Source organism: Streptomyces sp. NPDC024017, assembly GCF_040638895.1.
GTDB lineage: Bacteria > Actinomycetota > Actinomycetes > Streptomycetales > Streptomycetaceae > Streptomyces.
In genome coordinates this window covers 53,424-167,556 of record NZ_JBEZYZ010000014.1, presented here as the reverse complement: position 1 = coordinate 167,556, position 114,133 = coordinate 53,424, and the positions used below count along the sequence as shown (strand labels likewise).

At 72.4% G+C, this 114,133-nt stretch carries 90 protein-coding genes, 2 pseudogenes and 2 riboswitches (1 of these 94 running past the window's edge); of the genes and pseudogenes, 38 read left to right on the top strand and 54 right to left on the bottom strand.

Going from position 1 to position 114,133, the window contains the following annotated elements:
* Together AB0G20_RS33010 and AB0G20_RS33005 are read left to right on the top strand one after the other, a co-directional pair.
* Nucleotides 1–1,262, top strand: partial view of an FAD-binding oxidoreductase gene (locus AB0G20_RS33010; protein WP_361308777.1) — the 3' portion only. The gene continues 121 nt to the left of window position 1, outside the view; only the last 1,262 of its 1,383 coding nucleotides appear in the window; its start codon lies off the left edge, out of view; the stop codon is at nucleotides 1,260–1,262.
* A gap of 19 nt (nucleotides 1,263–1,281) precedes the next feature.
* Nucleotides 1,282–2,037 carry a decaprenylphospho-beta-D-erythro-pentofuranosid-2-ulose 2-reductase gene (locus tag AB0G20_RS33005; RefSeq protein WP_361308775.1) on the top strand — a complete coding sequence of 252 codons (756 nt, stop codon included), beginning with the start codon at nucleotides 1,282–1,284 and terminating at the stop codon, nucleotides 2,035–2,037.
* A gap of 13 nt (nucleotides 2,038–2,050) precedes the next feature.
* On the opposite strand, the gene AB0G20_RS33000 is transcribed toward AB0G20_RS33005, so the two are convergent.
* Together AB0G20_RS33000 and trpS are read right to left on the bottom strand one after the other, a co-directional pair.
* Nucleotides 2,051–2,629: a 2'-5' RNA ligase family protein gene (locus AB0G20_RS33000; protein ID WP_361308773.1), complete on the bottom strand. Its 579-nt coding sequence runs from the start codon at nucleotides 2,627–2,629 to the stop codon at nucleotides 2,051–2,053.
* A gap of 139 nt (nucleotides 2,630–2,768) precedes the next feature.
* Nucleotides 2,769–3,782, bottom strand: a complete 1,014-nt coding sequence (gene trpS / locus AB0G20_RS32995) for a tryptophan--tRNA ligase (RefSeq protein WP_361308771.1) — start codon at nucleotides 3,780–3,782, stop codon at nucleotides 2,769–2,771.
* 362 nt (nucleotides 3,783–4,144) lie between these two features.
* Here trpS and AB0G20_RS32990 point away from each other — a divergent pair, with 362 nt between their 5' ends.
* Complete coding sequence (locus tag AB0G20_RS32990; protein WP_361308908.1) at nucleotides 4,145–4,729, top strand: hypothetical protein; 585 nt, start codon at nucleotides 4,145–4,147, stop codon at nucleotides 4,727–4,729.
* Nucleotides 4,730–4,742: 13 nt separating this feature from the next.
* Here the strand turns inward: AB0G20_RS32990 and AB0G20_RS32985 are convergent, their stop codons facing one another.
* The 3 genes from AB0G20_RS32985 to AB0G20_RS32975 form a co-directional block, all read right to left on the bottom strand.
* Nucleotides 4,743–6,191, bottom strand: a complete 1,449-nt coding sequence (locus tag AB0G20_RS32985) for a glycine hydroxymethyltransferase (protein ID WP_361308769.1) — start codon at nucleotides 6,189–6,191, stop codon at nucleotides 4,743–4,745.
* Between the two features lie 33 nt (nucleotides 6,192–6,224).
* Nucleotides 6,225–6,311, bottom strand: a riboswitch (ZMP/ZTP riboswitch).
* A gap of 149 nt (nucleotides 6,312–6,460) precedes the next feature.
* Complete coding sequence (locus AB0G20_RS32980) at nucleotides 6,461–7,642, bottom strand: glutathionylspermidine synthase family protein (protein ID WP_361308767.1); 1,182 nt, start codon at nucleotides 7,640–7,642, stop codon at nucleotides 6,461–6,463.
* Between the two features lie 16 nt (nucleotides 7,643–7,658).
* Nucleotides 7,659–8,012 carry a hypothetical protein gene (locus AB0G20_RS32975; protein ID WP_361308765.1) on the bottom strand — a complete coding sequence of 118 codons (354 nt, stop codon included), beginning with the start codon at nucleotides 8,010–8,012 and terminating at the stop codon, nucleotides 7,659–7,661.
* Between the two features lie 125 nt (nucleotides 8,013–8,137).
* On the opposite strand from AB0G20_RS32975, the gene AB0G20_RS32970 reads away from it, so the two are divergent.
* The 7 genes from AB0G20_RS32970 to AB0G20_RS32940 all read left to right on the top strand — a co-directional run bounded on the left by AB0G20_RS32970 (nucleotide 8,138) and on the right by AB0G20_RS32940 (nucleotide 17,564).
* Nucleotides 8,138–8,983 carry a hypothetical protein gene (locus tag AB0G20_RS32970; protein WP_361308906.1) on the top strand — a complete coding sequence of 282 codons (846 nt, stop codon included), beginning with the start codon at nucleotides 8,138–8,140 and terminating at the stop codon, nucleotides 8,981–8,983.
* Between the two features lie 116 nt (nucleotides 8,984–9,099).
* The gene (locus AB0G20_RS32965; RefSeq protein WP_361308763.1) at nucleotides 9,100–9,678 is read left to right on the top strand and encodes a hypothetical protein; all 579 of its coding nucleotides are present in this window, start codon (nucleotides 9,100–9,102) and stop codon (nucleotides 9,676–9,678) included.
* Nucleotides 9,679–9,708: 30 nt separating this feature from the next.
* A complete protein-coding gene (gene pabB, locus AB0G20_RS32960; protein WP_361308761.1) occupies nucleotides 9,709–12,468 on the top strand; it encodes an aminodeoxychorismate synthase component I in 2,760 nt (919 codons plus the stop codon).
* A complete protein-coding gene (locus AB0G20_RS32955; protein ID WP_361308759.1) occupies nucleotides 12,465–13,988 on the top strand; it encodes an AMP-binding protein in 1,524 nt (507 codons plus the stop codon). Before pabB ends, AB0G20_RS32955 begins: the two co-directional genes overlap by 4 nt.
* A gap of 23 nt (nucleotides 13,989–14,011) precedes the next feature.
* Entirely contained in the window at nucleotides 14,012–15,571 is a 1,560-nt protein-coding gene (locus tag AB0G20_RS32950) for an AMP-binding protein (RefSeq protein WP_361308757.1), read from the top strand.
* The gene (locus AB0G20_RS32945; protein WP_361308756.1) at nucleotides 15,568–16,746 is read left to right on the top strand and encodes an FAD-dependent monooxygenase; all 1,179 of its coding nucleotides are present in this window, start codon (nucleotides 15,568–15,570) and stop codon (nucleotides 16,744–16,746) included. The genes AB0G20_RS32950 and AB0G20_RS32945 overlap by 4 nt, the downstream gene beginning before the upstream one ends.
* Before the next feature lie 11 nt (nucleotides 16,747–16,757).
* A complete protein-coding gene (locus AB0G20_RS32940; RefSeq protein ID WP_361308755.1) occupies nucleotides 16,758–17,564 on the top strand; it encodes an aminotransferase class IV in 807 nt (268 codons plus the stop codon).
* 100 nt (nucleotides 17,565–17,664) lie between these two features.
* Here AB0G20_RS32940 and AB0G20_RS32935 read toward each other — a convergent pair whose 3' ends face one another.
* Nucleotides 17,665–18,132, bottom strand: coding sequence for a carboxymuconolactone decarboxylase family protein (locus AB0G20_RS32935; RefSeq protein WP_361308754.1), 468 nt, complete (start codon nucleotides 18,130–18,132; stop codon nucleotides 17,665–17,667).
* A 49-nt stretch (nucleotides 18,133–18,181) separates the two neighbouring features.
* A complete protein-coding gene (locus AB0G20_RS32930; protein ID WP_361308753.1) occupies nucleotides 18,182–19,570 on the bottom strand; it encodes a PLP-dependent aminotransferase family protein in 1,389 nt (462 codons plus the stop codon).
* Between the two features lie 47 nt (nucleotides 19,571–19,617).
* Between AB0G20_RS32930 and AB0G20_RS32925 the strand changes: the two genes are divergently transcribed.
* Genes AB0G20_RS32925 through AB0G20_RS32915 form a run of 3 tightly spaced genes read left to right on the top strand, consistent with a single transcriptional unit; the run spans nucleotide 19,618 to nucleotide 21,295 of the window.
* Nucleotides 19,618–20,136: a carboxymuconolactone decarboxylase family protein gene (locus AB0G20_RS32925; RefSeq protein WP_361308752.1), complete on the top strand. Its 519-nt coding sequence runs from the start codon at nucleotides 19,618–19,620 to the stop codon at nucleotides 20,134–20,136.
* Nucleotides 20,133–20,579: a carboxymuconolactone decarboxylase family protein gene (locus AB0G20_RS32920; protein WP_361308750.1), complete on the top strand. Its 447-nt coding sequence runs from the start codon at nucleotides 20,133–20,135 to the stop codon at nucleotides 20,577–20,579. The genes AB0G20_RS32925 and AB0G20_RS32920 overlap by 4 nt, the downstream gene beginning before the upstream one ends.
* On the top strand, nucleotides 20,576–21,295 hold the full coding sequence (locus AB0G20_RS32915; protein ID WP_361308748.1) for an isocitrate lyase/phosphoenolpyruvate mutase family protein: 720 nt from the start codon (nucleotides 20,576–20,578) through the stop codon (nucleotides 21,293–21,295). The genes AB0G20_RS32920 and AB0G20_RS32915 overlap by 4 nt, the downstream gene beginning before the upstream one ends.
* Before the next feature lie 6 nt (nucleotides 21,296–21,301).
* Here AB0G20_RS32915 and AB0G20_RS32910 read toward each other — a convergent pair whose 3' ends face one another.
* The 9 genes from AB0G20_RS32910 to AB0G20_RS32870 form a co-directional block, all read right to left on the bottom strand.
* Nucleotides 21,302–22,258 carry an ABC transporter substrate-binding protein gene (locus AB0G20_RS32910; RefSeq protein ID WP_361308746.1) on the bottom strand — a complete coding sequence of 319 codons (957 nt, stop codon included), beginning with the start codon at nucleotides 22,256–22,258 and terminating at the stop codon, nucleotides 21,302–21,304.
* A 1-nt stretch (nucleotide 22,259) separates the two neighbouring features.
* Complete coding sequence (locus tag AB0G20_RS32905) at nucleotides 22,260–24,209, bottom strand: ABC transporter permease subunit (protein WP_361308744.1); 1,950 nt, start codon at nucleotides 24,207–24,209, stop codon at nucleotides 22,260–22,262.
* Nucleotides 24,209–25,279 carry a glycine betaine/L-proline ABC transporter ATP-binding protein gene (locus tag AB0G20_RS32900; RefSeq protein WP_361308742.1) on the bottom strand — a complete coding sequence of 357 codons (1,071 nt, stop codon included), beginning with the start codon at nucleotides 25,277–25,279 and terminating at the stop codon, nucleotides 24,209–24,211. Before AB0G20_RS32900 ends, AB0G20_RS32905 begins: the two co-directional genes overlap by 1 nt.
* 32 nt (nucleotides 25,280–25,311) lie before the next feature.
* Nucleotides 25,312–26,844 (bottom strand): GMC oxidoreductase, encoded by a 1,533-nt coding sequence (locus tag AB0G20_RS32895; protein ID WP_361308740.1) that lies wholly within the window; start codon nucleotides 26,842–26,844, stop codon nucleotides 25,312–25,314.
* 113 nt (nucleotides 26,845–26,957) lie between these two features.
* The gene (locus AB0G20_RS32890) at nucleotides 26,958–28,478 is read right to left on the bottom strand and encodes an aldehyde dehydrogenase family protein (protein WP_361308738.1); all 1,521 of its coding nucleotides are present in this window, start codon (nucleotides 28,476–28,478) and stop codon (nucleotides 26,958–26,960) included.
* A gap of 278 nt (nucleotides 28,479–28,756) precedes the next feature.
* Nucleotides 28,757–29,746: a malate dehydrogenase gene (locus AB0G20_RS32885; RefSeq protein WP_142160398.1), complete on the bottom strand. Its 990-nt coding sequence runs from the start codon at nucleotides 29,744–29,746 to the stop codon at nucleotides 28,757–28,759.
* Between the two features lie 336 nt (nucleotides 29,747–30,082).
* Entirely contained in the window at nucleotides 30,083–31,408 is a 1,326-nt protein-coding gene (locus AB0G20_RS32880; RefSeq protein WP_361308736.1) for a DUF2690 domain-containing protein, read from the bottom strand.
* A 384-nt stretch (nucleotides 31,409–31,792) separates the two neighbouring features.
* Entirely contained in the window at nucleotides 31,793–32,284 is a 492-nt protein-coding gene (locus AB0G20_RS32875) for a DUF3017 domain-containing protein (protein WP_361308734.1), read from the bottom strand.
* The gene (locus tag AB0G20_RS32870; RefSeq protein WP_266455236.1) at nucleotides 32,274–33,128 is read right to left on the bottom strand and encodes a bifunctional methylenetetrahydrofolate dehydrogenase/methenyltetrahydrofolate cyclohydrolase; all 855 of its coding nucleotides are present in this window, start codon (nucleotides 33,126–33,128) and stop codon (nucleotides 32,274–32,276) included. The genes AB0G20_RS32875 and AB0G20_RS32870 overlap by 11 nt, the downstream gene beginning before the upstream one ends.
* 277 nt (nucleotides 33,129–33,405) lie before the next feature.
* On the opposite strand from AB0G20_RS32870, the gene AB0G20_RS32865 reads away from it, so the two are divergent.
* From AB0G20_RS32865 to AB0G20_RS32850, 4 genes and pseudogenes are all read left to right on the top strand, one after another.
* Nucleotides 33,406–33,984, top strand: coding sequence for a hypothetical protein (locus AB0G20_RS32865; RefSeq protein ID WP_361308732.1), 579 nt, complete (start codon nucleotides 33,406–33,408; stop codon nucleotides 33,982–33,984).
* Between the two features lie 133 nt (nucleotides 33,985–34,117).
* A pseudogene (locus tag AB0G20_RS32860) lies at nucleotides 34,118–34,192 on the top strand (FHA domain-containing protein); the annotation flags it as partial.
* Nucleotides 34,193–34,224: 32 nt separating this feature from the next.
* Nucleotides 34,225–35,790 (top strand): protein kinase, encoded by a 1,566-nt coding sequence (locus tag AB0G20_RS32855; protein WP_361308730.1) that lies wholly within the window; start codon nucleotides 34,225–34,227, stop codon nucleotides 35,788–35,790.
* 195 nt (nucleotides 35,791–35,985) lie between these two features.
* Nucleotides 35,986–36,582 (top strand): ALF repeat-containing protein, encoded by a 597-nt coding sequence (locus tag AB0G20_RS32850; RefSeq protein ID WP_361308728.1) that lies wholly within the window; start codon nucleotides 35,986–35,988, stop codon nucleotides 36,580–36,582.
* A gap of 76 nt (nucleotides 36,583–36,658) precedes the next feature.
* On the opposite strand, the gene purH is transcribed toward AB0G20_RS32850, so the two are convergent.
* Together purH and purN are read right to left on the bottom strand one after the other, a co-directional pair.
* Complete coding sequence (purH, locus tag AB0G20_RS32845; protein WP_361308726.1) at nucleotides 36,659–38,221, bottom strand: bifunctional phosphoribosylaminoimidazolecarboxamide formyltransferase/IMP cyclohydrolase; 1,563 nt, start codon at nucleotides 38,219–38,221, stop codon at nucleotides 36,659–36,661.
* A complete protein-coding gene (gene purN / locus AB0G20_RS32840) occupies nucleotides 38,218–38,856 on the bottom strand; it encodes a phosphoribosylglycinamide formyltransferase (protein ID WP_361308724.1) in 639 nt (212 codons plus the stop codon). Before purN ends, purH begins: the two co-directional genes overlap by 4 nt.
* 305 nt (nucleotides 38,857–39,161) lie before the next feature.
* Between purN and AB0G20_RS32835 the strand changes: the two genes are divergently transcribed.
* A complete protein-coding gene (locus tag AB0G20_RS32835) occupies nucleotides 39,162–39,977 on the top strand; it encodes a hypothetical protein (protein ID WP_361308722.1) in 816 nt (271 codons plus the stop codon).
* Between the two features lie 4 nt (nucleotides 39,978–39,981).
* On the opposite strand, the gene AB0G20_RS32830 is transcribed toward AB0G20_RS32835, so the two are convergent.
* Nucleotides 39,982–41,829 (bottom strand): DUF6350 family protein, encoded by a 1,848-nt coding sequence (locus AB0G20_RS32830; protein WP_361308720.1) that lies wholly within the window; start codon nucleotides 41,827–41,829, stop codon nucleotides 39,982–39,984.
* Between the two features lie 96 nt (nucleotides 41,830–41,925).
* On the opposite strand from AB0G20_RS32830, the gene AB0G20_RS32825 reads away from it, so the two are divergent.
* Entirely contained in the window at nucleotides 41,926–43,188 is a 1,263-nt protein-coding gene (locus tag AB0G20_RS32825; RefSeq protein WP_361308718.1) for a helix-turn-helix domain-containing protein, read from the top strand.
* Between the two features lie 123 nt (nucleotides 43,189–43,311).
* On the opposite strand, the gene sucD is transcribed toward AB0G20_RS32825, so the two are convergent.
* From sucD to AB0G20_RS32795, 6 genes are all read right to left on the bottom strand, one after another.
* A complete protein-coding gene (gene sucD / locus AB0G20_RS32820) occupies nucleotides 43,312–44,196 on the bottom strand; it encodes a succinate--CoA ligase subunit alpha (protein WP_361308716.1) in 885 nt (294 codons plus the stop codon).
* Nucleotides 44,197–44,217: 21 nt separating this feature from the next.
* Nucleotides 44,218–45,396: an ADP-forming succinate--CoA ligase subunit beta gene (gene sucC, locus AB0G20_RS32815; protein ID WP_361308714.1), complete on the bottom strand. Its 1,179-nt coding sequence runs from the start codon at nucleotides 45,394–45,396 to the stop codon at nucleotides 44,218–44,220.
* Between the two features lie 547 nt (nucleotides 45,397–45,943).
* Nucleotides 45,944–47,092 (bottom strand): hypothetical protein, encoded by a 1,149-nt coding sequence (locus tag AB0G20_RS32810; RefSeq protein WP_361308712.1) that lies wholly within the window; start codon nucleotides 47,090–47,092, stop codon nucleotides 45,944–45,946.
* Between the two features lie 202 nt (nucleotides 47,093–47,294).
* The gene (locus tag AB0G20_RS32805) at nucleotides 47,295–48,461 is read right to left on the bottom strand and encodes a VWA domain-containing protein (protein WP_361308710.1); all 1,167 of its coding nucleotides are present in this window, start codon (nucleotides 48,459–48,461) and stop codon (nucleotides 47,295–47,297) included.
* Between the two features lie 139 nt (nucleotides 48,462–48,600).
* The gene (locus AB0G20_RS32800; protein WP_361308708.1) at nucleotides 48,601–50,997 is read right to left on the bottom strand and encodes a DUF5682 family protein; all 2,397 of its coding nucleotides are present in this window, start codon (nucleotides 50,995–50,997) and stop codon (nucleotides 48,601–48,603) included.
* An 84-nt stretch (nucleotides 50,998–51,081) separates the two neighbouring features.
* On the bottom strand, nucleotides 51,082–52,212 hold the full coding sequence (locus AB0G20_RS32795; RefSeq protein WP_361308706.1) for an AAA family ATPase: 1,131 nt from the start codon (nucleotides 52,210–52,212) through the stop codon (nucleotides 51,082–51,084).
* Between the two features lie 145 nt (nucleotides 52,213–52,357).
* Here AB0G20_RS32795 and AB0G20_RS32790 point away from each other — a divergent pair, with 145 nt between their 5' ends.
* Together AB0G20_RS32790 and AB0G20_RS32785 are read left to right on the top strand one after the other, a co-directional pair.
* Nucleotides 52,358–53,713: an SWIM zinc finger family protein gene (locus AB0G20_RS32790; protein WP_361308704.1), complete on the top strand. Its 1,356-nt coding sequence runs from the start codon at nucleotides 52,358–52,360 to the stop codon at nucleotides 53,711–53,713.
* 130 nt (nucleotides 53,714–53,843) lie between these two features.
* Complete coding sequence (locus AB0G20_RS32785; protein ID WP_361308702.1) at nucleotides 53,844–55,532, top strand: DUF5691 domain-containing protein; 1,689 nt, start codon at nucleotides 53,844–53,846, stop codon at nucleotides 55,530–55,532.
* 227 nt (nucleotides 55,533–55,759) lie between these two features.
* Here the strand turns inward: AB0G20_RS32785 and AB0G20_RS32780 are convergent, their stop codons facing one another.
* Nucleotides 55,760–56,176, bottom strand: coding sequence for a cobalamin B12-binding domain-containing protein (locus AB0G20_RS32780; protein WP_361308700.1), 417 nt, complete (start codon nucleotides 56,174–56,176; stop codon nucleotides 55,760–55,762).
* 524 nt (nucleotides 56,177–56,700) lie between these two features.
* Here AB0G20_RS32780 and AB0G20_RS32775 point away from each other — a divergent pair.
* Together AB0G20_RS32775 and AB0G20_RS32770 are read left to right on the top strand one after the other, a co-directional pair.
* Nucleotides 56,701–57,564 (top strand): alpha/beta fold hydrolase, encoded by an 864-nt coding sequence (locus tag AB0G20_RS32775; protein WP_361308698.1) that lies wholly within the window; start codon nucleotides 56,701–56,703, stop codon nucleotides 57,562–57,564.
* Between the two features lie 105 nt (nucleotides 57,565–57,669).
* The gene (locus AB0G20_RS32770; protein WP_361308696.1) at nucleotides 57,670–59,322 is read left to right on the top strand and encodes a peptidoglycan DD-metalloendopeptidase family protein; all 1,653 of its coding nucleotides are present in this window, start codon (nucleotides 57,670–57,672) and stop codon (nucleotides 59,320–59,322) included.
* Nucleotides 59,323–59,380: 58 nt separating this feature from the next.
* Here AB0G20_RS32770 and pcrA read toward each other — a convergent pair whose 3' ends face one another.
* Complete coding sequence (pcrA, locus tag AB0G20_RS32765) at nucleotides 59,381–61,858, bottom strand: DNA helicase PcrA (protein ID WP_361308694.1); 2,478 nt, start codon at nucleotides 61,856–61,858, stop codon at nucleotides 59,381–59,383.
* A 314-nt stretch (nucleotides 61,859–62,172) separates the two neighbouring features.
* Nucleotides 62,173–62,345, top strand: a riboswitch (cyclic di-AMP (ydaO/yuaA leader).
* Nucleotides 62,346–62,353: 8 nt separating this feature from the next.
* Between pcrA and AB0G20_RS32760 the strand changes: the two genes are divergently transcribed.
* Both AB0G20_RS32760 and AB0G20_RS32755 read left to right on the top strand, forming a co-directional pair.
* Nucleotides 62,354–63,532, top strand: coding sequence for an NlpC/P60 family protein (locus AB0G20_RS32760; protein WP_361308692.1), 1,179 nt, complete (start codon nucleotides 62,354–62,356; stop codon nucleotides 63,530–63,532).
* Nucleotides 63,533–63,610: 78 nt separating this feature from the next.
* Nucleotides 63,611–64,540: a hypothetical protein gene (locus tag AB0G20_RS32755; protein ID WP_361308690.1), complete on the top strand. Its 930-nt coding sequence runs from the start codon at nucleotides 63,611–63,613 to the stop codon at nucleotides 64,538–64,540.
* Here AB0G20_RS32755 and AB0G20_RS32750 read toward each other — a convergent pair.
* Nucleotides 64,518–64,871, bottom strand: coding sequence for a hypothetical protein (locus AB0G20_RS32750; protein ID WP_361308688.1), 354 nt, complete (start codon nucleotides 64,869–64,871; stop codon nucleotides 64,518–64,520). The genes AB0G20_RS32755 and AB0G20_RS32750 overlap by 23 nt on opposite strands.
* Nucleotides 64,872–65,291: 420 nt before the next feature.
* Here AB0G20_RS32750 and AB0G20_RS32745 point away from each other — a divergent pair, with 420 nt between their 5' ends.
* Nucleotides 65,292–66,350, top strand: coding sequence for an NlpC/P60 family protein (locus AB0G20_RS32745; RefSeq protein WP_361308686.1), 1,059 nt, complete (start codon nucleotides 65,292–65,294; stop codon nucleotides 66,348–66,350).
* A gap of 46 nt (nucleotides 66,351–66,396) precedes the next feature.
* Here the strand turns inward: AB0G20_RS32745 and AB0G20_RS32740 are convergent, their stop codons facing one another.
* Nucleotides 66,397–67,137, bottom strand: coding sequence for a response regulator transcription factor (locus AB0G20_RS32740; protein ID WP_361308684.1), 741 nt, complete (start codon nucleotides 67,135–67,137; stop codon nucleotides 66,397–66,399).
* Nucleotides 67,134–68,426: a PspC domain-containing protein gene (locus AB0G20_RS32735; protein WP_361308682.1), complete on the bottom strand. Its 1,293-nt coding sequence runs from the start codon at nucleotides 68,424–68,426 to the stop codon at nucleotides 67,134–67,136. The genes AB0G20_RS32740 and AB0G20_RS32735 overlap by 4 nt, the downstream gene beginning before the upstream one ends.
* 177 nt (nucleotides 68,427–68,603) lie before the next feature.
* On the opposite strand from AB0G20_RS32735, the gene AB0G20_RS32730 reads away from it, so the two are divergent.
* Together AB0G20_RS32730 and AB0G20_RS32725 are read left to right on the top strand one after the other, a co-directional pair.
* Nucleotides 68,604–69,986, top strand: a complete 1,383-nt coding sequence (locus AB0G20_RS32730) for a PspC domain-containing protein (RefSeq protein ID WP_361308680.1) — start codon at nucleotides 68,604–68,606, stop codon at nucleotides 69,984–69,986.
* Nucleotides 69,973–70,197, top strand: coding sequence for a hypothetical protein (locus AB0G20_RS32725; protein WP_361308678.1), 225 nt, complete (start codon nucleotides 69,973–69,975; stop codon nucleotides 70,195–70,197). Before AB0G20_RS32730 ends, AB0G20_RS32725 begins: the two co-directional genes overlap by 14 nt.
* 15 nt (nucleotides 70,198–70,212) lie before the next feature.
* On the opposite strand, the gene AB0G20_RS32720 is transcribed toward AB0G20_RS32725, so the two are convergent.
* Nucleotides 70,213–70,743, bottom strand: coding sequence for a DoxX family membrane protein (locus AB0G20_RS32720; RefSeq protein ID WP_361308676.1), 531 nt, complete (start codon nucleotides 70,741–70,743; stop codon nucleotides 70,213–70,215).
* A 194-nt stretch (nucleotides 70,744–70,937) separates the two neighbouring features.
* The gene (locus AB0G20_RS32715) at nucleotides 70,938–72,314 is read right to left on the bottom strand and encodes a hypothetical protein (RefSeq protein ID WP_361308674.1); all 1,377 of its coding nucleotides are present in this window, start codon (nucleotides 72,312–72,314) and stop codon (nucleotides 70,938–70,940) included.
* Between the two features lie 184 nt (nucleotides 72,315–72,498).
* On the opposite strand from AB0G20_RS32715, the gene AB0G20_RS32710 reads away from it, so the two are divergent.
* Nucleotides 72,499–73,362 carry a DUF4429 domain-containing protein gene (locus AB0G20_RS32710; RefSeq protein WP_361308672.1) on the top strand — a complete coding sequence of 288 codons (864 nt, stop codon included), beginning with the start codon at nucleotides 72,499–72,501 and terminating at the stop codon, nucleotides 73,360–73,362.
* A gap of 9 nt (nucleotides 73,363–73,371) precedes the next feature.
* Here the strand turns inward: AB0G20_RS32710 and AB0G20_RS32705 are convergent, their stop codons facing one another.
* On the bottom strand, nucleotides 73,372–74,166 hold the full coding sequence (locus AB0G20_RS32705; RefSeq protein ID WP_361308670.1) for a class II aldolase/adducin family protein: 795 nt from the start codon (nucleotides 74,164–74,166) through the stop codon (nucleotides 73,372–73,374).
* 189 nt (nucleotides 74,167–74,355) lie between these two features.
* Here AB0G20_RS32705 and AB0G20_RS32700 point away from each other — a divergent pair, with 189 nt between their 5' ends.
* Complete coding sequence (locus AB0G20_RS32700; RefSeq protein WP_361308668.1) at nucleotides 74,356–74,895, top strand: pyridoxamine 5'-phosphate oxidase family protein; 540 nt, start codon at nucleotides 74,356–74,358, stop codon at nucleotides 74,893–74,895.
* A gap of 9 nt (nucleotides 74,896–74,904) precedes the next feature.
* Here the strand turns inward: AB0G20_RS32700 and guaA are convergent, their stop codons facing one another.
* On the bottom strand, nucleotides 74,905–76,485 hold the full coding sequence (gene guaA, locus AB0G20_RS32695; protein ID WP_361308666.1) for a glutamine-hydrolyzing GMP synthase: 1,581 nt from the start codon (nucleotides 76,483–76,485) through the stop codon (nucleotides 74,905–74,907).
* On the opposite strand from guaA, the gene AB0G20_RS32690 reads away from it, so the two are divergent.
* On the top strand, nucleotides 76,479–77,096 hold the full coding sequence (locus tag AB0G20_RS32690; protein ID WP_361308664.1) for a chorismate mutase: 618 nt from the start codon (nucleotides 76,479–76,481) through the stop codon (nucleotides 77,094–77,096). The two genes, guaA and AB0G20_RS32690, sit on opposite strands and share 7 nt — an antisense overlap.
* Before the next feature lie 516 nt (nucleotides 77,097–77,612).
* On the opposite strand, the gene AB0G20_RS32685 is transcribed toward AB0G20_RS32690, so the two are convergent.
* Nucleotides 77,613–78,755: a hypothetical protein gene (locus tag AB0G20_RS32685; RefSeq protein WP_361308662.1), complete on the bottom strand. Its 1,143-nt coding sequence runs from the start codon at nucleotides 78,753–78,755 to the stop codon at nucleotides 77,613–77,615.
* A 213-nt stretch (nucleotides 78,756–78,968) separates the two neighbouring features.
* Between AB0G20_RS32685 and AB0G20_RS32680 the strand changes: the two genes are divergently transcribed.
* On the top strand, nucleotides 78,969–79,949 hold the full coding sequence (locus AB0G20_RS32680) for an LAETG motif-containing sortase-dependent surface protein (RefSeq protein ID WP_361308660.1): 981 nt from the start codon (nucleotides 78,969–78,971) through the stop codon (nucleotides 79,947–79,949).
* A gap of 91 nt (nucleotides 79,950–80,040) precedes the next feature.
* Here AB0G20_RS32680 and AB0G20_RS32675 read toward each other — a convergent pair whose 3' ends face one another.
* The 8 genes and pseudogenes from AB0G20_RS32675 to AB0G20_RS32640 all read right to left on the bottom strand — a co-directional run bounded on the left by AB0G20_RS32675 (nucleotide 80,041) and on the right by AB0G20_RS32640 (nucleotide 95,556).
* Nucleotides 80,041–81,828, bottom strand: a complete 1,788-nt coding sequence (locus AB0G20_RS32675) for a GMC family oxidoreductase (protein ID WP_361308658.1) — start codon at nucleotides 81,826–81,828, stop codon at nucleotides 80,041–80,043.
* Nucleotides 81,829–81,901: 73 nt separating this feature from the next.
* Entirely contained in the window at nucleotides 81,902–83,539 is a 1,638-nt protein-coding gene (locus AB0G20_RS32670; RefSeq protein ID WP_361308656.1) for a succinic semialdehyde dehydrogenase, read from the bottom strand.
* 1,352 nt (nucleotides 83,540–84,891) lie between these two features.
* Nucleotides 84,892–85,791 (bottom strand): annotated as a pseudogene (locus AB0G20_RS32665) (serine/threonine-protein kinase); the annotation flags it as partial.
* Nucleotides 85,792–85,862: 71 nt separating this feature from the next.
* Complete coding sequence (locus AB0G20_RS32660) at nucleotides 85,863–87,527, bottom strand: serine/threonine-protein kinase (protein ID WP_361308654.1); 1,665 nt, start codon at nucleotides 87,525–87,527, stop codon at nucleotides 85,863–85,865.
* A gap of 119 nt (nucleotides 87,528–87,646) precedes the next feature.
* Nucleotides 87,647–88,837 (bottom strand): protein kinase, encoded by a 1,191-nt coding sequence (locus AB0G20_RS32655; protein ID WP_361308652.1) that lies wholly within the window; start codon nucleotides 88,835–88,837, stop codon nucleotides 87,647–87,649.
* 99 nt (nucleotides 88,838–88,936) lie between these two features.
* Nucleotides 88,937–90,655 (bottom strand): serine/threonine-protein kinase, encoded by a 1,719-nt coding sequence (locus tag AB0G20_RS32650; RefSeq protein ID WP_361308650.1) that lies wholly within the window; start codon nucleotides 90,653–90,655, stop codon nucleotides 88,937–88,939.
* 167 nt (nucleotides 90,656–90,822) lie between these two features.
* Complete coding sequence (locus AB0G20_RS32645; protein WP_361308648.1) at nucleotides 90,823–93,330, bottom strand: protein kinase; 2,508 nt, start codon at nucleotides 93,328–93,330, stop codon at nucleotides 90,823–90,825.
* A gap of 153 nt (nucleotides 93,331–93,483) precedes the next feature.
* The gene (locus tag AB0G20_RS32640; RefSeq protein WP_361308646.1) at nucleotides 93,484–95,556 is read right to left on the bottom strand and encodes a serine/threonine-protein kinase; all 2,073 of its coding nucleotides are present in this window, start codon (nucleotides 95,554–95,556) and stop codon (nucleotides 93,484–93,486) included.
* A gap of 171 nt (nucleotides 95,557–95,727) precedes the next feature.
* Here AB0G20_RS32640 and AB0G20_RS32635 point away from each other — a divergent pair, with 171 nt between their 5' ends.
* The gene (locus AB0G20_RS32635; RefSeq protein ID WP_361308644.1) at nucleotides 95,728–96,771 is read left to right on the top strand and encodes a serine hydrolase domain-containing protein; all 1,044 of its coding nucleotides are present in this window, start codon (nucleotides 95,728–95,730) and stop codon (nucleotides 96,769–96,771) included.
* 136 nt (nucleotides 96,772–96,907) lie between these two features.
* Here AB0G20_RS32635 and AB0G20_RS32630 read toward each other — a convergent pair whose 3' ends face one another.
* Entirely contained in the window at nucleotides 96,908–98,614 is a 1,707-nt protein-coding gene (locus AB0G20_RS32630) for a glycerol-3-phosphate dehydrogenase/oxidase (protein WP_361308642.1), read from the bottom strand.
* Nucleotides 98,615–98,885: 271 nt separating this feature from the next.
* Between AB0G20_RS32630 and AB0G20_RS32625 the strand changes: the two genes are divergently transcribed.
* Nucleotides 98,886–100,094 carry a nucleotide sugar dehydrogenase gene (locus AB0G20_RS32625; protein ID WP_361308640.1) on the top strand — a complete coding sequence of 403 codons (1,209 nt, stop codon included), beginning with the start codon at nucleotides 98,886–98,888 and terminating at the stop codon, nucleotides 100,092–100,094.
* Nucleotides 100,095–100,170: 76 nt separating this feature from the next.
* Here AB0G20_RS32625 and AB0G20_RS32620 read toward each other — a convergent pair whose 3' ends face one another.
* The 4 genes from AB0G20_RS32620 to AB0G20_RS32605 form a co-directional block, all read right to left on the bottom strand.
* Nucleotides 100,171–101,295, bottom strand: coding sequence for a GuaB3 family IMP dehydrogenase-related protein (locus tag AB0G20_RS32620; protein ID WP_248505688.1), 1,125 nt, complete (start codon nucleotides 101,293–101,295; stop codon nucleotides 100,171–100,173).
* 105 nt (nucleotides 101,296–101,400) lie between these two features.
* Entirely contained in the window at nucleotides 101,401–102,906 is a 1,506-nt protein-coding gene (gene guaB / locus AB0G20_RS32615) for an IMP dehydrogenase (RefSeq protein ID WP_361308638.1), read from the bottom strand.
* Nucleotides 102,907–103,059: 153 nt separating this feature from the next.
* The gene (locus AB0G20_RS32610) at nucleotides 103,060–103,647 is read right to left on the bottom strand and encodes a sigma-70 family RNA polymerase sigma factor (protein ID WP_030854669.1); all 588 of its coding nucleotides are present in this window, start codon (nucleotides 103,645–103,647) and stop codon (nucleotides 103,060–103,062) included.
* A gap of 466 nt (nucleotides 103,648–104,113) precedes the next feature.
* A complete protein-coding gene (locus tag AB0G20_RS32605) occupies nucleotides 104,114–104,725 on the bottom strand; it encodes a response regulator transcription factor (RefSeq protein WP_003948568.1) in 612 nt (203 codons plus the stop codon).
* Nucleotides 104,726–105,105: 380 nt separating this feature from the next.
* On the opposite strand from AB0G20_RS32605, the gene AB0G20_RS32600 reads away from it, so the two are divergent.
* On the top strand, nucleotides 105,106–105,435 hold the full coding sequence (locus AB0G20_RS32600) for a WhiB family transcriptional regulator (protein WP_361308635.1): 330 nt from the start codon (nucleotides 105,106–105,108) through the stop codon (nucleotides 105,433–105,435).
* Nucleotides 105,436–105,501: 66 nt separating this feature from the next.
* Here AB0G20_RS32600 and AB0G20_RS32595 read toward each other — a convergent pair whose 3' ends face one another.
* The gene (locus AB0G20_RS32595; RefSeq protein WP_361308633.1) at nucleotides 105,502–106,398 is read right to left on the bottom strand and encodes a LysR family transcriptional regulator; all 897 of its coding nucleotides are present in this window, start codon (nucleotides 106,396–106,398) and stop codon (nucleotides 105,502–105,504) included.
* A gap of 80 nt (nucleotides 106,399–106,478) precedes the next feature.
* On the opposite strand from AB0G20_RS32595, the gene AB0G20_RS32590 reads away from it, so the two are divergent.
* From AB0G20_RS32590 to AB0G20_RS32580, 3 genes are all read left to right on the top strand, one after another.
* A complete protein-coding gene (locus AB0G20_RS32590; protein ID WP_361308631.1) occupies nucleotides 106,479–107,147 on the top strand; it encodes an MOSC domain-containing protein in 669 nt (222 codons plus the stop codon).
* Nucleotides 107,148–107,241: 94 nt separating this feature from the next.
* Complete coding sequence (locus AB0G20_RS32585) at nucleotides 107,242–108,015, top strand: SDR family oxidoreductase (protein WP_361308629.1); 774 nt, start codon at nucleotides 107,242–107,244, stop codon at nucleotides 108,013–108,015.
* Nucleotides 108,016–108,125: 110 nt separating this feature from the next.
* The gene (locus tag AB0G20_RS32580) at nucleotides 108,126–108,833 is read left to right on the top strand and encodes an ester cyclase (RefSeq protein WP_361308627.1); all 708 of its coding nucleotides are present in this window, start codon (nucleotides 108,126–108,128) and stop codon (nucleotides 108,831–108,833) included.
* 79 nt (nucleotides 108,834–108,912) lie between these two features.
* Here the strand turns inward: AB0G20_RS32580 and AB0G20_RS32575 are convergent, their stop codons facing one another.
* From AB0G20_RS32575 to AB0G20_RS32555, 5 genes are all read right to left on the bottom strand, one after another.
* Entirely contained in the window at nucleotides 108,913–109,995 is a 1,083-nt protein-coding gene (locus AB0G20_RS32575; RefSeq protein ID WP_361308625.1) for a hypothetical protein, read from the bottom strand.
* A 174-nt stretch (nucleotides 109,996–110,169) separates the two neighbouring features.
* A complete protein-coding gene (groL, locus tag AB0G20_RS32570) occupies nucleotides 110,170–111,795 on the bottom strand; it encodes a chaperonin GroEL (RefSeq protein ID WP_361308623.1) in 1,626 nt (541 codons plus the stop codon).
* Nucleotides 111,796–111,910: 115 nt separating this feature from the next.
* Nucleotides 111,911–112,219, bottom strand: coding sequence for a co-chaperone GroES (groES, locus tag AB0G20_RS32565; RefSeq protein WP_053135717.1), 309 nt, complete (start codon nucleotides 112,217–112,219; stop codon nucleotides 111,911–111,913).
* A 169-nt stretch (nucleotides 112,220–112,388) separates the two neighbouring features.
* Complete coding sequence (locus AB0G20_RS32560) at nucleotides 112,389–113,138, bottom strand: polysaccharide deacetylase family protein (RefSeq protein WP_361308621.1); 750 nt, start codon at nucleotides 113,136–113,138, stop codon at nucleotides 112,389–112,391.
* The gene (locus AB0G20_RS32555; protein ID WP_361308619.1) at nucleotides 113,135–114,070 is read right to left on the bottom strand and encodes a polysaccharide deacetylase family protein; all 936 of its coding nucleotides are present in this window, start codon (nucleotides 114,068–114,070) and stop codon (nucleotides 113,135–113,137) included. Before AB0G20_RS32555 ends, AB0G20_RS32560 begins: the two co-directional genes overlap by 4 nt.
* Nucleotides 114,071–114,133 lie beyond the last annotated feature (63 nt).

Genomic DNA, 114,133 nt, shown 5'->3' with positions numbered 1-114,133 from the left:
CCGCAGCGGCCGTCCGGGACTGCGGGGCCCGCGGCGGGATCCCCCGGGGCCTGGGACGGGCCTACGGGGACGCGGCGCAGAACGCGGGCGGGTCCGTGCTCGACATGACGGCCCTGGACCGGGTGCACGCGATCGACGCCGACGGCGGCACCGTGCTGTGCGACGCGGGCGTCTCCCTGCACCGGCTGATGGAGGTGCTGCTGCCGCTCGGCTGGTTCGTGCCGGTCACCCCCGGCACGCGCTACGTCACCGTCGGCGGGGCGATCGGCGCCGACATCCACGGCAAGAACCACCACGTCTCCGGCTCCTTCGCGCGGCACGTGCTCGCCCTCGAACTGCTCACCGCCGACGGCGAGATCCGCACGGTGATCCCCGGTACGCCGCTCTTCGACGCGACGGCCGGCGGCATGGGCCTGACCGGTGTGATCCTCACCGCGACGATCCGGCTCCAGCCGGTCGAGACCTCGCTGATGTCGGTCGACACCGAGCGGGCGACGGACCTCGACGACCTGATGGCCCGGCTGGCGGCCACCGACCACCGCTACCGCTACTCGGTCGCCTGGATCGACCTGCTGGCCCGGGGCGCCGCCACCGGCCGCGCGGTCCTCACCCGCGGCGACCACGCGCCGCTGGACGCCCTCCCCGCCCGCCTGCGCCGGGACCCGCTCGCCTTCCGCACCCCCCGCCTCCCGGCCACCCCCGCGATCCTCCCCGAGGGCCTGCTCACCCGGACGACCGTGGGCCTGTTCAACGAGCTCTGGTACCGCAAGGCCCCTCGCGCGCGGACCGGTCAACTCCAGCGGATCTCCGCGTTCTTCCACCCGCTGGACGGCGTGCCCCACTGGAACCGCGTCTACGGCCGCGGCGGCTTCGTGCAGTACCAGTTCGTCGTCGGCTACGGCCGGGAGGACGCCCTGCGCCGCATCGTGCGCCGCATCTCCGAACGCCGCTGCCCGTCCTTCCTGGCCGTCCTCAAGCGCTTCGGGGAGTCCGACCCGGGCTGGCTGTCCTTCCCGGTGCCGGGCTGGACGCTGGCGCTGGACATCCCGGCGGGCCTGCCCGGCCTCGGCGCGTTCCTCGACGAACTCGACGAGGAGGTCGCGGCCGCGGGCGGGCGGGTCTACCTCGCCAAGGACGCCCGGCTGCGCCCGGAGCTGCTCGCGGCCATGTACCCGCGCCTCGACGACTTCCGCGAGCTGCGCGGCCGGATGGATCCGCGCGGGGTGTTCGTGTCCGACCTGGCCCGCCGCCTCAGTCTCTGAGCAACCTCTAGGAGCTGTCATGAAGGACGCCTTCGGCCTCCCCCAGTCCCTGCTCGTCCTCGGCGGTACGTCCGAGATCGCGCTGGCCACCGCCCGCCGGCTGATCGCCCGCCGCACCCGCACGGTCTGGCTGGCGGGCCGCCCCTCCCCCGCCCTGGAGGAGGCCGCCGGGCAGCTGCGCGGGCTCGGGGCCGACGTGCACACCGTCGCCTTCGACGCGCTCGACCCGGCCTCCCACGAGGCCGTCCTCGGCAAGGTCTTCGCCGAGGACGACATCGACATGGTGCTGCTCGCCTTCGGGCTGCTCGGCGACCAGGCCCGCGACGAGCGGGAGCCGGAGGCGGCGGTGCGGGTCGCGCAGACCAACTACACCGGCGCGGTCTCGGCGGGCCTGGTGTGCGCCCGCTCGCTCCAGTCCCAGGGGCACGGCTCGCTGGTGGTGATGTCGTCCGTCGCGGGCGAGCGGGCCCGCCGCGCGAACTTCATCTACGGCTCCAGCAAGGCCGGCCTCGACGCCTTCGCGCAGGGCCTGGGCGACGCGCTGCACGGCACGGGCGTGCACGTCATGGTCGTACGCCCCGGCTTCGTCCGGACGCGGATGACCGCCGGGCTGCCCGAGGCGCCGCTGGCGACCACGCCCGAGGCCGTCGCGACGGCCGTGGAGGTGGGGCTGCGGCGCCGCTCGGAGACGGTGTGGGTGCCGGGGACGCTGCGCGTGGTGATGGCGGCGCTGCGGCACCTGCCGCGCGGGGTGTTCCGGCGGCTGCCGGTCTGACCCTCCGGGCGGATCAGCGGGTGGGGACCGAGCCGCGCTCCACCCGCCCGGCCTGCGGGGGGACCACCGAACCGCCGAAGGGGAACTCGCGGAGCTTGCGCCAGACACCGTCGGCGCCCTGCTCGTAGAGGGCGAAGCCGGTGCAGGGCCACTCGGCCTCGTAGCCGGCGAGTTCCTCGAAGGCGCGGTCCATGGCCGCCTCGTCGATGCCGTGCGCCACGGTGACGTGCGGGTGGTACGGGAACTGCAGTTCCCGTGCGGCCGGACCGGCGGGGTCGCGGACCTGCTGCTGGAGCCGGGAGCAGGCCTCCGCGCCCGCGGCGACCCGGACGAACACCACCGGCGACACGGGCCGGAAGGTGCCGGTGCCGGACAGCCGCATGGGGAACGCGCGGCCGGCCGCGGCGACCTCGGCCAGATGCGCCTCGACGGCCGGCAGGGCGGCCTCGTCGACCTCCGTCGGCGGCAGCAGGGTGACGTGCGTGGGGATGCCGTGCGCCGAGGCGTCGCCGAAGCCCGCGCGCAGCTGCTGGAGCTCGCTGCCGTGAGGCTCCGGGACCGCGATCGAGACACCGATCGTTACGGTCCCCACGTCGTCTCCTGTCGTGTCAGTGTGGCCGCTGATACGACCACCCGGTTATCGACTGTACGGCCACGGCCGGGTTACGGGCAGGCGCAACCGGAGTGATGTACAGCGCTGTTCGGTGGTACGGCTGTGCGCGGGAGCGGTTTCAGTGCTTGGCGGGCAGGAAGCCGACCTTGTCGTACGCCTGCGCGAGGGTCTCCGCGGCCACCGCGCGGGCCTTCTCGGCCCCCTTGGCCAGGATCGAGTCGAGCGTCTCGGGGTCGTCCAGGTACTGCTGGGTGCGCTCCCGGAACGGCGTCACGAACTCGACCATGACCTCGGCGAGGTCCGTCTTGAGCGCGCCGTACATCTTGCCGGTGTACTTCTCCTCCAGCTCGCCGATGCTCTCGCCGGTGAGGGTCGAGTAGATCGTGAGCAGGTTGCTGATGCCCGGCTTGTTCTCGGCGTCGTAGCGGATCACCGTGTCGGTGTCGGTGACGGCGCTCTTGACCTTCTTGGCCGTGGCCTTGGGCTCGTCGAGGAGGTTGATGAGGCCCTTCGGCGTGGACGCCGACTTGCTCATCTTGATCGACGGGTCCTGGAGGTCGTAGATCTTCGCCGTCTCCTTGAGGATGTACGGCTTCGGGAGGGTGAAGGTCTCGCCGAAGCGGCCGTTGAAGCGCGTGGCGAGGTCACGGGTGAGCTCGATGTGCTGGCGCTGGTCCTCGCCGACCGGGACCTCGTGGGCCTGGTAGAGCAGGATGTCCGCGACCTGCAGGATCGGGTACGTGAACAGGCCGACCGAGGCGCGCTCGGCGCCCTGCTTGGCGGACTTGTCCTTGAACTGGGTCATCCGGCCGGCCTCGCCGAAGCCGGTCAGGCAGTTCATGATCCAGGCGAGCTGGGCGTGCTCGGGGACGTGGCTCTGCACGAAGAGCGTGCAGCGGTCCGGGTCGAGACCCGCCGCGAGGAGCTGGGCCGCGGCCAGGCGCGTGTTCGCGCGCAGGTCCTTCGGGTCCTGCGGGATGGTGATCGCGTGCAGGTCGACGACCATGTAGAACGCGTCGTGAGTCTCCTGCAGGGCCACCCACTGGCGGACGGCGCCGAGGTAGTTGCCGAGGTGGAACGAGCCGGCGGTGGGCTGGATCCCGGAGAGCACGCGAGGTCGGTCAGAGGCCATGTTCACCATTCTCTCAGGTCCCGGGGGCCGATCCGGAACCGGCCGGAAACAGACAGGATCCCGTTCGGCCCCGGCGGTGTAACAAGAGGGTGAGGCACGGGAGGGGGCTGTCCCGGCCGTGCTCGGGGCGGTGCCGACGTGGAGGGGGACCGATGCGGGCACGAGGCGGGGCGGGGAGAGGACAGGGCTGGGGCCGGGCGGGGAGAGCGCGGCGCCGGGGCCGGGCGGGGAGAGCCCGGCGCTGGGGTGGGGTGGTGCGGGGCGCGCTGGTGGTGGCGGTGGCGGGCGCTGTGGCCGGGTTCGCGACCGTGCCGGCCGCCGGGGCTCTCCCGGCGCGGGGGCGGGACGTCCCCGACGTGGCGATGGTCGTCGCGGGCGGCACGGGGCGGACTACGGCGGTGCGCTCGGGCGAGCCGGCCTTCGCCCGCCTGTGGCAGCTGCTGCAGCCCGCGCACACGGGGACGGAGCGGGTGCCGGAGGACTGGGCGGAGGGGAACTTTCCGCAGGTGCGGCTCACGGTGGTGTGGGGGCTGTCCGGGGTCGGCGGGTGGCCGAGCACGAACCGTCCACCGGGCGGGGACGTGGCGGTCGAGCGGCAGGACCAGCTGGTGGTGGCCGAGGACGGCGCTCCGTGGGTGCGCTCGGATCCGGCGCCCGCCGTGGAGGACGACGACATCCGCTGGCACCGGGCGCCGCGGTCGGTCTTCGAGCGGCTGGACAGGGCGCGGCTGCTCGGTGGCGGGGACGGCGGGCCGGTCGGGAGCACGGCCGCCGTGGACCTGCCCGGCCCGGTGCGGGGCCAGGCCCGGTGGGCGGTGGCGGGAGGGGTGCTGGGGCTCGCGGCCGGTGTGGGCGGCACGCTGCTGATACACCGCGCGGCGGCCCGGCGGGAAGCCGGACCGCCGCGGGAGGAGCCGCGTCAGGTGCTGATCGACCTGGACGAGTGACGAGCCGTGGGCGTCAGCCCAGGTCGATCTCCGGGTACAGCGGGAAACCGGCCACGAGGTCGGTGGCGCGGTGGGAGATCTCGTCGGCGATCTTGGCGTCGAGCACGTGGGCCGCCTTGGAGGGGGCGCCCGACTTGGTCGTGCCCGGCTCCGTGGTGGTGAGGACGCGGTCGATGAGGCCGGCGACCTCGTCCATCTCGGCGGTGCCCAGGCCACGGGTGGTCAGGGCGGGGGTGCCGATGCGGATGCCGGAGGTGTACCAGGCGCCGTTCGGGTCGGCGGGGATGGCGTTGCGGTTGGTGACGATGCCCGAGTCGAGCAGGGCGGCCTCGGCCTGGCGGCCGGTGAGGCCGTAGGAGGAGGCGACGTCGATGAGGTTCAGGTGGTTGTCCGTGCCGCCCGTCACGAGGGTCGCGCCGCGGCGCATCAGGCCCTCGGCCAGGGCGCGGGAGTTGTCGACGATGCGCTGGGCGTAGTCCTGGAAGGCGGGCTGCCGGGCCTCGGCCAGGGCGACGGCCTTGGCGGCCATGACGTGCGGGAGCGGGCCGCCGAGGACCATCGGGCAGCCGCGGTCGACCTGGTCCTTCAGGGAGTCGTCGCACAGGACCATGCCGCCGCGGGGGCCGCGCAGCGACTTGTGGGTGGTCGTCGTCACGATCTGGGCGTGCGGGACCGGGTCGAAGTCACCGGTGAGGACCTTGCCCGCGACCAGGCCGGCGAAGTGCGCCATGTCGACCATGAGCGTCGCGCCGACCTCGTCGGCGATCTCGCGCATGATCCGGAAGTTCACCAGACGGGGGTAGGCCGAGTAGCCCGCGACGATGATCAGCGGCTTGAACTCACGGGCCGAGACGCGCAGGGCCTCGTAGTCGATGAGGCCGGTGGCCGGGTCCGTGCCGTAGGAGCGCTGGTCGAACATCTTGCCGGAGATGTTCGGGCGGAAGCCGTGGGTGAGGTGGCCGCCGGCGTCCAGGGACATGCCGAGCATGCGCTGGTTGCCGAAGGCGCGGCGCAGCTCGGCCCAGTCGGCCTCGGAGAGGTCGTTGACCTGGCGGACGCCGGCCTTCTCCAGGGCGGGGACCTCGACGCGCTGGGCGAGGACCGACCAGAAGGCGACGAGGTTGGCGTCGATGCCGGAGTGCGGCTGGACGTAGGCGTGGCGGGCGCCGAACAGCTCCTTGGCGTGCTCGGCGGCGAGCGACTCGACGGTGTCGACGTTGCGGCAGCCGGCGTAGAAGCGGCGGCCGATGGTGCCCTCGGCGTACTTGTCGCTGAACCAGTTGCCCATCGCCAGGAGCGTGGCCGGGGAGGCGTAGTTCTCGGAGGCGATCAGCTTGAGCATCTCGCGCTGGTCGGCGACCTCCTGGCCGATGGCGTCCGCCACGCGGGGTTCGACGGCGCGGATCACGTCGAGGGCGGCGCGGTAGGCGGTGGAAGCGGGGGAGAGGGGCTCGGCTGACATGTGTGGACCTCCGGACGTTGCGTTCAGCGTTCACGGTACGGCCCAGGCGCACGGCTCTGTCTGCTCGGGCCGCTCCCCGATGGTTGGTCCCATCCCAGCGCGCCAGTCACGGCCCTCGGTCAGCCTACCGGGTGGGAGGGCGGGGGATCGTCTGCCGGGTTGTTCTTCGTGGCCGGGTGCGGGTGGTGCGTGGCTTGTCGCGCCCACGCGGCGGTAGCCGCACATCGATACAGCCCCGCGCCCCTGAAGGCGATCCCCCTCAGCCCCTCCTAAAGGATCACGTGCGGCAGGAACCTCGCGTACTCGTCCGTGATCAGGCCCGATGATTCGCGGATGCCCAGGCCCGCCGACTCGTTCTCCACCACCCAGGCGCCCAGGACCACGCGGTTGCCGTCGAAGTCGGGCAGGCGGGCCAGTTGCTGGTAGCAGCAGGGTTCGTCGCGGGTGACGGGTTCGGTGCCGGACTCGTGGATCGTGACGCCCGCGCCCTCGCGGCCCAGGAGGGGCTTGGCGACCCAGCCCGTGTCGGACAGGTCCCGGGGGCCGTCCAGGTACGCCGGGAGGAGGTTCGGGTGCTCCGGATACAGCTCCCAGAGGATCGCCAGGAGCGCCTTGTTGCTGAGGAGCATCTTCCAGGCCGGTTCTATCCACAGGGTGGAGCCCGTGCCGCCGCCGTTGTCGAGGGTGTCCAGGACGTGGTCGGCGAAGCGGTCGGTGGTGAGCCATTCCCAGGGGTAGAGCTTGAAGACGCTGCGGATGAAGCGCAGACGCTGGTCGACGAAGCGGCCGGACAGGCGGTCCCAGCCGATCTCCTCCATGGCGATCCAGTCGGTGGCCAGGCCCGCCTGCTCGGCGGTTTCCTTCAGGTAGGCGACCGTCATCATGTCCTCGCCGAGTTCGTCGGCGGAGGAGTACGCGAAGTAGAGGGGGCTGCCCGGCGGGAGGAGGGCGGTCTGGCTCTTCCACGCGTCGATGAGGCGTTCGTGGAGGGAGTTCCACTGGTCGGCGCCGGGGAAACGGTCCTCCATCCAGAACCACTGGGGGGACGCGGCCTCCACCAGCGACGTGGGGGTGTCGGCGTTGTACTCCAGGAGCTTGGCCGGGCCGGTGCCGTCGTAGCGGAGGTCGAAGCGGCCGTAGACGGAGGGGAGTTCGGCTCGGCGCTGCCAGGCCTCGGCGACCGCGCGGGCGACGCGGGGGTCGGTGATGCCCAGGTCGGCGAAGCGGTTGCGGGTGACGATGTGGTCGGCCGCCGCCAGGCACATCCGGTGCAGGTCCTCGACCACCTCTTCGAGGGCCTCGATCTCCTCCAGGGAGAAGACGTAGTACGCGCTCTCGTCCCAGTAGGGGCGCAGGGAGTCGTCGGGGTAGCGGGTCAGGGGGTAGATCAGGCCCTGTTCCTCGACGGTCTGCTGCCAGCCGGCGCGGGGCTCGATGGTCCGGCGTTCCATCTGCTGTATCCGCCCGTCAGCCGCCGCCGCTGCCGGAGCCGGAGCAGCCGAAGCCGCCCCGGTCGACGGCCTCGCTGCGGCTGAAGGTGCCGCCGTCGGCGTAGCCGCCGCTCACGTCGGCGTCGTAGTACCAGTCGGCGTCGATGCCCCTGGTCGTGCCGGTCTTCTTGCGGCCCTTGCCGGACGTGGACGTGCCGGACGTGCAGTTCTTGTCGGCGACGATCTTGTAGCCGTTGATGTAGTCGTAGCTGTCCCGGTCCACACAGCGGCGGTCGGGGTCGGAGCCGCAGGCGGACAGGGCCGCCGCGAGGACGCCCATACCGCCCAGCACCACCGTGCTCGAGCGCAGCCGTCGCCGTGTTTCAGCCATGTGCGTGTCTCCCCGCGTCTCCCCGTAGTGCACTGACAGACGGTCAGCCTAGAGATCGGTGTGAACGGGCGCGCATGGCCCCCCGTCCGCAACCCCTCCCCTACTGTCGATTTGTGATCTTTGGAATGGTGTGTGCCCTCGGTGCGGCGGTCTGCTTCGGTACGGCCACCGTGTTGCAGGCGATCGCCGCGCGCTCGGCGGCGGCGACCGGGCCGGGCGGGGACGTCGCGCTGCTGTGGCGGGCGTTGCGGCAGTGGCGGTATCTGGCCGGCCTCGGGCTGGACGGGCTCGGCTTCGTGCTGCAGATCCTCGCGCTGCGGTCGGTGCCGATCTACGCCGTGGGTGCGGCGCTGGCCGCCAGCCTCGCGGTGACGGCGGTGGTCGCGGCGCGGCTGCTCGGGGTGCGGCTGAGCCGTGTCGAGTGGGCGGCGGTGGCGGTGGTGTGTGCCGGGCTCGCGCTGCTGGGGCTGGCGTCCGGGGCGGAGGGCGACGAGGCCGGGCCGGCCGGGCTGAAGTGGGCGATGCTCGGGGCGGCGGCCGGGGTGCTGCTGCTCGGGCTGGCCGGCGGGCGGCTGCCGGAGCGGGGGCGGGCGCTGACGCTCGGGCTGGGGGCGGGGCTGGGGTTCGGGGTGGTGGAGGTGTCGGTGCGGCTCATCGACGGGCTGTCTCCCGGCGAGTTGTTCCCCAATCCGGCGACGTACGCGCTGCTGGTCGGCGGCGGGGCGGCGTTCCTGCTGCTGACCACGGCCCTGCAGCGCGGGTCGGTGACCACGGCGACGGCCGGGCTGGTGCTCGGGGAGACCGTCGCGCCCGCGCTGATCGGCGTGGTGTGGCTCGGGGACCGTACGCGGCCGGGGCTGGGGTGGCTGGCGGTCCTCGGTTTCGCCGTGGCGGTGGCGGGGGCGCTGGCGTTGTCGCGCTTCGGGGAGGCGCCGGTGGAGGCGGAGGAGAGCGCCGTCACCCCTACCTGAGCGGATGCGCTTTCCCACCTGCGGAGAGTCTTCACGTTCGGGGTGACCTTCCGAACAACCGGAAAATTCTTTGTTGAATCTTGAACGCGCGGTGAGCGCTTTCCGTATGGGACGGCGTGACCAGTAATCCCGTCACGGTCACCGTGGCCTATCGCGTGATGCCGGGCCGTGCAGCCGACTTCCACTCCTGGGGTTGGGCGATGCTGGGCGCGACCGCGCGGCAGCCGGGATTCATGGGGGGTGGCGTACTTGTCGACGGAGGGGCGGAGTGGCATGTCGTCTATCGCTTCGCCAGCGAAGGGTTGGCCCTGGCCTGGGAGAAATCACCCTCCCGGGGACAATGGGACGCCCGGCTGGCGGGTGTCGCCCAGGAGGCGGAGCGCAGGCGGGTGCCGGGCGCCCGGGCCTGGTTCGACGCGCAGACGCTGACGCCCCCGCCACCGGCTCCGCCGTCGAAATGGAAACTGTGGTTCGTGAATATGAGCGCGGTTTTCCCGCCGGTGCTCCTGTTCAATCTGACAGTGCTTCCCTATCTCGGTGACCTCAATGCACTTTTTCGCACGCTGTTGTTGTGTCTGTGTGTAACGGCCCTTGTCACCTGGATTCTCATGCCGCGGCTCCAGCGTTTCTTCCGGAAATGGCTGTACCCGTCGCTCCAGGCTCTGCGCGGGCGGCACAAACGCCGGGCCATATAGGCCCGCGAACGAACAGAGGGAGGTGGGCGGGTGAAGACCCTGCTCATCGACAATTACGACTCGTACACGTACAACCTGTTCCAGCTGCTCGCCGAGGTCAACGGCGAGGAGCCGGTGGTGGTGCGGAACGACACGCCCGTCGACGGTCTTCCCGATCTCCGGGCGTTCGACAACCTCGTGGTGTCCCCCGGCCCCGGGCATCCGGGCGAGGCGCGGGACTTCGGCATCGGGGGCAGGCTGCTCGCGACCTCCCCGGTTCCCGTGCTCGGTGTGTGTCTGGGGCATCAGGGCATCGCGCTCGGGGAGGCCGGGCTGGTGGGGCCCGCTCCGGAGCCGCGGCACGGGCATCTGTCCACGATCCGGCATGACGGACGGGACCTGTTCCACGGGCTGCCGCAGCAGTTCACCGCCGTCCGCTACCACTCACTGGCCGTGCGCGAGCCGCTGCCGGAGACGCTGGAGGCCACGGCCTGGGCGGAGGACGGCGTCCTGATGGGGCTCCGGCACCGGAGCCGGCCGCTGTGGGGGGTGCAGTTCCATCCCGAGTCGGTCCTCACCGAGTACGGGCACCGCATGCTCGTGAACTTCCGGAACCTCACCGCCGAGCGGGCCGGCAAGCTGCGCCCGAAGAACACGGCCGTGCCGACGCAGCCGTCGCACGAGGGGTCCCGGCGGCGGACCGTCGTCCCGGAGTGCGACGCGGGGGTCCGGCGGCGGACGGCGGTCCTTCCAAACGCCGGTGCGCTTCGCCGTCCCGTGGCGGCGGCCGTCTTCCAGGTCGCTGCCGTCTCCCAGGGCGCGGCGAACGCGCTCGGCGGGACCGGGACGGTCGTGTTCGGCGAAGCCGCCGCGTCGAGCGAGGCCATCCCGGCGGACGCGAGGCCCGGCGGGGCCGACCCGACGGGCACGGCCGCTTCACCGGCCGGGGCCGCCCCGGCCACGGGGTGGGTGACGACCGGCGAGGCCGGCCCATCCGCCGCAGGCACTGGCAGAACCAACCCGCCGAGCACGGCCACCTCGCCGACCCGGGCCGTCCCGGCCGCGGGGCAGGAGGCGCACGCCGAGAGCGGCCCATCCGCCGCAGGCACCGGCAGAACCAACCCGCCGAGCACGACCACTTCGCCGACCCGGACCGCCCCGGCCGCAGGGCAGGAGACTCCCGCCGAGGGCGCCTCATGGGGCTCCGGCGGGGCCGTCCCGGTCGCAGGGCAGGGGGCTCGTGCCGGGGTCGTTCCGTCCGCCGGTGCAGGAGCGGCCAGTGTGGCCATCCCCCGTCCCCGGCGTCCCGGGCGGGTCGGGTACCGGCTGCACACTCGGCGGGTCGCCGGGGCCGTTGATGCCGAGGCGGTTTTCGGGCGGATGTTCGCGGGGTCGCCGCGGAGCTTCTGGCTGGACAGTTCGCTGGTCGAGCCGGGGCGGTCGCGGTTCTCGTTCCTCGGGGACGACCAAGGGCCGCTCGCCGAGTTCGTGCGGTACGACGTCGGTGCCGGGCGGTGTGAGATCGAGCGGGCGGGCCGGCCGGTGCGGCGGGTCAGGGCGAGTGTCTTCGACTACCTCAAGCGGCAGTTGACCAACCGCCGGGTGGACGCGACCGGGCTGCCGTTCGACTTCACGGGCGGCTACGTCGGCTACTTCGGCTACGAGATGAAGGCCGACTGCGGGTCGTCCAACCGGCACCGCTCCCCCGCCCCGGACGCCGCCTGGCTGTTCGCCGACCGGGTGATCGCGGTGGACCACGAGGAGGGCTTCACCTACGTCGTATGCCTGGCGGAGGACACCCCGCAGGCCGCGCGGGAGGCCGCCGACTGGCTGGAGGGCGTGCTGGCCGACCTCTCCTGCGTGGCGACGGAGCGGCCGCCGCTGCCCGGACCTGCGGCCCCGGCCGACCCCGGCGCCGCCGAGCCCTGGCTGGTGCGCGACCGGGCGACGTACCTCGCGGACATCGAGGCGTGCCGGCGGGCGCTGCGGTCCGGCACCAGCTACGAGGTCTGCCTGACGAACGCCGCCCGGTTGCCCGCTCCGCCCGACGCGCTGGAGTTCTACCGGACGCTGCGCCACGACAACCCGGCCCCGTACGCGGCGTTCCTGAGATTCGGGGAGCTGGAGGTGGCCGGTTCCTCACCCGAGCGGTTCCTGCGGATCGGCCGGGACGGCACCGCCGAGGCCCGGCCCATCAAGGGCACCGCGCCCCGGGGCGACGGGCCGGAGGAGGACGCCCGGCTGCGGGACGCGCTCGCGTCGGACGCCAAGACCCGGGCCGAGAACCTGATGATCGTGGACCTGCTGCGCAACGACCTGGGGCAGGTCTGCCGGACCGGCACCGTGCGGGTCTCCAAGCTGATGGCCACGGAGACGTACGCCACCGTGCACCAGTTGGTGTCGACCGTGGAAGGCAGGCTGCGGCCGGGCACGGACGCGGTGGACTGTGTGCGGGCCTGCTTCCCGGGCGGGTCGATGACCGGCGCGCCGAAGCTGCGCACGCTGGAGATCATCGACTCGCTGGAGACCGAGGCCCGCGGCGTCTACTCCGGCGCCCTCGGCTACTTCGGGTGCGGTGGCGGTGCGGACCTCAGCATCGTGATCCGGACCGCTGTCTTCGCCGACGGCGTGATGCATCTGGGCGCGGGCGGCGCGATCGTGCTGGGCTCCGATCCGGACGCGGAGTACGAGGAGATGCTGCTGAAGACGGCGGCCCCGATGCGGGCCCTCCATCAGCACACGGCCGACCGGATGCGGCAGCAGGACCCGCCGGGGCACAAGGCCGGGGCGGCCGGGGAGGCCCTGCGATGACCAGTCCGCAGGTCACGCTGAGTCCGGCCGAGGCCGAGGCGCCCGGAAATCTCGCGGCCCAGCTGGCGGAGCTCGCCGAGCGGCGCGGGTGGGGCGGGCGGACCGCCTTTCACCAGGGGCACCGGGCCTGGACCCACGGTGAGGTGCACGACCTCGCGGCCCGTGCGGCGACCGTGCTCGCCGGGCACGGGGTGCGCCCGGGCGACCGTGTGCTGCTCGCGCTGCCGGACTCCCTCGCCTGGGTGACGGCGTTCCTCGCCACCGCCCGCCTCGGTGCCGTCGCGGTCCCGGTCAACCCCGAACTTCCCGCCGCCGACCACGCGTTCCTGGCCGAGGACACCGACGCCGTGCTGTGTGTGACGGGGCCGGGTCTGGAGGAGCGGTTCGCCGGCCGGGCGGGGCTCGGTGCCGACCAGCTGATGGCCCTCGCCCCCGCCGCCGAGCCCGCTCCCGCCCATCAGGTCGGCCGGCACACCCCGCTCTACGTGCAGTACACCTCCGGCACGACGGGCCGCCCCAAGGGCGTCGTGCACACCCACGGCGATCCACGGACGTACCACGACCTGATCGGGCGGCGGGTGCTGCGGATCACCGCCGACGACGTCACCCTGTCGGTGTCGAAGCTGTTCTTCGCCTACGGGTTCGGCAACGCCTTCGTCTTCCCGCTGTTCTCCGGCTCGTCCGCCGTGCTGGTGGACCGGCGGCCCGGTCCGGCCACGCTCGACGAGCTCGTCGCCCGGCACCGGGTGACGCTGCTGTACTCCGTGCCGTCCGCGTACGCGGCGCTGGTCGCCGAGCGGGGTCACGGGCACGAGGGCTGCTTCGCCTCGGTGCGGGCCGCGGTGTCGGCCGGTGAGGGGCTGCCGGAGGGGCTGGCCCGGCAGGTGACCGCGTTGTTCGGCGCGCCCGTGCTGGAGCAGATCGGCTCCACGGAGGCCGGTCACGCGTTCTGCGCCAACGGTTTCGCCCACAACCACCCGGGCACCGTCGGCCGTCCCGTCCCCGGCTTCGAGGTGGAGCTGAGGGACCGCGACGGCCACCCGGTGCCGGACGGCGAGGAGGGCGAGATGTGGGTGCGCGGACCGACGGTGACGCCCGGCTATCTGAACCGGCCCGAGGAGACCGCCCAGGCCCTGGTCGGCGGCTGGCTGGCCACCCGCGACCGGGCGTGCCGCGAACCGGACGGCTCCTACCGGCATCTTGGCCGGGCCGACGACATGGAGATGGTCGGCGGCATCACCGTCTCCCCGCTGGAGGTGGAGGCCGTGCTGCGCGGCCATCCGGCGGTGCGGGAGGTGGTGGTCGCGGCCGTTCCCGACGGGCGCGGCGCGAGCCGGCTGCGGGCCTTCGTGGTCCCCGCCCCGCCCGTCCGGGACGGCCTGGCCCAGGAGTTGATCGGCCTGGCGCGCGCGAGCCTCGCCGCGTTCAAGGTCCCCCGCAGCGTCAGTTTCGTCCCGTCGCTGCCCCGCACCCCGACCGGGAAGCTCCGCCGCCATCTGGTGCGCAAGGGCGCCTGGTGAACACCACCGAGAGGAACGCCTCCATGCGACAGTCCCTGTTCGCGGACCGCGGTTTCTATCTGGGACCGGTCTTCCGGCGTGCCGCCGACCGGCACGGGGCGGTCTTCGTCACCCTCGACCGGCCGCTCGACGTCGCCCCCTCTCTCGGGGTCGACCTGAGCTACAGCGTGCTGGCCGATGTGGTCGAGGAGTTGTCCGGCCGGCTGTGGGAGGCCGGGGTGCGGCCCTCGGAGCAGGTCGTCGTGCACAAGGCCGACAACGTCGACATCGTGCTGCTGACCTGCGCCGTCGCGCGGATCGGCGCCGTACCCGTGCTGCTGTCGCCCGCACTGGCCCCCGCCGTGGCGGGTCAGCTGCTCGAACGGCTGCGCAGGCCCTGGCTGATCACCGACAGCCCCACCCTGGACGGCCTGCGGGAGATCGCCCTGTCCGGGCTCGTGCGGCGGACGCTCTGCGTGGACGACGCGGCGGGGGCGGAGCCCCTGGCGAAGTTCGCCGGCGCGGAGCCGCCCCCGCCCGTCCGGCTGCACCCCCGCGAACCCGCCCTGATCACCCACAGTTCGGGCACCACCGGCGTGCCCAAACTGGCCGTGCACTGCGCGCACACCATGTGGAACCGGCTCGTGCCGCAGCAGGCGATGGGCCGGCCCACGCGTGGCGAGCCGGCGGCGCTGCACATGTCGTTCGTGCACTCTCGCTTCTACCACCTGCTCGGCGTCCTGCTGCACTTCGGCAGCCCGCTCGTGCTGATCACCGACCCGGACCCGGCGGCGGTGGGCCCGCTGCTGGTCCGGCACCGGCCCGGCATCGTGGAGACGCACCCCAACACGTTCGTGCTGTGGGAGGAACTGGCCGACGCGCCGGGTGCCCCGCTGTCCCGGGTCCGGGCGTACGGCTCCACGTTCGACGCGATCCATCCGCGCACCGTACGGCGGCTGCTGGGCGCCTCACGGCGCCGTACGCCCTGGCTGGTCCAGCTCTACGGGCAGAGCGAGACGGGCCCGGTGGCGTTCCAGGTGGTGACCCGACGCAGTGCGGCCCGCGCGGACGGCCGCCGGGTCGGGTTCGGGATACCCGGCTTCACCCGGGTCCGGGTCACCGACGCCGGGGGCGGGCGGGTACCGCCCGGCACCCCCGGCCGGATCGAGGCCCGCACCCGGGGACGGATCCTCACCTACCTCGGCATGCCGGAGCGCTACGACCGTCAGCTCACCGACGGCTGGTGGGAGATGGGCGACATGGGCTACCGGAGCCGTCTGGGCGCGCTGTACCTGATCGACCGGGAGGTCGACCAGATCGACGCCGTGCACAGCAATCTGGAGGTCGAGGACACGCTGATGTCCCGGCTGGAGGAACTGCGCGAGGTCGTCATCGTGCCGGGCGCGGACCGGGAGCCGGTGCCGGTGGTGTGCGTGCGCGGCGAGCGGCCCCTGGACCCGGAGCGCTGGCGGCGGGCCACGGCGGGGCTGCCGGCGATGGCCGAGCCACGGCAGTGGCGGTTCGAGGAGCTGCCGATGACGGCGACCTGGAAGGTGAAGCGGCTGGAGATCGCCCGGATGCTCGCCGAAGGCGTCCGGGCATGACCCCGGTCTTCGTCGTGGGCGCGGGTCCGGTGGGCCTGTCGGCGGCTCTGGCGCTGCGGGCGCACGGCCTGCCGGCCGTCCTGCTGGAGGCGGAGCCGGAGGACCGGGAACGGCCGGGCAGCCGGGCCCTGTTCGTGCACCGGGAGACCCTCGGCCTGCTGGAGGCGATGCGGCCCGGCCTCGCCGCCGAGATCGCCTCGTACGGGCGGACCTGGCACACCAGGCGAACCCTGTACCGGGGACGCGAGGTCTACTCCCGCACGTTCCCGCCCCCGTCCGGCCCGCCGCCCTTCACCAGCCTGCGCCAGACGGACACCGAGCGGTTCCTGCGCGCTGCCTGTGCGGAGGCCGGGGTGGAGTTCGTGTGGGGCGCGCGCGTGACGGGCGTGAGCACCGGCGAGACGGAGGTCCGGCTGACCGGTGAGGACGGGCGGGTGTGGTCCGGCGCGTTCGCGATCGCCGCCGACGGGGCCCGCTCCACGGTCCGGCGCGAGCTGGGCATCGCCTTGGAGGGCACGCACGGCGAGGGCTTCCACGTCGTCGTGGACGTCGCCGATGTGCCGGGCGCGGAGCTGCCGCTGGAGCGGGTCTTCCACTACGAGCATCCCGGGGTGGGCGGGCGCAGTGTGATGCGGGTGCCGTTCACCGGGGGCTTCCAGGTCGACCTCCAGTGCCGGGACGACGACCGGCAGGAGGAGTTCGGCACCGAGGAGGCCGTACGGCGCTGGCTGCCCTCGGTCGTCGGGGACGGCTACGGCGAGCGGATCCTGTGGGTGTCGACGTACCGCTTCCTGCGCAAGGTGGCGGCGTCGTTCACCGATCCGCACCGGCGGGTGCTGCTGGCCGGCGAGGCGGCGCATCTCTTTCCGCCGTTCGGGGCACGCGGCATGAACAGCGGGATCGCGGACGCGGCGGCCGCCGCGGAGGCGATCGCCGCGGGGACCGGCGAGGCGGTCGCCGGGTTCGCCGGGGTGCGGCGGGCGGCAGCCCTGTTCAACAGTGCCGCCGCCGGTGCCGCCCTGGACCATCTGCGGCCGCGCCGCCGGACCGTCCGGGTCAGGCAGCGGGCCGCGGCGGCACTGGCGCCGGTGCTGCCGTGGTGCGGGTCGTGGCTGGAGCACGCGCCGTACGGCCCCCGGCACGGGGCACCGGCCGTCGCGGGCCGCAAGTACTGAGGAGGCTTCGGGTGACGACACCGGCGGTGGCGGAAGGCCTGTGGACGTGGGCGCCCGGCCGTGGCCTGGCCCCGGCCCCGGCCCCGGACCAGGCGGCCGGGGGGCGGCTGCTCGTCGCGGACTCGTGGCTGGTGCGCGAGGGCCGGGTCCGGGCCTACGCCCGGCACCGGGAACGGTTCGCGCGGGCCTGCGGCGACTGCGGCGGGCCGGAGCCGCGCCGTATCGACGCGTTCTGGCAGGACGTGACCGCCGTACTGCCGCGCACGGGTGCGTGGTTCCCGCGGGTGGAACTCGTGGCGGGATCCCTGGAGTTGCGGCTGCTGCTGCGGCCCGCGCCGCCGCTCGGAACGGAGGTGCGGCTGTGGGCGGCGGGCCAGTCCGATCCGCGGACCGCGCCCCGCCGCAAGGGCCCGGACCTGGACACCCTGGCCCGGGTGCGCCGCCGGGCCTGCGGCGAGGGCGCGGAGGAGGCGGTGCTGATCGCGCCCTCGGGCACGGTGCTGGAGTCGGCCACCGCCAGCGTGCTGTGGTGGGAGGACGACACCCTGTGCCTGCCCCCGCCCCGGCTGCCCGTCCTGCCGGGTGTGACGGCCGGGCTGGTCCAGGAGCGGGCGCTGCGGTCCGGGATCCGGATCGCGCACCGGGAGCGGACCGTGGCCGAGCTGGACGGCCGTGAGGTGTGGCTGGTGAACGCGCTGCACGGGATCCGGCCCGTGACGGACTGGACCGGGCGGCCCATGCGAGTGCCTCCGGTGGAACGGGCCGGGGAATGGCGGGATTGGCTGGACGGCTTGATGGAGCCGCTGCCGGCCGACTGAATCGAGGAAACAGCAAGGAAAGAGGAACACGCAAGGAAAAAGGTGACGCCGGGTCGAATTCGACCCGGCGCCTTTTCCGCTGCCTTCTTCCGTATTTCGTTCAGCTTTTCGGCACCATACGCGTCGCTACCGCGATCCGGTTGTACGCGTTGATGACGGTGGCCGACCAGATGAGCGCCGCGATCTGGTTCTCGTCGAACACCCCGGCCGCCTCGGCGTACACCGCGTCCGGGACGCGACCGTCGTGGACGAGCGTCACCGCCTCCGTCAAGGCCAGTGCCGCGCGCTCGCGTTCGGTGAAGAACGGCGTCTCCCGCCAGGCGTTCAGGGCGTAGATGCGCTGCTCGGTCTCGCCCTGGCCGCGGGCGTCCCTGGTGTGCATGTCGATGCAGAACGCGCAGCCGTTGATCTGCGAGGCGCGGATCCTGACCAGTTCCAGCAGTTCCGGTTCGACTTTGGCGTCCTGGGCCGCGGAAACGGCGGCGGCGTGCAGGGAGGCCATTGCGGCGGAGACGTCGGGGGTTGTTTTCTTCAGGGCCACACGGGGCAGGGAAGTGCTTTCACTCATGGGGTGACCATATCCGTTGAGCGGCATTTCCGGTGAGGAATTCGATCGATTATCCGGGCAGTACGGCGCACAGCGCGTCAAGCGCCCCCGACCACGCGTGGTCCGGCGGTGTCCCGTAGCCGACGACCAGGGCGTCGGCCGGCTCGACGACCGAGGCGGCGTGCCGGTAGCGGGTGAGCCCGTGGACCGCCAGGCCCTGCCAGTGGGCCGCCTGGAGCACCGACTGCTCGGTGCCGGGCGGCAGCCGCAGCAGGACGTGCAGGCCGGCCGCGATGCCGGTGACCCGGGCTTCGGAGGTCCGGGCCGCGACGGCTGCGACCAGGGCGTCCCGGCGGCGCCGGTAGTGCAGGCGGGTCGCGCGGACATGGCGGTCGTAGGCCCCGGAGGTGAGGAACTCGGCCAGGGTCAGCTGGTCCAGCACCCCGCAGGTGTCGACCCCGCCCTTGGCCGCCACGATCTCCTCCGCGAGGCCCGGCGGCAGCACCATCCAGGCCAGCCGCAGCCCGGGCGCCAGGGACTTGCTCGCGGTGCCCAGGTAGACCACCCGGTCGGGGTCCAGCCCCTGGAGCGCGCCCACGGGCTGACGGTCGTAGCGGAACTCGCCGTCGTAGTCGTCCTCCAGCACCAGCCCGCCGGTGCGGCGCGCCCAGTCCACGACGGCCGCGCGACGGTCGCGGTGCAGGGGGACGCCCATCGGGAACTGGTGGGCGGGCGTGAGGAGGACCGCGTCGGCGGCGGACAACGCGCCCGGGTCGGTGCCCAGCCGGTCGAAGGGCAGCGGGACCGTGTGCAGACCGGACGCGGCCAGGAGCCGCCAGTGCACGTCGAGCCCGTACGACTCGACGGCGACCGTCCGTGCCCCGCGCGCCCGCAGGACCGTGCCGAGCAGCTTCAGGCCGTGCGCGAACCCGGCGCACACCACGATCCGTCCGGGCTCGGCGCGTACGCCCCGGGCCCGGGAGAGGTAGCCGGCGAGCGCGGCGCGCAGCTCGGGGCGGCCGCGGGGGTCGCCGTAGTCGAGGGCGTCGTGGGGCGCCGCGGTCAGGGCGCGGCGGGCGGCCTTGAGCCACTCCGCGCGCGGGAAGGAGGCCAGGTCGGGGCTGCCGGGGCGCAGATCGTAGGCGGGTCGGCCGCGTTCGCGGGCGCGGGGTGCCGTGCCCGCCGGCGGGACCACCGTCCGGTCGGCGACCCTGGTCCCCGAGCCCTGCCGGGCGGTGAGCCAGCCCTCGGCGACCAGGTCGGCGTAGGCGTCGGCGACGGTGTTGCGGGCAATGCCCAGGTCGGCGGCGAGCGTGCGGGAGGAGGGCAGCCGGGTGCCGGGAGCCAGCCGACCGGAGCGCACCGCCTCACGCAGGGCGTCGGTCAGCCCTCGGCGCAGGCCCGGCCCGGTCGGCTCCACATGCAGGTCGATGCCCAGAGTGGCCCAAGGTTCCGCCATGGAAATGGACCATACCCCTGGGCTGCTTCCTTCCTAGGGTCGAGAGCATGACGACGCATCCCGACGACACGACGACCACGACGACCGTGGAGTACGCCCCCGAGCAGCCCGCCCGCCTGGACTGGGCCAAGCACGCGCCCGAGGTCTACAAGGCGATGGTCCGGCTGGAGATCGCCGCCCGGCAGGGCCTCGACCACAAGCTGTACGAGCTGGTGAAGATCCGCGCCTCCCAGATCAACCACTGCGCCTTCTGCATCGACATGCACACCAAGGACGCCCTGGCGGCGGGCGAGAGCGTCGAGCGGATCGTGCAGCTCAGCGCCTGGGACGAGTCGCGGCACTTCTACACCGCGAAGGAGATCGCGGCGCTGGAGCTGACGGAGGCGGTGACGGTCCTGACGGACGGGTTCGTGCCGGACGAGGTCTACGACAACGCCGCCAAGCACTTCGAGGAGGCCGAGCTGGCGCAGGTCATCGCCGCGATCACGGCGATCAACGCCTGGAACCGGTTCGGGGTGACCTGCCGTATGGCGCCGGGCCACTACCAGCCGGGCCAGTACAAGTGACGGCTCGGACGCGGGCGCTCGACCCGGCGGTCGGCCGCGCCCTGTCAGCTCTGAGCGCCACAGCGAAGAAGGGCATCGGCGACCCGGACCTGGCCGAACTCGTCGTGATCCGTGCCTCGCAGGTCAACCACTGCGCGTTCTGCCTCGACTTGCATCTCGCGATCGCCCGCGAGTACGGGGTGAGCGAGAAGCAGCTCGACCTGCTGGCGGCCTGGGAGGAGGCCGGGGACGTCTTCGACGAGCGGGAGCGCGCCGCGCTGGCGCTGACCGAGGCCGTGACGGTGCTGACCGCCGGTTTTGTGCCGGACGAGGTGTACGAGCAGGCCGCGAAGCACTTCGACGAGGCCGAACTCGCCCATCTGATCGGCCTGGTCGTCGCCATCAACAACTGGAACCGGGTGATGGTCGGTCGCCGGATCCCGCCTGGGGGGTACACGCCATGAGCAAGGCCGATCTGTTCCGCGCCCTGCACCGCCACCGGGCGCCCGGCGATCCCCTGGTCCTGCCCGGCCCCTGGGACGCGGCCAGCGCGCGGGTGTTCGCCGAGGCCGGGTTCCCGGCGCTCGCGACGCCCAGCGCCGGGGTCGCCGCCTCCCTCGGCTACGAGGACGGGCAGACCCCGGCCGACGAGATGTTCGCGGCCGTCGCCCGGATCGTCCGGGCCGTCGACGTGCCGGTGTCGGCGGACGTGGAGGGCGGGTACGGGCTCGCGCCCAAGGAGCTGGTGGAGCGGCTGCTGGAGACGGGGGCGGTCGGCTGCAACCTGGAGGACTCCGAGGGCGGGGTGCTCAAGGACCCGCGTGCGCACGCCGACTGGCTGGCCGAGGTGCGGTCGGCCGCGGCGGACCGGCTCTTCGTCAACGCGCGCGTGGACACCTTCGCCTGCGGGGTCGACGACCCCGACCGGGCCATCGAGCGGGCCGCGCTGTACGTCGCCGCGGGCGCGGACTGCGTGTACCCGATCGGGGCCCCGCCGGAGGTGCTGCCGCTGCTGCGGGCCGGGATCCAGGGGCCGATCAACGTGGGGGCCCCGACCGACGGTGGCCCCTCACCCGCCGAACTCGGCGCGCGAGGGGCCACCCGGATCACCTTCGGGCCGGGACTCCAGCGACGGGCCACCCGGGCCCTGCGGGAGATCGTCGCCGGCCTGCGACCCTAGGGACGCTCAGGACAGCCACTTCTTCCACGTGGACTTGTGGCTGTCCACCCACTTCTTCGCCGCGTCCTCCGGCGTCATCTTCTTGTCGGCGATCATCAGGGAGACCTCGTTCTGGTCCTCGGTCGTCCACTTGAACTTCTTCAGGAAGGCCGCCGCCTTGCCGCCGCTCTTCGCGAAGTCCGTGTTCAGGTACTTCTGCAGCGGCGTGTGCGGGTAGGCGCAGGCGACCTTCTCCGGATCGGCGTCGCAGCCCTCCTTGTACGGCGGCAGCTTCACCTCGGTCATGGGGACCTTCTTGAAGAGCCACTGGGGCGTGTACCAGTAGGTGAGGAAGGGCTTCTTCTCCTTGGCGAACTGCCTCATCTGGGTGATCTGCGCCGCCTCGGAGCCCGCGAACACCACCTGGTAGTCCAGCTTCAGGTTCTTCACCAGCGCCTTGTCGTTGGTGACGTAGGACGGCGAACCGTCCATCAGCTGGCCCTTGTCGCCGCTCTCCGGGGTGCGGAAGAGGTCGGCGTACTTGTTGAGGTTCTTCCAGTTCGTGATGTCCGGGTGCTGCTTGGCGAGGTACGTCGGGACGAACCAGCCGATGTGGCCGGTGACGCCGAGTTCTCCGCCGGCGGTGATCGTCTTCTTGTCCTTGACGTACCGCTGCTCCTGCTCGGGGTGGCCCCAGTCCTCCAGGAGCGCGTCGACGCGGCCCTGGCTGAGGGCGTCCCAGGCGGGCACCTCGTCGACCTGGACGGTGTCGACGCGGTAGCCCAGCTCGTGCTCCAGGATGTACTGGGCGACGGCCACGTTGGCCTGCGCGCCCACCCAGGACTGCACGGACAGGGTCACGGTCTTGGCGCCCTGCGCGTTGGCGAAGGGCGAGGCCTGCTTGGTCATGTCGGCGGCGCCGCAGCCGGTGAGCAGCGCCAGGGAGCTCACCGCGGCGACCGCGGCAGTGGTACGGACGCGCATGTCAGGCTCCCTTCTTCGCGCGGCGTTCGGTGGGCTGGGTCACCCGGTCGAGCATCAGGCCGAGGCAGACGATCGCCCCGCCGGCCACCAGACCGGTCGCCAGGTCGCCCTGGGCGAGGCCGAAGACGACGTCATAGCCGAGGGCGCCACCGCCGACCAGGCCGCCGATGACGACGACGGCGAGGACCAGGACGAGGCCCTGGTTGACGGCGAGGAGCAGCGCCGGGCGGGCCAGCGGGAGCTGCACCTGCCTCAGCTGCTGCCAGCTGGTCGCGCCGAGCGAGCCGGAGGCCTCCAGCGCGGCCGGGTCGACCTGGCGCAGGCCCTGGGTGGTGATCCGGACGACGGCGGGCAGCGCGTAGACGATCGCGGCGGCGACGGCCGGGGCACGGCCGACGCCGAACAGGGCGACGACGGGGATCAGGTACACGAACTGCGGCATCGTCTGGAACACGTCGAGGACCGGCCGCAGGGCCCGCTCCATGCGGTCGCTGCGGGCCGCGGCGATGCCGACGGCGAAGCCGACGACCAGCGTGACGGCGACGGCCGCCAGGACCTGGGAGAGGGTGTCCAGGGACGGCTTCCAGACGCCGAGGACACCGATCGCGGCCATGGCGAGGACGGCGGTGAGCGCGGTGCGCCAGGTGCCGATCACCCAGGCCAGGGCGGCGACGATCAGCAGCACCGACCACCAGGGCAGCGACTGCAGGCCGTCGCGCACCGGATCGAGGACCCAGGTGGTGAAGTGGCCCGCCCAGTCGGCGGTGCCGCCGATGACGGGGACGCCCGAGTACAGGTGCGCGGTCATCCAGTCGACGGCGCGGTTGACGGGCTCGGCGATGCCGACGACCCAGGCGTCCGGCCAGTCGAGGCGGCCCGCGAGCCGCCCGGCGACCGCCACGACGACGACACCGGCGAGGGCGTAGAGCCAGCCGCGGCCGCTGTGGGGTTCGGGTTCGGCGCCGAGCTTCTCCCCCGCCGCGCCCGTGACGCGGTCGAGGACGACGGCAAGCAGCACGATCGGGATGCCGGCGGCGAGCGCGGCACCGACGTCGACCGAGGCCAGCGCCTGGTAGACGCGGTCACCGAGACCGCCGGCGCCGATGACGGCCGCGATGACGGCCATGGACAGCGCCATCATGATCGTCTGGTTGAGGCCGAGGAGGAGTTCCTTGCGGGCCAGCGGGATCCGGGCGGTCAGCAGGCGCTGGCGTGCCGTGGAGCCGAGCGACTCGACGGCCTCCAGCACCTCCTTGTCGGCGCCGCGCAGACCGAGCGAGGTCAGGCGGGCCATGGGCGGTGCGGCGTAGATGACGGTGGCCAGGACGGCCGCCGGGACGCCGATGCCGAAGACCAGCACGACCGGCAGCAGGTAGGCGAAGGCGGGCAGCACCTGCATGGTGTCCAGGACCGGCCGCAGGACGCGGTCCATCCGGTCGGACAGCCCGGCGGCGAGACCGAGCACCACGCCCACCGCGACCGACGCGAGGACCGCGACGACCATCAGGGCGAGCGTCTGCATGGTCGGCACCCACATGCCGAGCAGCCCGCAGGCGAGGAACGCGGCGGCCGTGCCGAGGGCCAGCTTCACGCCCGCCACGCGCCAGGCGACCAGCGCGCCCAGGGCCGTGACGCCCGCCCAGCCGACGGCGAGGAGGGTGAGGTAGACGGCCCGTACGGCGATGACGACGACGTTGCTGACGTGGCCGAAGAAGTACAGGAACAGCGGGTGGCTGTCGCGGTTGTCGATGATCCAGTCGCTGGCCTTGGCGAGCGGCTCGGAGAAGTCGACGGTCAGCGCGCTCGGCCAGGTGCCGCTCGCCCAGCGGGCGTTGGCCAGCGGCACGAGGATCGCGGCGGCGAGGGCGAGCAGCAGCAGCTTGTGCACGGCCCGGTGCTTGAGGAGACCGGGCAGGCCGACCCTGGGCGGGTTCGCGGTGATGGTCGCCATCAGACCGCCTCCTTGGGCTGCTCCGTCCCGGGCGGAGCAGGCTGCTCCGTCCCGGCGACGACGCCGAGGAGCGTGTCGGAGTCGACCACTCCCACGCATCGGCCCTTGTCCACGACCCGGGCCGGAGCGTGGGCGCGGGCGACCGCCTCGATCGCCTCGGAGACCGTCGCGTCGGGCGACACGGCCGGTCCGCTGCCGTCCTGGTCGACCGACGGGCGGCGCATGGCCGTACGGACGGTCATGACCTGCTCGCGCGGGACGTCGCGGACGAACTCGCGGACGTAGTCGTCGGCGGGCGAGCCCACGATCTCCTCGGGCGTGCCGAGCTGGACGACCCGGCCGTCGCGCATCAGGGCGATGCGGTCGCCCAGCTTGAGGGCCTCCTGGAGGTCGTGGGTGATGAAGACCATCGTCCGGCCCTCCTCGTGGTGGAGCCGGACCACCTCCTCCTGCATCTCGCGCCGGATGAGGGGGTCGAGCGCGCTGAACGGCTCGTCGAAGAGGAGGACTTCAGGGTCGACGGCGAGTGCGCGGGCGAGGCCGACGCGCTGCCGCTGGCCGCCGGAGAGCTGGCCCGGGCGGCGGTGCTCCATGCCTTCCAGACCGACCTTGGCGACGACCTCGGCGGCCCGCTCGCGCCGCTCGGACTTGCCCATGCCCTGGATCTCCAGGCCGTAGGCGACGTTGTCGAGGACGGTGCGGTGCGGCAGCAGGCCGAAGTGCTGGAAGACCATCGCGGCGCGGTGGCGGCGCAGTTCGCGCAGCCGGGAGCGGTCCATGGCGCGGACGTCCTCGCCGTCGATGGCGATGGTGCCGGCCGTCGGCTCGATCAGCCGAGTCAGACAGCGCACCAGCGTGGACTTGCCGGAGCCGGACAGGCCCATGACGACGAAGACCTCGCCCTTGCGCACGTCGAAGCTGACGTCCCGGACGGCGGCTGTGCAGCCGGTGCGCTCGCGCAGCTCGGCGGCGTCGAGGGCGGTGAGCTCGGGGTCGCCGGGAACGCGGTCGGCCTTGGGGCCGAACACCTTCCACAGGCCCTCCACCGAGAAGACGGGGGTCGTGTCCATGGTCTGCTCCGTGGGGGGTTCGAGGGTCGCGGTCACTTGGCACCACCACCGATCAGCTCGGCGGCACGCTCCCCGACCATGAGCACGCCGATCATCGGGTTCACGGTGGTCATGGTGGGGAACACGGAGGCATCGGCGATGCGGATGCCCTCCAGGCCGCGGATGCGCAGCTCGGGGTCGACGACGGCGGAGGGGTCGTCGGCGGCGCCCATCTTGCAGGTGCCGGCGGGGTGGTAGACGGTGTGCGCGACCTTGCGGGCGTACTCGCCGAGCTCCTCGTCACCGGTGACGTCCGGGCCGGGGGCCACCTCGCGCTTGAGCCAGCCGGCCAGGGGCTCGGTCTTGGCTATCTCGCGGGCGATCTTGATGCCGTCGACGAGGGTCTTGCCGTCGTAGTCGTCCTCGTCGGTGAAGTAGCGGAAGTCCAGGGCGGGCTTGACCTCGGGGTCGGCGCTGGTCAGGTACAGCCGGCCGCGGCTCTTCGGCTTGGGGATGTTCGGGGTCATCGAGACGCCGAACTCCGGCCGCTCGTAGCCCAGTCGCTCGGGGTTGTCCGTGAACGGGATCTGGTAGAAGTGGAACATCAGGTCGGGGTGCGCCAGTTCGGCGTCGCGGCGCACGAACAGGCCCGCGTCGGAGTCCATCGCGGAGTTCTCCGGGATGGGGCCGTTCGTCTCCCAGACGATGACCGACTCGGGGTGGTCGAGCAGGTTCTCGCCGATGCCCGGCAGGTCGTGCGTGACGGGGATGCCGAGCTTCTCCAGGTCGGCCTTGGGACCGATGCCGGAGTGCATCAGCAGCCGGGGCGAGTCGACGGCGCCGGCGCACAGCAGCACCTCGCCGCGCGCCTTGACGAGGATCTCCTCGCCGTCCTTGGTGCGCACGTGCACGCCCTCGACGCGGTCGCCGTCGAGCTCCAGCTTGTACGCCCAGGTCTCCAGCAGGATCGTCAGGTTGGGCCGCTCGTCCATCACCGGGTGGAGGTAGGCCACCGACGCCGAGGACCGCTTGTTGTTCTCGGGGTGGTAGGCCAGGTCGAAGAAGCCGACGCCCTCGGTGAACGGCTTCTTGTTGAAGCCGTCGACGCGCGGCACGCCCAGCGCCTCCTGCGCCGCGTCGACGAAGTCGCGGGCGATGGCGTTCCGGTCCTTCTCGTCGACCGGGACGATGTTGTTGAGCAGCCGGGCGAAGTACGCCTCCATCTGCACCGCGCCCCAGCCCTTGGCGCCGGCGGCCTCCCACTCGTCCCAGTCGGCGGGCAGCGGCTTGAAGGCGATCAGGGTGTTGTGCGAGGAGCAGCCGCCCAGGACGCGGGCCCGGCTGTGCCGGATATGCGAGTTTCCGCGTGGCTGTTCGGTGGTGGGGTAGTCGTAGTCGAGCTCGCCGCCGAGCAGGCCCATCCAGCGGCGCAGGGTCAGCACGTCGTCACGGCCGACGTCGCTGGGGCCGCCCTCGATGACGGCCACGGTGACGTCTGGATTCTCGGTCAGTCGGGAGGCGATCACGGAACCTGCGGTTCCGCCGCCTATCACGACATAGTCGTACTCATGACTGGTGTGGGACATGGCGTACTTGCTCCAGTGGGGATGAAGGGACGGGCTTCGGGGATGGGGACGTCAGCCCGGGATGTGGGGGTCAGCCCGGGATGGGGGGTCGGCAGCCCGACGGGGGACGGGGGTCAGCCCGCGAACCAGCGCACCGGCTTCGGGGCGAGGTTCTGGTAGACGTGCTTGGTCTCCCGGTACTCGGCGAGCCCGGCGGGGCCGAGTTCGCGGCCCACTCCGCTCTTGCCGAAACCGCCCCACTCCGCCTGCGGCAGGTAGGGGTGGAAGTCGTTGATCCAGATCGTGCCGTGACGCAGCCGCCCGGCCACGCGGCGGGCGCGGCCCGCGTCGGAGGTCCAGACGCCGCCCGCGAGTCCGTACTCGGTGTCGTTGGCGAGGGCGACGGCCTCGTCCTCGGTCCGGAAGGTCTCGACGGTGACGACCGGCCCGAAGACCTCCTCCCGCACGACGCGCATCTCGCGGTGGCAGTGGTCGAGGACGGTCGGCTCGTAGAAGTAGCCGCTCTCCGGACGCTGCGGGGACGGCTCGGGGCGCTTGCCGCCGGAGCGCAGCACCGCGCCCTCCTTGAGGGCGGACTCGACGTACATCTCGACCTTGGCGCGCTGCTGCTCGGAGACGAGCGGGCCGCACTCGACGCCGTCCTCGGTGCCGCGGCCGAGGCGGATCTTCTCGGCGCGCCGGGCGAGTTCGGTGACGAAGCGGTCCCGGACGGACTCCTCGATGATGAGGCGGGCGCCGGCCGAGCAGACCTGGCCGCTGTGGATGAAGGCGGCGTTGAGGGCCTGGTCGACGGCGGTGTCGAAGCCCTCCTCGGTGGCGCAGGCGTCGGCGAAGACGACGTTGGGGTTCTTGCCGCCGAGTTCGAGGGCGACCTTCTTGACGGTCGGGGCGGCGGCCTCGGCGACCTTGACGCCGCTGACCGTGCCGCCGGTGAAGGAGACCAGGTCGACGTCGGGGTGCTCGGACAGGCGTGCGCCCACGGAGTGACCCGGGCCGGTGACGATGTTGGCGACGCCGTCGGGGAGCCCGGCCTCGACGAGCAGTTCGATGACCGCGATCGTCGTCATCGGCGTGATCTCGCTCGGCTTGATGACGAAGGTGTTGCCGGCGGCGAGGGCGGGGGCGATCTTCCAGCTGGCCTGGAGCAGCGGGTAGTTCCAGGGCGTGATCATCCCGCAGACGCCGATGGGCTCGTGCACGACGACGCTGTGGATGTCGGTCGAGCCCGCGTCCACGACCCGGCCGGGGGCCTCGCCGGCGACCAGGTCGGCGAAGTAGCGGAAGGCGTCGGCGACGCAGTCGATGTCGACGCGGCCCTCCTCGACGGTCTTGCCCGCGTCCTGGGCCTCCAGCCGGCCCAGTTCCTCGCGGTCCCGCACGAGCAGGTCGGCGACGCGCCTCAGCAGCGCGGCCCGCTCGGTGACGGGCGTGTGCGGCCACGGCCCCTCGTCGAAGGCGCGCCGGGCGGCGGCGATCGCCAGATCGGTGTCCTTCTCGTCACCCTCCGCGACCACGGCGAAGGGCAGGGCGTCCGCGGGGTCGAGGATCTCGCGGGTGGCCCCGGAGGTGGCCGCACGCCACTCTCCTCCCGCATGGATGGTTTGACGCGCCTGAAGTTCGGTACTTTCCGCCATGATCGCTGTTCGCCTTCCGTTCCTGATCAGCGCCCCTGTGTCACATACGTGTCACTAAGAGACCGAGTTCGCCTGCCCTACTCCCTCGGATGCATGCGCGTCCGTGGCCGAAAGTGCGCTGTGTCACTGGAGATGCGGTCAAATCCCCGCAAAACGCCCACAGGTCAGGCACGACACGTCAGCCCGTCGCAGGCCAGGCGGAAAGCCCGCAGGCCCCGCACCGGAAGGAACCGGTGCGGGGCCTGCGGAGGAACGCGGAGAGACTCCGGTCGGAGGGCTCAGATGAGGCCGAGGCCGCGGACCGCCTCGCGCTCCTCCTCGAGCTCCTTGACGGAGGCGTCGATCCGGGCGCGGGAGAACTCGTTGATCTCCAGGCCCTGGACGATCTCGTACGTGCCGTCCTTGGTGGTGACGGGGAAGGAGGAGATGAGGCCCTCCGGCACGCCGTAGGAACCGTCCGACGGGATGCCCATGGAGACCCAGTCGCCGTCGGCGGTGCCGTTGACCCAGCTGTAGACGTGGTCGATGGCGGCGTTGGCGGCGGACGCGGCCGACGAGGCGCCGCGGGCCTCGATGATGGCGGCGCCGCGCTTGGCGACGGTCGGGATGAAGTCGTCGGCCAGCCACTTCTCGTCGTTCACGACCTCGGCGGCGTTCTTGCCGGCGATGGTCGCGTGGAAGATGTCGGGGTACTGGGTGGCGGAGTGGTTGCCCCAGATGGTCAGGCGCTTGATGTCGGCGACCGTCGAGCCCGTCTTCTTCGCGAGCTGGGTCAGCGCGCGGTTGTGGTCGAGGCGGGTCATCGCGGTGAACCGCTCGGCCGGTACGTCCGGCGCGGCGGCCTGGGCGATGAGGGCGTTGGTGTTGGCCGGGTTGCCGACGACCAGGATCTTGACGTCGTCCGCGGCGTGGTCGTTGATGGCCTTGCCCTGCGGCTTGAAGATGCCGCCGTTGGCCTCCAGCAGGTCGCCGCGCTCCATGCCCTTGGTGCGGGGGCGGGCGCCGACGAGCAGACCGACGTTGGTGCCGTCGAAGGCGACGTTCGGGTCGTCCGTGATGTCGATGCCCTGCAGGAGCGGGAACGCGCAGTCGTCCAGCTCCATGGCCGTGCCCTCGGCCGCCTTCAGGGCGGGCGTGATCTCCAGCAGGCGCAGCTTCACCGGCACGTCCGCGCCGAGCAGCTGACCGGAGGCGATGCGGAAGAGCAGGGCGTAACCGATCTGGCCGGCCGCGCCGGTGACGGTGACGTTCACGGGAGTGCGGGTCATGGCGTTCTCCGTATGACAGCTGGCGGTGGGGCGGTCCCTGCCCCGGACGTTTGATCGATCTCTTGGCGTCAAGAGATCCATCCAGCGGTCAGGCTATCGCGCATCCGGGATCCCGGACGTCCGGGTCGGTGTGGCCCGGCCCACAACACCCCCACGTACGCCCCTCCCCCACGCGAGAGGCGGCCGCCCGTCCGGGAGAGGAGGACGAAGGCGGCCGCCTGGGGGGATACCGACCATGCCGGACTCCCGTGGGGGTACGGTTCGCGTGCCCCCGATTCCGGCGGGCATTCCTCCCCTTCGGAAATTCTTCGCCCGGCCCGGGCGGACCGCTCCGAGCTAGTCGGTGCAGCCCTGCTGCCCGGCCGCCAGCGTCGCGCAGGCCTTGGCGTCGGCGGCGCTCTTCACGGCCACCATCGGGGTGTAGGCGATGGCGTCCCCGGCCGCGGTGATGCTGCCGGACTGCTTCGCCTTGCCCGAGCTGATCTGGACCTCGTCGCCCTGTGCCCCCTGGGTGATACGCCCCCAGGCCGCCTTGCAGGTCTCGCTGTAGCGGACCTCGACGACGGTCGTGCCGACGGTCGCGGTCCGGGCCGTGGTCACCAGGTCACCGCTGCACCCCATGGCCTCCGCGTCCTTGCCGGTGCAGCTGTCGCCGCTGCACTTCACGCCGGGCGGCAGCTTCGGGTCGGCGCTGACGGTCGGGGAGGGCGACTTGGCGCCGCCCTTGGTCTCGTCGTCGCCACCGCCGCCGGTGAGGTAGAACGCGCCGGCGATCACCACGAGTACGCCCACGACGCCCGCGAGGAAGGTCACGGTCCGCTTCTTGCCCGCGGAGGCTGAGGCGGCGCGGCGGTTGCCCCCTGCCCCACCGGCACCACCGGCACCACCACCGACGCCACCGGCCCGGGCCGGGACGGCGTCCTGCGGTTCGCCGTACGGGTCCGCCCCGAAGCCGGGACCCCCGCCGGGGCCTCCGGGCGACCCGGCGGGGGTCCCGGGGCCCGAGCCGGACACGGAGCCACTGCCGACGCCCGGACCGGCCGAGCGTCCGCCCGTCGGAGACGGGCCCTGGTACCCGGCCAGCCCCCACGAGTTGACCTCGGGCGCGGCGGCCCGGCCGCTCTCCTCCCGAACGCCCGCGCCGGTGGAGTCCTGGACCTCGGGGGCCGTCGGCTGCGCCGGCACGGTCGGGACCACACCGGCCGGTCCAGCGATGCCCGGCGTGACCGTGGTGCCGCCGCTCCGGCGGGCGGGCTTGCCGCTGCCCGCGGAGGCAGCTCGGCCCTCGCCCGCCGAGGCCTTCTTGCCGCCGGCCGAGGGGTCGGTGAAGTCCTGCCCGCCGAACTCCCCGAGCGCGGCGCGCGCCTGGGAGATCCGGATGGCCTCCATCGTCATGTCGTGCCGCATCTCCGAGCGGCTCCAGGCACGCTCGGCGAGCTCCCACATGGTGGTCAGGTGCACCGGATTGGTGCCGGTGACCTCGGCCAGGGCCACGATCGCGCCCTTCGGCGCGAGCAGCCGGCCGTTCAGATAACGCTCCCACGACGTCTTGCTGTAGCCCGTGCGGTCCGCCACCGATGCGATGCCGAGTCCGCTGCGGTCCACGAGTCTGCGCAGCTGGCTGGTGAACTCCCTGATCTGCGGATCGAGCTCATCCGGCAAGGCCCTCCAACGAGGCATTGCTCCCCCTCTTCCCCCCGGTCGTGCTGATATTTCTCGCGCTGTTCGCCCCGCGCGTGGCGGCCTTGGCCGAGTCCCCGTTCTGGATACCCACAGGGATGCGCCCACTCAGGATCTCAGTTCCCTGACGGGGGGCGCACAGGAGCATGGTGACCGCGCGCGGTACACCCTGGACCGTCCCGATTCTCCCTGCCAACCTCGTCGGCGCACCACTTTGTGCCGTATCGGAAGCGAGACGTACCGGAACTGTCACTTCCGTGCCACAGCGCACTGACAGCCGTTGAACAGGCCGTTCGGCGTGCAGGAGGGTGGGTCGTGGGCGGCGGCCCGTCCTTCCTCGGGGGAGAGGACGAGCCGCCGTTCCCGTCACTCGGAGGTGACGGTGAAGTGCAGGGTGTCCTTCAGGAACGGGATCTGCAGCCACGGATTCGGCTGCACCATCAGCGCCAGCAGGACGATCACGGTGCCCAGCAGGCCGTAGGTGACGATGTCCGTGAAGCGGGAGCGGACGGCGAGCATGCCGACGTCCGGCAGCAGCCAGCGCATCGCGCCACCGCCCAGCAGGGCGACACCGATCAGCAGCGTCCCGATCCGGAACTGGCCGAAAGCGGTCACCAGCAGTCCGACCCCGGCCAGCCCCAGCACGGCGAGCACGGGCCACTGCCGCGCCGGGGCGGGAGCGTCCCCGGGCGCCGCCCGGCCACCGCCCTCGGGCCGCGCGGTGTCCCTGGTGAACAGCGGGAAGCGCCGGGTGACCCGCCGCGGCCGCCCTTCGGCGTCGGGCGCGCTGACGGGGTCCCGGACCGTGAGGTCCTCCGGTGACTCGTGCCCGCTCGGGGTCCGGTGCTCAGCCGACACTGCGCTCCGCCGCCTCGACCACGTTCACGAGCAGCTGGGCACGGGTCATCGGGCCGACTCCGCCGGGGTTCGGGGAGATCCAGGCGGCGACCTCGGCGACGTCGGGGTGGACGTCGCCCACGATCTTGCCCTCGGCGCTGCGGGAGACGCCGACGTCGAGGACGGCCGCGCCGGGCTTCACGTCCTCGGCACGGATCAGATGGGCGGAGCCCGCGGCGGCCACGATGATGTCCGCGCGCTTGAGGTGCGCCGACAGGTCACGGGTGCCGGTGTGGCACTGCGTGACGGTGGCGTTCTCGCTGCGGCGGGTGAGCAGCAGCGGCATCGGCCGGCCGATGGTCACACCGCGTCCGACGACCACGACCTCGGCGCCCTTGATCTCCACGCCGTAGCGGCGGAGCAGGGTCAGCACGCCGTTCGGGGTGCAGGGCAGCGGGGCGGGCTCGTTGAGGACGAGGCGCCCCAGGTTCATCGGGTGCAGTCCGTCCGCGTCCTTGTCCGGGTCCATCAGCTCGAGGATGCGGTTCTCGTCGATGCCCTTGGGCAGCGGCAGTTGCACGATGTACCCGGTGCAGGCCGGGTCCTCGTTCAGCTCGCGGACGGCCCGCTCGATCTCCTCCTGGGTCGCCGTGGCGGGCAGTTCGCGCTGGATGGAGGCGATGCCCACCTGCGCGCAGTCGCGGTGCTTGCCCGCGACGTACTTCTGGCTGCCGGGGTCGTCCCCGACCAGGATCGTGCCGAGGCCGGGCGTGACGCCCTTCTCCTTCAGCGCCGCCACGCGGGCGGTCAGATCGGACTTGATCGCGGCTGCGGTGGCCTTGCCATCGAGAATCTGGGCGGTCATGGCTCCATCCTCGCGGATGACCCCGTCACGGTTCCAATCCGGCCGCAATCCGGGCACCGGGGGTTCGTCCTCCCGTATCCGCCCATGATCAGTGATGTTGCACTTGCACAACACATCGGGAATGCGGGTGGACAAGCCGGTCAGTGGTGAAGAACGATGACCTGACAAGTGCCGCGGGCAGCTCAACGGGGGGACGGTCGCAATACTGAAGAACTCTCCTCCGTGCGGATGTCGCGCGTCGTCCCCGCACTCGGATTTCAACGGAGGAAAGTCCCCTATGAGCTACGGCGACCCGAACAACCCCTACGGCGCTCCCCAGGGGCAGCAGCCGCAGCAGCCGGGCTACGGTTACCCGCAGGACCAGGGGCAGGCCCCGGGTTACGGCTACCCGCAGGCCCCTCCGGTCTCCCCCTACGGCGGCCCCGCCGCGCCGACCACGATGGCCGGCTCGGTGAGCGCGGCCCGCGTGATGATGTGGGTGATCGTCGGTCTGCAGGTCCTCGGCGTGGCCATCTTCGCCTTCTCCGCCGTGGCCCTCAACGCCGCGAAGGACGACGAGTCCCTCAAGGACAACACCGCGTTCCAGGACCTGGTCGGTGACTCGACCGGCGTGATCTGGGGCTACGTGGTGTTCGGCCTGGCCTGGCTGGTGTTCGCGGCCGTCCTGGCGACGAAGTTCAAGAACGGCGGCAACGGCGCCCGGGTCACCATCCTGGTCTTCGCCATCATCACGGCCGTCCTCGGCATCTACCCGTTCGTCATCGTGGGCCTGGTGCACACGGTCCTCGCCATCCTGGTGGCCGTCTTCGTCGGCAACGCCAACGGCAAGGCCTGGTTCAACCGCCCCCGTTACTGAACGGACCCGGTCGACCGGACCAGTTCACGCCAATCACATCCAAGGGCCGTGTCTCACCCGTACGAGGGGGGCACGGCCCTGGTGCGTCGCCCTACTCTGACGGTGGTAGCTGTTCAGGCACGGGGAGAGCACCTTGTACAGCATCGTCGTGGTACCTCCGCCGACCACGGAGGACGAGCGAAACCGCACCCTCATCAGACTCGCGCCCGACCTCGACCTCGACCTGGCCGGGGCGAGGCGGTGACCGAGGCGTACGCCGTGCCCGTGCCCAAGGGCTACCGGGTCGGCGTCTGGGAGGTGCGCGAGCCCATCGCCACGGGCGCCTTCGGCAGCGTGTACGCCGCCCGGCGGGTCGGTGACGGCACCGGACTGCCGCCCACGGCCGCGCTGAAGTTCCTGCCCACCGGGACGGCCACGCCCCGCCGGCTGACCCACCTGCGCGAACTGGTCGAGCGGGAGGTCGAGCTGTACCGGCGGCTGAGGCATCCGCGGCTGGTGCGGATGTACCAGACGCTGACGGTCGACGACCCGGGCCACCCGGACCTGGACGGCGCCACGGTCCTCGTCCTGGAGAGGGCCGAGGGCTCCCTGTCGGCCCTGCTCGCCGCCACGCCCCGGCCCGCGTCCGGTCCCGCGCTGCTCGCGCAGATCGCCGAGGGCCTCGCCCAGTTGCACGACGCCGGCTGGGTGCACGGCGACCTCAAGCCGGCCAACGTGCTGCTGATGGCGGACGGTTCGGTGCGCCTGGCCGACTTCAACATGGCCGCCGAGCTGGAGGGCACCCACGCCTACACGCCGGCCTTCTCCACTCCCGACTACACCCCGCCGGAACTCCTCTGGAGCGAGATCGGCGAACGCGGCCGCCGCATCCGCCCGTCCGCCGACATCTGGGCCTTCGGGGTCCTCGCCCACCTCGTGCTCACCGGCTCCTTCCCGCTGCCCGGCGCCACCCCGGCCGCCCGCCGCGACGCGGCAGCGGCCTATGCCCGCGGCGTCGACGAACTGCGCCTGTCACCCGAACTGCCCGACGACTGGCGGGAGGTCGTGCGCGCCTGCCTGACCCGGACGCACCAGCAGCGCATCAACGGCGCGGCGCTGCTGCGCCGCGTGACGGCGGCCGCCGGCCCGGGCCGGCGCGCCCTCCGCGTGCCCGGCCTGCGCGCCGCGCGCCACCGCTACCGCCGCAGGTCCGTCGCGGCCGTCCTGGCCTCGGCGGCCACGGCCCTGGCCGCCCTCGGCTACGGCATCAGCGTCTGGGCCGGTGGCGGCGGCACCGGCGGCAGCGGATCGGGCGCGACCGCGAACGTCTCCGCCGCCGCGTACGGCGCCTCCGAACTGCGCACCGACCGGGGCGTTCCGCCCGCCTACCGCCTGCTGATCGTCGAGACGGCGCACGACTGCGACCAGAGGGAGGTCACCCCGGTCCTGATCGCCGCCATGCTGAAGGTGGAGAGCGACTTCGACCCGGACCTGTCCGACCCCGGCGACAACGAGTACGGCATCGCCCGCTGGACCCCGAGCGTCCTGCGCTGGTGGATGAACGAGGACGGCACCCCCGGCGAGACGGTCCCCCAGCCCCCCTTCCCACCCGCCGAGTCCATCCCGGCGATGGGCCGCTACCTGTGCTGGATCGCACCGCGCCTGCACAAGGACCTGCCGGGCGACCGGCGGGTCCTGATCGCCGCCGCGTACCGCAGGTCGTACCGGACAGTGAACGCGGCGGGCGGCGTGCCACCGGACGTACGCGCCTACGCCGACCGCATCGCCCACTTCCTGGAGGAGTACGCGCCACCCGGCAAGAAGTGACACGCCGATTTTGCCATGGACTGAGGTCAGCCGGGCCGGGCATCCGCCCGGCCGGTTCGCCGACGGCCCGCCGGTCAACGCCCGGCGGGCCGTGGGCAGTTCGTGGTCGTCACACACCGCTGAAAATGCTCCGCCTTCCCGACCCGGGCATGCGAACATGCTCTCGATTCCCTTGACCTGGAGGAAGGTTCACGCATGAGACTCACCCGCGGTGCCCTGCTCGTCGCGGCCGGCGCCCTGGCCCCCGCCCTCCTGCTCACCGCCCCGGCCTCGGCCGCCGGCACCGCCCCCGCGGTCGCCGCGGTGGCGTCGGCATCGCCGTCGGACGGCACGCCCGTGGACGAGATGTCGGAGGAGGAGCTCCGTATCGCGATCGCGCGCATCCTGGCGGACGAGGACAGCGGCCGCGGAGTCACCCGCGAGGCCAACGAGGCGCTCGACGGCACCGTGGAGGACATGCGGGAGTTCCTGAAGACGGGCTACCGCCTCGCCCAGGCCGAGGACGACCGCGTCGCCATCGTCCGCATCCTGGGCGACCCGGACTCCGGCCGAGGCGTCAAGAGGGAGGCCACCAAGGCCCTCGACACCAACACCCCCGAGGCCCTGCGCGCGTTCCTGGAGACCGGCTACCGTCTGGCCCAGGCCGAGGACGACCGCGTCGCCGTCGCCCGCATCCTGGCCGACCCGACCATCAGCGCGGCGCTGCGCGCGGCTGCCGAGGACGTCATCGACGGCACTCCGGAGGAACTGCGGTACTTCCTGGAGACCGGGCGGTACGAGGTCGACGGCTGACGCGTCGGAGCGGGCCGACCCGGTTCCGGGCCGACGGGGTTCCGCCGGCCCGCTCCGTCACCGGTCTCGGCCGGTCTCAGTGGAAGAAGTGCCGCGTCCCCGTGAAGTACATCGTGACGCCGGCCTTCTGCGCGGCCTCGACGACCAGTTCGTCACGGACGGAACCGCCGGGCTGGACCACGGCCTTCACTCCGGCCTCGGTGAGGATCTCCAGGCCGTCCGGGAAGGGGAAGAACGCGTCGGACGCGGCGTACGCACCCGCGGCGCGCTCGGCTCCCGCCCGTTCGACGGCCAGCTTCGCGGAGTCGACACGGTTGACCTGCCCCATGCCGACGCCCACCGAGGCGCCGTCCTTGGCGAGCAGGATCGCGTTGGACTTCACCGCGCGGCAGGCCTTCCAGGCGAAGGCCAGCTCGGCCAGCTCGTCGGCGCTCAGCGCCTCGCCGGTCGCCAGCGTCCAGTTGGCGGGGTCGTCGCCGTCGGCCTGGAGGCGGTCGGTCACCTGCAGCAGCGCGCCGCCGTCGATCGGCTTGACCTCGACGGGCGCGGCAGGGCCGTCGGCGCAGCGCAGCACACGGATGTTCTTCTTCTTGGTGAGGGCTTCGAGGGCGCCGTCCTCGTAGTCCGGCGCGACGATGACCTCGGTGAAGATCTCCGCGACCTGCTCCGCCATCTCCTTGCTGACCGGGCGGTTGACCGCGATCACGCCGCCGAACGCCGACAGCGGGTCGCAGGCGTGCGCCTTGCGGTGCGCCTCGGCCACGTCCGTGCCGACGGCGATGCCGCACGGGTTGGCGTGCTTGATGATCGCGACGCACGGGTCGGCGTGGTCGTACGCGGCACGGCGGGCGGCGTCCGTGTCCGTGTAGTTGTTGTACGACATCTCCTTGCCGTGCAGCTGCTCGGCTTGGGCGAGGCCGCCCGTCCCGGAGACGTAGAGGGCCGCGGGCTGGTGCGGGTTCTCGCCGTAGCGCAGGGTGTGCTCGCGCTCCCAGGTGGCGCCGAGGAAGTCGGGGAACTGCGACTCGTCGACGGGCGCGTAGGAGGAGGCGAACCAGGAGGCGACGGCGACGTCGTAGGCGGCCGTGTGCTGGAAGGCCTCGGCGGCGAGCCGCTTGCGGGTGGGGAGGTCGAAGCCGCCGACCTGGACGGCCTTGAGTACATCGGCGTACCGGGCCGGGCTGGTGACGACCGCGACCGAGGGGTGGTTCTTGGCGGCGGCCCGGACCATCGAGGGCCCGCCGATGTCGATCTGCTCCACGCACTCGTCGGGCGAGGCACCGGAGGCGACGGTCTCGCGGAACGGGTAGAGGTTGACGACGACGAGGTCGAACGGCTCGACACCCAGCTCCGCGAGCTGCTCGCGGTGGCTGTCCAGACGCAGGTCGGCGAGGATGCCGGCGTGCACCCGGGGGTGCAGCGTCTTGACGCGGCCGTCCAGGCACTCGGGGAAGCCGGTGAGCTCCTCGACCTTGGTGACGGGGACGCCGGCAGCGGCGATCTTCGCGGCGGTGGAGCCGGTGGAGACGAGCTCGACCCCGGCCTCGTGGAGCCCGCGCGCGAGGTCTTCCAGACCGGTCTTGTCGTAGACGCTGACGAGCGCCCGGCGAAGGGGCCGCTTGTTGCTCTCGGCGGTCACTGGATAACTACCTTTCGTCCCTCAATGCGATAGCCGTTGCGGGCGAGGCGCCCCACGACCTCGACGAGCAGCCTTCGCTCGACTTCCTTGATGCGCTCGTGCAGAGCGCCTTCGTCGTCCTCGTCCCGGATCTCCACCACGCCCTGCGCGATGATCGGCCCGGTGTCGACGCCGTCGTCGACGAAGTGGACGGTGCAGCCGGTGACCTTGGCGCCGTACGCGAGCGCGTCCCGCACGCCGTGGGCTCCCGGGAAACTGGGCAGCAGGGCGGGGTGGGTGTTGACGAACCGCCCGCCGAACCGGGCCAGGAACTCCTTGCCGACGATCTTCATGAAGCCGGCGGAGACGACGAGGTCGGGCTCGTGGGCGGCGACGGCCTCGGCGAGGGCGGCGTCCCACTCCTCGCGGCCGGCGTGGTCCTTGACCTTGCAGACGAAGACCGGCAGCCCGGCGCGTTCGGCGCGCGCCAGTCCCTCGATGCCCTCGCGGTCCGCGCCGACGGCCACGACCTCGGCCCCGTACGCCTGCGCGCCGACGGCGGCGATCTCGTCGAGCAGCGCCTGCAGATTGGTGCCGGATCCGGAGACCAGCACGACGAGGCGCTTGGCGCGCGGGGCCACGGGCTTGGCGGCCACGGTGGGGGCCTTTCTCGGGGGAGCGTCTGTCCAAGGTGACCGGCGCTTGACGTTTTGTACATTCATACGAATGCTTTGCGTCCCCGGATACGGGGAAGCCTACGAACCGGCCGACCGTCAGCAACGATACCGGCACACCGGGCGGCCCCCACGGGACGGGGGCAGGGCCGGAAGGTAGCGTCTGGGCGGAGCCGGTTCGGGAACGACGTCCGGACGTGGTGCGTTCAGGAGGTGACGGACCCGGGTCCGACGCCGTTCCGTTCTGTCCACTCATTCCTCCTCACCAACGGGAAGACGCTCACTTGATGCCGGACCGCAGCCTGCGACTCCTCACGTTCCCCCCGCTGTCTCCGCAGGGAGGGGAGCGCGGCGCCGTGCTGCTGCGGGAGCGCCCCAGCTCACCGCCCGACGCCCCGTCGGGCGGCGACGGCGGGGAGAAGCAGGGCCGCGGGTCCCAGGAGGACAACCCCTTCGCCCCGCCGCCCGAGGGCACGCCGGACCGGCCCTGGCAGCCGCGGCGCCCGTCGGGCGACGACTCCCAGGACTCCCCCCGCGACGGTGACGGGGGCGACCGCTCCCCCTGGGGCAGCCAGTGGAGCGACCAGCAGCCCGGCCGCTCCCCCGGCGGCTTCGGCGAACGCCCCCGCGGCGGTCCCGAGGGCCAGGGCGGCGGCCCCCAGGGCGGCGGCCCCCAGGGCGGCGGCCCGAACATGCGCTGGGACCCGACGGATCCCGCGCAGCGCCGGGCGCGCTATGCGCTGCTGTCGGGCATGTGGGCCTTCTTCTTCGCGCTCTTCAGCTGGCCCTACGTGGCGCTGCTGCTGGGCGCGCTCGCCCTCTACTGGGCCATCAGCTCCCTGCGCGCCAAGCCCCGCAGGCCCGACCCGGACTCCCCCGCCCCCGAGCAGCAGGGCGGCGGCCGCCCCCAGACGACGGCGGCGGTGAGCGGCCTGGTCACGGCGTCCCTGGCGATCGCCCTGGTCGCCGCGTCCTTCACGGCACAGCTGGTCTACCGCGACTACTACACGTGCACCAACGACGCCCTCACGAACGAGGCGAAGCAGTCCTGCTCCAAGCTTCTGCCCGAGGAGCTCCGGGGGTTCCTGGAGACGGACGACTGACGCTTCAGGCGCTGTCCGGCGGCGAGGACCGGTCGGGCGGGGCCGGGGTGTCGTACGGCTCGGCGGCCGGGTCGGACGGCAGGAAGTCGTAGGGCTCGTAGTCCGCGTCGCGGTCCTGGTCCCGCAGGCTGTACAGGGCGTCGTACTCGGAGGGCGTGCGGGGGGCGTAAGGCGCGTCCGGTGCGGGGGCCGAGGGGTGGGGCGACGGCGCCCCGTCCTCCGGCGAGGCCTCACGCCCGTTGTGTCCGCCGTCCTCGACGCCCCAGGCGACCCCGGGATCTACGCCCCAGAAGCCTCCGGCGTCCTTGTCTCCTCCGGCCCGTCCGGCTCCCCGGGCGCCCCCGCCGGCTCCGGTGCCCCCGGCCACTCCCGCGATGCCCGCGACTCCGGTCCGGGTGAACCAGCCGCGGCCGCCCTTCCGGGTCCGCCTCTCCCCTCGGGCGCCTTCGGCCGCTTCCTCCCGCTGCTTGCCGATCTTCGGCTCCTCCTCCCGGGGCGTCCAGCATCGCCAGGCCCGTACTCCCACCGCCGTCGGGATCGCCAGCAGCCCCAGCCACACCAGCGTCGCGGCGGCGACCTGCCACCACACCGGACCGAAGCGGGACAGCACGGCAGAACCGAGCGGGCCGCCCGAGAGCGCGGCCAGCCCCGCGAGTACGGCCGCGCACAGGACCGACGCCAGCGCGGCGGCACGGGCGGTGCGGCCGGTCGACCAGACCGCGGCGCGCGTGCCGCCCGGTCTCGTCCCGCCGCGCTCCGCGGCTGCCGCGCCCTTGGCCACCGTCCATCCCACGACCACTCCGGCGACCAACGGCACCACCCCGGCCGCCCAGTGCACCGGCGTCCCCTCCCCCGCCTCCGGTACCGCCGCCAGCAGGGGAAACGGCGGCAGGAACGGGGCCGGCGCCGAGGCCAGCGGGCCGACCGCATGGCCGGCGCCGAGGGCGAAGCCGGGACCGAGGGCGTAGGCGGCGCCCCACACCGCCGCGTTCGGGACCAGGGCCGCGCACAGCAGCAGCACGGCGAACCGCCCCGACCACCCCTCGGTCAGCCGGAGCAACGACGCCTGGGCCGCCGCACCGTGCCACACCAGCGACCCGACCACCAGCAGCGCACCGCCCCCGAGGAGCACCGCCACCCCGGCCGCCGCGGCCCGGGCGGCGACGCCGGGGCGCCCGTCCGGGCCGAGCACCAGCGGACGCACTCCCACCGGCAGCACGCCCAGCAGCCGCCGCAGCGGCCGGCCCGGACGGCCGTACGCCGACCACACGCCCGCCCCCGCCGCCACGACGGCGACCGTAGGGACGCACACCCCCGTCCACATCCACGACGGCCGCAGCACACCGCCCGCGGCGTACAGCGCGGCGGGCACGGCGACGGCGAGGTAGCCGAGGACGACACCCGTCCAGGCGATGCGAGGGGAGACCAGGGGCGGGCTCGCGACGACCGCGATGCCCTCCGCCAAGTCGTCGTCCTCGTCTCCTCCTCCGCCGTCCGTGGCGTCCCGCGCCGCCCGGTGCAGCAGCCACACCGGCAGCGTGAGCAGCAGCAGGGGCGGGATGCCGAGGGGGGCGGGGGCGCCGGAGAGCGTGTCGGTGCGGACCAGCTCGGCACCGTGCGCCAGCAGCCACAGCGCCGCCGCCACATGCATGGCGCCGCCGGGCCCGCTGTCCGGGTACGGCGAGCTGATCCACAGCAGCATCACGAGCACGGCGAACGACGCGAGCCCGAGGCCCGCCGCGAGCGCACCACCGGTGAGGCCGCCGACCAGTCCGGGCGAACGGTCACGCATCCGGGTGCGCAGGGACGACGGCGAACGTCGGCGAGCGGTCATCTCGATCACGACCGCCATGCTCCCAACGACACGCGCTTTCCGGGCGTAACAGGCGAACCATCGCTGTGTCGCTCAATATATGTTTATGTACTTTTCTGGACGGAGGGGCGCCCTGTGACGCAGAGCCCTGCCATCCCCCTCCCACCACCCAAGGAACGCCGACGCCTGCGCGAGGCCGCCTCGCTGACGCGGGCTCAGCTGGCTTCCCGGGTGGGCGTCACCAGCGAGACGGTGCGCGGGTGGGAGACCGGCCGCTCCACGCCGCGCGGCCGCAAAGGGGAGAAGTACGCGAAGCTGCTCAACTCGCTCGGTGACGAGGCGGAGGTGACGTCCTCTCACGACGACGCCGAATCCGACGACCCGGAACCGGCGTCCGGGGCGGCGGTCTCACGGCGAGGCGCCCGGACCCGGCGCAAGGCCGCCGTCACCGACCGGAAACGACCCGCCGCGAAGGACCGGGGCCGCGGGCCCGTCACCGTCCCGGACCGAAGCCGCAGCCCCGTCCCGCACGGACACCGCGTCATCCTCACCGAGCGGCCGCGCACCACGCCCCCGCGCCGGCCGGACGACGCCATCTCCGCACTGACCCCCGATCAGGCCTTCGACGCGCTGTACGCCTTCTGCGCCCCCGCGCTCGTCCGGCAGACCTATCTGCTGACCGGCCGCCGCGAACTGGCCCGGGAGTCGGTGGAGCGGGCCTTCCAGATCGCCTGGCAACGCTGGCCCGAGGTGGCCTGCGACCGCGACCCGGCGGGCTGGGTGCGCGCGATGGCGTACGAGTGCGCGCTCTCCCCGTGGCACCGGCTCCGGCCACGCTTCCGGCACCCCGAACCGCCGCCGCCCGACGCGTTCGACCGCGCGCTGATGGACACCATGCTGAAGCTCCCCCCCTCCTACCGCCGCACGCTGGTGCTCTACGACGGCGTCGGGCTCGGCCTGCCGGAGACGGCGGCGGAGACGGAGGCGAGCACCCGCGCGGCCGTGAACCGGCTGGCGCACGCGCGCGAGGCGGTCGCCGAACGGCTGCCGGAGCTGGCGGACCCGGAGACGCTGCACTGGCGGCTGGTCGAGCTGGCCTCCACCGAGCGACTGCGGGCGGCCAAGCCGCCGGTCGTGCGGAAGGCCGGGGAACGCCGGGCCCGCTTCTGGACCCGGGCCGCCATCGCCTTCACGGTGGCCCTGATCGGCACCACGGCCCTCACCGCCCGCACGGCCCCCACCCACTACGAGCCACCGGTACCGGCGGGAGAGACGGTTCAGGGCGTGCCGCCACCGGTCGCGCCCGGACCGCTGTCGGAGTCGGAGCGGGAACTGCGCGCGAAGCTGCGCAAAGAGCAGCAGAAGGGCCCGGACCGGTTGCATCCGCAGCCGCGGTGACCGGCTGGACCAGCGCGGACACGGCGGTGGGCCCGCCCCCTGTGCAGGGAGCGGGCCCACCGATGAGCTCTGCGGCTCAGCCGTACTGGTTCAGCCGTACTGGGTCAGCCGGCGAGGCTGTCCTCAGTTGCCGAGAATGGCGCGCGCCAGCTTGGCCGTCTCGGTCGGGGTCTTGCCGACCTTGACGCCGGCGGCCTCGAGGGCCTCCTTCTTCGCGGCGGCCGTGCCGGAGGAGCCGGAGACGATGGCACCGGCGTGGCCCATGGTCTTGCCCTCGGGCGCGGTGAAGCCCGCGACGTAGCCGACGACCGGCTTGGTCACGTTCTCCTTGATGAAGGCCGCGGCCCGCTCCTCGGCGTCGCCGCCGATCTCACCGATCATGACGATCAGGTCGGTGTCGGGGTCGGCCTCGAACGCGGCGAGGGCGTCGATGTGGGTCGTCCCGATGACCGGGTCGCCACCGATGCCGACGGCGGAGGAGAAGCCGATGTCGCGCAGCTCGTACATCATCTGGTACGTCAGCGTGCCCGACTTCGAGACCAGACCGATGCGGCCCGGCTTGGTGATGTCGCCCGGGATGATGCCGGCGTTGGACTGGCCCGGCGTGATGAGACCGGGGCAGTTCGGGCCGATGATCCGGGTCTTGTTGCCCTGGGACACGGCGTACGCGTAGAACGCGGCCGAGTCGTGGACCGCGATGCCCTCGGTGATGACGACCGCGAGGGGGATCTCGGCGTCGATGGCCTCGACGACGGCGGCCTTGGCGAAGGCCGGCGGGACGAAGAGGACGGATACGTTCGCGCCCGTCTTCTCGATCGCCTCGGCGACCGTGCCGAAGACCGGGATGTCGTTACCGTCGATGTCGACGGACGTGCCCGCCTTGCGCGGGTTCACGCCACCGACGATGTTCGTGCCGTCGGCCAGCATGAGCTTGGTGTGCTTCATGCCCGTGGCACCGGTCATGCCCTGGACGATGACCTTGCTGTCCTTGTTGAGGAAGATAGCCATGGCTGTTTAGTCCCTCGTCCCTTACTTCGCAGCCGCGAGCTCGGCGGCCTTGTCGGCCGCTCCGTCCATGGTGTCCACGCGCTGGACCAGCGGGTGGTTGGCGTCGGAGAGGATCTTGCGACCCAGCTCGGCGTTGTTGCCGTCCAGACGGACGACGAGCGGCTTGGTGACGTCCTCGCCCTTGTCCTTGAGCAGCTGCAGCGCCTGCACGATGCCGTTGGCGACCTCGTCGCAGGCGGTGATGCCACCGAAGACGTTGACGAAGACGGACTTGACGTCCGGGTCGCCGAGGATGATCTCCAGGCCGTTCGCCATGACGGCGGCGGAGGCGCCACCACCGATGTCGAGGAAGTTGGCGGGCTTGACGCCACCGTGCGCCTCACCGGCGTACGCGACGACGTCCAGGGTGCTCATGACGAGACCCGCGCCGTTGCCGATGATGCCGACCTCGCCGTCGAGCTTGACGTAGTTGAGGTTCTTCTCCTTGGCGGCGGCCTCGAGCGGGTTGGCCGCCTCCTTGTCCTGGAGGGCCTCGTGCTCCGGCTGACGGAACTCGGCGTTCTCGTCCAGGGAGACCTTGCCGTCCAGGGCGATGACGTCACCGGAGGCGACCTTCGCCAGCGGGTTGACCTCGACCAGGAGGGCGTCCTCCTTGATGAAGGTGTCCCACAGCTTGACCAGGACGTTCACGACCTTGTCCGCGACCTCGGCCGGGAACTTCGCGGCCGCGACGATCTCGCGGGCCTTGGCCTCGGTCACACCCTCGTTGGCGTCGATCGGCGTCTTGGCGACGGCGTCGGGGCGGGTGGCCGCCACCTCTTCGATCTCCATGCCGCCCTCGACGGAGGCGATGGAGAGGAAGGTGCGGTTGGCACGGTCGAGGAGGAAGGAGACGTAGTACTCCTCCAGGATCTCCGGAGCCGTCTCGGCGATCATCACCTTGTGGACCGTGTGGCCCTTGATGTCCATGCCGAGGATGTTGGTCGCATGCTCCACGGCCTCGTCGGCGGTGGCAGCGAGCTTCACGCCGCCGGCCTTGCCACGGCCGCCGACCTTCACCTGGGCCTTGACGACGGACTTGCCACCGAGGCGCTCGGTGGCTGCGCGGGCCGCCTCAGGCGTGTCGATGACTTCACCGGCCAGCACCGGTACATCGTGCTTGGCGAAGAGGTCCCTCGCCTGGTACTCGAACAGGTCCACGCGCTTCCGTCCCTATCAGTGATCTCGCGGTTCGTTGTCTGCGTGGGCGTGCCGCGAGGGCAACGTGACGTCCGCTGTCTGTCACAAGGGAGGCGCACACGGTGTCCGAGCGCGCGGCATGTCCGTCTCGCAGGTTATCGCTGCTTCCGGGAGGCCTCTAAATCGAGGGTCACACCTGAGCGGTGATACCTGTCACATGATGCCGTGCTCTCTGGCACGGGGTGCCGGGAGTGAGGGGCCTCACCGGGCTGGGGTTGACCCGGTGAGGCCCGTCCTGCATCCCCGGAGGAGCACGAAAGCCCTGATCAGGGCCCGGCTCCGCGGGGCGCGGGCGGGTGGTCCCCACCCCAATGGGGACCACCCGCCCCATCCACGAGGTCTCCGTCTCGGACAACCGACGGCTTTCGGCCGTCCGGACGTGACGCCTCGTGAAGCACGGGGAGGGGGAGGGGCGCCGCGAGCGCCCCGAGCGGGTCCGCCGGCGAGGCTCTCCGCCCCTGGGAGCGGGCCTTTGGTGGGGAGGCCTCGGCGGTCTGTCCCAGCCCTGCTAGCCCGGGAAGAGAGCGATGTCCCGGTGGCTGCCCCGGGTGCCGACCACGTGGGTGCGGGCCGCGACATCGGGCACGAGCGTGAGCGGCGGCGCGAGGCTCGGGATGACGGCGTGGGCGTCGCCGTGACGCGACGATCCGCTGTCGGCCAGGGACCGGTGACCCAGCGCGCCGTCGGGACGACCGCCGGGCGAGTGGTAGGCCGGGGTGCGTCCGGCATACGGGGACGGTCCGGGGTGGCTCGGGTGACTGAGGTGACTGACGTGACCGAGGTGACCGAGGTGACCTGTGTGGTCTGCGTGTCTGACGTGGTGTGTGCGGGTGCCGAGGAGCATCGGGCCCGCGTGGGCCGCGTGGGCCTCATGGGCCTCATGGGCCTCATGGGCCTCATGGGGCTCTTTGCCGTGGACCGGGGTGTCCGGCGTCCCGGCCTGCCGCGAGGACCCGGTCTCGTCCGCCGGTGCCGTCGTCCCGCCCGGCTGCGGGTCTGCCGTGACCGGGGTGGGGAGGGGGCGGCTGGGGAGCGCCGGGGGCTGGCTGGGAAGCCCGGGGAGAGCGGGAGCCATCGGGAGCGCGATGCCACTGCCGGGGGGAGCGGGCAGGTCCGGCAGCCCCGGCAGCGCGGGCGAGTCGGGGAGTCCTGGCAGGGTGGGCAGCGCGGGTGCATCGGGCAGGCCCGGCAAGGAGGACAGCGCCGGGAAGCCGGCTGGAACCCGGAGGTCCGGCAGAGCCGGGAGGCCGGGCAGCACCGGGTGCGACGGGGACTTGGGCAGCGCGGGCTGCGACGGATGAAACGGCTGCCTGGGCGGCTCCGGCAGCTCTCGCGCCTCTGGCTGCTTCGGCGGCTCCGAGGGCGACGACACCCTCACCCGGGTGTCCACCAGCTCCTCGCTCACCGCCTCCCCGGCCTCCTCCGCATCACCGGCATCACCGGCTCCACCGGCATCCCGAACGAGCCGGTCAGCGACCTGCCCGGCCCGGCCCTCCGGCAGCGCCCCCACGCCGTTCTGCGCGTACGCCCGCTCCCCCCACAGCAGCCCGATGACGAGCAACCCGCCCAGCAGCAGCGCCACTTGGAGCGCACGCTGCCCGGCCGCCGTGCGCAGCGTGCGCAGCGCGGCATCGGGCAGGGCTGCTGACCAGGTCAAGAGAGGGAGCTTCCTCCCGTGCGACGGAAGCGGTACGGCCCGGCCGGCACCACACACGGCCGAGCAGGCGCCGATCCTCGCACGGGAGTGCGGAGGTTGCGCAAGCCCTTGCTTACCGATGGGCCGTCATGTCCGTATTGCTGCTCCACATCGGACGACGACGCATCGACAAGTCGTCATCCGCCCCCTCACGCCGGGCCCTTCACGCCGCATCCGGTATCGGCAACGGCCGCTTCTCGATCGCCGCCGCCATCACCTCCGGAAACAGATCGGGCGTGCAGGCGAACGCCGGTGCCCCCAGCGCCGCGAGCGCGGCCGCGTGCTCCCGGTCGTAGGCCGGTGCCCCCTCGTCCGAGAGCGCCAGCAGCGTCACGAACTGCACGCCCGACGCCTTCATCGCGGAGACCCGCTTGAGCATCTCGTTGCGAATGCCGCCTTCGTAGAGGTCGCTGATCAGCACGACCACCGTCTCGGCAGGCCGGGTGATCTGCGACTGGCAGTACGCGAGCGCCCGGTTGATGTCCGTGCCACCGCCGAGCTGCGTGCCGAACAGCACGTCGACCGGGTCGTCCAGCTGGTCCGTGAGGTCGACGACCGCCGTGTCGAAGACGACGAGTCGCGTGGAGATCGTCCGCATCGAGGCGAGCACCGCCCCGAACACCGATGCGTACACAACCGATGCCGCCATGGATCCCGACTGGTCGATACAGAGGATGACCTCCTTCTTGGTGGACTGGGTCGCCCGCCCGAACCCGATGAGCCGCTCCGGCACGATCGTTCGGTACTCGGGCAGGTAGTGCTTGAGGTTGGCCGCGATGGTGCGGTTCCAGTCGATGTCGTGGTGGCGTGGCCGGCTGATCCGGGCGCTGCGGTCGAGGGCGCCGGTGAGGGTGGCCCGGGTGCGGGTGGCGAGCCGTTTCTCCAGGTCCTCGACGACCTTGCGCACGACGGCCCGGGCCGTCTCCTTCGTCGTCTCCGGCATCGCTTTGTTCAGCGACAGCAGGGTGCCGACGAGGTGCACGTCCGCCTCGACCGCCTCCAGCATCTCCGGCTCCAGCAGCAGCGTGGCGAGACCGAGCCGGTCGATGGCGTCGCGCTGCATGACCTGCACGACGGAGGAGGGGAAGTACGTCCGGATGTCCCCGAGCCAGCGCGCCACGGACGGCACCGACGCCCCGAGCCCCGCAGAACGGTCCCGGCCCCCCTGTGACTTGCCGTCCTTCCTGCCGTAGAGCGCGGTCAGCGCCCCGTCCATCGCCGCGTCCCGTCCCGACAGCGCGCAGCCGGTGCCGTCCGCCGCGTCGCCCCCGAGCACGAGCCGCCACCGCCGCAGCCGCTCCTGCGCCGGGTCCGTGATCTCGGACGTCATCCCCGTCCTCCCTTGCGAGGCCGTTCCCACAGTGGGATCACCGGCACGGTCGTCGCCGGCCGCCGTTCCGCCCCGAGCCCGCCCGTCCCGGTGTCCCCCGCTTCCGGCGTCCTCGTCCGGTCCCTGAGTGCCTCGGTCGTCATCCCGTCACCCCCGCCAGGTCGTTGTCGGTGTTCTCGTCCACTTCGTCCAGCCCGAGCAGCAGCCGCACCACCGGCAGCACGGCGTCCGCGCGCACCGTGTCGAGGTCGGCCGCGAAGCCGGGTATCCCGGAGCCGGCGGCTGTCGCACCACCCGCGGCCCCCGGTCCGCGGCGGACCAGTTCGCCGAGGGTCCGGCGCACTCCGGGCTCGTACGCCGAGAACGTCCGCCGCAGCAGGGGCAGTACGTCCGTGAAGGCCTCGGCCGGGACCCCGGTCAGCCACGCGTCGACCAGTCCGAGCAGCCGCTCGTCGTGCACCAGGAGCATCCCGCCCCCGGAGCCCCCTCCGACGAAGCCCTCGATCCACGCGGCCGCGTCCGCCGGCGGTGTGCCCGGTGACAGGACGAGTCCCATCAGCAGGGCCGCCTCGTCCTGGGCCAGTTCCCCGTCGTCGAGCAGGAGCCGCACGGCCCTTCCCCGGATGATCCCGGGCACGGTGTCCCGCCCGGACAGCACCCGCAGCACCGACTGCCAACGGCCCCTCAGACGACCGTGTCCCGCCGCGGGCGCGTCGCCCAGGAGGCCCACGGCCCCGTGCACCGCGTCCACATGGCGCCGCATCTCCTCGGCGGCGTCCGCGTCGAGCGCGGCGCAGGCCGGGGGGAGGCCGACGAAGACCCGCTCGGCCAGTCCCGCGGCGACCTCCGCCAGGGCGCCGGTGTCCGTGCCGCGCACGTCGCCGTAGCGCAGGGAGCGGACCAGGGCCGGGAGCGCCTGGGCGAGATGGCCGACGTCCGTGTCGAGGGCCGCCCGGTCGGCGAGGACCCGCATCACCGTCGGCAGCCCCGCGGGCAGTTCGGCCAGCAGGCAGCGCTCGGCGAGCGCGGTGACGTCGGCGAGGCCCTGCGCGGTGACGGCGTCCGCCTCGGCCTTGGCGGTCGCGGCGGACAGGACGGTCGTCCCCCACACCCCGGCCTCGGCGACCCGCACGGACAGCTCGGGCTCCCAGCGCAGCCGCCACGTCTCCCGGAACGTGCCCGTGCTGCCCCGCGAGGCGGCCGGTTCGCCCCACGCGATGCCGAGCAGCCGCAGCCGGTGCAGCAGCCTGCTGCGGGCGGCGTCGTTCTCCTTGCGCAGGTCGAGCTCCAGCTCCCGCTCCAGCGCCTCCGGCTTCAGCCGCAGCCGGCGTTGCAGCCGGGCGAGGTCCCGCTGCAACGGCACCGCCGGCGCCGACGGCGGCACCTCCCCCAGCACATCCCCCACGACCAGCCGGTCCCGCACCAGCGCCAGCGGCACGTCCGAGCCCTCGCACATCACCGCCCGCACCGCGTCGGTCGTCTCGCTGAGGCCGGGCAGCGGACGGCCGCGCATGGCGGCGAGCGTCTCGGCCAGCCGTACCGCCTCGATGACGTGCGCGGAGGAGACGATCCGGTCCTCGGCCCGCAGCAGCCCCGCCACCTTGGTCAGCCAGCGCTCCACCGGCCGGTCCGGGGCGCTGAACAAGTGCCCGTACCAGCCCGGCGAGTCGACGCCGGCCCCGTACCCGCTGCTCCGGGACAGCCGTCGGTGGGTCCACGGCACCCAGGTCATGTCCGTCTTGACCTTGGGCAGCCCCTTCACCAGTGCCTTGTCGGCGGCGACGGTGGTCTTCTGCCGCAGCGCGGGCACGTGCCAGGCCCCGCAGACGACGGCCACGCCGTCCTCGAACTCCCGCTGCGCGGCCCGCACCTGGAGCCGCATGTACGCCTCGCGCACCAGGTCCCGGTCGTGTCCCCCGCTGCCGTAGGTCTCCCGCAGCGCGCCCATGGCCTCCTCGAGCGCGGTGAACGGCGCGAGCGCGTCGCCCTCCCCCGCGCCCCGGTGCTCCACGACGTCCTCCCACCACCGCTCCGGGTCGTCGTAACCGGCGGCTTCGGCGAGCACTCCGAGCGGATCGATCCGCACGTCGGCGGAGCCAGGGCCGGTATCGCCGTCCGCCGCCGTCTCGGCGTCCAGAGGGCGTTCGCCCTCTGCCCCCGCCTCGTCCTCCTGCCTCCCCCAGGCCAGCGTGTGCGTGGCCGGCAGGTCGATGAAGCGGGCCGGGACGTCGTGCTCCAGGGCCCAGCGGATGGCGACCCACTCCGGGGAGAACCCGGCCAGCGGCCAGAACGCCGACCGGCCGGGCTCGTCCACGGCGTGGGCGAGCAGGGCGACCGGCGGCCGCATCTCGTCGTCGCCGGCGAGCGGGATCAGTGCGTCGGCCTCGGGCGGCCCCTCGATCAGCACGACCTTCGGCCGGGCCTCCTCCAGCGCCGCCCGCACCGCCCGCGCCGACCCCGGCCCGTGATGCCGCACCCCGAGCAGCACCGGTCCCGCCCCGGCCGCCTGGCCCGCGGCCTTTTCCGCACCGGTCATTTCATCCCCCTCCCGTCCCACACGTCCCGACCCGACCCGCCGGCGATCGCCGTCCCACCACCCGAGGCCCCCGCCCCGCGTCCCTCACGCGCTCACCTCGCGGCAGGCCCGGTAGAAGTCCTTCCAGCCGTCGCGCTCGCGGACCACCGTCTCCAGGTACTCCTGCCAGATGACCCGGTCCGCCGCCGGGTCGCGCACCACCGCGCCGAGGATGCCCGCGGCGACATCGCCCGGCCGCAGCACGCCGTCGCCGAAGTGGGCGGCCAGGGCGAGCCCGTTGGTGACGACGGAGATCGCCTCGGCCGTGGACAGCGTGCCGCTGGGCGACTTCAGCTTCGTCCGGCCGTCGGCCGTCACCCCGTCGCGCAGCTCGCGGAAGACCGTGACGACCCGGCGGATCTCGTCCAGCCCGTCGGGCGCGGCCGGCAGGTCGAGAGAGCGGCCGAGCTGGTCGACGCGCCGCGAGACGATGTCGACTTCCGCCTCGGGGCTCTCCGGCAGCGGCAGCACCACCGTGTTGAAGCGGCGGCGCAGGGCGCTGGACAGGTCGTTGACCCCGCGGTCGCGGTCGTTGGCCGTGGCGATCAGGTTGAAGCCGCGGACCGCCTGCACCTCCTGGCCCAGTTCCGGTATCGGCAGCGTCTTCTCCGACAGGATCGTGATCAGCGTGTCCTGCACGTCGGCCGGGATACGGGTCAGCTCCTCGACGCGGGCCGTCATGCCCTCCGCCATGGCCCGCATGACCGGGCTGGGCACGAGGGCGTCGCGGCTCGGGCCGTGGGCGAGCAACTGCGCGTAGTTCCAGCCGTAGCGGATGGCCTCCTCCGGGGTGCCGGCGGTGCCCTGCACCAGCAGCGTGGAGTCACCGCTGACCGCCGCGGCCAGGTGCTCGGACACCCAGGTCTTCGCCGTGCCCGGCACGCCGAGCAGGAGCAGGGCGCGGTCGGTGGCGAGCGTGGTGACGGCGACCTCGACGATGCGGCGCGGGCCGACGTACTTGGGGCTGATCACCGTGCCGTCGGGCAGGGTGCCGCCGAGCAGGTACGTCGCTACGGCCCACGGCGACAGCTTCCAGCGGGCCGGGCGCGGACGGTCGTCCTGAGCGGCCAGCGCGGCGAGTTCCTGGGCGAACGCGTCCTCGGCGTGCGGTCGCAACGCCTGGGCCGCTTCCGTCTCCCCCGCTTCGACGGACGTCGGCTCTACGGACACAGTCATGGCAAAGTCCCCCTCCAGCTCGGCCGGTTCGGATCTGTCACCAACGTTGCACCACACCACTGACAATGCGTTCCGACCTGCGCAAACCTGCTGCCGGAGCCGCTCGCGGACCCGATTGTCAGTGGGGGGATCTACCTTCGGTGGCATGACTCAGCAGGGGGTGCGCTGGAGTGCGGACCAGGTGCTGGCACTGGCGCCTGACGCCGCATCACGCAAAGCGGGCAGCAAACTCGGCGCGGCGGGGCCGTGGTCCGAGGCGGGGAGTTCCGACGAGGGGACGGTGTGGGGGCTGTGCAAGGGCAGCGGAAGCAAGCCGTATCAGACGGTCGTGGACATCGCGGACGCCGCCGGGCCCGCGTACAAGTGCAGTTGTCCGAGCCGCAAGTTCCCGTGCAAGCACGCGCTCGGACTGCTGCTGCTCTGGGCGGCCGACGACGCGGCGGTGCCGCCGGGGCAGGCGCCGGACTGGGCCGGGCAGTGGATAGCGGGGCGGCGCAAGCGCACAGAGGAGAAGAGGGCCGGGGACGGCTCCGGTGCGTCGTCCGGGTCCGCTGATCCGGAGGCGGCGCGGCGCAGGGCGGAGCGCCGGGCCGAGCGGGTCTCGGCAGGTGCGGTGGAGCTGGAGCAGCGTCTGGCCGATCTGCTGCGCGGCGGCCTGGCGACCGCGGAGCAGTCGGGGTACGGCCTCTGGGAGGAGACGGCGGCCCGCATGGTCGACGCCCAGGCCCAGGGACTGGCGGGCCGGGTGCGGGAGTTGGGGGCGATTCCGTCCACAGGTCCGGGCTGGCCGGTGCGGCTGCTGGAGGAGTGCGCGCTGCTGCATCTCCTCGGCCAGGGCTGGCTGCGCCGCGAGCGGCTCCCGGACGGCCTCGCGGCCACGGTCCGCTCCCGTATGGGCCTCCCGGCCTCCGCGGACGGCCCGCCGCTGCGGGACCGCTGGCTGGTCCTCGCCCAGTACGACACGACGGACCCGCGCCTGACGACCCGTCGGATCTGGCTGCACGGCGCCGACTCGCACCGCACCGTGCTGCTCCTCTCCTACGGCGCCGCCGGCCGGGCCCCGGAGCCGGCGCTGCCGGTGGGACTGGTCCTGGATGCCGAGGTGTCCGCGTACCCGGGCGCCGGGCAGCTGCGGGTGGCCCTGGGCGAGCAGTTCGCCCCGCCCGCGCCCGCGGCGATACGCCCGCCGGGGCTGACCACGTCCCAGGCGGCGGCCCGTTACGGCGACGCCCTGCGCGACGACCCGTGGCTGGAGTCCGTCCCGGTGACGCTGGACCGGGTCGTTCCGGCCCCGGACGGCGACTCCTGGCAACTGGCGGACGCCGACGAGGACGCGGCGTTGCCGCTCACTCCCGCCGCGCGGTCCCGGCCGGGCCTGTGGCGGCTCGTCGCCCTGTCGGGCGGGGCCCCGGTCAAAGTCTTCGGCGAATGCGGCCACCAGGGCTTCACGCCGCTGACGGCCTGGCCCGAGGGCCCGGGTGACGCGGTCGCACTGTGCTGAACCGGCGGCACCGCCCACGGCGCATCGGCTGGACCCACCCATCCCACAGATCCACGAATCTTTCAGGCATCACGGGACAACCGGTAAGGGCGAGCCTTCAACCACCGGGCGCCCCGCGGAAAGGAAGCTCATGACCAGGACCTCCGCTTCTGTGGACGCGCCGGGCGCGGACACCTGGGAGGGGCTCGTCACCACCGCGCTGCTGGGCACCGACCGGCGCACCCCGCCGGGCACCGCGCCGGGCCCGGACGCCCCCGCGGCCCTGCTGGACGCGGCGGCGGTGGAGACCGTGCGGCGACGGGCCGGTCTGCGCCCGGCGCGGGCGGCCGAGCGTCCGCAGCCGGCTCCGGAGGACACGCGTCCCGCGCTGCCGGCGGCGGCCGCCCGCAGGCTCGCGATGCTGCTGGCCGACCGCCCCGGCCCGTCCGGCGGCGGCCGGCGGGGCACCGCGCCCGACCTGACGGAGTTGCTGCCGCAGTGGCTCGCGACGGCGAACGCCCGTAATTTCGCCCCGCCTCCGCAGGCGCTTCCGGCGTTGCTGGACGCGGCGCGGGGGCGTACCGACCTGCGTCCGGCGGCGCTGGAGTTCGCGGGGCCGCGGGCCCTGTGGCTGGCCCGGCTGAACCCGGACTGGCGGTTCGCCCTGCGTGCGACCCCGGGCGGTGGAGCGGCCCTGCCGCACCTCGAGGACGACGAGAGAATGCAGCAGCTCTGGCAGGAGGGCCTGTTCGCCGAACGCGTCGCCTTGCTGTCCGCCCTGCGTTCTCGCGAACCCGCCGCCGCACGCGCCCTGCTCGCGACGACATGGGCGACCGAACGGGCCGAGGACCGGCTGATGTTCCTCGACTCCCTGCGCGCGGGTCTCGGCCCGGACGACGAGCCGTTCCTGGAACAGGCCCTGGCCGACCGCAGCCGCAACGTCCGGGCGACGGCGGCGGAACTGCTGTCGGCCCTGCCCGGTTCGGCGCTCGCCGCGCGGATGGCGGCCAGGGCGGAGGCGTGCGTGGCCATCGACCACATGCAGTCCGCGCGGCCCGGAGGGACCGGTGTCGAGGACCGGGGACCCGGCGGGACCACGGGGACCACGGGGACCACCCCGACGATCGCCGTCGAGGCGCCGCACGAGTGCGATGCGGGCATGGAGCGCGACGGCGTCGTGGCGAAGGCCCCCGCAGGGCGCGGCGAACGGTCCTGGTGGCTCGGTCAGCTGGTGGAGGCGGCACCGCTCGGCACCTGGTCGCGGCGGCTCGGCGGGCGCACGCCCCGGGAGATCGTGGCGCTGCCGGTGGCGGACGACTGGCAGGGCGAACTGCACGCGGCGTGGTGCCGGGCGGCGGTGCGGCAGCGGGACGCCGAGTGGTCACGTGCGCTGCTCGGCGAGCCGTCGGCGCCGGAGGCGGGCGGCCCGGGTGCGGTGTCCCTGGCCGAACGCGCCAAGCTGCTCGGCACGCTGGGCGCCGCCGAACGGGCCGAGTGGGTGGCCGGCTTCATCGCCGCGCACGGGCTTTCCGAGGCTTTCCAGCTGCTCGGGGTGTGCGCGGTGCCCTGGGCGGCACCGCTCGGCCGGGCCGTGGTGGACGCGCTCAACATCGCTCGGGACGCGGGGAGTTATCCATGGAGTTTCAGCGGAGTCATGGGCCTGGCCGAGCGCTGCCTCGACCCGTCCGAGGCCTCCCGGCTCAACGCGCTGCTGGCCGTGCCCGACGAACCGGAGAACGCGTCCCCGGGAGCCGGTGGCTATTGGGCGGAGGCCTTCCAGCGCCTGGTCACGACCCTGCGTCTGCGCGCGGCGATGGCCGAGGAACTGGGAGCGGCTTGACCACTGTCCGCGCCTGCGGCGACGCGCACCACGACACGTCCGGCGACGGGCGCCGTGCGACATCCGGTGGCGGGTGCCCTCCAGCGACCAGCCGCTGCCGAGCATGCCGACGACGGGGACGGCCGGCACAGGCAGCCACCACCGGCCGCCCACTGCACCTGCCCCGCCAGGCCCGAGGCGCATCGGCCCCTGCCGGACGAGGGAGCCCGGGCCGGTCCGCCGGAGGCCTACGCCTGCGCAGGCTGGCGCGCGTTCGTCCGGACCCAGTCCACGATCGACGCCGTCGTGGCGCCCGGCGTGAAGATCTCCGCGACGCCCTTCTCCTTCAGCAGGGGGATGTCCGCCTCGGGGATGATCCCGCCGCCGAAGACCAGGATGTCCTCCGCGTCCCGCTCCCTGAGCAGGTCGATCACCGCCGCGAAGAGCGTGTTGTGCGCTCCGGAGAGGATGGACAGCCCGATCGCGTCGGCATCCTCCTGGAGCGCCGTGTCGACGACCTGCTCGGGAGTCTGGTGGAGCCCGGTGTAGATGACCTCCATACCGGCGTCGCGCAGGGCCCGCGCGATCACCTTGGCCCCGCGATCGTGGCCGTCGAGCCCCGGCTTGGCCACCACCACGCGGATCGGACCGGCTGCCACACCCATCACTGCCTCCATGAAGCGACTACATCCATCCGTACCGACAAGTACCGCACACATCGGGCAAGCCGTACACGCCGCACCGCACGGACACCCCGCCCCGCATCGTCCGGGCAAGTGAACGAACGTTATCTCCAGCATCCCGCAACCGGCAGTTTCGCGGTGGATAGCGAGGGGGAAATCACACGATGGGACAAGCGCAAGGGGAGTCGCATCGAGGTTGCCGTACCGCCGCACCATCCAGCACGCACCGCGGCGAAACGGGACTTCGGCGAAGGCACGCAGGGCAAGCACCGCACGCACAGCACGCAGGGCAGACACGGCGCACCAGCGGGGAGCCTCGTCACCCCACCGATCGGGGACCTCCTTCGCACCACCGGCGTCACACACGCCACACGCCGCGCTCTGCCCCCGCAGCTCACGCGGCTCACGCCGCTCTTGCGGTCATCGCCGGCCGTCTTCGCAGCTGCTTTCCACGAGAGCACACGGGGGGCGAAGCCGTCCTCCCGCGTGCCGACAGGAGGTCGGCCATGAAGGTCACCAGGGCTGCTCTGCCCTTTCTTCCGTTCTGCGAGCGCCTGCTTCCGGGCAGACTGGCGGGACTCTCCCTGGCTCTCCTGAAGGCCACCGCCCTGGAGATCGCGATCCTGGCCGGGCATCTCCTCCTCTACCCCTCCGGCATCACGCAGGAGCGGCGCGCCCCCGTGCCGGCACTGCCCGCGGACGGCGCCGCCCAACTGCCCAGGGAGGCCAAGCCGCCGGTCGTCCTGCTGCACGGCTTCATCGACAACCGCTCGGTCTTCGTCCTGCTGCGCCGCAGCCTCGCCCAGCACGGCAGGCAGCAGATCGAGTCCCTCAACTACTCGCCGCTGACCTGTGACATACGTGCCGCCGCCGAGCTGCTCGGCCGGCACATCGAGGAGATCTGCGAGCGTACGGATGCCAGGCAGGTCGACGTCGTCGGACACAGCCTCGGCGGCCTGATAGCGCGTTACTACGTGCAGCGGCTCGGCGGCGACACACGCGTGCGGACCCTTGTCACGCTCGGCACGCCGCACTCGGGAACCCGAGTGGCGCCCTTCGCGAACGCGCACCCCATCGTGCGCCAGATGCGCCCCGGCTCACCGGTGCTCGAGGAGCTCACTCTGCCCGCCCCTGACTGCCGAACGCACTTCGTCAGCTTCTGGAGCGACCTGGACCATGTGATGGACCCGCCGGAGTCGGCCTGCATCGACCATCCCGATCTGACGGCGCAGAACGTGCGCGTGACCGGCATCGGTCATCTCGCCCTGCCCGTGCACCCCGCCGTCGCCAACGGCATACGGCAGGTCCTCGACACGGCCCACCCGGGTGAAACGTCCGCCGAACACACCGACGGTCTGACGGTCGCCTGAGATTCGTCATACAGCGGTCACTCGACGACGAAGCACCGATCAACATCGAACAAACTTCGAACACAGGGCCAAACCCGTGCCCGCAGTCCGCCAAAACACGGCCGAATGCCCGTTTCCTGCGCGCGCGAAACCTGCGGAAGATTGTCGTGCCCGCGTACCGCCGGGTACAGTCGCCGCACTGCTCTGGCAGCCCCTGTTGTCGAGGCGAAAGAGAAGTTGGTGAACGACCGTCACCCGTCGGGGACCATGACCCCGGCTCCGGCTTCCGACGCCGCCTCGGCGCACTACGCGTCGTACGGCACCCAGGAAGCCCAGTACGGCGACTTCACCACGTACGGCGACCACGCCGCCACCGGATTTGACGCCACCGGTACCCACGGCGCCGGCTTCGACGCCACCGGGCACGCCACCGCCAGCTTCGCGACCGACCCCCTCTTCGGCGACATGCCGGGCAGCGGCCACGACACCGGTACATACGACACCGGCCACTGGCCCACCGGCACGCACGAGAACGTGCACTACGACGCGTACGCGGCCCAGCACCACGCCGCCTATGACACCGGCGTCTACGACACGACCTCCTGGACGGCCGAGCAGCAGCCGATGTCGGCCATCCCCTCCCAGGCCCCGTCTCCCGACGCCACCGGGCAGTGGGACGCCGGCGCGTGGCTCCAGCCCGACCAGTCGGGCAACCCCGCCGACCACACCCAGCAGTGGGACTGGGGCACGCAGACCTTCGACACGGGCGCCTACGACGCCACGCAGTGGAACTCCGACGGCACCGCCGCACCGGCTCCCGACGCGTACGAGCACCCCGCTGAAACCTTCGACCAGCACGAGACCGCGACGTTCGACCAGGTCACGTACGACGAGTCCGCCGAAGCCGGCTACCACGACCCCGCCGCGGACGACGCCGAGCCGGCCACCACCGGTGAACTGCCCGTCGTCGCCCCGCTCCTGGACGGCCAGGAGGACATCACCCCGGCCCCGTCCTCGCGGGCCGCGTCGCGCGCCGGTTCCCGTTCCCGCCGCCGTACGCCGCCCAAGCGCTCGGCGCTGATGACCATCGCGGTGCCCTCGGCGTGCGTGATGGGTGTCGCGGGGATCGCCGCGGCCTCCGTCGGCAGCTTCGCCGACGACAGTGCCGCGGAGGCGCAGACGACCGCGGCGGACGTGCAGCCGGTCAAACCGGCCGCCGCCAACAACAAGCTGGACACACAGCTGCAGAGCCTCTCCGCCGGCGCCGACGACTTCGCCGACCGGGCCAGCCGTACGCAGGAGCGCATCGACCTCAAGGCCCAGCAGGCGGCCGAGAAGAAGCGGGCGGCAGAAGAGGCGGCCCGCAAGGAGAGGCTGCGCCCCAAGTTCGCCCTGCCGGTCGCGCGACACGGCCTCAGCGCCACCTACGGCCAGTCCGGCATCAACTGGATGTCCCTGCACACCGGCATCGACTTCCCCGTCTCGTACGGCACGACCGTGATGGCCGCGACCGACGGCACCGTCCGCACCCAGTGGAACAGCGCGTACGGCAACATGCTGATCCTGACCGCGAAGGACGGCACGGAGACGTGGTACTGCCACCTCTCCACCTACACGGTCCCCTCGGGCACGACCGTGAAGGCCGGCGATCCGATCGCGCGCTCCGGCAACTCCGGCAACTCCACCGGCCCGCACCTGCACTTCGAGGTGCGCCCGGGCGGCGGCTCGGCGATCGACCCTCTCCCCTGGCTGCGCAGCCACGGCATCGACCCGATGTGACGTCCCGGCAGCCCCCGTCCGTCGAACGGGCAGGGGCCCACCGGCTCACCTCACGGCGCTACAGCTTCTCCACCGGCGCGTACCGCAGCAGCAGCCGCTTCGGCTTGGTGTCGCCGAAGTCGATCGTCGCCTCGGCGTTGCCGCCCGTGCCCTTGACCCCGACGACGGTGCCGAGCCCGAACTGGTCGTGCGTGACCCGGTCCCCGACCGCCAGTGAGACCACCGGCTTCTCGGAGGTGCGGCGCGTGGCGAAACCGGAGGCGCCCGACGCCGAGGAGCGCGAGCGGGACGAGGACAGCGAGGCCGCCACCGCCGAGACCGGCCCGGAGGCCGCGGGTGCGGTCGCTCCCGTCCGCTTCCACTCCACGTGGGTCGGCGGGATCTCCTCCAGGAACCGGGAGGGCGGGTTGTACGACGGCTGGCCCCAGGCACTGCGCAGGGTGGACCGCGTCAGATACAGCCGCTCCCGCGCGCGCGTGATGCCGACGTAGGCCAGGCGCCGCTCCTCCTCCAGCTCCTTGGTCTGGCCGAGGGCGCGCATGTGCGGGAAGACGCCGTCCTCCATGCCGGTCAGGAAGACGACCGGGAACTCCAGGCCCTTGGCGGTGTGCAGCGTCATCAGCGTGATGACGCCGTCGCCGTCCTCCTCGTCGGGGATCTGGTCGGAGTCGGCGACCAGCGCGACCTGCTCGAGGAAGTCGGACAGGGTGCTCTGCTCCTCCTCGCCGCGCTCCTGCTCGAACTCCATGGCGACGGCGGCGAGTTCCTGGAGGTTCTCGATCCGGGTCTCGTCCTGCGGGTCGGTGGAGGCCTGGAGCTCGGCGAGGTACCCGGTGCGCTCCAGGACGGCCTCCAGCACCGTGGCCGGTCCGGCGCCGGACTCGACGATGGTGCGGAGGTCCTCCATCAGCGTGTTGAACCGCTTGACGGCGTTGGTGGAGCGCGCGGCCATGCCGTACGCCTCGTCGACGCGCTTGAGCGCCTGCGGGAAGCTGATCTTCTCCCGCTGGGACAGGGCGTCGATCATCGCCTCGGCGCGGTCGCCGATGCCCCGCTTGGGGACGTTGAGGATCCGGCGCAGCGGCACCGAGTCCTCCGGGTTGGCCAGGACGCGCAGGTAGGCCAGGACGTCCCGGACCTCCTTGCGCTCGTAGAAGCGGACGCCGCCGACGACCTTGTAGGGCAGGCCGACGCGGATGAAGACCTCTTCGAAGACACGGGACTGGGCGTTGGTGCGGTAGAAGACGGCGACGTCTCCGGCCTTCGCCTCGCCGGCGTCCGTGAGGCGGTCTATCTCGTCGGCGACGAACTGCGCCTCGTCGTGCTCGGTGTCGGCGACGTACCCGGTGATCGTGGCGCCCGCGCCCGCGTTGGTCCACAGGTTCTTGGGGCGGCGGGACTCGTTGCGCTCGATGACCGCGTTGGCGGCGCTGAGGATCGTCTGCGTGGAGCGGTAGTTCTGCTCGAGCAGGATCGTCGTGGCGTCCGGGTAGTCCTCCTCGAACTGGAGGATGTTGCGGATCGTCGCGCCGCGGAAGGCGTAGATCGACTGGTCGGCGTCGCCCACCACGCACAGCTCGGCGGGCGGGACCTCGGCCTCGGGCGGTACGTCGACGGGGTGCTCGGAGGTGCCGACCAGCTCGCGGACCAGGGCGTACTGGGCGTGGTTGGTGTCCTGGTACTCGTCCACCAGGACGTGCCGGAAGCGGCGGCGGTAGTGCTCGGCGACGTCCGGGAAGGCGCGCAGCAGATTGACCGTCGTCATGATCAGGTCGTCGAAGTCGAGGGCGTTCGCCTCGCGCAGCCGCGACTGGTACATGGCGTAGGCCTGGGCGAGCGTCTTCTCGAAGCCGTCGGTGGCCTGGGCTGCGAAGTCCTCCTCGTCGATCAGCTCGTTCTTCAGGTTGCTGATCTTGGCGCTGAAGGACTTCGGCGGGAAGCGCTTGGGGTCGAGGTCCAGGTCACGGCAGACCAGGGCCATCAGACGCTTGGAGTCGGCGGCGTCGTAGATCGAGAAGGAGGAGGTGAAGCCGAGCTTCTTGCTCTCCCGCCGCAGGATGCGCACGCACGCGCTGTGGAACGTCATGACCCACATGGCGTTCGCGCGCGGGCCGACGAGCTGCTCGACGCGCTCCTTCATCTCGCCGGCGGCCTTGTTGGTGAAGGTGATCGCGAGGATCTGGCCCGGGTGCGCGCCGCGCTCGGCGAGCAGGTGGGCGATGCGGTGCGTGAGCACCCGGGTCTTGCCTGAGCCGGCGCCGGCCACGATGAGCAGCGGGGAGCCGGAGTGGACGACGGCGGCGCGCTGGTTGTCGTTCAGCCCCTCCAGGAGGGCGGCGGTGTCCACCACCGGGCGGGGGGCGCCGTCCCGGTAGTAGGCGTCCCGGTCCGGGGGCACGTCGAACTTCCCGCCGAACAGATCGTCCGGAATCGGCTCCGGAACGTGATCGTCCTCGGGTGGCGGCGGGGGCTCGTCCGCGGGGCCCCGCTGGGCCTGGAGGTTCGCCAGGAAGCTGTCGTCAAAGAGGCTGCTCATCGCTCTCCGAGTCTAGGGCGCCCCACTGACAGCCCGCCGCCGCCCTGAGAACATCGCCCCGCTCCCGGCATCCCGCCGACCGCCCGGCGGCCCATTGTCGCCCTCCATGACCGCTTGATCACGGTCTGCCACACCCCCCGCAATTGCGGACCATCCATGACCAACCATCCCTGATCATTCACTCTCCGCAACGCTCAGGAATAAGGTCACGAAAATGTATCGGGCATATCACCCATCAACCTTCACAAGGGCCACACGAGTTGGCTACCGTGCGACCAGGCCGCACGACCCCCACCGGCGAACGTCGCCGGGCCGCGCGGCCTCCGCCGAGTCCGGCGTGCCGCAGCGGCAGCCGGAGCCGGGGACCCAACCGTGAACCTGGGGTGAATCGGCCCGACTCCCTGTGCGGAGAAGGCCGTAGGGCAAACCTTCCGAACCACCCGCCCGAACCCGACAGCTAACCCGGTAGGCGGAACATGGAAGGAGTCGCCTCCCTTGGCGTCGCACCGCAAGTCGCGTCCTACGGGTACGCGCGTGGCAGGCATACGGACCCCCGCCCTCGCAACGGCGGCCCTCACGTCCGTGGCCCTGCTGTCCCAGTCGGCCAACGCCGCACCCGAGGCCGACGACAAGCCCAGCCTCGAGGAAGTCGAGAAGAAGGTCGACGACCTGTACCGCCAGGCCGAGTCGGCGACCGACAAGTACAACGCGGCCAAGGAGAAGACCGCGAAGCAGCGCAAGCGCGTCGACACCCTCCTGGACGACGTCGCCCAGCGCACCCAGAAGCTCAACGAGGCGCGCGAGGAGCTGGGTTCCTTCGCCTCCGCCCAGTACCGCACCGGCGCCGCCGCCCCGGACACGGCGACGTTCCTGCTCGCGGACACCCCGCAGGACTACTTCGACCAGAACCAGCTGATGGACCGGATGACGGGCCGTCAGAAGGTCGCGGTCGACGACTACGTCACGCAGCAGTCCGAGACGATGAAGAAGCGCCAGGAGGCCACCGACAGCCTGGAGACGCTGACCGAGTCGCAGGGCGATCTGAAGACGGCCAAGGCCACCGTCCAGCGCAAGCTCGCCGACGCGCGCGAGCTGATGTCGAAGCTGACCGCCGAGGAGAAGGCCCGGCTCGCGGCGATCGAGAAGGAGAAGCGCGAGGAGGCGGCCCGCAAGGCCGCCGAGCTGGCCCGGCAGCAGGCCGCGCAGCAGAAGGCGCAGGACGAGGCCGCTCAGCAGCAGGACAGCGGGTCTACGTCCTCGGGGTCCTCGACCTCCGGCTCGTCCACCTCGACAGCCCCGGCCGACTCCTCGTACGCCACCAAGGCCGACAAGGCGCTCGCCTTCGCCCGCGCCCAGATCGGCAAGCCGTACGTGTGGGGCGCCGTCGGACCCGGCTCCTACGACTGCTCCGGCCTCACCCAGGCCGCCTGGAAGGCCGCCGGCGTCACCCTGCCGCGCACCACCTACGACCAGGTGAACGCCGGCACCACGGTCCCGCTCTCCCAGGCCCAGCCCGGTGACCTGGTCTTCTTCTACGACGACGTCACCCACGTCGGGATCTACATCGGCAACGGCATGATGATCCACGCCCCGAAGCCCGGCACGTACGTGCGCGAGGAGTCGATCTACTACGACGGCGAGTCGGCGATCCACAGCGTGGTGCGCCCGGCCTGAGAAGTCCGCTCACGTTTTTGAGGGGCACGCGCGCGTGCCCCTCTCGTAACGCGCGCGGCGCTCTCTAGCATCGGCGCTATGTCCGGTCCCTCCCCGTTTGCCACCTGGTGGGCGACGTATGCGCTGGCGACCGGCATCGTGTCGGTCGGTCTCGACCCGGCGGGGTACGAGGTCCTCTCCCGCATCGCCCTCGCCCTGGCCTGCGCGGCCTGGCTGGTGGCGGCCGCGGGGCTCGCCCAGCGGACGCACGGCGGGTGGCGGGCGGAGACGCCGGCCGCGCTCACCGCCGTGGCGGCGGCCGCCGTCCTCGGCACCGGCTTCTCCGCGGCCGGCCTGCAGACCCTGGCCGAGGCGCTGCTGGCGCTCGCCGTGCTGCTCTGGGCGGTGCTGCTCACCGTGGAGGCCGAGGGGCGGCGGGGAACGGTGTTCCTGCGCTGCGTGGCCACCCAGGGGCTCGCCGTGCTCGGCGCCACGCTCGCAGCGGCCGACTCGGCGGCCTGGCTCGCCCACGCCGCTCTTGTGCTGTTCTGGCTGGGGCTCGCCCTCTACTGCTTCGCCCTGTTCCGCTTCCAGCCCCGGCAGGTGGAGGAGGGGCGCGGGGACCACTGGCTCGCGGCGGGCGCCCTGGCCGTCTCTTCACTGGCCGGGGCGCAGCTCCTCGACGCCGACAGCGCGCGCCTGTACCTGTGGAACGAGGAGAACTCCGCCACCCTGCGCACGACGACCGTCACGCTGCTCGTGCTCGCGCTGATCGCCTGCGTCGCCCTGCTCCTCGCCGAGCTCTTCTGGCCCCGGCACCACTACGACGTGCGGCGCTGGGCGACCGTGTTCGCCGCGGCCGTGACGGCCGCGGCCGCCCTGGCGGTCGCCGCCGCCCTCGACGTCCCCTGGCTCGGCGTCGCCGGAGAGGCGCTGCTGTGGATCGCGGTGGCCGCGTGGCTCGGGTGCACCGCCTGGGCCCTCGCCTCCGCCCGGCACGCCCGGGTCAGGTCCAGAGGACGGCGATGAAGATGTTCGCCGTGGTCAGCAGACCGACCAGGCCGAAGAGGCCCTTGTCCACCTTCTCGTCGTCCCGCTTCACATAGACCAGGCCGAGGATCACGATCAGCAGGGCCAGCTTCACGCCGATCTTGATGTTGTTCACGGACTGGTCGTCGGCCTGGTTGAGGCCGACCAGGATCACACCGGTGACCAGCATCGTCAGCGCGCCGTGCAGCATCGCGGGGGTGAAGCGGGCGGCACCCTCGCCCATCGCCTTCATCTGGGTGAGGAAGCCACCCAGGAGCGAGGCGATGCCGATGATGTGGAGGCCGACGAAGAGGTGGATGAGTACGTCCATGAGGCCGGAGCCTATTCAGGGGCTCCGAGGCCACCCGACACCGGCCCGGGGATGCATATATCCGCCCCATAGCACCCGATCACGGTCACTCGCTCATGATTCGGCGCTTCGGTCATCACGCTGAGTGAAGTCGACGGCTCCGCGGCGGGGCCGCGGTCGCATACGGTCACCGCCGATCCTCTCGAAACACTTCCGCACACCTGCCACCGGCCCGCGACGGCGACATTTAGCGTCCTCCACCAGGTGCCCGGCTCCCCACCGCCGCCCGGGCCAGGGGCGGCAGTCGGACACCACCGCCGAAAAGTCCGGCGGCGGTCCGCTCCCCCTGTGCGGGCCGTCGCCGGACGCGCAGGCCGCCCGTCCGCTCCCCCGGCGGCCGCACGCACCCGTCGGCGGTCGAGGAAAGGACGTGGCCTCCAGTTGGCAGCGCACCGCAAGCCCCGACAGCGCTCGATGGGTGGCGGCAAGGCCCGTACGGCCGCCACGATCGCCCTCGCGGGCGCGGCGACGGCGACGGGCTTCGACGGAACCGGACACGCCGAGCCCCAGCTCACCCCCGGCCAGGTCAAGGCCAAGGTGGACAAGCTGTACCAGGAGGCGGAGGTCGCCACCGAGAAGTACAACGGCGCGAAGGAGAAGGCCGACGCGGCCGGGCAGCGGCTGAAGAACCTCCAGGACCAGGCGGCGCGCAAGGAGGAGCGGCTCAACTCCGCCCGCGACGCCCTGGGTTCGGTCGCCGCCGCGCAGTACCGCGCCGGCGGCCTCGACCCCGCGGTGCAGCTCGCCCTGTCCGACGATCCCGACCGGTACCTCGAGAACGCCGAGTTCGTCGAGCGGGCCGGCAACCGGCAGAACGCCGCCGTCGCGCGTGTACGCAAGCAGCTCCGGGAGATCGAGCAGCTGCGCGGGGCCGCCCATGTCGAGCTGACATCGTTGAAGTCGCGGCGGACGGAGCTGAAGCAGCACAAGGAGACGATCACCGGCAAGCTGGGCTCGGCACGGCGGCTGCTGTCCCGGCTCGACGTGCAGGAACGTTCCCGGCTGGGCGCATCGCAGGACCGCGCCTCGCGCTCGACGGGCGCACGGGACACCCTCGCGGCCCCCGGCTCCGCCTCGTCCCAGGCGACCGACTCCCGTGCGGCCGCGGCCGTCTCCTACGCCTACCAGAAGCTCGGCAGCCCCTACGTCTGGGGCGCCACCGGTCCGAACGCCTTCGACTGCTCGGGCCTCGTCCAGGCCGCGTACCGCGCCGCGGGCGTCGCCCTGCCCCGCACGACGTACTCCCAGATCGCCGCCGGCCGCCGCGTCTCCCGCTCCGAACTCCTCCCCGGCGACCTGGTCTTCTTCTACGCCGGCATCAGCCATGTCGGCATCTACGTGGGCAACGGCCGGATGATCCACGCGCCGAACTCCTCCGCGCCGGTACGCGTCGCGCCGCTGGACGAGATGCCGTACGCGGGGGCGACCCGGGTGGTCTGACCGGGTGGGCGGACGGGCCCGCCGGGCGTGGGCCCGTCGCCCCGGGTCACACCAGCCGGCGTGCCGTGGCCCAGCGCGTCAGCTCGTGCCGGTTGGAGAGCTGGAGCTTGCGCAGGACCGCCGAGACATGCGACTCGACCGTCTTCACGGAGATGTACAGCTGCTTGGCGATCTCCTTGTACGCGTAGCCTCGCGCGATGAGCCGCAGCACCTCGCGCTCGCGCTGGGTGAGGCGGTCCATGTCCTCGTCGACCGGCGGGGCGTCCGTGGAGGCGAAGGCGTCCAGGACGAACCCGGCCAGGCGGGGGGAGAAGACCGCGTCTCCCTCCTGGACACGGAAGATGGAGTCCACGAGGTCCGTGCCGGTGATCGTCTTGGTGACGTACCCGCGGGCCCCGCCGCGGATCACGCCGATCACGTCCTCCGCCGCGTCCGACACGGACAGCGCGAGGAAGCGGACCGGCTGCTCGGTGTCGCCCATCAACGGGGCGCAGCGGCGCAGCACTTCGACGCCGCCCCCACCCGGCAGGTGCACGTCGAGGAGCACCACCTCGGGCCGGGTCGCGGTGATCACCGTGACCGCCTGGTCGACGTCCGCGGCCTCACCGACGACCTCGACACCGGTCTGCTCGGTCTGCCCGATCTCGGCCTGGACCCCCGTACGGAACATGCGGTGGTCGTCCACGAGGACCACGCGTACGCGACGCCCGGGGCCACCGCCCGACTCCGCGGGCCCGGCCGCCTCCGCCGATCCCGCCGTACCGTTCGCCTCGGTCGGGTCGCTCATGACGTCTTCTCCGCCCTCTCCATCTCCAGCTCGACCTCCGTGCCGCCGTCCGGCACCGCGCGCAGCCGCGCCGTGCCGCCGTTGCGCTCCATGCGGCCGATGATCGATTCTCTGACACCCATCCGGTCGGCGGGTATCGAGTCGAGGTCGAAGCCGGGGCCGCGGTCCCGGACGGACACGAAGACCGTCTTCCCCTCGACCTCGGCGAAGACCTGTACGGCGCCGCCCTCGCCACCGTACTTGGCGGCGTTCACCATTGCTTCCCGCGCGGCCTGCATCTGTGCGGCGATCCTCTCGTCGAGCGGGCAGTCGCCCACGACCACGACCTCGATGGGCACGCCGTGCTTGTCCTCCACCTCGGCCGCGTTGCGCCGCACGGCGTCGGCGAGAGTGGTGGGTTCGTCGGCCTCGTCCTTGCCGGTGCCCTCGGGCTTGTAGAGCCAGGTGCGCAGGTCGCGCTCCTGGGCACGGGCCAGGCGGCGCACCTCGTTCGCGTTCTCCGCGTTGCGCTGGATCAGGGTGAGGGTGTGCAGCACCGAGTCGTGCACATGAGCGGCGACCTCCGCACGCTCCTGGGCCCGGATACGCATCAGGCGCTCCTCGGAGAGGTCCTGCGTCATACGCACCAGGTACGGCCCGGCGAGCAGCGTTATCCCGACGAGGACCGCGAGGGCCGCCTGCAGGACGGAGCCGAGGTGGGCCGCGGAACCCTGCAGGACGAAGATGCCGGAGACGCCGGCCGTCACCAGCAGCACCCCGCCCACCGAGCGCAGCAGCGTGACCGTGCGCCGGCGGCGGCCGACCTCGACCCAGCGGGCCCGGCGGGCGTTGTCCGCCTGCCGCCAGACCAGGGCGACGCCCGCGCCGACCAGCACCATCGGCCAGAGGTACGCCCTTGCTCCGCCGCTGAGGTTCACGTTGCCCACGAAGACCATGGCCACCACGACCATGAGGAGCAGGGCCACGATCTGGCCCTTGTCGGGCCTGCGCGCGACGAGTCTGCGGCGGCCCTCGGGCGATGTCTCCGCGGCCACCGGCGACGGCGGCTTCTGCGCCTCGACACCGCCGACGCCGAGCGGGACGAAGAACCAGAACGCCGCGTACAGCAGCGCGCCGAGGCCGTCGGCCATGAACAGGCCGACGAACACGAGCCGTACCCAGATCACGGGCAGCCCGAGATGCCCGGCGAGGCCCCGCGCCACGCCCCCGAGCCAGCGTCCGTCACTGCTGCGGTAGAGCTTGCGCGGCGGCCGCGGTTCGGCGAGGGGCGCGCTTGCGGCTTCCGACATGCCATTGATGGTCACACGTGCGGGAGGCCGGAGCATCAGGGTCGGCCCCTGAGGCTCCCCTGATCTGAGCGGACCGCCCCTCGAAAGCTTCCCGAGCCGCTTCTCAGGGCCGATATCAGGGTCCGGCCAGGGTCGTTCCGACTCCCGCCGGGGCGCCGCGCCCGTCACCATGGACCCATGACCGATCACGAGCACGCCGCGACGGGGCCGGGACCCGGGCGCGCGGACGCGGGAGGACAGGGAGGAGCACCCGGTACGGCCGCCCCCGAGGAAAACCTCCCGGCCGGGCCGCCGCACGCGTTCCGCCGCGACCGCCGCCACAAGACCCTGGCCGGCGTCTGCGCCGGACTCGGGCGGCAGTGCGACATGGACCCGGTGATCTTCCGCATCACCCTCGCCGTGCTCTCCGCCACCGGCGGCATCGGCCTTCTCTTCTACGGCTTCGCCTGGCTCTTCGTCCCGTACGACGACGAGGACGAGAACGAGGTCCGCAAACTGCTCACCGGCCGCGTCGACGGCCAGGCCCTGGTGGCCGTGCTGTTCGCGCTGGTCGGCAGCGGGGTGTTCCTGACCATGCTGAACAACGGCGGGGTGCTCACCTTCGCCGTCGTCCTCTCCCTCATCCTCGCGGGCGCCGGTTACTGGTCGCGCCAGCGCGGCGCACCCAGCCCCGACCCCATCGCCGCCCAGGCCGCCGCCGACGCCCCGCCGGAGCCCCAGGCGCCGCCGGTGCTCCTCACCTCCCCGTCCTGGTGGCGCGACCCGATCGTCAAGGACGGCACCCACATCGGCGGCACGGGCTATCTGTGGGGCCCCCGCGACACCCACGACCTGGATGTCGCCGCAGCCGTCGACATCAGCCTCGGCACCCAGCCCGGCACCCGGGAGGACATACCCGCCCAGCGCCCCCGGCCGCCCCGGCCGCGCGGCCCCCGCTGGATCGGCGGCTGGGTCTTCCTCCTGGCCCTGCTCGCCGGAGCCCTGGGCACGAGCCGCACCTGGGACGGGCATCCGCTCGGCACCAGCCTGCAGACGGGCCTGGCCTGCGCGCTCGCCGTCCTGGGCCTCGGCATGGCCGTCAGCGCCTTCCTGGGCCGGACCGGCGCCGGTTCGATCTTCCTGGCGATCGTCACGGCCGGCCTGCTCGCCGGCGCGGCGGCCCTGCCCAAGGACATCGACACCCACTGGGCGCGCACCACCTGGCAGCCCGCCACGGTGGCGGACGTACGGCAGCGATACGACCTGGGCACCGGCGTCGGCACCCTGGACCTGAGCAGGCTGGACGTGTCCGGGAAGCAGACGGTCACGACGCGGGCGGAGGTCGGCATGGGCCGGATCAAGGTGCTCGTGCCCGAGGACGTGACCGTGCGGCTGGACGTCGAGGTGGGCATCGGCGACCTCCAGCTGCCGGGCGACGACCCGAAGGACGTGGACGTGCAGCCGGGACGGCACAAGGAGATGACCCTCTCCCCCTCCGAGGGCGCCGAGAAGTCCGGCACCATCGACCTGGACCTCCGGGTCGGCATGGGACAGGTGGAGGTGACCCGTGCTACGTCATGAGTTCCAGCCCGGAAAGCTGGTCGCCGGCACCGTCCTCGTGCTGGCGGGCGTCCTCTACGCCGGTGACGCGGGCGGCGCCTGGGAGACCCCGTGGTTCGTGGCGATCCCCCTCGTCACGGGCGGGCTGTGCCTGGCGGGCGCGGTGGCGTTCCTGACGGGCCGGGTACGGCGACGCCGCCAGGGAGCACGCAGGGGCGCGGACCCGGCGTGACGGTGAGCGGCCTGCTCACCGGAATCCGCCGCTTCGCTGCCGTCGCCGCGATCGCAGCGCGGCATCGAGGGACAGCACCGGCGCGCCCGCCAGGATCAGGGGGATCCAGGCCATGAGGTAGGCGAGGTCGTTGCCGTAGTAGTACGGGTCGGAGGCCCAGCTCACGGTCAGCCAGAGGCTGAGGGAGATCAGTGCGCCGCCGAGCGCGGCCAGCCGGGCGAGCAGACCGAGCAGGGTGCCGATGCCGACGGCCAGTTCTCCGAAGGCGATGGCGTAGCCGAAACCGACGGGGCTCTTGAGGGAGAGGTCGACGAGGGCGGGGATGGCGGAGGAGTCGCGTACGGCACGCATCATGTCGCCGATCGACCCGGCACCGGAGTCCTTCATGAAGGCGCTGTCGGTGATTTTGTCCAGGCCGGCGTAGATGAAGGTGACGCCGAGGAAGATGCGCAGGGGCAGGAGGGCGTAGCGGGTGGCGGTGTCCCGCCAGCCTCCCCCATGGCCGAAGTGGGGGGTGTGCGTATCCGTGCGCATACTGTGAGTCATCGCTGCTAGCCGCCTCTCGCCGCCGATGCCGAGACCCCCTCAACAGACCATACGTACGGCGAACGAACCGCGCTCAATCCCGGCGCGAACGGCTTTTCCCGACTTGCCGGGTCGTCAAGTGGCGGGTAGGGAGCGGCGCGACCGGCGTCGGTGCCGCCGGCTCACGCCCGTCGGGACGGCATCCTCCCGCGCCCTCACTCCGTCACGTCGACCGCATACCGGTTCGTCTCCACCCCCGCCGCGGTGACCACCTGCACCTCCACCCGCCCCGGTTCCACATCGGCCGGCACCGGCACCGTCAGCAGCGTGTCCGTGGGGTTGCGGAACCCCCCGGGCACCGGCACCAACGGCACGTGGACATGCACCGCGCCCACGCGCACGACCATCCGGGCCAGCCGGTCGGCTCCCTGCGCCCCCGGCGGCACGAAGCCGGCGCCCCGGATCTCGATGTCGTCCCCGGTGCGGATCGGCCCGTCCAGGTCACCCGCCTCCCGGGCCCGGACCACGGAGAGGATGACCGGCCGGCCGCCCTCCGCGTACTTGCCGGCCAGATACGTCGCCGCCGACACCAGCACCACCACGGCCAGCCCCCACGGCAGATCCGGCAGCTGCTCCGGCCGCCTGGCCAGCCGTACCGCCGCGAAGACCAGGGCGACACCGCTGATCACGACGTACTGGATGTCGGCGAAGGTGCCCCGCCCCGCGTCGTCGGTCAGCAGGTCGGCGGCCCGTGGCCGGCCGGCACGTACCTTCTGCAGCCGTTGCCCCAGCACCCGCAGCCCGACCACCCGCCGCACGAGCACGGCGATCCCGCACACCACGGCGAGCACGGTCACGACCCCGGCGCCCCGGGCGAGTTCCAGCCCGGAGAGCAGCGCGTCCCGGTCCCGGTGCCGGGAGGCGGCGGCCAGCCGCCCCGCGAGGACGAGCACCGAGTAGGCCACGAAGAGCACCCACGCGGCGGCGACCGTACGGGACGTGGACAGCCGGTTGTCCTCACCGATCACGGGCGCCAGCACCCCGCCCTTCGCCCGGTGGAACCACGACGCGGCGGTCAGCGACAGCGCCATCACCAGCGCCGCGGCGAGCCCGGCCGTACGCGCCGCCGTCCAGCCCGCACCGACCGCCGTGAGGGCCTGCCCGAGCAGCAGCACCACCACGGCGGCCCACACGACGCCCGCCGTGCGCCGCCACAGGCCCGTCAGCCAGGCCTGCCCCTCGGCCCGCCCCCGCTCGGCGACCTGCTCGGCGGACTGGGCCAGTTCCTCGGAGACCCACTGGCGGGAGGCCGACGCGGAGTGGGCCACCGCGGCCGGCAGCCCCTGCCCGGCCGCGAACTCGTCCCGCCGGCGCAGGAAGGCGGCGACGGCCCGCCGGTGCCCCTCGCGCGCCCCGTGCGGGCAGTCCCCGCAGGCGCACCCACCCCCGTGCGTGCCGCCGGATCCGCCCGGGTGACCACCGGTGTGACCACCGGCCCAGCCACCCGAGTACCCCTCGGCATAGGCACCCGCATGCGCACCCGCGTACCCGCCCGCGTCCGCGCCGCCCTGTCCCGCCTCCCGCACCGCCACGCCCGACGCCCGCCTTCCCGCGACCCAACCACCGCCGGCCTTCCGGACCCCGGAAACACCGCTGTGCAACTCCCGTGCGACGAAAGCGAATTGTGCCCTACACCACCCGGTTCGCGTCCGCCCGGTCTGGTCAACACGGGTGAAGTTCGGCGCGTCCTGTTGACCCGGCTGGGAGAATTCCCCTATGGCCGAGATCATCCAGCGTGACGGGACCTGGGCCTTCGACGGCGAAACGGTCCGGATCACGCCCGGTCTGCGCCGCTCCGTACCGCTGTTCCGGCAGACGTACGGAGAGATCACCGTGCCGCTCGCGGCGGTCTCCGGCATCGTCCTGGAAACCGAACGCAGGCGCGGGCGGCTGCGGTTGCGGCTGCGTGAGGGCGCCGACCCCCTGCTCCAGGCGACCGGCGGGCGGCTGCCGGACGCGGCCGATCCCTACCGGCTGACGGTGGACGCCGACCGGACGGGGGTCGCCGAGTACGTCGCCGAGGAGATCCGCCGCGCGCTGCTTCTCGACCGGGTCCCGAAGGACCCGGTGACGGCCTACCTGCTGCCCGGCCCGCCGGTTCCGGTGTCGGTGCGCACCTCGGACGGGACGGTCTCCTTCGACGGCACCCGGGTACGGATCGACTGGGCCGACACCGCCGAGCGGGTCAAACGCGCCACCGGCCCGCGGATCATCACCATGGGCGACCTCGTCCGGGTCGAGTGGTTGCCGAACACCGGTCACGAGGACGGGTCCCTGCGTTTCGTGACCCGCGAGGCGGTGGGGTCGACACTGCCGCCGGAGAAGGACCCATGCGCCCTGGCCCTGTGGGGCAGCGCCCGCCGGGACCTGCTCACCGCGCTCGTCGCCTCGGCGGTCACCGCCCGGCTGCCGCACCCGTCCACGCACAGCGCCGCTGCCACCGACGGCGAGCACCCCTCCCCCGCCCACCAGGACGTACTCCTGCGCCGGCTGCGCGAGCTGGGCCGGCTCCACCGCGACGGCGTGCTCACGGACGAGGAGTTCGCGAGGACGAAGGCAGTGGTGCTGCGGGGCTTCTGAGGGGCCCGTCTAGCTCAGCAGGCCCGGCTCGCTCCGGGTGACGTCCTCCCACATCGGCTGGTAGTTGATCCACGCCACCAGGTCGCCGCCCAACTGCTCCCGCGTCGCCACGGCCATCCGGTGGTCGATCCGCACCGGCCGCCCGGCCGCCTGCGCCGTCAGCTGCACCTGGCAGGAGCGCTCCATCGACACGAACCACCAGGCCGCCGCGTCCACCGAGTCGCCGACGGTCAGCAGCCCGTGGTTGCGCAGGACGAGCGCCTTGCGGGAGCCGAGCACCGCCGCGATGCGCCGCCCCTCCTCGGCGTCGACGGAGACGCCGGTGTACGTGTCGTAGAGGGCGTGATCCTCGTAGAAGGCGCAGCTCTCCTGGGTGATCGGCTCCAGCAGCTCGCCGAGCGCCGCGAGCGCCCTGCCGTGCACCGAGTGGCAGTGGGCGACGGCGACCACGTCGGGCCGGGCGGCGTGGACCTGGGCGTGCACGGTGAAGGCCGCCTGGTTGACGTGGTAGCCGCCCTCGACGACCTGGCCGTCCTGGTTGGCGAGCACGAGGTCGCTCACGGTGACGTGCCGGAAGGGCATCCCGAACGGGTTGACCCAGAAGCAGTCGGTGAATTCGGGGTCGCGGGCGGTGATGTGCCCGGACACGCCGTCCTCGAAGCCGAGCCGGCCGAAGATCCTCAGGGCGCCCGCGAGCCGTTCCTTGCGGTGCCGGCGCTCGTCCTCGACCGACTCGTGCATCGGCGGCATGGCGAATCGCAGCCGGTCGGTGGGCAGCGGCAGGGGCGGGGTGGGCCCGTGCATAGGTCCTCCAGCACTGGTTCTGCGTACGGGCGGAAGTTACCGTCCGTGAGGCCGGGAAGAACAGAAGCGTTTCGTGAAGATGCCACGAGCGCCCCTGTGAGCACCCTGTGCCCACACGTGTGCCCCCTGGCTCCCCGACCCCACGAATAGCCGACAGAAGATGTCGGATTTCGGCGCGACACTCTCCTCATGACAGCGAACTGGGCGGACTTCGTCACCGCCGAACCGGATCTGGCCGGCACCGTCGAGAAGCGTTTCGGCGCCTACACCCACCACATCCTCGCCACCCTCCGTAAGGACGGTTCGCCCCGCACCAGCGGCCTGGAGGTGCGATTCCTGAACGGCGAACTGTGGCTCGGCATGATGCCGGACTCGCTCAAGGCCCTCGACCTGCGCCGCGACCCGCGCTTCGCGCTCCAGGCGAACCCCGGGGAGGGCACGGGCATGGGCGGCGGCGACGTCCGGATCAGCGGCCGGGCGATCGAGGTCGACGATGTGGAGACCAAGGCCGGATACGTCGAAGAGGTGGAACCGCCGGAGCCGTTCCACCTCTTCGACGATGTGGAGACCAAGGCCGGATACGTCGAAGAGGTGGAACCGCCGGAGCCGTTCCACCTCTTCCGCACCGAGCTGACGGAGATCGTGCGGACCTACGTCGAGGACGACACCTACCTCGTCGTCCAGGTCTGGACGCCCGGCGCACCCTTGCGCACGATCAAGCGCACGTAGGGCTCGGGGTCACTCCCACTCGATGGTGCCCGGCGGCTTCGAGGTCACGTCGAGGACGACACGGTTGACGTCCTTGACCTCGTTCGTGATCCGCGTGGAGATCCGGGCGAGGACCTCGTACGGCAGGCGCGACCAGTCGGCCGTCATGGCGTCCTCGGACGAGACGGGACGCAGGACGATGGGGTGGCCGTAGGTGCGGCCGTCGCCCTGGACGCCGACGCTGCGGACGTCGGCGAGCAGGACCACCGGGCACTGCCAGATGTCGCGGTCGAGGCCGGCCGTCGTCAGCTCCTCGCGGGCGATGGCGTCGGCCTCGCGCAGCAGGTCCAGGCGCTCCTTGGTGACCTCGCCGACGATCCGGATGCCGAGGCCGGGGCCAGGGAACGGCTGGCGCTGGACGATCTCCTCCGGCAGGCCGAGCTCCTGGCCGACCATGCGGACCTCGTCCTTGAAGAGCTTGCGCAGCGGCTCGATCAGCTGGAACTCGAGGTCCTCGGGCAGGCCGCCCACGTTGTGGTGGGACTTGATGTTGGCCGTGCCGGTGCCGCCGCCGGACTCGACGACGTCCGGGTAGAGCGTGCCCTGCACGAGGAACTCCACGGCCGGGCCCTGGTCGGCGATGATCTCGGCCTGGGCCTGCTCGAAGACCCGGATGAACTCGCGGCCGATGATCTTCCGCTTCTCCTCGGGGTCGGAGACCCCGGCCAGCGCCTTGAGGAACCGCTCCTCGGCGTCCACGACCTTCAGCTGCACGCCGGTCGCGGCGACGAAGTCCTTCTCGACCTGCTCGGTCTCGCCCTTGCGCATCAGGCCGTGGTCGACGTACACGCAGGTCAGCTGGGAGCCGATGGCCTTCTGGACGAGGGCCGCGGCGACCGCGGAGTCCACGCCGCCGGACAGGCCGCAGATGGCGCGCCGGTCGCCGACCTGCTCGCGGATGGCGGCGACCTGCTCCTCGATCACGCTGCCCGTGGTCCAGGAGGGCGTCAGGCCCGCCCCCCGGTAGAGGAAGTGCTCCAGCACCTGCTGCCCGTGCGTGGAGTGCATCACCTCGGGGTGGTACTGGACGCCGTAGAGCTTCTTCTCGTCGTTCTCGAAGGCGGCGACCGGCACGACGTCCGTGGAGGCCGTGACGGAGAAGCCCTCGGGGGCGGCGGAGCAGGCGTCGCCGTGGGACATCCAGACGGCCTGCTCGGCGGGGGTGCCCTCGAAGAGGGTGGAGGACACCTTGGAGACGTGCAGGTCGGTGCGGCCGTACTCGCGGGCACCGGTGTTGTCGACGGTGCCGCCGAGGGTCCGCGCCATCAGCTGGAAGCCGTAGCACATGCCGAAGACGGGGACGCCGGCCTCGAAGAGCGCACGGTCCAGGCTGGGCGCGCCCTCCTCGTAGACCGACGAGGGGCCGCCGGAGAGGATGATCGCCGCGGGGTTCTTGGCGAGCATCTCCTGGACCGGCATGGTGCTCGGCACGATCTCGCTGTAGACCCGCGCCTCGCGGACACGACGGGCGATGAGCTGGGCGTACTGCGCGCCGAAGTCGACGACCAGGACGGTGTCGGCGGCGGCGGCAGCGGAAGTCGCTGATGACACGGGGTGCCTTCCGGCGGTGGGGCGGGGGTCTTGTGCCACCCGATTCTACCGGGGGGCCGCCGGGCTCCTTCCGGGTGCCGGACGGCGGCCTCGTCTCAGGATGCGAACCGGCTTGGACGGCCCCCGGAGGCGGTGCATACTTGCCCCCATGTTCAAGCACCAGACGTTCGTCTTTACCTATGGCATCCGGCCCGCCGGACGCCATGGTCGTGCTGCTTGAGCTACTGACAAGCGACTTCCCAGGCGCCCCGGGCCGACAAGGCCCGGGGCGTCTGTCGTCGTCCGGGCCGTGCCGCCCCGGGGCAGCCCCTGACGACGAGGAGCCCCCTATGACCGCCATCGACGTGACCGGCGCCCGCACCACCGAGGCCGCCGACGTGATCACCGGCGCGCGCGAGCGGATCGACGCGCTCGACGACCGGATCATCGGCCTGATCCAGGAACGGGTGGCCGTCTCCGCCGTCATCCAGGAGGCGCGGATCGCCTCCGGCGGCCGGCGCGTGAACCTCTCCCGCGAGATGGACGTCCTCGGCCACTACAGGGAGGCGCTGGGCAAGCCGGGCACCGCGCTCGCGATGACCCTGCTGGAGCTGTGCCGCGGCAAGATCTGAAGCCGCGTCGCCGCCGGGATCGGTGTTCCCGGGACAGACGTGCGCATCCCTCTCACCCGTACGGCGCGTGACCGCCCGGGCACGACCTCGTTGGTCCCGGTGTCCGTGCCAGCCAGGGGCGGGCCCGAAAGAACCACGCGTGGCTCACTGGGGCGATGAGGCGCACGGATCGTGCCGTGCGTCGTGGGACCTCGCTCCAGGGAAGTGACCGGACGGCAGGGGACAGCAGCCCGGTCACCCAAGAGAACGGTGGGCCCCGGGGACGCCCGGGGTCCACCGGCGGACCTTGCATAAATGCACAAGTCTGGGTCAAACGGTTGCGGGCGCCGCGTTCATCCAGCACGATGCGTACACAGCCCAAGTCCCCCCGCGGGCACCCGCATTGCCGCACTTCCAGAGGTACAGACCAGCGGCGCTACCCCCCGGCGCCGCTTCCAGGCACCGGCGCTGCCCTGACGTCGGTGCTGACGAGAAGAAGGGCCCCGCGGCTCCACCCCGCGGGGCCCTTCGCTCTGCTCAGGTGCGGGTCACCGTCCCGCAGTCGCCGCCGTCGCCGCGTCGGAGCTCCCTGCTCCGGTCGTACGGGTCCGTCGCCGGGCCGCTCGGGTCCGGGCCCGCGGACCTGCTCGACGAGAACTCCGGATGCAGGTAGCCGTCGTTGACGAAGCAGGAGGAGTTGCCTATCTCCTGGTCGTAGTTCATGAGGAGCAGGCGGCCGGGGGTGACCTGGTAGCGGCCGGGGTCGGCGAGTTCGACGTCGAGGACCCGGCGCACGATGGTGCGGGTGACCTCGGGGGGGCCGTCCGCCCGGACGACGGGGTAGACGAAGGTGTAGTCGGCGCGCACAGCCACACCACCCTGCGTGCCCTTCTTGAACGTCATGTGCCCCCGAGTCTTGATCACGTCGCCGGCCGGCCGCACCTCGTCGGGGTCGAAGCGACTGAACAGCGTCACCGGGTCGTGCTTCTCGCTCGGGGAGCGCAGGCCGGCGTCGAGGTCGTCGAGCAGTTCGGGCTGCTTGGGGTCGAGCACGGAGAGCGCGGCCCCGGGGCGTGCCCCGCGCAGGGTCTTCGGGTCGAGGTTGGCCCCCACCAGCAGCTTCTTCGTCAGCTTCAGCGCCTGTTCCACCCGGTCCGCGGAGACCGCGCCGACGGCTTTCGCCTTCGGCGGGACGATGCCGGCCTCGCCATCGGCCCAGCGCTCGGCCGGAGAACCGGCGAAGGGCCGGTCCAGGGTGGGGATTTCGGGGTCCGACGCATCGGGCGCGGCGGCGGGGGGCGCCGTCTCGTCGGGCAGCGGTGAGGCCTCGGCGGCCTGGGACCCCCCGGTGCCGAAAGGGTCACCGGGCAGCAGCGACGGCTTCAGGGCCACCAGCGCGACGGCCGCGGTGACGAGCACGCCGAGGATCGCCCACGCCTTGCGGCGCCGCGCCGCCCGGCCGTTCATCTCCTGCCACGCGGGTCCGGTGCGCCACCCGGGCGGCGACTCGCCCCGGGCCTCCTGCTCGCGCAGCCGCTCGGTCACCATGCGGGCCCGGGCGGACGGCTCCTTCGGGGCGGAGGAACGGATGTCCCGCTCGGTGTCGCGGGTGAACTGTTCCCAGACGTCGTCGGGGATCTGCGAGGCCGACGGCTGATCGTCGGACGGCTTTTCTGACACGAAGTCAAGATCTAAGCGGGTGGAAAGCGCCTTCACAAGAAGGTCATGGATGTGACTCAGGCCACATAAGGATTCTGTGAATGCCAGTACAACCATTCACAGGTTTCACGGATCAAACATGCGAACCAAGGGCCACTCCCGCGCCCCACACGCGGAGGCCTCCCCCAACGTTCGTACCGCAGCCCGCGGTACGCCGGACTCTCCGAGGTCTTCATGAAGCTTCGCCGCGCCATGGCAGCAGCGGCCGCTACGGCGGTCATAGCCCCGGTGGCACTGCTCGCGGCACCGGCCGCGTACGCGACCGACGAAACGACGCCCACCCCGAGCGCGTCGGTGAGCGAGTCCGCTCCCGAGACGTCTCCCTCGCCGTCGGTGAGCGAGTCCGCGCCCGAGACGTCGCCGGCTCCGAGCACGTCCGTGAGCGAGTCCGCTCCCGAGACCTCCAGCTCGCCGAGCGCCTCCGCCAGCGAGTCCTCCCCGGCGCCCAGCGCCTCCGAGCCCGAGGAGTCGGAGTCCCCCGACCCCGAGCCCTCGGTGTGCGAGGACACCAAGGTCGACGTCAGCATCTCCGGCCTGCCCGGCAAGATCGCGGCGGGCAGCGGCTGGCACAAGTTCTCGCTGAACGTGGCGAACAACTCCGACTCCACGCTGAACGACCTCGACTTCTTCGCCGGGGCCTCCCCCGACAAGAACGGCGAGGAGCTGTTCTCCAGCAAGCAGGTCCAGCTCCAGGCCTGGGACCCCCAGGACAAGATCTGGGTCGACCTCAACGAGGGCGGCCTCGCGGTCGGTTACGTCGGTTACACCGACGAGCTGAAGCCCGAGTACGAGGTGAACATCCCGCTGCGCCTCAACGTCAAGCCGTCCGCCCCGGTCGGCGCCGGCTTCTCGCTCGGCGCGACGATCTACGGTGACAGCGACGGCGAGTGCGTCGGCTTCGGCGACGTGTCGTACAAGTTCCAGATCGTCTCCGCCGGTACGGACACCGACGGCACCAAGCCGCAGGAAGGCGGCAAGGCGCCCGTCACCGACGAGAAGCCGAGCGGCGACACGCCGGAGGTCACCGGCAGCCTCGCCGAGACCGGCTCCAGCTCCGCCCTGCCGATGATCAGCCTGGTCGGCGGTGCCGCGGTCGTCGCCGGTGCCGGTGCGATCTTCGTCGTCCGTCGCCGCAAGGCCGGCGTGCAGGCGTAAGCCATAGCGGCCGGCAGGCCGCGGCACCAAGCAGAAGAGGGACCTGCGCTCGGAGGGGGGCGCAGGTCCCTCTTCTGTCTTGCCGGGTCGCTCAGTTCTTCGGCGGTACGGCCGGCATGCCGAGGAACGGCAGCCGCAGCGCGCCGAACGCCTCCGCCGGGACCGCCGGGGACTTCGGCTCGACCGGCTGGAGACGCTCGTAGGCCGTGCCCTGCTGCGGGCGCGGGTCGGGCTCGCCCTTGTTCGGCCAGTACGACATCGCCCGCTCGGCCTGGGCGGTGATGGTGAGGGAGGGGTTGACGCCCAGGTTGGCGGAGACCGCGGCGCCGTCGACGACCGAGATGCCGGGGTGGCCGTAGAGGCGGTGGTACGGGTCGATCACGCCGGACTCGCGGGAGTCGCCGATGGGGCAGCCGCCCAGGAAGTGGGCGGTGAGCGGGGTGCCCATCAGCTCGCCGACGTTGGAGCCCGCGAAGCCGTTGATCTCGGCGGCGAGTGCCGACGCGCTCTCCGTCGCGGCCTTGATCTGCTTGGGGTTGGGGGCGCCGTGGCCCTGGCGGGCGGTGAGCAGGCCGCGGCCGACACCCGACGGTTTCACGTACGTCGTCAGGGAGTTGTCCAGCGACTGCATCACCAGGCCGATGATGGTCCGCTCCGACCAGCGGCGGTTGGACAGCGAGCGCAGCACCAGCAAGGGGTGTTTCGCCGCGTGGGCGAGGAAGCCCAGGACCCGCGAGGGACCCGAGTTCGTCCCGGCGTAGGGGACCTGGAGGATGGACAGGCCGCCCATCGAGTTGGAGCCCTTGCCGTAGCGGACCGGCTCGATGTGGGTGTTGGCGTCGGGGTGGATCGAGGACGTGATGGCCACGCCCCGCGTGAAGTCGGCCTTCGGCACGCCGTGCGCCTTGCGGTAGCGCCGGTCGTCGGTCTGGGCGCCCACCAGGGCCTCGGAGTTGGTGCGGGTCAGCTCACCCAGCCTGTCCGAGAGGTGCGGCAGCTGGCCGCCCGCCTTCATGCGGTGCAGCAGGGTCTGCGTGCCGTAGGTGCCGGCGGCGAGGACGACCCGGCGGGCCGTGTAGGTGCGGCCCTTCTTCTTGCCGCGGTCGTCGGTGGGCAGGGTGGCGACGGCGTAGCCGCCGCGCGAGTCGTCGGTGACCGAGACGACCGTCGTCATGGGGTGGACGACCGCGCCGGCCTTCTCGGCGAGGTGCAGGTAGTTCTCGTTGAGGGTGTTCTTCGCGCCGTGGCGGCAGCCGGTCATGCACTCGCCGCACTCCGCGCAGGCCCTGCGGGACGGGCCCGCGCCGCCGAAGTACGGGTCGGGCACCTCCTGGCCCGGCTTCGCCTTCGCCGTGCCGTCGGCGTCCTCGCCGTCGCCGAAGAACACACCGACCGGAGCCAGGTGGAAGGTGTCGCCGCAGCCCATCCGCTCCGCCGCGGCCTTGAGATGGACGTCGGAGGGGGTCATGGTCGGGTTGAGCCGTACGCCGAGCATGCGCCGGGCCTGGTCGTAGTACGGCGCCAGCTCGTCCTGCCAGTCGGTGATGTCACGCCACTGGGGGTCCTCGAAGAACGGCTTCGGCGGGACGTAGAGGGTGTTGGCGTAGTTGAGGGAGCCGCCGCCGACGCCCGCGCCCGCCAGGACCATGACGTTGCCCAGCAGATGGATGCGCTGGATGCCGTACATGCCGAGCTTCGGGGCCCAGAGGTAGTTCTTGAGGTCCCAGGAGTTCTTGGGGAGGGTCTCGCGGGTGAAGCGGCGGCCGGCTTCCAGGACGCCTACCTTGTAGCCCTTTTCTGTGAGGCGCAGGGCGGTCACCGAGCCGCCGAAGCCGGAACCCACGACGATGACGTCGTAGTCGTAAGCGTCCTGAGGCACGTGTTCTCCTCGTTGAGTTTCGCGTGCGGGCCGTCAGTGGTCGATCGCGCAGTTCCCCGCGCCCCTTGGGGCGTTACCGGAACCTGAATGCCTTCATCAGGCGGAGACTGCGGCTCATGAACTGGGCGTACTTCTCGTCGTCCATGCCCAGGGAGGGGGCCATCGGGAGCACGCGCTGGTGGGCGACCGTCTGGGCCTCGGTGTACTTGAGGATGCCCTCGGAGCCGTGGCGGCGGCCGAGGCCGGAGTCCTTCATGCCGCCCATGGGGGACTGGACACTGCCGTAGGCGGGTGCGTAGCCCTCGTTGATGTTGACCGTGCCGGTGCGCAGCCGGGCGGCGACCTCCTGGCCACGGCGGCCGTTCTTCGTCCAGACCGAGGAGTTGAGGCCGTACGCCGTGGCGTTGGCGCGCTCGATGACCTCGTCCTCGTCGGTGAAGCGGTAGACCGACACGACCGGGCCGAAGGTCTCCTCCCCGCAGACGGACATGTCCGTGGCGACGCCGTCGAGGATCGTGGGCTCGAAGAAGTACGGGCCGATGTCCGGGCGGGCCACACCGCCCGCGACGACCTTCGCGCCCTTGGCGACGGCCTCCTCGACGTGCCGTGTGACCGTTTCGAGCTGGCGTTCCCCGACCAAGGAGCCCATGTCGGCGCCGTACGCCAGGGACGTGCCGAGGCGCATGGCCTTCGTCCGGGCGGCGAAGCGCTCCAGGAAGGCGTCCGCGATCGACTCGTGGACGAAGAGCCGCTCGATGGAGATGCAGAGCTGGCCGGCGGAGGAGAAGCAGGCGCGGACCGCTCCGGCCGCGGCCTTCTCGATGTCGGCGTCCTCCAGCACCAGCATGGCGTTCTTGCCGCCGAGTTCGAGGGAGACGCCGACCAGCCGGGCGGCGGCGCCCTGGGCGACCTCGCGGCCGGTGCGGGTGGAGCCGGTGAAGGAGACGTAGTCGGCGTGCCGGACGACCTCGGGGCCGACGACCGGGCCGTCGCCGAGGACGACCTGGAAGACGTCGGCGGGCAGCCCGGCCTCGATGAGCAGGTCGCGGGCCCACAGGGCGGTCAGGCAGGTCTCGGTGTCCGGCTTCATGACGACCGCGTTGCCCGCCACGAAGGCCGGGAGCGCGTCACCGACGGACAGTTCCAGGGGGTAGTTCCAGGGGGCGATCTGGCCGACGACGCCGCGCGGGTGGCGCAGTTCGGTGACCTTGGTGAGGGTCGGCATGGCGCCGGTGTGCCGCTTGGGCCGGAGGTAGGCCGGGGCCTTGCGGCCGTAGTGCCGGGCGGCGACCGCGACGGCCTGGACCTCCTCGTGGGCGTGCAGCCGGGCCTTGCCGGTCTCCAGCTGTATGAGGTCGAGCACCTCGGCCTGGCGCTCCAGCACCAGGTCGTGGAAGCGGAGCAGGACGGCGGCGCGCTGCCGTACGGGGGTCTGCGCCCACACGGCCTGGGCGGCGCGGGCCAGTTCGAAGGCCTTCGCCACGTCCTCGGGCGTCGACTCGGGGAGGTCCGCCAGCTTCTCGCCGGTGAAGGGCGTGTGGTTGGCGGTCCGGCCCGAGCCGGCCACACCCTTGGTGAGCTGGGCGACCAGCTCCGGCGTCACCACGTCCGCGGCGGTGCGGGCGCCCTCCGGGGCGGGGGCGAGGGGGTTCGTACCGGTGGGTGCCGTGCCGGTCTCTGCCGTCTTCTCTGCGGCCTGCGCGTCCGTCATGAGGCGCAGGGTATGCCGGGACGGAGGCTTTGGGTACCCGTCGGTAATACGGCTTCACCGAGTGCACACACGACGCCAGTGACTGCTGGCAACAAACACGCTGATCAGGAGGTTGTGCGGCGACCGGTGAGTGTGATTCAGACTTTTACGATCCCGAGCCGGTCCCGGGCCCCCTCGAACACCGAGGTGCCCGCTTCCTCCTCCGGCGTGCCCCTGGGCATGTCGACGCGCAGTTCGTACATGCGGTCGTCGTCGGTGCGGACGACCACCCGCATCACCCGCCTGGGGGTCTCGCCCCGGTGGTAGGTGGTGTCGGCGAGGGCGGCTTCGTGGCCCTGGACGCGGGTGCGGGAGTACCGCGTCTCTCCCCCGGCGTCGTGCGCCCTCCTGGCCTGGTCCATCGGGGAGGCGGCCGGGGCCTTGTCCCAGGAGAGGAGGCGGACCTCGATCGTGCCGGTCCGCTCGTCGCCGTAGAGCGCCGTGCGGGGCTGGTCGGTCGCACTGCCGGTCCGGCCGAGTGGGCGGTACTGACGCGGGAGGTGGAGAACGGCCGCTATGTCCGGCTCGGGGTGAGCAATCCAGGCGTCGGTCGCGTCGGCGGCCTGACCGGCGCTCTCCGCGCTGCTGGGGTCGACGAGTTGGGTGACGGCCCCTATGCCACCGGCGAGCAGCGCGGAGAGGAGGGCGAGGGGGCCGGGGCGGAGGGGGCTTTGGCGTTTGGGGGCTATGGGGTCTTGCTGCGGTAGGGGGGTGGGGGCGGGTTGGGCGGTGGGCACGGGCGAGGCGGTCGACACCGGGCCGGGCTGCGCGGTGGACACGGAAGCGGACTCGGCGGCGGGCGCAGGGCCCGGCTGTACGGGAGGGACAGGAGCGGCCTCTGTGGCAGGCAGCGGGTCGGGTGCGGCAGACACGGGAGTCGGCGGGGTGGCGGGCACCAGGCCGGGCTGTGCGGCAGGCACGGGAGCGGACTCGGCGGCGGGCGCAGGGCCGGACTGCCCAGCAGACACACGGGCGGACGCGGCAGCAGGAACCGGGCCGGACCCCCCGGCGGACACGGAACCGGACGAGGCGCCGGACACCGGGCGGGGCTGTCCGGCAGGCACGGAACCGGACGCACCACCGGACACCGGACGCGACTGCTCAGCAGACACAGAGGTGGACGCGGCACCGGACACCGGACCCGACTGCCCAGCAGACACACGGGCGGACGCGGCACCGAACACCGGGACGGGCTGTCCGGCAGGCACCGGGCCCGGCTGTCCGGCAGGCACCGGGCCGGGCCGGGGTGCGGTCCGGTCGTCCGGGTTCCGTATAGGTTCCGCCTCTTGCCGTGGCGCGGGCGGTGTCGGGACCGCTGCCGCCTCCAACTCCTTCGCGACCTCCTCCGCGTCCGGCCGCTGTTCGGGATCCGGCACCAGCAGCCGTTCGATCAGCGGCCCGAGGGGGCCGGCCCGCGTCGGGTCGGGCGGCTCGGCGGCGAGGACCGCCGCGCGCGTGGCCTCCGGCGTCGTCCGCAGGAACGGGGACGAGCCCTCGACGGCCGCGTACAGCAGGACGCCCAGCGACCACAGGTCGGAGGCGGGCCCGGCGATGCGGCCGGACAGCCGCTCGGGGGCGACGAATTCCGGCGAGCCGGCGGCGGACTCCCCGTTCGCGGTGCGGGAGCCCTCGCCCTGCACATGGGCGATGCCGAAGTCGGTGACGACGACGCGCCCGTGCGGGCCGAGCAGCACGTTGGCGGGCTTGACGTCCCGGTGCACGATGCCGACGGAGTGCGCGGCGCGCAGGGCACCGAGCACGGCGAGGCCGATCCGGGCGGCTTCGGGCACGCCGACGGGGCCGCGTCGGAGCGTCTCGTCGAGGGACTCGCCGGGCACCAACTCCATGACGATCCACGGGAGTCCGTCCAGCGCCTCGGCCGCGTCGAGCTCGTCGGGCCCCTTGGGCCCCGGACGTTCGTCCCGCCGCTCCACCTCGACGACCACGTCGTGGATGGTGACGGCGGCGTGATGGTCGACGCGGGCGGCGGCCCGGGCCTCACGGTGGAGCCGATGGGCGGCCCGCCGATGGCTGTCGTCGTCCGGCCGGCCCGGCAACCGGGGTTGTCTGACGGCGACTTCGCGCTGCACGAGTTCGTCGTGGGCCCGCCATACGGTGCCCGTGCCGCCGGAGCCGATGCGCTCGGCCAGCCGGTACCGCCCACCGACCAGCCGGCCCTGGGCGTCGTCCGTCCCGCCCCCGTCGTTGCTCATGCCCCATCAGTACCCCGCAGAGCGGCAGATTGTCGACGCGGGTCGTTTCCAGGGGCGTTGAACCAGCGAGATCAGGTCTTGTCGATGTCCAGGTTCGCGATCGCCGTGCTCGCCACCTCGCGTCCGCGGTCGGTGAAGTCGCTCTTGTCCGGGTAGCTGACGGTGAGTTTGTACATGTCGCCGCCGGGGGTCCGGTAGTAGAAGATCTGGAGCTCCCGAGGGCGGGGGTTCTCGCTGTCGGTGGTGGTGAAGGGGACCTTGTTCCGGGCAGCCTTCTTGCCTCTGTACGTGGTCACCTCGGGGTCCGTCTTCTTGGGCCCCTCCGACATGTCCAGCTCGTAACTGCCGCTCTCCTTGAACCGGGTGTCGTCGTCGTACATCTCGGCGGCCGCGGAGCCCGCGATGTTGCCGCCGGTGTCCTCGGCCTTCTTCTCCAGGGTCAGGCCGATCCAGATGCTGCCGCTCCAGTCGGTGTACGTCACCCAGTGCTTCTCGTCCGACTTCCGGTCGGGCACGGTCCGCTGGTATTCCGCGGGGATGGCGAGCGACGCGGCGAGGTCCTTCTCCTGCCGGATCTTCCAGCCCTCGGGCAGTGGCCCGGCGAACGGGTCCGCGATCACCAGGTACGCCGCCACCGCCGCCGCGACGACCGCCGCGCCCAGTCCGATCCACACCCTGCGGCCGAGCCGGACACCCCGGCCGCCACCGCCCTGGCCCGTGCCCCGCACGGCCTGGGTGGGCTGGGCGACCGGCGGGTTCGCGGCCGACTCCAGCAGGGCCCGGACCTGCGCGGCGTTCGGGCGGCGGGCCGGGTCCTTGTCCAGCAGGCCGTTGATGGCCTCGGCGAGCGGCCCCCGGGCGGAGGCCGGCGGCGCGGGCGTGGCGTTGAGGACGGACTGGAGTGTGGCGGGGGTGTTGCTGCGGCGGAACGGCGAGACGCCCTCCGTCGCCGCGTACAGCACCACACCGAGGGACCACAGGTCGCTGGCCGGGCCGGGGCGCTGCCCCAGCACGCGCTCGGGCGCGATGTACTCGGGCGAGCCGACGAAGCCGCCGGTGTCGGTCAGATTGGTCTCGCCCTCGATCTGGGCGATCCCGAAGTCCGTGAGGACGACCCGGTCGTACCGGCCGAGCAGCACGTTGTCCGGTTTCACATCACGGTGCAGGATGCCCGCCGCGTGCGCGGCCTCCAGCGCGCCGAGCACCTCCAGGCCGATCCGGGCGGCCTCGGGCGCGGACAGGGTGCCCTCCTGCAGCGCGTCGCCCAGCGAACGGCCCCGCACCAGCTCCATGACGATCCACGGCTGGTCGTCCACCACCGCGACGTCGTGCACGTCGACCACGGCCGGATGGTCGAGCCGGGCCGCCGCACGGGCCTCGCGGCGCATTCGCTCGAAGGCATTGGCCCGTTCGCGTTCGGGAAGATGATCCGGGACGCGGGGTTCCTTGACGGCGACCTCCCGGTCCACCGTCTCGTCCTTGGCCCGCCACACCGTGCCCATGCCGCCGTGCCCGAGCTTGGCCAGCAGCCGGTAACGCCCGGCGATGAGCCGCCCGGCGCCTGGGCCCTCGGACGCCTGGGCCGACTGGGCGGACTGGGCCGGCACGACCTGGGTGGGTGACGGGGCCGGCGTCGCGTAGGGATTGCCCGGTACCGGCGCTTGCCGATTCGGTGGTTGCAGTACAAAACTCGTCGGCTCGTCGGCCCCGGATCGGGCTCCCCCGTTGTCGCTCATGGGTTCATCCATATCGCGCCAACCGCCCGTGGATCCACAAAGGACGCGAGCCGGTCACAGACCCGTGACTTCACAAGGGGGCGGATTTCCCGTTTTGTTGCGGTACGGGGCTCCAGCAGTCACGGGGTGGGCGCGGGCGTGCTCGGCGAGGCCTGCCGGGTCGCCGGAGTCGCCGGTGTCTTCGGCGCCGTCGGTGCCCGCGGTGCGGAACTCGTCGGCGTGGGGCCGCCGTCTCCGGTGCTCTCCTCCCTGAGCAGCGCCGCGGCGGACACCCCGGCTCCCGCCATCGCGGCGACCAGCAGCGCCGCGATGAGCACGCGCCGCGCGGGCTGTCGGAGGAAGGGCTCCTCCCGCTGATCCGGACCGGGCCGGTCCACCGGAGGCACGGGCGGTTGCCGGCCGGCGGGCTCCTGCGGCCGCCGACGCGGCACGGCCCCCACCGTCGGCGCGTACCCGGGCGGCGGTGACGGCGGTGTACGGCCGGTGTCGCGGAAGGCCCGGAGCATCCGCTCCGCCCGGTCCCCGTCCAGCCGCCGGTCCGGATCGCGCTCCAGCAGGCCGCGTACGACGGGCAGGAGCGGCCCGGCCTGCGCGGGCGGCTGGATGTCGCCCACGACGACCGCGTGCAGGACGCCGCCCAGCGAGTCGCGATGGAACGGCGACTCCCCGCTGAGGGCCGCGCACAGCAGCGCGCCCAGCGACCACAGGTCGGACTCGGGCCCGGTCCTGGCCCCGGACATCCGCTCGGGCGCGGTGTACTCGGGCGAGCCGACGAAGGCCCCGTTCTCGGTGAGGGTGGGGGCGCCCGCGACCTGGGCGATGCCGAAGTCGGTGAGGACGACCCGGTCGGTGCCGGTCTCCAGCAGTACGTTGTCCGGCTTGAGGTCGCGGTGCAGCACCCCGGCCGCGTGCGCGGCGCTCAGCGCGCCGAGCAGGGCGATGCCGATGCGGGCCGCTTCGGCGGCGTCGACCGGGCCCTGCTGGGCGAGCCGGTCGGCGAGCGAGCCGCCTTCGATCAACTCCATGACGATGTACGGGCGTTCGTCGTGCTCGACGACATCGTGGACGGTGATGATGTGCGGATGGCTCAGCTGGGCGACGGCCCGGGCCTCGCGCAGCGTACGGTCCCGCTGCCCGCGCGCCTCCGCCGTGGAGAGCGTCTCGTCATAGGGGAGCTCCTTGACGGCCACACTCCGGCCGAGCAGTTGGTCGGTCGCCCGCCAGACCACGCCCATGCCGCCGCGACCGAGCCTCGCCTCCAGGCGGTAACGCCCCGCGATCACACGGAAGTCGGCCCCCTCGGTCCCCATGCGCCCCATCATGCCGCAGCCGGCGTCCGCGCCCTCGAAATCCGGTCGCAGCCCGACGCCGCCCCTTCGCCCCCCAGGTCAGAACGATGATCTGCGTTCCTACTGCGGTTGTCGCCAGCCCTGCAGAACCCACTTGAACTGCTGGCTCGTCCTCGCCCAGTCCTTCGCCGGTGAAGACATGTAGATCGCGTACTCGACGCCGTCCCGCGAGAAATACGTCTCCTCGATGGCGTGACGCGGCCCGGCGACGTAGGGCGGATCCTTGGCCAGCGCGGTCCAGGTGTACTCCCACAGCGAGCCCTTGCGGTCCCGGTAGGTGTTCTCCTCCATGGTCACCCGCTTGTAGTCGACCAACCCCTGGAGCTGCTGCTCCAGATCCTCCTGGTGGGACTTGGCGTCGGCGAAGTCCGGTGACTCGTCGATGGCGATACGGACGAAGTGCCGGCCGCCGTCCGGCGAGTAGTCGATCTGCTTGATCTCGCCCTGCGCGCCGAAGGGCTTGCGCTTCCAGCCTTTGGGCAGGTAGAGGCTGAATCCTGTGGGATCGTCGTAGCGGGTCCAGCTGGCCGGAACCGACCCCCCGGCCGCCTCCGTGCCCGTGGACGTCGACGTGCCGGATCCGCCCTGCGACTGCTGACCGCCGTTCCATTGCTGGAGCACCACGGCCGTGCCCCCGCCGATGATGGCCGCGAGCGCGACGACGAGGGCGAGGGTGCGCAGGCGGCGGCGCCTGCGGGGGCCGGTCGGCTGCGGGCCCGTCGCCATCGGGCCGACCGCGGTGGGGCCGGAGGGCGCGGTCCCGGCCGTGGACGTCCCGGTGGCCGGGGTGCCGGCCAGCGGCGGGAGCGGTGTCCCGGTGTGCGACCCCGAGCCGGTGCCGGACTGGCCGCGGGCGGAGGTGCCCGTGGTGCCCGCCCGCCCCGTACCCGTACCGCTGTGGACGTCCCGGTACGGCGTCGTCCGCCTGTACTGCGTCGGCACATAGGCCTGCGCACTGTTGGGCCGCCGCCCCTCCGCCGCCTCGGCGAGCATCTGCTCGGCCTCGGACGCGTCGGGCCGGGTGCCCGGATCCTTGCTCAGCAGGGCGGTGATGACGGGCGTGAGCGGACCGGCGTGCTGGAGCTCGGCGGCTTCCTCCTCGACCACGGCCTGCATGGTGGTCAGCGGTGTGGTGCGGCGGAACGGCGACCGGCCCTCCACCGCCGTGTAGAGCGTCGCACCGAGCGCCCACAGGTCGGAGGACGGGCCGGGGTCGTGGCCGCGCACGCGCTCGGGCGCCAGGTAGTCGACCGAGCCGACGACCTCTCCGGTGCGCGTGATGGTCGTGTCGCCCTCGATCTGGGCGATGCCGAAGTCCGTGAGCAGCACGCGTCCGTCGCGGCTGAGGAGGACGTTGCCCGGCTTGATGTCGCGGTGCAGGACGCCGGCGGTGTGCGCGGCGCGCAGGGCGCGCAGCACCCAGAGGCCGATGCGCGCCGCTTCGCGCGGCTCGATGCGCCCCTCCTCCTTGACCGCGTCGGCCAGGGAGCGGCCCTCGACCAGCTCCATCACGATCCACGGGCGGCCGTCGTGCTCCAGCACGTCGTGCACCGTGACGACGGCGGAGTGGTTGATCCGCGCGGCTGCCCTGGCCTCAGCGCGGGTGCGCGCCAGCAGGATCGCCTGCTCGCTCTCGGAGACGTAGAGGGCGGCCGTCAACTCCTTGATGGCGACCGACCGGTGCAGCACCTCGTCATGTGCATGCCAGACCCGGCCCATGCCGCCACTGCCGATGGATTCGGCCAGCCGGTAGCGGCCCGCGATGAGCAGGCCCTGCATCTGATTCACGTTGCCCCGCAATGGTCTTGACAGGGTCAGCGTAAGGACCCGCCCTCACCCTGGGAACAAGCGGGGTGCCACGGTGACCGCACTGTGACGGTTGTCGCCTGCCGGGACGGCAGGCGACCAGAGTGTGAACTGCGGCGTACAGGCGGCGCGCCGGTCGCTCACCCCGTCGCCTTGTACGTCGCGGCCGCCTGCTCGTACAGCCGCGTCACCTCGTCCCGGTCGGACTCCGGGCCGCGCACCTGGACCACGTGGTAGCGCCCGTCGACCAGCATCGCGAGGTTGCGGACGTACAGCTCACCCCCGTCGCCGCCGGTCCAGGTGAACTGCCCCTCGGCCATGGTCCGTCCGCCCACCTCGATCGTCTTCAGCCCGGTGGAGGTGGCCCAGCTGGAGTCACGGTACGGCTGCAACTCGCGCTCCTTCTCCCGCTGGTAGGCCATCGGGTCACTGCCGTACTCCGACGCGCTGTCCCGGCCCGCCACGACGATGAGCTCGAAATCGCCCTTGGAGTAGACGACCTGGCCGCTGCCCCCCGCGGCGCGGTCCCAGCCCTTGGCCACGGCGACCTGGAAGCCCGCCGAGTCCTTGCGCAGGGTGAAGCCGTCGGCGACGTCGGGGCCGGTGGTCTGGGTTTCGGTGGTCCCGGCCGACGACGAGGGGCTCTTCTCCGGCTCGGGCGAGGTCTGGTCGGGCCGGGGCTCGCTGCTGGCGTCCGGCTCGGGCGCCTGGCTGACCTCACCGGCGGCACCGGTACGGTCCGGCCCGTCCGCGCCCTCGGTCCCCGACTTGGGCATGAAGAGCATGGCGTAGGCGATCGCCGCGGCCATCGCGAGCAGGACCAGCAGGAGCAGGGTGCGGCCGAGGCGGCGCGGCGAACCGGACTCCTTCTTGGCCCGCTTGTGCCGCCCGTGGTGCGCGGGCAGCCCGGCCTTCCGCCTGCGCACGAGCTCGCCCCGGCGCCGTACGACGGGCAGCCGGCTGGCGTCCACGGGCGGCGCCGGGACGACGTGCACCCCGGCCTCCGGCTCGGGCGCCGAACGCACCAGCGAACGCAGCCAGCCCCGCACTTCCTCGAAGTCGAGGCGCTCGGTGGGGTCCTGCCGCAGCAGCGACTCCACGACCGGCCGCAGCGGCCCGCACTCCTCCGCGTACGCGGGCGGCTCCGCGCACACCATCTGCACCAGCTCGGCCGTCGACTCCTCCGGGTAGGGCGCATGCCCCTGCACGGCCCTGAAGAGCAGCGCGCCGAGCGCCCACAGGTCGGTCGCGGGCCCGATCGGCGCGGCCAACTGCCAGTTCTCGTGCACGGGGCCGGCCTGCTCGGGTGCCCAGCGCTCGGTCACGGGCCCGACCACGGCCATCCGCGCCTGCCGCGCCCGCTCGGCGGCCAGCGCCGTGGCCGGACCGCGCCGGGGTGCGGGGGTGCCGGCGACCAGGTCGTCCCACCGGGTGGGCTCGCCGTGGGCCGCGGTGTCCGAGGCCGGAGGGAGAGCCGCCTGCTCCTGGCCCTGCGGCGCCGGTGCCCCGCCGGTCGTGCCGCGGGGCGTCGCACCGTGCCAGGCGGTCGTCCGTGGGCTGCCGCCCACACCGTAGGGGTCGGCGATCCGCCCGGGCGGTGCGGCCCCGGGGGCGCTGCCCTGCCCGGGGACGTACGGCGACGGCGCCGATCCGTTGCCGTAGGGCGCGGTCCCGTCGTCCGGGGCGGAGCGGGCTCCGGGCAGGGCCGCCCGCCCGCCCTGCTGCGCCTCCTGCACCCGCGCGGCAGCCCGGGCACCGGCCCGGTAGGCCGCGATCGCCCCGGCACGCGCCGCCCGCGGGTCCCCGCTCTCCTCCACCGGCCCGCGCACCGGCACGACCCGACCGCCGCCGGCTGTCTCGCCCCCTGCCGAGGGCAGTCCCCTGGCCTCCCGGGCCTCTATGGCGGCGCGTCGCGCGGCCTCGGGATCACCCGCGCCACCGATGCCACCGCCCGGCCCGGAACCCCTTGGACCGCCACCGCCGTGGACCGGGCCGCCGGCGCCGCCCTCCTGCCCGGACTCCTCGAACGCCGGTTCCGGAACCGGGTCGTACCCGCACAACGCCTCTTCCGCCGCGCCCACCGCCAGCCCGGTCAGCATCACCCGGCCGTCGTCACAGACGAGCACCGTCCGCGCGGTGATGTTCCGGTGCACCCAGCCGTGCGCATGCAGCACCCGAAGGGCCATCAGAACGTCGGAGGCCACCTCGGCCGCCCGGTACGGCGTCAGCGGCTTCTCGGCGAGCAGCGCCGCCAGCGGGCGCGCGGCCACCAGCTCACTGACGATCCACAGCGAACCGCCCTCGGCGAACACGTCGAAGACCTGGTCGAGTCGGGGGTGGTCGGGAATGGCCGCCGCGGCCTGCGCGGCCTCCACCGCGCGCCGCACCACCGGATCCGTGGGCCGCCGGGTGCCCGCACGGACGCCGGACCGCCGCGCACCACCGTCACGCGCCGTGAAACCGTCGGGCAGTCCCTCCGCGTCGAGGACCTCGGCCTCGACCACCTCGGGCAACGGCACCTGACGGACCAGGACTTCCTGTCCGCTGTAGGTGTCGAAGGCCCGGGTCTCGGTGAGTTCGTACTCGTCGGACGGCGGCAACGGCAGGCGGTAGCGGTCGGCGAGTACCCGGCCCGCGTAGTCGTCCACGTTGCCTCCCCCGGCAGCCCGTTCGGTCACATCCGTTCGCCCCGCGGTCCGTTCCGGCTGCGCACGGTCCGCAAACATTTACGATACGTGCCGCAGGCAACCCGCAATGGGGGGATGCCAGATCTCACTCCCCAAACCCGGGGCGCCTCATACTCAGGACTTGGGTTCGAAGGTCTTCGTCAGCGTCCGCCACGTCTCCTTGCGCAACGCGCCGTCCCAGTCGGCCGCCTTCGCCGTGTACATCAGCGCGTACCCCTGCCGGTCGTCGACCACGAAACCCCGGTCGATGGTCCGGTACTTGGTACCGCCGTCCGTGTAGGTGAACTCCCAGTCGGCCGTGTTCCAGCCGCGGTAGTCCACCTGCTCTATGCGGATCTTCTTGTACTGCGCGCGCACCATGTAGCGCTCCTGGCTCTTCCAGTCCGCCACCGGGTCACCCTTGGGCGTGGACGTCCAGGCGATCAGCAGCTTCTGCCCGTCGGGCCCGGTGAAGCGGTCGCCCGCCGCACCCGTGGACTGGTACTTCCAGCCCTTCGGCAGACCGATCGAGTACCCCTGGTTCCCCTGGTGAGTCGACACCGCCGCGGTGCCCTTCCCGCCAGAGCCGCCCTCGTTCGACGAACCGCTCGACTGGCCGTCCGGCGTGCTGTTCGAGGCGGGCCCGGACGACGCGGTCCCGCTCTCCGCGCCGTCCGTGCGCGTGCCGTCGCTCTTGTCGCCCTTGGTGTCGGGGCTGCTCGGCGCGGTGGCGACGGTCTTCCCACCGCCCTCGCCGGAGGCCCCCTCCGAGCCCTTGTCGTCACCGCTCAGCGCGATGGCGAGCACGGTGCCGATCACGGCGAGCGCCACGACCACCGCGATGATCAACAGGGTCCGCCGCGGCACCACGTCGCTGAGCGGCGCCCGGGGCACGGGCCTCGGCGGCAGGTCCGGCGGCGGCATGACGGGCCACCCTGAACTCCGCCCCCCGGACGCGGTCTTCGCCTCCGACCCACTCCGCTCACCGGCGCCGGCGGCAGCCCCCGGGCCCGGCTTCGCCCCGGACGCACCCGCGGCACCGCTCCGGGCCGCACCGCTGTCCGACGCGGAAGAGGTCGTGCCGGCCGACCCGGAAGCCGTGCCCGCCGACCCGGAAGAGGCCTTCCCGGAGTCGGACTCGGCGGAAGCGGCGGCCGCTCCCGCAGCACCCGATCCCGCGGCCGCCTTGCGCACGGAACGCAGCGCCCCGCGCAACCGCTCCCCGGCCTCCTCGCCCCGCTTGCTCCCGGCCCCCGACGAACTCCCCTTGCGCGAGGACCTGTCCGGCTGCGCCGGCAGCGGCACGACCTTCGTCGCGTCCATCGGCTCCGGCTCGGCCGCCTGGGGCGCGTGCAGGACCGAGTTCAGCATCGCCCGGGCACCCGCGTCGTCGAGCCGCTGTGCCGGGTCCTTGGTGAGCAGCCCGTGGATGACGTCCTTCAGCGGACCCGCGTTCTTCGGCTCCTCCAGCGGCTCGGTCATCACGGCCGTGAGGGTCGCTATGGCCGACCCCTTGTCGTACGGCGGCGCGCCCTCCACCGACGCGTACAGCAGCCCGCCGAGCGACCACAGGTCGGCCGCCGGGCCCGGCTTGTGCCCGCGCGCCCGCTCCGGGGAGATGTAGGAGGGCGCGCCGACGAGCATGCCGGTCGAAGTGATGGACGGGTCGCCCTCGACCTGGGCGATGCCGAAGTCGGTGAGCACGACCCGGCCGTCCTCGGCGATCAGCACGTTCGACGGCTTCACGTCGCGGTGCAGGATGCCCTCGCGGTGGGCGGACCGCAGCACGTCGAGAACGGCGAGCCCGACCTCGGCGGCACGCTTCGGCTCGAGGAGGCCGTCCTCCCGGATGACCTCGGCGAGCGACTTGCCCTCGACGAGCTCCATCACGATCCAGGGCCGGTCGTCCTCCTGGACGACGTCGAAGACGGTCACGGCGCTGTTGTTGCGGATCCGCGCGATCGCCTTGGCCTCGCGCAGCGTCCGCGTGATCAGCCGCCGCTTCTCCTCCTCGTCGATGTTCGACGGGAACCGCAGCTCCTTGACGGCGACCGTCCGCCCGAGGGTTTCGTCCTGGGCCCGCCACACGGTGCCCATGCCTCCGCGGCCGAGCACTTTGCCCAGCCGGTAACGCCCCGCGAGGAGACGCTCCCTGTTGTCCTGACGAGTGTCCTGACGAGATGTGCCCGCCCGCTCCGCCTCCGACATGCGTCCCCTCATACAACCCGCCCTGACAGAGCCTCCATTGTCTCTCACCCGACAAGTGCCCGGCGCCCAGGGGCCCCCTGGCGGTCGCCCGCGGGCCCGCCTCCCTCGAACCCGGCTGCGGCACGCCGCACGCGGCCTTGCATGATGGGCCCTGACCAGGGAGGAGCCCGCATGCCGCCGTTTCGGACATTGCTGGCGCTACCGGTGGCCGCAGCCCTGTTCGGTCTGCCCCCGGCCGACTCGTCGGCTCTCTCGATGCCTCCCACCGACGCCGTACTGCCGCTGCTGCTGACGCAGGGCGGAGCCCCGGCCGCGGCCCTGCTGGCCCGGGAGGGCACCACCACCCGCTACGCCGACGCCGGGCCGGGAATCGCCCGGTCGGACCATTTCCGCGCCGGCAGCATCACGAAGTCGTTCATCGCGACGGTCGTGCTGCAACTGGCCGCCGAGCACCGGCTGTCGCTGTCCGACTCGGTGGAGCAGCACCTGCCGGGCCTGGTGCGAGGAGCCGGCAACGACGGCCGCGCGCTGACCCTGCGCTCCCTGCTCAACCACACCAGCGGCCTGCGCGACTTCACCGCGGACACCGACGGAACCGCACCCGTCACACCCCGTCAGGCGCTGAACCTCGCTCTCACCCACCCTCCGGCCGAACGCGGCCGCTTCTCCTACTCGAACACCAACTACGTCCTGCTGGGCCTGGTCATCCAGCAGGTCACCGGCCGCTCGTACGCCATCGAGGCCGAGCGCCGCATCATCACTCCCCTGCGTCTGACGGGCACCTCCTTCCCCGGATCCCGCTCCTCGCTGCCCTCTCCGCACGGCCGCGCCTACGCCGCCGACGGAACCGACGTCACCGCGCTCGACCCGCGGGTGGCCGGAGCCGCGGGCGAGCTGGTGACCACCCTCGCCGATCTGGACCGCTTCTACGCGGCCCTGCTCGGCGGCCGGCTGCTGCCCTCGCACTGGCTGCGCGAGATGCTCGACACTCGTGCCGCACACGGCGCGTACGGCATGGGGCTGTTTCCCGAGAAACTTCCGTGCGGCACGACGGTGTGGGGGCACAACGGGCACATATCCGGCAGCTACGTGCGCACCGCAGCCACCGTCGACGGCCGGCGTGTCCTCACCTTCCGCGTGAACACGGACGCGATCGCAGACCCCGGTCTCGAACCCGCGTTGCTCGCCGCCGAGTTCTGCCCCCGCACCTCTTAAAACGACCCGGTTCCGAACGAAGATCCCACTTCCCGACACTCGTTCGGGTGATGTCCGGAACGGCCTGGCAGGACAACGGTCCAGCAGGACCGCGGCCCGGCAGGACCGCGGCCCGTCAGCACAACGGCCCGCAGGATCACAACGGCACGATGTCCGGCGCCCCCAGCCGCGCCGCGTCCGCCGTCAGGTCGTCCGGCTGCCGCTGCGACTCCCGCTCGGCCTCCACCCGCTTCTGGTAGTGCTCGACCTCGCGCTCGATCTGGTCCTTGTCCCAGCCGAGCACGGACGCCATCAGTCCGGCGGCGTCGCGGGCGCTGCGGGCGCCCCGGTCGAACGTCTCGATCGAGATGCGCGTCCGCCGGGTCAGCACGTCGTCCAGATGCCGCGCCCCCTCGTGGGAGGCCGCGTAGACGATCTCGGCGCGCAGATAGTCGTCGGCCGCGACCAGGGGCTCGCCCAGCGACGGGTCCTCGGCGATGAGCTCGAGAAGTTCCTCGGTCATCGCCCCGTAGCGGTTCAGCAGGTGCTCGACCCGCACCACATGGAGTCCGGTCCGGGCGGCGATCCGCGCCCGCGCGTTCCACAGCGCCCGGTAGCCCTCGGCGCCCAGCAGCGGCACGTCCTCGGTGACGCACTCGGCGACACGCATGTCGAGCCCGTGCACCGCCGCGTCCACCGCGTCCTTGGCCATGACCCGGTACGTCGTGTACTTACCGCCCGCCACGACGACCAGCCCGGGCACCGGATGCGCCACGGTGTGCTCGCGCGACAGCTTGCTGGTCGCGTCGGACTCACCCGCGAGCAGCGGCCGCAGGCCCGCGTACACGCCCTGGACGTCGTCCCTGGTGAGCGGCACCGCGAGCACCGAGTTCACATGGTCGAGCAGGTAGTCGATGTCCGCGCTGGAGGCGGCGGGGTGGGCCTTGTCGAGGTCCCAGTCGGTGTCCGTGGTGCCGACGATCCAGTGCCGGCCCCAGGGGATGACGAACAGGACGGACTTCTCCGTGCGCAGGATCAGCCCGGTCGTGGAGTGGATCCGGTCGCGCGGCACGACCAGGTGGATGCCCTTGGACGCCCGGACGTGGAACTGGCCGCGCTCCCCGACCATCGCCTGGGTGTCGTCCGTCCACACCCCGGTCGCGTTGACGACCTGCTTGGCGCGGATCTCGTACTCGCCGCCCGCGTCGACGTCCTGCACCCGGGCGCCGACGACCCGCTCGCCCTCGCGCAGGAAGCCCGTCACCCGCGCGCGGTTGGCGGCCTTCGCGCCGTACGCCACCGCCGTACGCACCAGGTTCGCCACGTACCGCGCGTCGTCCATCTGTGCGTCGTAGTACTGCAACGCCCCGACCAGGGCGTCCTTCTTCAAGCAGGGGGCCACGCGCAGGGCGTGAGAGCGCGTCAGGTGGCGGTGCGTCGGCAGGCCCCGGCCGTGGCCGCGGGCCATGGACATGGCGTCGTACATGGCGACGCCCGAGCCCGCGTACAACCGCTCCCAGCCCTTGTGCTGCAAGGGGTACAGGAACGGCACGGGCTTCACCAGATGCGGGGCGAGCCGCTCCAGCAGCAGGCCGCGCTCCTTCAGGGCCTCGCGCACGAGTGCGAAGTCGAGCATCTCCAGATAGCGCAAGCCACCGTGGATGAGCTTGCTGGACCGGCTGGAGGTGCCGGACGCCCAGTCACGCGCCTCGACCAGACCTGTGGACAGGCCCCGAGTCACGGCGTCGAGCGCGGTGCCCGCACCGACCACGCCTGCACCCACGACCAGCACGTCCAGCTCGCGCTCGGCCATAGATGCGAGTGACTCGGCGCGCTGCGCCGGTCCGAGTGTCGCTGTCCTCACCGCTGCCTCCCGCTCATCGGTCGCGCCGGCCGCACCCGTCGGGTGAGGCCCCGTCCGTATCCCCCTGCCCAGATTCTGACCGGGTTGCCCGACTTCAGCCACCACGGGCCCGCAGCCTGTGGACAACGCTCACGGAACACTCACCGAAACTCGGCCGGGCAATCCCGCATAACGGTCATATTTACTCCTAGTCTGACATTGCGCTCGCCCGTCCTGTCCACAGGGCTTGCGCACCTGTCCCACTTCGGCTATCGGGAAGGACGGCCACGCCATGCCCGCAGATCTCGCCGTCATCGGACTCGGCCCGTACGGCCTGCCCCTGGCCCAGGCCGCCGTCGCCGCCGGCGTCCCCACCATCGGCTACCGGACCGGCCCCGAGGCGGGCTCGCTCAGCCCCGCCGAGCTGCGCCGGATGCTCTCGGGGGGCTTCCGGCCGACCACCGACCCGGCCGAGCTCGGCCGGGTGCGCACCGCGGTCATCTGCGCGCCGACCCCGCGGGGAGCGGACGGCGGGCTCGACCTGAGCCAGCTGGAGGCGGCCGCCCGCACCCTGGCCGCCCATCTGCGCCCGCACACCACAGTGATCCTGGAGTCACCTGTGTACCCCGGGACGACGGAGGAAGTCCTGCGTCCGCTCCTCGAAGAGGGCTCCGGTCTGCGCGCGGGCCGCGACTTCCACCTCGCGTACTCCCCCAGCCGCGTCGACCCCGGCAACCGCGACGTCACGCCCGCCACCACCCCCAAGGTCATCGGCGGCCTCACCCCGGCCTGCACCGAGTCGGCCGCCGCGTTCTACGCACGGCTGACCGACAAGGTGGTACGCGCGCGTGGACCCCGCGAAGCGGAGACCGTGCAGCTGCTGGAGACCAACTACCGGCATGTGAACATCGCCCTCGTCAACGAGATGGCCGTCCTCTGCAACGACCTGGGCGTCGACCTCTGGGACGTCATCCGCTGCGCGGAGACCAAGCCCTTCGGCTTCCAGGCCTTCCGCCCGGGCCCCGGCGTCGGCGGCCACTCCGTCCCCCAGGACATGACAGCCGGCGGCGGCCGCGGCCTGCGCATGGTGGAACTGGCCCAGGAGGTCAACAGCCGCATGCCGGGCTACGTCGTCCAGCGCGCCGCCACGCTCCTCAACGAACACGGCAAGTCCGCCCGGGGCGCCCGCGTGCTCCTCCTCGGCGTCACCTACAAGCCCGACCTCGCCGACCTCCAGGCCACCCCCGCCCAGGAGATCGCCCTGCGCCTGATGGAACTGGGCGCCTCGGTCAGCTACCACGACCCGCACGTCCCCGCCTGGAGCGTCCTCGACCGCCCCATCCCCCGCGCCGACTCCCTCTACGAGGCAGCCGCCGACGCGGACCTGACCATCCTGCTCCAGCAGCACCGCACGTACGACCTCCAGGGACTGTCGGTGAAGGCCCAGCTGCTGCTCGACACGCGGGGCGCGGCACCCACGGGAGCGGCGCACCGGTTGTGAGGGACCAGGCACCTCCTGGCATGCGGAAGGGCCGGTCACCCCACCCGGGGTGACCGGCCCTTCCCAGGCCTGCCGGCTACCGCCGGTGCTGCGAGTCCGCCACCGTCACCTCGACGCGCTGGAACTCCTTGAGCTCGCTGTAGCCGGTCGTGGACATGGCGCGGCGCAGGGCGCCGAAGAGGTTCATCGAGCCGTCCGGCGTGTGGGACGGGCCCGTGAGGATCTCCTCCAGGGTGCCGACCGTGCCGAGGGCGACCTTCTTGCCGCGGGGCAGTTCCTCGTTCACGGCCTCCATGCCCCAGTGGTGGCCCTGGCCCGGGCCGTCCGTGGCACGGGCCAGCGGGGAGCCCATCATGACCGCGTCCGCGCCGCAGGCGATCGCCTTGGGCAGGTCGCCGGACCAGCCGACACCGCCGTCCGCGATCACGTGCACGTACCGGCCGCCCGACTCGTCCATGTAGTCACGGCGCGCCGCCGCCACGTCGGCGACCGCCGTCGCCATGGGGACCTGGATGCCGAGCACGTTGCGCGTGGTGTGCGCCGCGCCGCCGCCGAAGCCGACCAGCACACCGGCCGCGCCGGTGCGCATGAGGTGCAGGGCCGCCGTGTACGTGGCGCAGCCGCCGACGATCACCGGCACGTCCAGCTCGTAGATGAACTGCTTCAGGTTCAGCGGCTCGTGCGCACCGGAGACGTGCTCCGCCGAGACCGTCGTGCCGCGGATGACGAAGATGTCCACGCCCGCGTCCACGACGGCCTTGGAGAACTGGGCGGTGCGCTGCGGGGAGAGCGCGGCGGCGGTGACGACGCCGGAGTCGCGCACCTCCTTGATGCGCTGCCCGATCAGCTCCTCCTTGATGGGAGCCGCGTAGATCTCCTGCAGACGGCGGGTCGCGGTCTCCGAGTCCAGCCCGGCGATCTCGTCGAGCAGCGGCTGCGGGTCCTCGTAGCGCGTCCACAGACCTTCGAGGTTCAGCACGCCGAGGCCGCCGAGCTCGCCGATGCGGATCGCGGTGGCCGGGGAGACGACCGAGTCCATGGGGGCGGCCAGGAAGGGCAGCTCGAAGCGGTAGGCGTCGATCTGCCAGGCGATCGAGACCTCCTTCGGGTCCCGCGTACGGCGGCTGGGGACGACGGCGATGTCGTCGAAGGCGTACGCCCGGCGGCCGCGCTTGCCGCGCCCGATCTCGATCTCAGTCACGTCTGTGGCCTTTCCCTGATGCGTTGCAGCGTCTTCCAGTATCGCCGACGGGCACAGCGAGGGCGGCCCCGGATGCTCCGGAGCCGCCCTCGGAAGGCCTGGCCGCTACTTGTTGCGGCTGTAGTTCGGTGCCTCGACCGTCATCTGGATGTCGTGCGGGTGGCTCTCCTTGAGGCCCGCGGAGGTGATCCGGACGAAGCGGCCCTTGGTCTCCATCTCCTCGATGGAGGCGGCGCCCACGTAGCCCATCGTCTGGCGCAGACCGCCGACGAGCTGGTGCAGGACGTTGGCCAGCGGGCCGCGGTAGGGCACCTGGCCCTCGATGCCCTCGGGCACGAGCTTGTCGTCGGAGCCGACCTCGGCCTGGAAGTAGCGGTCCTTGGAGTACGACTTGGCCTGGCCGCGGGACTGCATGGCGCCGAGCGAGCCCATGCCGCGGTACGACTTGAACTGCTTGCCGTTGATGAACTGCAGCTCGCCCGGGGACTCCTCACAGCCCGCGAGGAGGCTGCCCAGCATCACCGTGTCGGCACCGGCGGCCAGGGCCTTGCCGATGTCGCCGGAGTACTGCAGGCCGCCGTCGCCGATCAGCGGGATGCCCGCCGGACGGGCCGCGAGGGACGCCTCGTAGATGGCCGTGACCTGCGGGACACCGATACCGGCGACCACGCGGGTGGTGCAGATCGAGCCGGGGCCCACGCCCACCTTGATGCCGTCGACACCGGCGTCGATCAGCGCCTGGGCGCCGTCACGGGTGGCGACGTTGCCGCCGATCACGTCGACGCCCACGCTCGACTTGATCTTCGCCATCCAGCTGAGCGCGTTGCTGTTGTGGCCGTGCGAGGTGTCGACGACCAGGAAGTCCACGCCGGCCCCGGCGAGCGCCTGGGCGCGCTCCAGCGCCTCGGGGCTGGCGCCCACGGCCGCACCGACGAGCAGCCGGCCCTCGGCGTCCTTCGCCGCGTTGGGGTACTGCTCGGCCTTGACGAAGTCCTTGACCGTGATGAGGCCCTTGAGGACACCCGCGTCGTCGACGAGGGGAAGCTTCTCGATCTTGTGGCGGCGCAGCAGCTCCATGGCGTCGGCGCCGGAGATGCCGACCTTGCCGGTGACCAGCGGCATCGGCGTCATGACCTCGCGCACCTGACGCGTGCGGTCGGTCTCGAAGGCCATGTCGCGGTTGGTGACGATGCCGAGCAGCTTCTTGTTGCCGTCGGTGACCGGGACGCCGCTGATGCGGAACTTGGCGCACAGCGCGTCGGCCTCGCCCAGCGTCGCGTCCGGGTGCACCGTGATCGGGTCGGTGACCATGCCGGACTCGGAGCGCTTGACGAGGTCGACCTGGTTGACCTGGTCCTCGATGGAGAGGTTGCGGTGCAGCACGCCGACGCCGCCCTGGCGGGCCATCGCGATCGCCATGCGGGACTCGGTCACCTTGTCCATCGCCGCGGAGAGCAGCGGGATGTTCACCCGGACGTTGCGGGAGATGCGGGACGAGGTGTCGACCGCGTTGGGGAGCACCTCGGATGCACCCGGCAGCAGCAGCACGTCGTCGTAGGTCAGCCCGAGTGTCGCGAATTTACCGGGCACTCCGTCGACGTTGGCAGTCATGACACCTTCCCCAAATGGCCTTGATCGGTGCGGATGTCCATGCTAACGGCCAGCGCAGCTGTCTCATTCCACGGTTCCGCCTGGCTACGGGCTTCGTATGTTCGTACGGAAGCGGCGCACCGCCTGTTCAACAGAGGGGTTGTTCAAGCAGGGCTACTGCTCGGCCAGTGCTCGCAGCCGGCTCAGTGCCCTGTGCTGAGCCACCCGGACCGCACCGGGTGACATTCCCAACATCTGGCCGGTCTCCTCGGCCGTGAGTCCCACCGCGATCCGCAGCAGCAGCAGCTCCCGCTGGTTCTCGGGGAGGTTGGCCAGGAGTTTCTTGGCCCATTCCGCGTCGCTGCTGAGCAGGGCGCGCTCCTCAGGGCCCAGGGAGTCGTCCGGGCGCTCGGGCATCTCGTCGGAGGGGACGGCCGTCGAGCCGGGGTGGCGCATCGCCGCGCGCTGCAGGTCGGCGACCTTGTGAGCGGCGATGGCGAAGACGAACGCCTCGAAGGGGCGCCCGGTGTCCCGGTAGCGGGGCAGTGCGAGGAGCACCGCCACGCAGACCTCCTGGGCGAGGTCCTCCACGAAGTGCCGGGCGTCGCCCGGGAGGCGGGACAGCCGGGTGCGGCAGTAGCGCAGGGCCAGGGGGTGGACATGGGCGAGCAGGTCGTGCGTCGCCTGCTCGTCCCCGTCGACGGCGCGGTGGACGAGCGCACCGATCGCGCCCTGGGCAGGGGCCGCCTCGTCGTCGCGCATCGGTCCATGGTGCCTTGCGGCCGCCGGGTCCGCGGCACCGCGCCCGTTGTTGTGCACCGAAGCGTTATGAGCAGGTGCGCCGGCACTCATCCCCTGCGCCCTCCCCTTCCGCTCGACCGACTCGTCCCCGAGGAACTCCACACCCTCAAGGATGCGGCATCCGCGGCGAAACGAGCAGCGGGCCTTCGGCGGACCCCCGGTCCACCCGCGCCCACCTGGCTTTCCGTGCCCTCACCACGACCGCTGGGACCTGCCGTTCGGATCATCCCGGGGACGCGGGTCCGTGCCTGCGCCCTCCCGAGCGCTCGACCTCGCTCGGGCAGGGGCAGATCCCTGCCGGCGCTGCCGTCGGCCACCGGCTCGGGTCCACGCGGATGCGGCTCGGGCGGGGGCATCCGCGTGCCCCCGCTCACCGGCACTGACACGATGCCGCCAGCGCCCTGCGACCTGATCCGAACGACAGGCCCTAGCGCACCAGACCCCATCGGAAGCCGAGCGCCACGGCGTGGGCACGGTCCGAGGCGCCGAGCTTCTTGAACAGGCGCCGGGCGTGCGTCTTGACGGTGTCCTCGGAGAGGAACAGCTCGCGGCCGATCTCCGCGTTCGAGCGGCCGTGGCTCATGCCTTCGAGGACCTGGATCTCACGCGCCGTGAGCGTGGGCGCCGCACCCATCTCGGCCGAGCGCAGCCGGCGCGGGGCGAGCCGCCAGGTCGGGTCGGCCAGGGCCTGGGTCACCGTCGCGCGCAGCTCCGCGCGGGAGGCGTCCTTGTGCAGATAGCCGCGGGCACCGGCGGCGACCGCGAGGGCCACGCCGTCCAGGTCCTCGGCGACGGTGAGCATGATGATGCGCGCACCGGGGTCGGCGGACAGCAGCCGCCGGACCGTCTCGACGCCGCCCAGTCCGGGCATGCGTACGTCCATCAGAATCAGGTCCGAGCGGTCGGCCCCCCAGCGGCGGAGGACTTCCTCGCCGTTGGCCGCCGTCGTCACGCGCTCTACGCCGGGCACGGTCGCGACCGCACGACGGAGCGCCTCTCGGGCAAGCGGGGAGTCGTCGCAGACGAGGACGGATGTCATGACCGCCCTCCGCAGCTGATGCACGTCACCTTGAGCCTCCAGGCTGGTACGAAATCGTCACCTGTGCGGTCGACCGCCTCGGACACTCGTCCGAGCGCTTGTTCCTTCAACCGCCTCGCCCTCTCAACGACGGTCACTCGAAAGAGTTACGGGGTCGGCTGTCATCTTCGGCACTCTACGTGAGGGGGCGGACACGGTGCAGACATGCTCCACGGACCCTCGAACTTTCATCACAACCTATGCCCCATTCAGACCCATTTCTTCCGCTTTGCCAGTGTCTGGAGCTAGATTCGCAATGAGTCATATTTTCATCTCCTTAGATCGTAGTTGTACGGTCGTAGACACCGGATCCGCCCAGAACGGCTACAAGGGGTCACGTAATGGCAGATTTCTCCCGCCTTCCCGGACCGAACGCGGACCTGTGGGACTGGCAGCTGATGGCTGCCTGTCGAGGGGTGGACAGCTCGCTCTTCTTCCATCCGGAGGGTGAGCGCGGTGCGGCGAGGAGCGCTCGTGAGAACTCGGCCAAAGAGGTCTGCATGAGGTGCCCCGTACGTGCCGAGTGCGCCGCCCACGCCCTGGCGGTGCGTGAGCCGTACGGCGTGTGGGGCGGGCTGACCGAGGACGAGCGCGAAGAACTGATGGGGCGGGCGCGCAACCGGCTGGTGTCGGCGTCGGCATCGGGCGGACACGCCGCCTCGAACAACTGAAGGAACGTTTCTGCGAACGGGCACGCGCACGCGTGCCGTTGGTTTTTGGCCGCGGACGTACCGGTACTAGCGGCGGGCGGCCCGGGCCAGCTGATCGAGCGTCGCGGCCACGGCCGGCACCTGTGCGAGATCGGGCAGGGTGAGCGCGACGATCTCCCGGCGCACCGCCGGTTCGAGGCGAACGGTGCGCACGCCCCGGGGCCGTACCGACTCGACGGCCAGCTGGGGCAGCACGGCCACGCCCAGACCCGCGCCGACCAGGCCGACGACGGCCGGGTAGTCGTCGGTGGCGAAGTCGATGCGCGGGGTGAAGCCGGCCGCCGCGCACACCTCGACCAACTGTCCGCGGCAGCGCGGGCAGCCCGCGATCCACGGCTCCTCGGTGAGCTCGCCGATCGCGACGGACTGCGCGCCCGCGAGCCGGTGCCGCTCCGGCACGAGTGCGACGAGCCGGTCCGACAGCAGCGGCCGTACGACGAGGTCGTCCCACTCCTCCGCGCCCGCCGCCCCCTCGTAGCGGAAGGCGAGCGCCACGTCGCAGTCGCCCTCGCGCAGCAGGCCCACGGACGCCGGCGGCTCGGCCTCCTCCAGGGAGACGCGGGTGCCGGGATGCGCCTCGCGCAGTGCGGCGAGCGCCGTGGGGACGAGGGTGGAGCTGCCGCTCGGGAAGGAGACGAGCCGGACCCGGCCCGCGCGCAGCCCGGCGATGGCGGCGACCTCCTCCTCCGCGGCCGTGAGGCCGGCGAGGATCCCGGCGGCGTGCCGCACCAGGGCCTCGCCGGCCTGGGTCAGGCGCATCTCCCGTCCGGTGCGGATCAGCAGAGGCGTGCCGACCGAGGTTTCCAGGGCCTTCATCTGCTGGCTGACGGCGGGCTGGGTGCAGCCCAGCTCCCGGCCCGCGGCGGAGAAGGAGCCGGTGGTCGCGACGGCGCGCAGGACACGGAGATGACGAGCTTCGATCACCCTTCGAGGATAAGCGGCCCTTTGATGCCGCTCCCGATAATGCGTCGACGCTTTGGGTGACGGTCGCCTACGGTGCGGGCATGAAGCTTCTGTCAGTGAATCTGGGCCGGGCCGAGGCGGTGCCGTACACGGACAACCCGGAGGGCGTGACCGGCATCGACAAGCGGCCGGTGGACGGGCCGGTGCGGGTGTCCGCGCCCGGGCCCAAGGGTCTCGCCGGGAGCGGACTGGCCGGGGACGCGGTGTGCAAGCTGGAGCACCACGGCGGCAACGACCAGGCGGTGTACGCCATGGCCCGCGAGGACCTGGACGAGTGGGAGCGCGAGCTGGGGCGGACGCTGGCCGACGGCGCGTTCGGCGAGAACCTCACCACCCAGGGTCTGGACGTGTCCGGTGCCCTGATCGGCGAGCGCTGGCGCATCGGGCCCGAGGTGGTGCTGGAGATCACCTCCGGGCGGATTCCCTGCCGTACGTTCCAGGGCCACATGGACGAGAAGGGCTGGGTGAAGCGGTTCACGCAGCGGGGTGCGCCGGGGGCGTATCTGCGCGTGATCACGCCCGGGGAGATCCGGGCGGGCGATGCCGTCGAGATCGTGCACCGGCCCGGTCACGACGTGACCGTGGCCCTGCAGTTCCGGGCGGTGACGACCGAGCGGACGCTGTTGCCGCGGCTGTTGGCGGCGGGCGAGGCGCTGCACCCCGAGTTGCTGAGGACGGCGCGGGAGTACCAGGAGAAGTACGGGGCCTGACGGCCGCTCGCCACGCCTGTCTCCACCGACCCTTCACCACGGACGGCCCCACGGGGAAGCGGATGCATGCGGTCCGGGTCACTAACCTTCTGCCATGACAACGGCTCTGATTACGGGATCGACGGCAGGCATCGGGGCCGCGTTCGCGCGGCGACTGGCGGCGGACGGGCACAACCTGGTGCTGGTGGCCCGCGACACCAAGCGGCTTCGGGAGCAGGCGACCGAGCTGCACGACCGGCACGGCATCGAGGCGGAGGTGCTGACGGCCGACCTGGCCGAGGACAAGGGCATCGAGGCGGTGGCCGGACGTCTCGGCGACCGCAAGGACCCTGTCGACCTGCTGATCAACAACGCCGGATTCGGCAACAAGGGCCGCTACCTCGACGTCTCCATGACCGACGAGCTGCGGATGCTGAAGGTGCACTGCGAGGCGGTGCTGCGGCTGACGTCGGCGGCGGCCGAGGCGATGCGCGAGCGCGGCCGCGGCGGCGTCGTCAACGTCGCGTCGGTGGCCGCGTTCGTGCCCCGGGGCACCTACGGCGCCTCCAAGGCCTGGGTCGTGCAGTTCACGCAGGGCGCGGCCCGCGACCTGGTCGGCAGCGGCGTACGGCTGATGGCGCTGTGCCCGGGATTCGTGCGCACCGAGTTCCACGACCGGGCCGGAATGGGCACCGACAACATCCCGGGCTGGATGTGGCTCGACGCGGACAAGCTGGTGGCGGCCGCGCTGCACGATCTGGCGCGCGGCAAGACGCTGTCCATTCCGGACCCGCGGTACAAGGCGCTGATGGGGGCCACGAAGCTGGTGCCGCGGGGGATGCTCGGGGCGGTGTCGTCCAGGACGGGCCGTAAGTACGGGCCGAAGTAGGCGCACGCGGGCGGCCCGGCCGGCTCCTCGCCCGGCCGGGAGGCATCCGGGCCGGGCCCTTGGGACAATGAAGCTGTTCAGCCGGACCCAGGGGGGCCGGAGGCGAGGCCATGACCTTCGTACAGCTCATTGAATGCAGGACCAGCCGACTCGACGAGATGAACCGGCTGATGGACCGGTGGGTCGAGCAGACCAAGGGGAAGCGGACCGCGTCGCACAGTGTGGTGGCGAAGGATCGGGCCGACGCCTCGCACATCGTGGAGATCGTGGAGTTCCCGTCGTACGAGGAGGCGATGCGCAACTCCGGGCTGCCGGAGACCGACCGGATCTTCCAGGACATGGTGGCGCTCTGCGACGAGACGCCGACCTTCACGGACCTGGACGTGGTGCGGGACGAGCAGCTGTACGCGGCCACCGCGCGCAGGTTCTTCGAGCTCGCGCCCGGCCAGGGGAACGCGCCGCCGATGAACGACGTGTTCATCGAGGACTACCACGACCACGATCCCGCCAATGTGCAGGACGTCATCGGACTGGACGCGGTCCGGCGCGAGGTGGAGGTGTGGCGCGGCGGGTTCGACTTCTCGTTCACCATCGAGGACCAGATGGCGCAGGGTGACCGGGTGTGCACCCGGTGGACCTTCCACGGGCGCCACACCGGCGACTTCCTCGGGATCCCGCCGACCGGGCAGCAGGTCACCATGACCGGGACGACCGTCCACCGCTGCACGCCGGACGGGAAGATCGCCGAGGGCTGGTGGCAGTACGACCGGCTGGGGCTGATGCAGCAGCTCGGGGCGCTGGAGCCTACGGAGCTCTGACCCTTCCTGAAGACGGAACGGGAGTGAGTCCTGCTGCCAGATCCGAACGTGAAGATCAAGGAGTACGGCCGCCGGACGGCTAGTCGCCTCCGCCTCCGCCGCCGCCTCCGCCGCCGCCTCCTCCGTCCCCACCGCCGCCGTCACCCCCGCCGTCACTGCCGCCCCCGCCCCCGTCGCCCCCGTCCCCGCCGTCGCTGCCCCAGCCATCGCCGCCGCCGGGTTCGTTGTCGTCGCGGTCCCTGCCGAGGTTGCTGTACCAGGGGTGGTCCCAGGTGTCCCCGTCCGTGGCGCGGCGGGGTTTCACGGCGCGGAACCTGGCCAGGCCCGTGGTGTCACCGAGGCCGAAGGACACCGCGACCGCGTGGGCCATGACGGCGTCCAGGGGGGCGGGGCTCTCGTGGTGCACGTCGGCAAGCGGCAGCAGCACCGAGCCGGGCGGAGGGCCGGGCCGCCGTGAGGGGCGGGTCAGCAGCGCGACCCGCTGATCGTCGCGCAGCAGCCACGAGCTCTTGGCGTTCTCGCGGCGCAGGGTCCAGAGCCGGTCCGGCAGGCGGATCTCGACCTTGCTCTTGGACTTGCGCGCCTTCTTGCGCAGTTCGAGCCGTGCAGTGAGGTCACCGACGGTCATGACCAGGCCGTTGGCCCGGTCGGCGGTGTCGGGGCGGTAGCCGTACGGTGCCCACAGGCGCACGGCGGGGGCGTGCGGGCCCCAGACGTCCACGCGTACCGAGCGCCGGTCCACGGCGACGGTCACCCGTCCGGCCGGGCCGGGCGCGTGGCGGCGCGCGATCCACAGCGGCACGCCCTCCGCCTGCGCCCGTGCGGCGAGGTCGGCCACGTGGTCCGGCCCGCCGCACCTGCGTACCGCCAGTTCGCCCAGCGCGCGGGCGAAGTCGGCAGCCTGACGGGTCTTCAGGGGGGTGGTGGTGCCGGTCACGCGGGTGACCGGGACCACGCCGGGGCCCTGGGGCAGCATCCCCAGGGGGCGTTCGGTGCCCCCGCCGCCGAGCCAGCAGCCCCGCAGGAACGCTTCTGCCATGGCGGCGAGGTTCAGTTCGTCCAGCGGGGTCGTCCTGCCGCCCCTGCGCAGTCCGTCCTCGGTGAGCCGCACCGTCCGCGCCAGCGGGTTGCGGGACCGTTCCCCGTAGAGCACCTGGTTCATCCCTACCCCCTCATGATCCGACTGCTCTGCGGGTAGACCGTCGCCGGCCCCGGTGCGGTTCCCTGATCGGCGGGGAAAGGCACACGGCGAAGGCCCGGCAACCCCGTCTCCGGGGTGCCGGGCCTTCGCTCGGGCTCGGGCGAGCTGACGTCGTCAGCCCTCAGCCGTCATGCCTCAGTGGGAGTGGCCGTGGCTGTGGCCACCGGCGGCCGGCTCCTCCTCTTCCTTCTTCTCGACGACCAGGGTCTCGGTCGTGAGGAGGAGGGAGGCGATGGAGGCGGCGTTCTCCAGGGCGGAGCGGGTGACCTTGACCGGGTCGATGACGCCGGCCTTGACCAGGTCGCCGTACTCGCCGGTGGCGGCGTTGAAGCCCTGGCCCTTCTCGAGCTCGGCGACCTTGGAGGTGATGACGTAACCCTCCAGGCCGGCGTTCTCGGCGATCCAGCGCAGCGGCTCGACGGCGGCCTTGCGGACGACGGCGACACCGGTGGCCTCGTCGCCGGTCTTGCCGAGGTTGCCCTCGAGGACCTTGACGGCGTGGACGAGCGCGGAGCCACCACCGGAGACGATGCCCTCCTCGACCGCGGCGCGGGTCGCGGAGATGGCGTCCTCCAGACGGTGCTTGCGCTCCTTGAGCTCGACCTCGGTGGCGGCACCCACACGGATGACGCACACGCCGCCGGCCAGCTTCGCGAGGCGCTCCTGGAGCTTCTCGCGGTCCCAGTCGGAGTCGGTGGACTCGATCTCGGCCTTGATCTGGGAGACGCGGCCCTGCACGTCGTCCTTGTTGCCGGCACCGTCGACGACCGTGGTGTCGTCCTTGGTGACGGTGACGCGGCGGGCGGAGCCGAGCACGTCCAGGCCGACCTGGTCGAGCTTGAGGCCGACCTCCTCGGAGACGACGGTGGCGCCGGTGAGGACCGCCAGGTCCTGCAGCATCGCCTTGCGGCGGTCGCCGAAGCCGGGGGCCTTCACCGCGACGGCGTTGAAGGTGCCGCGGATCTTGTTCACGACGAGGGTGGACAGGGCCTCGCCCTCGACGTCCTCGGCGATGATCAGCAGCGGCTTGGAGGCGTTGGACTGGATGACCTTCTCCAGCAGCGGCAGGAGGTCCGCGATGGCGGAGATCTTGCCCTGCGTGATGAGGATGTACGGGTCGTCCAGGACGGCTTCCATGCGCTCCTGGTCCGTCACGAAGTACGGCGACAGGTAGCCCTTGTCGAAGGCCATGCCCTCGGTGAAGTCCAGCTCCAGACCGAAGGTGTTGGACTCCTCGACGGTGATGACACCGTCCTTGCCCACCTTGTCCATCGCCTCGGCGATGAGCTCGCCGACCTGCGAGTCCTGGGCGGACAGACCGGCGACGGCGGCGATGTCGGACTTCTCGTCGATCGGCCGGGCGGTCGCGAGGAGTTCCTCGGAAACAGCGGCGACGGCGGCGTCGATGCCCTTCTTCAGGGCGGCCGGGGAGGCACCGGCGGCGACGTTCTTGAGGCCCTCGCGCACGAGCGCCTGGGCGAGCACGGTCGCGGTGGTCGTACCGTCACCCGCGATGTCGTTGGTCTTGGTCGCCACCTCCTTGACCAGCTGGGCACCGAGGTTCTCGTACGGGTCCTCGACCTCGACCTCACGGGCGATGGTCACACCGTCGTTGGTGATGGTGGGAGCGCCGAACTTCTTGTCGATGACGACGTTGCGGCCCTTGGGGCCGATCGTCACCTTGACCGTGTCGGCAAGCTTGTTGACGCCGCGCTCGAGGGCGCGACGGGCGTCCTCGTCGAACTTCAGGATCTTCGCCATGGGAGCGTGAGCCCTCTTCCGGAATCAGGGGTTACGGCACTGCGCCCCGGGCGCCCGGCTTCATAGCGATCGCGGGGGCCAGGGGCGCAGTTCAAAGCAATGTGCTTGGGGTGAATTACTTCTCGATGATCGCGAGCACGTCGCGAGCCGAGAGGACGAGGTACTCCTCGCCGTTGTACTTCACCTCGGTGCCGCCGTACTTGCTGTAGAGCACGACGTCGCCGACGGAGACGTCGAGCGGAAGACGGTTACCGTCCTCGAAGCGGCCCGGGCCCACGGCCAGGACGACGCCCTCCTGGGGCTTCTCCTTGGCAGTGTCCGGGATGACCAGGCCAGAGGCGGTGGTCTGCTCGGCGTCGAGCGGCTGGACCACAATGCGGTCCTCGAGCGGCTTGATGGCAACCTTGGAGCTGGTGGTCGTCACGATCCGACCTCCCCCTTCGGAGATCTCACGGGGTTAACTGTCTGAGGTGGCGACCAGGTCGATCCGTCGTCGCGGGTGCCGGACCTGCCCGTCGCTGTGTTGGCACTCTCCAGGGGGGAGTGCCAGAACCGAGACTATGACTGCGATTAGCACTCGGTCAAGCGGACTGCTAATTGCCGACCGCGCGTCGGCCCGGTGCTCTCTCCAGGTAGTCCTCCAGCCGACCCACCCGCAGCCCTCTGCGCTCGACCTCGCGCAGCAGCCGGACCGTCCGTTCCGTCAGGCTCGGGGACAACGACTCGCCCGACGGCACCGAGACGATGTCGCCCGCCCGCAGGCCGGGCCTGCCCCGGGTGTAGCTCAGTTCGCCGTCGGCGTTCAGGGACGCGCGCCACAGGACGACCGCGGTGATGCCGCAGTCGGCAGCGGCACGCAGGGTCGCCCGGTCGTAGGTGCCGTAGGGCGGGCGGAAGAGGCGGGGGCTGATACCGAAGCGGGAGCGGAGTTTGTGCTGCTGGCCGCAGATCTCGGCGCGCTGGCCGGCATAGGGCAGGCCGCGCAGGGCGGGGTGGTCGAGGGTGTGGTTCTGGATGGACGCGCCGACCGCGCGCAGCCGGGCGAAGTGGCCGTAGCCGGGTCCCACGACGCTGTCCGTGAGGAACATGCTGACCGGCAGCCGTCGTTCGCGCACGAGGCCGACGAAGCGGGGGTCGCGTTCGGCGCCGTCGTCGTAGGTGAGGAAGACGACCTTGTCCCGGGTGGGGACGTGGTCCACCACGGGGGGCAGGTGGCCGGTGCGGTTCACCGCGTGCGCCGGGTCCTGGGCCCGGCCGTCGGCGGTGCCCGGCCGCTGGTCCGCCACCCCGGCGCAGCCGGCCAGCAGGACCGTGCACAGCAGGGCGGCGGCCGGCCGCCTCACAGGTAGTCCTCCAGCCGCCCCACCGCGTACCCCTGGGCCGTGACCTTGTTCAGGAAGCGGCGGACCATGTCGGCCATCGTGCCCTTCCACTGTTCAGGGCCCCGGAAGTGCGTGAGGACGATGTCCCCCGGGCGCAGCTTGCGGTCCCCTTCGCGGTACTCCCAGTGGTCGGCGAAGACCTCCTGGTTCCACAGGGGCACGTACGCGATGCCGCAGGCCTTGGCGGCGCGCAGGGTCGCCCGGTCGTAGCTGCCGAAGGGCGGGCGGAAGAGGTCGGGGCGTTTGCCGAACCGCTTCTCCATGTAGCGCTGCATGCCGCAGATCTCGCGCTTCTGCGCACGGTACGACTGGCCCCGCAGGTTGGGGTGGTGGAGGGTGTGGTTGTTCAGGACCACGCCCCTGGACTGCATCGTGCGGAAGTAGCGGGGGTCGTCCTTGACCAGGTAGCCGCTGAGGAAGGCGGTGTACGGGACGTCCAGGTCGCTCATCATCCGCAGGAACGCCCGGTCCTTCTCGGCGCCGTCGTCGATGGTGAGGAAGACGACCTTGTCCCGGGTGGGGACCGTGGTGAAGACGGGCGGGAGGTTCAGCCGCCGGTGGCCCTCCACCTCGAAGCCCTTGCGGGTCCTGATCCTCGGCTTCTTCTCAGGGGCCGGCGGGGCGGTCAGTGGGACCTTGCGCAGGTCCCAGCGGTGCGCGGCGGCGGCCCGGGCGGCGTGCGCGGCGCGCAGCTTGGTGGCGTAGGTGTCGAGCGCGCGGGCCGGGGGCGCGTCGAGGGGCTGCTGCCCGCCTGCCGGGGCGACCTGGTCGCCGCCGTCCTGCGCGCAGCCTGAGGCGATCGCGGCGAGGACGAGCACGGCGAGGCCGATCCGTACGCCGGCGGACGCCCGCCCCGACGCCCGGCTTTTGTCATTTTGTACGACTGCTCGCATGGTGCCGGATCCTCGCAGCCCCCTCCCGTCGATCCCGGCCCGACACCGCGGCCGGCGCCCCAC

What these genes read in the sequence shown, in the direction of transcription:
- AB0G20_RS32735 (WP_361308682.1), bottom strand. Translation starts at nt 68,426, where the DNA reads ATGTCGGAAGCCGCAAGCGCGCCCCTCGCCGAACCGCGGCCGCCGCGC.
- AB0G20_RS32795 (WP_361308706.1), bottom strand. Translation starts at nt 52,212, where the DNA reads ATGACTGTGTCCGTAGAGCCGACGTCCGTCGAAGCGGGGGAGACGGAA.
- AB0G20_RS32830 (WP_361308720.1), bottom strand. Translation starts at nt 41,829, where the DNA reads ATGGCGGTCGTGATCGAGATGACCGCTCGCCGACGTTCGCCGTCGTCC.
- AB0G20_RS32625 (WP_361308640.1), top strand. Translation starts at nt 98,886, where the DNA reads ATGCCCGCAGATCTCGCCGTCATCGGACTCGGCCCGTACGGCCTGCCC.
- AB0G20_RS32980 (WP_361308767.1), bottom strand. Translation starts at nt 7,642, where the DNA reads ATGGAACGCCGGACCATCGAGCCCCGCGCCGGCTGGCAGCAGACCGTC.
- groL (WP_361308623.1), bottom strand. Translation starts at nt 111,795, where the DNA reads ATGGCGAAGATCCTGAAGTTCGACGAGGACGCCCGTCGCGCCCTCGAG.
- AB0G20_RS32915 (WP_361308748.1), top strand. Translation starts at nt 20,576, where the DNA reads ATGAGCAAGGCCGATCTGTTCCGCGCCCTGCACCGCCACCGGGCGCCC.
- AB0G20_RS32930 (WP_361308753.1), bottom strand. Translation starts at nt 19,570, where the DNA reads ATGGCGGAACCTTGGGCCACTCTGGGCATCGACCTGCATGTGGAGCCG.
- AB0G20_RS32950 (WP_361308757.1), top strand. Translation starts at nt 14,012, where the DNA reads ATGCGACAGTCCCTGTTCGCGGACCGCGGTTTCTATCTGGGACCGGTC.
- AB0G20_RS32575 (WP_361308625.1), bottom strand. Translation starts at nt 109,995, where the DNA reads ATGAACCAGGTGCTCTACGGGGAACGGTCCCGCAACCCGCTGGCGCGG.
- AB0G20_RS32580 (WP_361308627.1), top strand. Translation starts at nt 108,126, where the DNA reads ATGACCTTCGTACAGCTCATTGAATGCAGGACCAGCCGACTCGACGAG.
- sucD (WP_361308716.1), bottom strand. Translation starts at nt 44,196, where the DNA reads ATGGCTATCTTCCTCAACAAGGACAGCAAGGTCATCGTCCAGGGCATG.
- AB0G20_RS32850 (WP_361308728.1), top strand. Translation starts at nt 35,986, where the DNA reads ATGAGACTCACCCGCGGTGCCCTGCTCGTCGCGGCCGGCGCCCTGGCC.
- AB0G20_RS32895 (WP_361308740.1), bottom strand. Translation starts at nt 26,844, where the DNA reads ATGTCCCACACCAGTCATGAGTACGACTATGTCGTGATAGGCGGCGGA.
- AB0G20_RS32800 (WP_361308708.1), bottom strand. Translation starts at nt 50,997, where the DNA reads ATGACCGGTGCGGAAAAGGCCGCGGGCCAGGCGGCCGGGGCGGGACCG.
- AB0G20_RS32600 (WP_361308635.1), top strand. Translation starts at nt 105,106, where the DNA reads ATGGCAGATTTCTCCCGCCTTCCCGGACCGAACGCGGACCTGTGGGAC.
- AB0G20_RS32990 (WP_361308908.1), top strand. Translation starts at nt 4,145, where the DNA reads ATGGTCGTCGCGGGCGGCACGGGGCGGACTACGGCGGTGCGCTCGGGC.
- AB0G20_RS32780 (WP_361308700.1), bottom strand. Translation starts at nt 56,176, where the DNA reads ATGGGTGTGGCAGCCGGTCCGATCCGCGTGGTGGTGGCCAAGCCGGGG.
- AB0G20_RS32885 (WP_142160398.1), bottom strand. Translation starts at nt 29,746, where the DNA reads ATGACCCGCACTCCCGTGAACGTCACCGTCACCGGCGCGGCCGGCCAG.
- AB0G20_RS32640 (WP_361308646.1), bottom strand. Translation starts at nt 95,556, where the DNA reads ATGTCGGAGGCGGAGCGGGCGGGCACATCTCGTCAGGACACTCGTCAG.
- AB0G20_RS32730 (WP_361308680.1), top strand. Translation starts at nt 68,604, where the DNA reads ATGACCGATCACGAGCACGCCGCGACGGGGCCGGGACCCGGGCGCGCG.
- AB0G20_RS32655 (WP_361308652.1), bottom strand. Translation starts at nt 88,837, where the DNA reads ATGGGGACCGAGGGGGCCGACTTCCGTGTGATCGCGGGGCGTTACCGC.
- AB0G20_RS32900 (WP_361308742.1), bottom strand. Translation starts at nt 25,279, where the DNA reads ATGGACACGACCCCCGTCTTCTCGGTGGAGGGCCTGTGGAAGGTGTTC.
- AB0G20_RS32720 (WP_361308676.1), bottom strand. Translation starts at nt 70,743, where the DNA reads ATGACTCACAGTATGCGCACGGATACGCACACCCCCCACTTCGGCCAT.
- AB0G20_RS33005 (WP_361308775.1), top strand. Translation starts at nt 1,282, where the DNA reads ATGAAGGACGCCTTCGGCCTCCCCCAGTCCCTGCTCGTCCTCGGCGGT.
- AB0G20_RS32555 (WP_361308619.1), bottom strand. Translation starts at nt 114,070, where the DNA reads ATGCGAGCAGTCGTACAAAATGACAAAAGCCGGGCGTCGGGGCGGGCG.
- AB0G20_RS32635 (WP_361308644.1), top strand. Translation starts at nt 95,728, where the DNA reads ATGCCGCCGTTTCGGACATTGCTGGCGCTACCGGTGGCCGCAGCCCTG.
- trpS (WP_361308771.1), bottom strand. Translation starts at nt 3,782, where the DNA reads ATGGCCTCTGACCGACCTCGCGTGCTCTCCGGGATCCAGCCCACCGCC.
- AB0G20_RS32870 (WP_266455236.1), bottom strand. Translation starts at nt 33,128, where the DNA reads ATGACCGCCCAGATTCTCGATGGCAAGGCCACCGCAGCCGCGATCAAG.
- AB0G20_RS32805 (WP_361308710.1), bottom strand. Translation starts at nt 48,461, where the DNA reads ATGACGTCCGAGATCACGGACCCGGCGCAGGAGCGGCTGCGGCGGTGG.
- AB0G20_RS32610 (WP_030854669.1), bottom strand. Translation starts at nt 103,647, where the DNA reads ATGCGCGACGACGAGGCGGCCCCTGCCCAGGGCGCGATCGGTGCGCTC.
- AB0G20_RS32935 (WP_361308754.1), bottom strand. Translation starts at nt 18,132, where the DNA reads ATGAGTGAAAGCACTTCCCTGCCCCGTGTGGCCCTGAAGAAAACAACC.
- AB0G20_RS32775 (WP_361308698.1), top strand. Translation starts at nt 56,701, where the DNA reads ATGAAGGTCACCAGGGCTGCTCTGCCCTTTCTTCCGTTCTGCGAGCGC.
- pcrA (WP_361308694.1), bottom strand. Translation starts at nt 61,858, where the DNA reads ATGAGCAGCCTCTTTGACGACAGCTTCCTGGCGAACCTCCAGGCCCAG.
- AB0G20_RS32970 (WP_361308906.1), top strand. Translation starts at nt 8,138, where the DNA reads ATGGTGTGTGCCCTCGGTGCGGCGGTCTGCTTCGGTACGGCCACCGTG.
- AB0G20_RS32955 (WP_361308759.1), top strand. Translation starts at nt 12,465, where the DNA reads ATGACCAGTCCGCAGGTCACGCTGAGTCCGGCCGAGGCCGAGGCGCCC.
- AB0G20_RS32790 (WP_361308704.1), top strand. Translation starts at nt 52,358, where the DNA reads ATGACTCAGCAGGGGGTGCGCTGGAGTGCGGACCAGGTGCTGGCACTG.
- AB0G20_RS32590 (WP_361308631.1), top strand. Translation starts at nt 106,479, where the DNA reads ATGAAGCTTCTGTCAGTGAATCTGGGCCGGGCCGAGGCGGTGCCGTAC.
- guaB (WP_361308638.1), bottom strand. Translation starts at nt 102,906, where the DNA reads ATGACTGCCAACGTCGACGGAGTGCCCGGTAAATTCGCGACACTCGGG.
- AB0G20_RS32910 (WP_361308746.1), bottom strand. Translation starts at nt 22,258, where the DNA reads ATGCGCGTCCGTACCACTGCCGCGGTCGCCGCGGTGAGCTCCCTGGCG.
- AB0G20_RS32925 (WP_361308752.1), top strand. Translation starts at nt 19,618, where the DNA reads ATGACGACGCATCCCGACGACACGACGACCACGACGACCGTGGAGTAC.
- AB0G20_RS32740 (WP_361308684.1), bottom strand. Translation starts at nt 67,137, where the DNA reads ATGAGCGACCCGACCGAGGCGAACGGTACGGCGGGATCGGCGGAGGCG.
- AB0G20_RS32835 (WP_361308722.1), top strand. Translation starts at nt 39,162, where the DNA reads ATGCCGGACCGCAGCCTGCGACTCCTCACGTTCCCCCCGCTGTCTCCG.
- AB0G20_RS32750 (WP_361308688.1), bottom strand. Translation starts at nt 64,871, where the DNA reads ATGGACGTACTCATCCACCTCTTCGTCGGCCTCCACATCATCGGCATC.
- AB0G20_RS32755 (WP_361308690.1), top strand. Translation starts at nt 63,611, where the DNA reads ATGTCCGGTCCCTCCCCGTTTGCCACCTGGTGGGCGACGTATGCGCTG.
- AB0G20_RS32785 (WP_361308702.1), top strand. Translation starts at nt 53,844, where the DNA reads ATGACCAGGACCTCCGCTTCTGTGGACGCGCCGGGCGCGGACACCTGG.
- AB0G20_RS32700 (WP_361308668.1), top strand. Translation starts at nt 74,356, where the DNA reads ATGACAGCGAACTGGGCGGACTTCGTCACCGCCGAACCGGATCTGGCC.
- AB0G20_RS32670 (WP_361308656.1), bottom strand. Translation starts at nt 83,539, where the DNA reads ATGACGGACGCGCAGGCCGCAGAGAAGACGGCAGAGACCGGCACGGCA.
- AB0G20_RS32985 (WP_361308769.1), bottom strand. Translation starts at nt 6,191, where the DNA reads ATGTCAGCCGAGCCCCTCTCCCCCGCTTCCACCGCCTACCGCGCCGCC.
- AB0G20_RS32680 (WP_361308660.1), top strand. Translation starts at nt 78,969, where the DNA reads ATGAAGCTTCGCCGCGCCATGGCAGCAGCGGCCGCTACGGCGGTCATA.
- AB0G20_RS32660 (WP_361308654.1), bottom strand. Translation starts at nt 87,527, where the DNA reads ATGAGCGACAACGGGGGAGCCCGATCCGGGGCCGACGAGCCGACGAGT.
- AB0G20_RS32705 (WP_361308670.1), bottom strand. Translation starts at nt 74,166, where the DNA reads ATGCACGGGCCCACCCCGCCCCTGCCGCTGCCCACCGACCGGCTGCGA.
- AB0G20_RS32690 (WP_361308664.1), top strand. Translation starts at nt 76,479, where the DNA reads ATGACACGGGGTGCCTTCCGGCGGTGGGGCGGGGGTCTTGTGCCACCC.
- AB0G20_RS32890 (WP_361308738.1), bottom strand. Translation starts at nt 28,478, where the DNA reads ATGGCGGAAAGTACCGAACTTCAGGCGCGTCAAACCATCCATGCGGGA.
- AB0G20_RS32945 (WP_361308756.1), top strand. Translation starts at nt 15,568, where the DNA reads ATGACCCCGGTCTTCGTCGTGGGCGCGGGTCCGGTGGGCCTGTCGGCG.
- AB0G20_RS32975 (WP_361308765.1), bottom strand. Translation starts at nt 8,012, where the DNA reads ATGGCTGAAACACGGCGACGGCTGCGCTCGAGCACGGTGGTGCTGGGC.
- AB0G20_RS32650 (WP_361308650.1), bottom strand. Translation starts at nt 90,655, where the DNA reads ATGCAGGGCCTGCTCATCGCGGGCCGCTACCGGCTGGCCGAATCCATC.
- AB0G20_RS32865 (WP_361308732.1), top strand. Translation starts at nt 33,406, where the DNA reads ATGAGCTACGGCGACCCGAACAACCCCTACGGCGCTCCCCAGGGGCAG.
- AB0G20_RS32710 (WP_361308672.1), top strand. Translation starts at nt 72,499, where the DNA reads ATGGCCGAGATCATCCAGCGTGACGGGACCTGGGCCTTCGACGGCGAA.
- AB0G20_RS32585 (WP_361308629.1), top strand. Translation starts at nt 107,242, where the DNA reads ATGACAACGGCTCTGATTACGGGATCGACGGCAGGCATCGGGGCCGCG.
- AB0G20_RS32605 (WP_003948568.1), bottom strand. Translation starts at nt 104,725, where the DNA reads ATGACATCCGTCCTCGTCTGCGACGACTCCCCGCTTGCCCGAGAGGCG.
- AB0G20_RS32905 (WP_361308744.1), bottom strand. Translation starts at nt 24,209, where the DNA reads ATGGCGACCATCACCGCGAACCCGCCCAGGGTCGGCCTGCCCGGTCTC.
- AB0G20_RS32770 (WP_361308696.1), top strand. Translation starts at nt 57,670, where the DNA reads ATGCCCGTTTCCTGCGCGCGCGAAACCTGCGGAAGATTGTCGTGCCCG.